Consider the following 111603-nt stretch of genomic DNA (forward strand, 5'->3'; position numbering starts at 1 on the left):
GCCCGACTATCGTCCGCAACTGCGGCTGGTCTCGCTGGACATCGAAACCACCGAGCAGGGCGATTTGTACTCCATCGCGCTGGAAGGCTGCGGCGAACGGCAGGTGTACATGCTCGGCGCACCGAACGGCGATCACAGCATCGTCGATTTCGATCTTGAGTACTGCGAATCGCGCACCTTGATCCTGAAGAAGCTCAACGACTGGTTCGCCCGTCACGACCCCGACGCGATCATCGGCTGGAACCTCGTGCAGTTCGATCTGCGCATCCTTCACGAACACGCCCGGCGTCTCGGCGTGCCGCTCAAGCTCGGGCGTGGCGGCGAGGAAATGCAGTGGCGCGAACACGGCAGCCGCAATCACTACTTCGCTGCAGCGGCGGGACGGTTGATCATCGACGGCATCGAATCCCTGCGTTCGGCGACCTGGAGCTTTCCGTCGTTCAGTCTGGAAAACGTTGCCCAGACCCTGCTCGGCGAGGGCAAGTCCATCGACAACCCGTACCAGCGCATGGACGAGATCAACCGCATGTTCGCCGAGGACAAACCGGCGCTCGCCAAGTACAACCTCAAGGACTGCGAGCTGGTCACGCGGATCTTCGCCAAGACCGAACTGCTGAAATTTTTGCTCGAGCGCGCCAGCGTCACCGGTCTGCCGGCGGATCGCAGCGGCGGCTCGGTGGCGGCATTCACGCATTTGTACATGCCGCTGATGCACCGTCAGGGTTTTGTGGCGCCGAACCTTGGTACCAATCCTCCGCAGGCCAGCCCCGGCGGGTTTGTCATGGACTCGCAGCCGGGGTTGTACGAATCGGTGCTGGTGCTCGACTACAAGAGTCTTTATCCGTCGATCATCCGCACCTTTCTGATCGACCCGGTGGGGTTGATCGAAGGCTTGCAGCATCCGGATGACAGCGACTCGGTGCCGGGTTTTCGCGGCGCTCGTTTCTCTCGCACCCGGCATTGCCTGCCGTCCATCGTCGCCCGGGTCGCCGAGGGCCGCGAGACCGCCAAGCGCGAACACAATGCGCCGTTGTCCCAGGCGCTGAAGATCATCATGAACGCCTTCTACGGCGTGCTCGGCTCCAGCGGTTGCCGGTTTTTCGATACGCGGCTGGCGTCATCGATCACCCTGCGCGGCCACGAAATCATGCTGCGCACCCGACAGCTGATCGAGGCTCAGGGGCATGCGGTGATTTATGGCGATACCGACTCGACCTTCGTCTGGCTGCGTCGCCCCCACGGTCAGGAAGAAGCGGCGACCATTGGCCGGGCGCTGGTTGCGCACGTCAACGACTGGTGGCGCGAGCATGTGCGTGAGCAATACGGACTGGAAAGCGCCCTCGAATTGCAGTTCGAAACCCACTACAAGCGCTTCCTGATGCCGACCATCCGTGGCGCGGAAGAGGGCAGCAAAAAGCGCTACGCCGGTCTGGTGACCCGCGCCGACGGCAGCGAAGAAATGGTCTACAAAGGCCTGGAAACCGTGCGCACTGACTGGTCGCTGCTGGCCCGGCAATTCCAGCAGGAGCTGTACGAGCGGATCTTCCAGCGCAAGCCGTATCAGGAATACGTGCGCGAGTACGTGCGCAAGACGTTGGCCGGTGAGTTCGACGAACGACTGGTTTACCGCAAGCGCCTGCGCCGCACCCTCGACGACTACGAACGCAACGTGCCGCCCCACGTGCGCGCCGCACGGCTGGCAGACGATTACAACGCGCAGCACGGTCGCCCGCGCCAGTATCAGAACGGCGGCTGGATCAGCTACGTCATCACCCTGGCCGGGCCCGAACCGCTGGAAGTGCGCCGCGCGGCCATCGACTACGACCACTACATCACCCGCCAGCTGCAACCGGTGGCGGATGCGATCCTGCCGTTTGTCGACGACGATTTCTCAACCCTGATCGGGGGACAACTGGGCCTGTTTTGAGTCCAGCAGTTGCAGGGTCCATTCGTCCTGAATGCCGTGGAAGTAACGCTCCAGCGCCTGATGCCAGAGGCTGTCGTCGTCGGCGAACTGGGCGAACAGGGTCATCGATGAGTGGAATTTCAGGTCGTCCGGATGGCCGAAAATCTCGGCAATCGAACGCTGCTGAACATTCAGCACAAGCTGCGTGCAAGTCCGCAGCCGGGCGCCGAGCAACGGGTGGTCGAGGTAGGCGCGGGTTTCCGGCGCCGAGCTGATCGCGAACCGCCGCGACATCTCGCTGCCCCCGAGCCCGGCGAACTGCGGGAACACAAACCACATCCAGTGGCTGCGCTTGCGGCCCTCGCCGAGCTCGCGCTGGACCCGTTCGAACACCGGGTCTTGGGCGAGCACGAAGCGTTGCAGATCGAACGGGTCTTCCTGATCAGTGCTTCTCATGGCGAAGCCCTCTGTCAGTCGGCGGTGGCTCAGACCATGGCCAGCCGCTGCTTGCGTTTTGGCGCCTGAAACACCTGGTCCAACGCCGCCAGATCCCCGGCCTCGAGTTGCAGCTGCGCGGCTTGTGCATTGAGCTGCACGTGTTCCGGGCGCACGGCCTTGGGAATCGCAATCACCCCATCCTGACGCAGAATCCACGCCAGCGAAACCTGTGCCGGGGTCACGCCGTGACGAGCGGCAATCTGTTTCAGCACCGGCTCGGCAAGCATGGCGCCGCCCTGGCCGATCGGGCAGTACGCCATTAGCGGCATGCGCTGTTGCTGGCACCACGGCAGCAGGTCGAATTCGATGCCGCGTTCTTCCAGGTTGTACAGCACCTGATTGGTCGCGCAGACCGAACTCGACAGTTCCTCAAGATCGTCGACATCGAAGTTCGACACGCCCCAGCGACCGATCTTGCCGTCCTCGCGCAGACGCTCGAAGGCTTCGACGGTTTCTTCCAGCGGATACTGGCCGCGCCAATGCAGCAAATAGAGGTCGATGTAATCGGTGTCGAGCCGGCGCAGACTGCGCTCGCAAGCCTGGGAAATGCCTTTGCGGCTGGCGTTGTGCGGGTAGACCTTGCTCACCAGAAACACTTGATCGCGCAGGCCGGCGATGGCTTCGCCGACCACGCTTTCGGCACCGCCCTCGGCGTACATTTCGGCGGTGTCGATCAGGGTCATGCCCAGCTCGATGCCGCTGCGCAGGGCCGCGACTTCACGCTTGTGCGCCGAGCGGTCTTCGCCCATGCGCCAGGTGCCCTGGCCAATCACCGGCACCTGCACGCCAGCCAATTCGAGGGTACGCATTCAAACCTCCTTTCTGAAACGGTCGATACCTTGGGTGGGCAGCAGGATAGCCCACGGGTTCCGTCCGGTTCCAGAAAGGAGGTCAGGTGCTTACTTGGCGGAGAACTTCAACACCACGCTCTGGGTGTAGGTCTGGCCGGGATCGAGGCGGGTACTCGGGAAGTTCGGCTGGTTCGGCGAGTCCGGGTAGTGCTGGGTTTCCAGGGTGAACGCGCCCCAATGCGGATAGACCTTGCCACCCTTGCCCTTGACCGTGCCGTCGAGGAAGTTGCTGGTGTAGAACTGCACGCCCGGTTCATTGGTGTACAGCTGCAAATGGCGACCGGACTGCGGGTCGCTGACTTCGGCGGCGAGTTTGCTGACGTCACCCTTGGTGTCCAGCGCCCAGTTGAAATCGAAACCGCCTTGTTTCTCTTCAGCGAATTTCAATTGCGGGTGATCGGCCTTGATGTGCTGGCCGATGGCGGTGGGTTTGGTGAAGTCCATCGGCGTGCCGGCCACGGGGGCCAGTTCGCCGGTCGGGATCAGTTTGGCGGTGACCGGTGTGTAATGGCTGGCGTGCAGGGTGGCGACTTGCTTGAGGATGTCGCCGTTGCCGGCGCCGGCGAGGTTGAAGTAGCTGTGGTTGGTCAGGTTGAGCACCGTCGGTTTGTCGGTGCTGGCCTTGTAGTCGATGCGCAGCTCGTTAGAGTCGGTGAGGCGGTAGGTCACTTCGGTGGTGAGGTTGCCGGGGAAACCCATTTCACCATCCGCCGACAGATAGGTCAGGGTCACACCGACCGAATCCTTGTCCTTGGTTTCCTTCGCCTTCCAGACCTTTTTGTCGAAGCCCTGAGTGCCGCCATGCAAGGCGTTGGTCTTGTCGTTCTGCGGCACCTGGTAGCGTTTGCCGTCGAGTTCGAAGGCGCCGTCGGCCAGGCGATTGCCGAAGCGGCCGATGGTCGCGCCGAAGTACGCGGTGCCTTTCTGGTAACCCTGCACATCGTCGAAACCGAGGACGATGTCGTCGAGCTTGCCGTGTTTGTCCGGTACCTGCAGCGCCTGCAAGGTCGCGCCGTAGGTGATGACCGTGGCTTGCATGCCGTGGCTGTTGCGCAGGATGTATTGTTCGACCGGCGTGCCGTCATTGGTTTTGCCGAAGGCTTTGTGTTCGCTGGACAGACCGGCGGCCTGGGCGGTGAGGGTGGCGATCATCAGGGACAGTCCGAGGCCGCAGAGTGAGTGTCGGGATTGAAGCATGGGTTGACCTTCCTTTTTGTTTTTGTTTTGAAAATCTTTAAATAGTCATGCTAATTAATGGATGAATGGGAATTTATAGCGGATTAAACGATTAATGCAAAAATAAAGTCGGACTTAATGCCCTAAGCAGTTAGCGCCGAAGGTCGGGAATCCACGCCGGCACTGCACTTTTGCGAAATCCCCGGCTCTATCCATGGCCAGGGTGCGGTGACTTCCGCCGCACAGGAACGTGTCCGTCAAAGAATTCATGCCGAGAGTTTTGCACCCCATCGCTGCATTCATTTATCGCCCGTGCCTGCTGCTGGCCTGCCTGTCGACGCTGTTGCTCGGCGGTTGCAGCCATCAGGACGGCAACAATTTCATCACCCAGATGCGCGAGGGCAGGCCTCAGGAATTTCTCCAGACCAGCGTCGATCGCATGGCCACACTGGCGATGCGCGACAACCTCGACAGCCTCTATCGCTTGATGGGCAAGTTGTACCTGCGCAACCCGGACGAGCTGCGCAAATCCGGGTTCCTCGACGTCAAGACCGCGGTCAAACAAGTGCGGCTGGCCATCGAGCAGCAACAGCCTTTGCCGACCCTCGGCGGCAAAAAAGACCTGGCGGCGCTGAGCTATGCCATGAGCCCGGAGTTCCTCGGCGACCGGGTCGGCGCATTCATCTATGCGATCGGCAGCATGCTGGTCACCGCTCACGGCAATCGCACCGAGTTTTACATGACCGATGCGATCAACCCGACCTTCGTCAACAACGCCGCGCGCAACATCGAGAAAGCCACGTGGATCCTCGCCCAGCGGCAGAACAAGGAAGGCCAGCCGCTGCTGTTTTCCAACGAAATTTCCGAGGAGGGCAGCAACCTGAGTTTCGCCACGGAGTTCGGTAAAGTCGTGGCGCGTCTGGATCTGCTGACCCAGATGCTCGACGAGCGCTACCGGCGCATTGGCCTGAATTACGCCCAGAGCCTGCTGTTTTTGAATTTTTTGCCAGTGCAGTGAGCCAAGTCGGTTAGAGTGGCGGACGATCGTGTTTGTATACAATCCGTCGTCCGATTTGACTCAAAGGGAGCTGCACCTGTCATGACCGACCCCGCAAGCGCCGATTACACGAGCCTGGAACGTGCCACCCGCACCGACAAAATGCCTTACGCCGCGTTGCTGGCGTTTGCCATGACCGGCTTCATCGCCATCCTCACCGAAACCCTGCCGGCCGGTTTGTTGCCGCAGATCGGTGCCGGCCTGAACGTCAGTGAAGTGCTGGCCGGGCAACTGGTGACGCTGTATGCGCTGGGCTCGATTGTCGCGGCGATTCCGCTGACGGTCGCCACCCGTGGCTGGGGGCGCAAGCGGGTGCTGCTGATGACGGTCGGCGGGTTTCTGCTGTTCAACACCATCACCACGTTTTCCAGCCATTACAGTTTGACCCTGGCCTCGCGGTTTCTGGCCGGGATGGCGGCGGGGCTGTCGTGGGGGATCATGGCCGGTTACGCGCGGGGGATCGTGCCGGTGCATCAGCAGGGGCGGGCGCTGGCGATTGCCATGCTTGGCACGCCGGTGGCGTTGTCGCTGGGCACGCCGGCCGGCACCTGGCTGGGCAATGTGATCGGCTGGCGCGCCTCGTTCGGGATCATGTCGGCATTGGCGCTGGTGCTGGCGGCGTGGATCGTCATCGCGGTGCCGGATCGTCCGGGTCAGGCCCGCGCCGAGCGTTTGCCGCTGATGCAGTCGCTGCGTTTGCCCGGCGTACGCCCGGTATTGTTTGTGGTGCTGACCTGGATGCTCGGCCACAACATTCTCTACACCTACATCGCGCCGTTTCTGACGCAGGCCGGTCTTGGCGAACGTGTCGATCTGGTGCTGCTGGTCTTCGGTCTGTGCTCGCTGCTGGGGATCTGGGTTATCGGCCTGCTGGTGGATCGCTGGCTGCGCGGGCTGGCGCTGATCAGCCTCGCGGTGTTTGCCGTGACCGCACTGGTGCTGGCACTGGTCGCGCCGTCGCCTTGGCTGATTTATGCGTGCATGGCGGTGTGGGGCCTGTCGTTCGGTGGCTCGGCGACGTTGCTGCTGACTGCCGCAGCGGACTCCGCCGGAGAACATGTGGATGTGGTGCAAGCGATGCTCACCACTTCGTGGAACGTGGCGATTGCCGGCGGCGGATTGTTCGGTGGTTTGCTGCTGGACCGGGCAGGGGCGATGTCGTTTCCGTGGGCGTTGCTGATCCTGTCGCTGATCGCACTGGCCACGGTCTGGCTGAACAGCACTCACAGTTTCAAACCGGGCCGACGACAGCACTGATGCTGAAGAAATGGCATAACGATAGATCCTATCGATATAGGGCGTTATAAGAAAACTGGTTATCCTGCGGGCCGGATTTTTCCTGTGGTTTGTCTGGACGTCTTAATGGAATTGGCAAATTTCGGCCTGGTGATTGCCGGGCTGGTCGTGGGGTTCATCGTCGGTATGACCGGTGTCGGCGGCGGTTCGTTGATGACGCCGATCCTGCTGTGGTTCGGTATCAATCCGGCCACGGCGGTGGGCACGGATCTGCTGTACGCAGCCATCACCAAATCCAGCGGCGTGCTGGTCCACAGGAAGAACAAGAACATCGACTGGGCCATCACCGGCTGGCTGACCCTGGGCAGTGTCCCGGCGGTGGCGATGACCTTGTGGTTCCTCAGCACCCTGCACACCGCACCGGACGCGATGAACGCCATCATCAAGCAAGCGCTCGGTTTTGTGCTGTTCGCCACGGCGCTGGCGATTCTGTTCAAGAAGCGCCTGCTGGAATTCGCCCACAAACGTGCCGGCGGCAACTACAACCCGAGCGGCGCGCGCCTGAATGTCATGACCGTGATCACCGGTCTGATCCTCGGCACCATGGTTGCCCTGACCTCCATCGGCGCCGGCGCCCTCGGCACCGTCGCGCTGTTCATCCTTTATCCGTTGCTGCCGACCCGCCGCCTGGTCGGCACCGAAATCGCCCACGCCGTACCGCTGACCCTGGTCGCCGGCCTCGGCCACGCGAGCATGGGCAACATGGACTGGGGCGTGCTGGGCTTTCTGCTGGTCGGCTCGCTGCCGGGCATCTGGCTCGGCAGCCACCTGACCGGCCGCGTCTCCGATGAACTGCTGCGCCCGTGCCTCGCGACGATGCTGGTGTTGATCGGTTACAAGCTGGCGTTCTGATCGAGCGCGCGCTTCATCACCGTCACCGGCAATCCGTCGTACTCCGTTTCTTCCAGCACCTCCCAACCCAGCCGCGCATACAGCGACTGCGCGGCATCGGTGTACAGGTACAACTGCGGCACGCCCAGTGCGGCAGCTTCCTCGACGATGCGGTTGACCAGTTGCGAGGCGATGCCGCGACCACGCTGTTCGGCCTTCACGTAGACCCCGGCCAGCCACGGCGTCAGTTGCGGACGGGTGTCCATGTCGCGGTCGATCAGCAGCGCACCGCCGAGCAGTTTTCCGTCTTCGATCGCCACCACCACGCTGGGAATCGCACCTTTGCCGCAGGCGGCGCGCATGCGTTCGGTGCGGCTGGCGAGGGTGTCTTCGGGTTTGTACTGGCCCCATTCCTTGAAGTTGAGTTCGGCCAGTTCCTCGATCAGTTGCGGGTGATGGCAGAGGTAGTCGATGTGCATGTGCGTTGAACTCCATTTCACAGGTTGAACAGCCACCCTAATGCGGTCATAAAAGGTAATCAAATGCGCGAGAGGATCGCGCGTATCCGGTTGCGCAAAATCGGTGCTGACCTAAGCTTTGGGCAAGGCGAAACACTTTTGCCGGGCACCCCCCGGAACAATCGCCGCGATGCGCAATCATTAGAGCGTGGATATCAAAAGGAGATGCGCATGCTCATCAGGTCACTGACCCTGACACTCTTGCTGGCGATTGCCGGCCCCCTGTTCGCCGCCGACGGCGATTCCCCTCTGGACGTCGACAAGGGCATCAACCGCCCGGTGATCGTGATCGCTTCCAGTACGGTCGATTCTTATTGGGTCAGCCTGAAAAAAGCGCTGGACGACCCGGCCAACAAACAAGGCATCGCCGACCGCAAGATCAAGGTTTATACCATCCTGAGCATGAGCGGTCAGGTCGATGGCAAAAGTCTGGAGCAGCAGCAAACCATGGCGTTGCTGCGCTCGCTGAAGCTGGGCGCCGGGGCGTATCCGAAAGTCTTCCTGGTGGGCAAGGATGGAGAGACCAAACTGACGGCTTCGGGGGATGAAGCGGCGGCGGTCGATTTGAAGAAGATTTTCGACACCATTGATGCGCTGCCTGCCGCCGAGAAAGAAACTACTTCCACCGTGGTGACGGCCCCGGCTGCTGCAGAACCGGCCCCGGCCAAGGGCGCGAAAGGGACAAAACCGGCGAAGCCGACCAAACCGGCCAAGCCGCCGGAAATGCCGGATGATTGAGGCAGGCTTTGAATAAAAATGGCGAACGTTATCAAGCGTTCGCCATTTTTTTTGCCCTCGGTGTTTTGATCTGAAGATGACCGCAGGCGGTCATGGAGGACAATCCAACACTGTTCTGCGATGCAGGTTCCTATGGTTTTGATCCGCATCTGACTGGCATCGAGTTTTCAAAGGCTATTGCGCTCGTAGAGCTCGTCGTCATTCAGCACGTAAACCAGAGCATCTTTTGCTTCGCTAACGATCAAGGGAGACTGGGTCGTCAGCACGAATTGGCAGTTCGGAAATGTTTTGCTCAATTGCTGGATAAAGTTGAGCTGCCATTCCGGATGCAGATGAAGGTCCACCTCATCGATGAGGACGATGCCTTCGCCGTGGAGCGGATTGTCCAGTGACGGGTTCATCATGGCCAGTCGGCGGGCGATGTCACCGATCAGCGCCAGCATCGATTTTTCGCCTTGCGACAATTGGGCGACACTGAAAGTGACGCGGTCCTTGTCGATCGCCATGTGCAGGCGAGGTTGTCGCTGTATTCGCAGGTTGGTGAAGCCCGGCATGAAGGCCGTGATGGCGCAGCGGACGGCCGTCAGTTGGGAGTCACGGGACGAAGCTTTGAGCTCGGATAACGTCTTCCAGGCTTCGCTTTCAGGACCAAACTTTTGAGCTATTTCGTTCAATGCGGAATCGGAAATACCGGACTCGTTTTCGCTGTCTTCGCGCTCTCGAAACCATTCAAAGAAGCCACGAAAGTCGGTGCTGTGTTTCTGTGAGTCGTCGTAGCCCGCCAGTTGATCGAAGGTTTGTCCGCTTTTGATTTTCAGCGGGATTTCGAGAACCGATCGCTCCACCGGATAGTAGGCGATCAGGGGGAGTGAGGCGTTGTCATCGGCTGTCAGCAGGGCGCGGTAGTGATCGGCGAGCAGATTTACGTCTTCCAGGGAGCTGCTCAGAGCCGTTTTCCCTTCCTGCTTGCTGTGTAACATACCCCATACAAATACATCGTCTTCTTCATCGGGATCAGACTCGGGATTGACTCGCGGATGTGCAGGTTCTGCTACCGCGATCGAAACGATGGCAGCCGGGGTCCCGTTGCGAATATCGTCTTCTGCAATATGGCTGCCATTGCCTTTATGGGTGCGAATTCTTGCTATCAACCAGCTCAGGCAGGTGATGAGCGCTTTCAGCAGGGTGGTTTTACCGGCGCCGTTGATTCCCACGAACACGGTAACGTTGGAATGGGATCCGTCGACAGGAGCCAAATGAACGGTGATGTCATTGAACCGACCTACATTCGTGAGTTTGAGGCTGTCGATCTTCATTCATTCCCCTCTGTGTTTCAGTCGGTCAGGTGCTTGGCGAACGTCATTTCATCCGCGATAACCCGGCAATGCGGTGCAGTTTAGATGCATCTCTTTCAGCCGGTCACCTTTGAAAATCATTGCTGAATGTGCCCGGAAATTTACGCGGCAACACCCTTCAAATCCGTCGGAAGTTTCCTTCAAACCGCAGCGGCGTTGGTGAACTGGTGGCTTGAGTCGTACGCCGATAATCTCATTGGGCCGCTGCAAAATCAGCGGTCGGATGTGGAAGTCCGGGGATGACAGGGAAGCGTATGTGCGCCTGTGACCACATGTTGGTATTTTTTATGCCACCATCGTTGTTTATGGCAGCTATGCGCAGGAGCACTTTCAAGTGCACCGGGTTTCTCTGACCCCGGACTTCCACACCTGCGCAAAGCTGCCACCCTCTCGTGGAAGGGAGTTCGGCAGTTTCTCTCTTAATGTCAGAGGTATTCACACATGAAAAAAACAGATCCAAACAGGCCGGAAACTCCCACGAATTCAGATTCCCCCGAACACATCTCCAACCCCAAACCCCGCTACATCCCCATCACCGGCATCGACTGCCCGATTCCCTGTCTCCTGATCGACCGAGAAGCCCCGTTAGACGTACTCCACGGCACCGCCGCCTACCGCTTGCGCTGCGTGACTCAACTGCTGGAAACACTTTCATTGAGCGACGGCACCGGCCACGACGCTTTGCTGCTGCAGGACTTCGCCCGGGTGCTTGCGATCCCGCTGCGCGACAGTTGCGATCTGATGGATGTACTGGGCTGGAAGCTACAGGCGTAGTTTTTCAAACCCCCAAACAAAAACGGGCGACCTTCTCAGGTCGCCCGTTTTTTATGGCGTGATTACCGGGTCAATTCACCCAGAATCTTGTGCGCAATCTTCACCCGCTCTCCATTCGGGTAATTGCGGTTCGCCAGAATCACGATACCGACTTTCTTCGACGGCACGAACGCGACATACGCGCCGTAGCCAGCGGTGGAGCCAGTCTTGTTCAGCAGTACGTTCGCCGGTTCAGGCTGTGGCGGATTCAGCCATTTGACCTTGTGCGGTTCCATGGCCATTGGCGTCGAGTTGCCGTCCAGCAGGCGGTCGAGGCTGATCGGGTAGGTGTAGCGTTCCCAGCCCAGGCCCTGGGTCATGTCGCCGACGGTGTAGTAGCCGGTGTGGGTGAGGGCGATGGCTTTTTGCAGCGGGGTTTCGAGTTTGGCGGTGTCGAGGTTGGCCTCGACGTATTGCAGCAGGTCGGCGGCGCTGGTTTTCACGCCGTAGGCTTCGGAGTCGAGGGCGCCGGGGCTGACTCGAATCGGTTTGTTGTTCTTGTCATAGCCTTGGGCGTAGAGCTTTTGTTCAGACGCCGGCACCGACAGGAAGGTGTGCTTGAGCCCGAGTTTCGGCAGCAGGGTTTCGGTCATGGCCTGATTGAACGGCTGGCCGAGGCTTTTTGCGGCCAGGTAGCCGAACAGGCCGATGCTCGGGTTGGAATACAGGCGATGGCTGCCGGCCGGATACGTCGGTTTCCACTGTTGGTAATAGCCGAGCATCTTGTCGGCAGAATCCGCGGCATCCGGGAATTGCAGCGGCAGGCCGCCGGCGCTGTAGGTGCCCAGTTGCAGCAGGCTGATGTGGTCGAAGGCGCTGCCTTTCAATTCGGGCCAGTGCTGGCTGGCCTTGTCGGAGAATTCCAGTTTGCCGCTGGCCTGGGCGTAGGCGGCGAGGGTTGCGGTGAAGGTTTTGCTCACCGAGCCGATTTCGAACAGGGTGTTTTCACTCACTGCTTGCCCGGTGCTTTTGTCGGCGACACCGTAGTTAAAGTAATGTGCCTTGCCATCGACGGTCACGGCCACGGCCAGACCGGCGATATCCTGTTGCTGCATGACCGGGGTCACAGTGGCTTTGACCAGCGCCTGCAACTGATCGTCGGTTTGCGGGGCGGCCAGGCAGGTGGCGGCGCTGAAGAAAAGTCCGAAAGCGCTGTAGGGCTTGAGTTTGTTCAGGTTGATCGAAGGCATGCTTGAACCACTCTCCATGAGTGTTGATGGTGTTATCCCGCTACACTGCGAGCGTTTTCCGTCGGGCCGGCTGATCGGCGCCGCCAAATCTAGGCAGTCCGGGGTCTTTCGACAAACGATGAAAACTCGGATGAGCCATTAGAAAAATTTGGGACTTGGCATGATTCGACCTCAATTGCCCTTGAATGCATTACGCGCCTTTGAAGCCTCTGCGCGCCACCTGAGCTTCACCCGTGCGGCCGTGGAGTTGTGCGTAACCCAGGCGGCCGTCAGCCATCAGGTCAAAAGCCTGGAAGCGCAACTCGGCGTGATCCTGTTCAAACGCCTGCCCCGTGGGCTGATGCTGACCGGCGAGGGCGAAACCCTGCTGCCGGTGCTGACCACGTCGTTCGATCATATCGCGCAGATGCTCGAGCGTCTGGCGGGCGGGCAATATCGGGAAATGCTCACGGTCGGTGCGGTAGGCACCTTCGCGGTGGGTTGGCTGTTGCCGAGGCTGGCGGACTTTCAGGCGAAACATCCGCTCATAGATTTGCGGCTGTCGACCAACAACAACCGGGTGGACGTGGCCGCCGAAGGGCTGGATTACGCGATCCGGTTTGGCGCCGGGGCGTGGCACGGCATCGAGGCGACCCGTTTGCTGGAGGCGCCGTTGTCGGTGCTATGCGTGCCGGAAATCGCCCGACAGTTGCACGCGCCGGGGGATCTTTTGCAGCAGCGTTTGCTGCGTTCCTATCGCACCGATGAGTGGCCGGAGTGGTTTCACGCAGCCGGTCTGGCGACCCATGCCGCGCCGCCCCAGAGCATCGTGTTCGACTCGTCGCTGGCGATGATGGAGGCGGCGTTGCAGGGCGGCGGGGTGGCACTGGCGCCGCCGTTGATGTTTGCCCGGCAACTGGCGGCGGACCTGATCCGCCAACCCTTTGCCATCGAAATCACCACCGGCAGCTACTGGCTGACGCGCTTGCAGTCACGGCCTGAGACGTCGGCGATGGCGGCGTTCAGACACTGGTTGCTGGAGGCTGAGCAGGCCTAGCGCACCAGGCACGGCTTCTTGTTATCGAACGTCCAGCCCGGAATCAGAAACTGCATCGCCACGCTGTCATCCCGCGCGCCGAGCCCCATGCCTTTATAGAGTTCGTGGGCCTTGGCCACCTGATCCATGTCCAGCTCCACGCCCAGCCCCGGTTTCTTCGGCACTTGCACGCAGCCGTCGACGATTTGCAGCGGCGCCTTGGTCAGGCGCTGGCCGTCCTGCCAGATCCAATGGGTGTCGATCGCGGTGATGTCGCCCGGCGCGGCGGCCGCGACGTGGGTGAACATCGCGAGGGAAATGTCGAAGTGGTTGTTGGAGTGCGAGCCCCAGGTCAGGCCCCATTCGTGGCACATCTGCGCCACGCGCACCGAACCCTGCATGGTCCAGAAATGCGGGTCGGCCAGCGGGATGTCGACCGACTGCAACTGGATTGCGTGACCCATTTCACGCCAGTCGGTGGCGATCATGTTGGTGGCGGTTTTCAGCCCGGTGGCGCGGCGGAATTCAGCCATCACTTCGCGGCCCGAGTAACCGTTTTCTGCACCGCACGGATCTTCGGCGTAGGCCAGCACATGATGCTGGTCGCGGCACAGACGGATCGCTTCTTTCAATGACCACGCGCCGTTCGGATCGAGGGTAATGCGGGCGTCGGGGAAGCGTTCGGCCAGTGCGGTCACTGCTTCGATTTCCGCATCACCGCTGAGTACGCCGCCCTTGAGCTTGAAGTCCTTGAAGCCATAACGCGCGTGGGCAGCCTCGGCCAGGCGCACCACGGCGTCGGCGGTCATGGCTTTCTCGTGACGCACGCGGAACCAGTCATTGTCGGCATCCGGTTCGCTGCGGTAGGCGAGGTCGGTTTCCCGACGATCGCCCACGTAGAACAGGTAACCGAGCATCTTCACTTCATCACGCTGCTGGCCTTCGCCGAGCAATGCCGCCACCGGCACGTCGATGTGCTGGCCGAGCAGGTCGAGCAGGGCGGCTTCCAGCCCGGTGACCGCGTGAATGGTGATGCGCAGGTCGAAGGTTTGCAGGCCACGGCCGCCGGCATCGCGGTCAGCGAAGGTCTGGCGCACCTGGTTGAGGATCTTCTGATACGTGCCGATCGGGCTGCCGACCACCAGGTTGCGGGCGTCTTCGAGAGTCTGGCGGATGCGTTCGCCGCCGGGTACTTCGCCGACGCCGGTGTGGCCGGCGTTGTCCTTGAGAATGACGATGTTGCGGGTGAAAAACGGCCCGTGGGCGCCGCTCAGGTTGAGCAGCATGCCGTCGTGGCCAGCCACCGGAATGACTTGCATCTCGGTGATGATCGGGGCTTTGGCGATGTCGTGTGCGGTCATTTGGGATTGTCCTTTCAAGCGTGTTTTGGCGCGGCATCGGCCACGGCGACGTCAGGTGCGGATTTGGGTGTCATGCGGGCGGCGAACACGATGATCGCGGCGATGATCGAGGTCGCGGCCAGACCATAGAGGCCGCCCTGGATCGAGCCGGTGTGTTGTTCCAGCAAACCGAAAGTGGTGGGGGCGACGAAGCCGCCGAGGTTGCCCACCGAGTTGATCAGCGCGATCACGGCAGCGGCGATCCGCGCATCGAGATAGGCCTGCGGGATCGGCCAGAACAGCGACGACGCGGATTTGAAACCCAGTGCAGCAAAGCAGATCGCGACGAAGGCAAAGATCGGCCCGCCGGTGGTGGACATGAACATCCCCGCGGCGGCGATCAGCAATGCAGTGGCGACCCACGCCTGCTGGTGTTTCCACTTCGCCGAGAATGAGGCGAACGCATACATGCCGATGATCGACAGCAGCCACGGAATCGAGTTGAACAGGCCGACCTGGAAGTCGCTCATCTCGCCCATTTTTTTGATGATGCTCGGTAGCCAGAACGTCGCGGCGTAGATGGTCAATTGAATGAAGAAGTAGATCAGGCAGAACAGGATGATCTGGCGATCCTTGAGCAGTTTGCCCAGCGACGGCCGGATCGGGGTCGCGGCTTCGCGGGCTTTCTGTTCATCGTCGATCGCTTTGACCAGCGCATCCTGCTCGGCGCGGGTCAGCCATTTCGCATCGTGGGGTTTGGCGTCGAGCCAGAACCAGACGAATACGCACAGGCCAACCGAGAACATCCCTTCAATGAAATACATCCACTGCCAGCCGTGCATGCCCAGACCTTCGATCTGCAACAGCAGACCGGACAGCGGGCCGGAAATCAGCGAGGCCACGGCCGAACCGCTCAAGAAAATCGCAATCGCCTTGCCGCGCTCGGCCCCCGGCAACCAGCGCGTGAAGTAGTAGATCACCCCGGGAAAGAATCCGGCCTCGGCCACGCCAAGCAGAAAACGCAGGATGTAGAAGTGGGTTTCGTTCTGGATGAACGCCATGCCGGCGGCCACCAGCCCCCAGGTGAACATGATGCGGGTCAGCCAGATTCGCGCGCCGACCTTTTGCAGCAGCATGTTGGAAGGGACTTCGAACAGCGCGTAACCGATGAAGAACAGTCCGGCACCGAAACCGTAGGCCGCGGCACCGATGCCGAGGTCGTGTTCCATGTGGGTGCGGACGAAGCCGATGTTCACCCGGTCAATGTAATTGACGATGAACATGATGACGAACAGCGGCAGGACGTGGCGTTTGACTTTGGCAATGGCGGAGGACAGCACGGAATCGGCGCCCTCGTTCATCCCGGCAATGGATGATTTCACTTGGTTTTCTCCCACTCGTTATTTTTATGCGGGGTGTGTCTGGTGTTGCGTGTTGATAGACATCATACAACTAGGTTTTTTTGTCCTACAAGCGGGAGTGCTCAATCAAATTTGTCTACGGGGAGTGGTTTTTATGCTTTTTCAGATATTAATTGCCGTATTTGTTGGCTTTGGTAAGGGTTGTGTCAGATATGAGAAAGCTTTCTAGGGCAGTGATCGTGGGGCGATTGCTCGGCGAAGTGCGTGGTTTTCTAGCTAAAATCGAGTGTTGTCATACAAGTTTGGCCCCGAAATTCATAGGAGCTCATACAAGTCATCGCCGCCAGTGCTACGATCGGTTTGCCTCGATCACCGGAACCGACCATGCAAGAAGACCTCGACGCTCCCGCTCGTAAACGCGCGCACAACCTGGCCCATGATCTGGTGGAAAAACTCACCCAGAGCATCCTGCTCGGCCAGATGTTGCCCGGTGACAAGTTGCCGTCGGAAAACTCGATCGTTCAGGAACACGGCGTCAGTCGCACCGTGGTGCGTGAGGCGATTTCAAAATTGCAGGCGTCGGGGCTGGTGGAGACGCGGCACGGCATCGGCACCTTCGTGATCGAGCGCGCACCGGAGCAGGGGTTGCGACTGAATGTCGACACCGCGCTGGGCGTGCGCAGCATTCTCGAATTGCGCATGGGACTGGAGACGCAAGCGGCGGCACTGGCTGCGCAGCGCCGCACCGAGCAACAACTGGCGCAGATGCGTCAGGCGCTGGACGACTATCAGCGTCTATTGGCCAACAACGACAGTTGCGTCGAGGCCGACCGGCGCTTCCACCTGCTGATTGCCGAAGCCACCGGCAATGTCTGCTTCACCGAAATCATGCAGCACCTGGGCAGCGCAATGATCCCGCGCACCCGGGTCAACGCGGCCGAGCGCGGGGCGGTGGATTTGAGCAAGCTCGGGCAACTGGCGAATCTGGAGCATGAGGCGATCCTTAACGCGATCAAGCGTCAGGATCCGGATGCGGCGCGTGCGGCGATGTGGCTGCACCTGACCAACAGTCGCGACCGGTTTTCAGCCACGAACTGAAGCCGCTGGTCCGTTCGATAGCACGGGCCTAAACAGCGCCGATATCCCGCATCAATAACCCGAAGCGCAAATCCACCGCATCCGGAATCGGCAGGTACACCGTGTGCCCGTCCCCCGGCGCCACGTCGATGGCTTCACCTTTCAGGTTCTGCAGTTCATGCAGATCAAAATGGAAGTTGCCCTTGGGCGTCATCAGTTCCAGATGATCGCCCAGTGCGAAGCGGTTTTTCACCTTGACCTCGGCCAGTCGATCCCGGCGCTCGCCGGTCAGTTCACCCACAAACTGCTGACGCTCCGACACTGAGCTGCCGTTCTGATAGTTCTGGTATTCGTCATGCACATGGCGGCGCAGGAAACCTTCGGTGTAGCCGCGCTGGGCGAGGGATTCCAGATCGGTCATCAGGCTGCGGTTGAATTCGCGGCCGGCCACCGCATCGTCGATGGCCCGGCGATAGACCTGGGTGGTGCGTGCGCAATAGAAGTGCGATTTGGTCCGGCCTTCGATCTTCAGTGAGTGCACGCCCATGCGGGTCAGGCGTTCGACGTGCTGTACCGCGCGCAGGTCCTTGGCGTTCATGATGTAGGTGCCGTGTTCGTCTTCGAAGGCCGGCATCAGTTCGCCGGGACGGTTGGCTTCCTGCAACAGGAACACCTGATCGGTGGGGGCGCCGAGGCCGAGGGTCGGTTGCGGTTCGAAGGTCTGCACGATCTCGCCGAGCTGGTTTTCAGTGGCCTCCTGCGCCGAGTATTTCCAGCGGCAGGCGTTGGTGCAGGTGCCCTGATTGGCGTCGCGCTTGTTCATGTAACCCGAGAGCAGGCAGCGGCCGGAGTAGGCCATGCACAGTGCGCCGTGGACGAACACTTCCAGCTCCATGCCCGGCACTTGTTCGCGGATTTCGCCGATCTCTTCGAGCGACAGTTCACGGGACAGGATGATTCGGCTCAGCCCTTGTTGCTGCCAGAACTCGACACTCGCCCAGTTCACCGTGTTGGCCTGCACCGACAGGTGGATTGGCATGTGCGGAAAGTGTCGGCGTACCAGCATGATCAGTCCGGGGTCGGACATGATCAGCGCATCCGGCGCCATCTCGATCACTGGTGCAAGATCCTTGAGGAAGGTCTTCAGCTTGGCGTTGTGCGGCGCGATGTTGACCACCACGTAGAAGCGCTTGCCCTGGGCCTGGGCTTCACGGATGCCGAGCGCGAGATTGGCGTGATCGAACTCGTTGTTGCGCACCCGCAGGCTGTAGCGCGGCTGGCCGGCATACACTGCGTCGGCCCCGTAGGCGAAGGCGTAGCGCATGTTTTTCAGGGTGCCGGCGGGGGCGAGCAGTTCGGGGGTGAAGGAGGTCGTCATGGCGGCGTCGGTCGCAAAAGCGCGGCAGGGTAGAGCAGTTGCGCCGAGGGTTTATTGATCTGGATCTATGCTCCATGAAGAAACAGGGCACTCGCGCTGACGCTGGCTGACTAAACGGGACGGGCGCGGGTGGCGCCTGACTGACCTGGACCGGACATGAACCAAAAGAGTCTGCAATTCAAATCCCTCACCGTGCTGCTGTTTCTGGTGACGGTCGCTTTTATCTGGATCCTGCTGCCGTTCTACGGCGCGGTGTTCTGGGCGGTGATCCTCGGCATCCTGTTCGCACCGATGCAGCGCCAGTTGCAACTGAAATTCGGCTGGCAACGCAATCTCACATCGCTGTGTACTTTGAGCATCTGCCTGGTGATCGCGATCCTGCCGGTGATCGTCATCAGCGTGCTGCTGGTGCAGGAAGGGGCGACGCTTTACGACAATATCGAGAGCGGCAAGCTCGATATCGGCGCCTATCTGGCGCAGTTCAAGCACAGCCTGCCGCCGTACTTTCAACACTTGCTCGACCGCTTCGGCATGGGTGAACTCAATGCCTTGCGCGAGAAGATCGTCAAGGCTTCCATGCAGGGCAGTCAGGTGCTGGCAAGCCAGGCGTTCAGTTTCGGCCAGGGCACGTTCGAATTCGTGGTGAGTTTTTTCATCATGTTGTACCTGTTGTTTTTCTTCCTGCGCGACGGCGCCGAACTGGCGCGCAAGGTGCGCACGGCGATACCGCTCGAGGAGCATCACAAACGTCGTTTGCAGCTGAAATTCAATCGGGTGGTGCGCGCGACGGTGAAGGGCAATCTGCTGGTGGCGATCACGCAGGGTGCGCTGGGCGGGGCGATTTTCTGGTTTCTCGACATTCCCAGCTCATTGCTCTGGGCGGTGCTGATGGCGTTTCTGTCGTTGCTGCCGGCGGTGGGGGCGGGAATTGTCTGGGTACCGGTCGCGGCGTACTTTCTGCTCAGCGGGATGATCTGGCAGGGGGTGGTGCTGGGGTTGTTCGGGGTATTCGTGATCGGTCTGGTGGATAACCTGTTGCGCCCGATCCTGGTGGGCAAGGACACCCGGATGCCGGACTACATGATCCTGATCTCGACCCTGGGCGGATTGGCCGTCTTCGGGCTCAACGGCTTTGTGATCGGGCCGCTGATCGCGGCCCTGTTCATGTCGAGCTGGGCGCTGTTCATCGAGAGCAAACCGAAAGTGCAGCTGCCTTAGGCCTTGAACGGATCGTTGACCAGTTGCTGTGACAGTGCCTGGGCGGCCGGCAAGGACGTGAGCGGGCCGCTGACCGGCTCGCCGTCGCGAACCAGATACCAGCAGGCGAGCAAGCCCAGCTCTCTGAGCGATGCGGGAACGGCGCTGCCGATAACGGACATGATTTGAACCTGAGCCATGAGAAGTACCTCCATCAATCTATGGAGCTACCTTAGGGAATTGGCCTTTTCAGGAACAATCAACGCTTTCGATAGTGGTCATTGATGCCAGTGAGGACTGGCTCAATCCACCACTTGATCGAGCATGTGCACAATCTCGTGTTCGTTGATAAAACCCTTGCGCACCAGGTTTTCCGCCAGTAGCGAGAGAAACTTCGCCGTGCGGTGGCCTTCCAGGTGCTTGAGCTCGGTCAGGGCGTTGTAGACCTTGCTCGAGGTGCATAAACCGACGATGCGGTGTGGATTCTGTGTAGGCATTCAAGTCGTCCTTGTTGTTATCAACCTGTTGTATGCGGACGGATTCAGAGTGCGGTTCCGTCATGACAAATAGATGACCGTTTGTGTTTCGCCCCCGACGGTCGAGTCCATCATGCCGACTTTAACGGTTCAAACTGTCCCCACAGCGACCTTGGCGAGATTTTTTCAGACCTTGGCCGACGGACGGTTGGCTTTTCCGTGGGCATAATCTGCGAGCAATAAAAAGCCCCGCTCTCAAGCGGGGCTTTGTGTTTCGGTTACCAGCGCGGGCCACCGTAATAGTGTGGCCGGCCGTAATAACCGCGCGGCGGGCCGTAATAGACCGGGGCCGGTTGGACGTAGACCGGTTGCTGCACATAAACCGGGGCCGGCTGATAGTAGACCGGTGGCGGCGGTTGCTGCACGTAGACCGGTGCCGGTTGAGCGTAAACAGGCTGTTGGACGTACACCGGCCGATCCTGGTTGATGAGCGCCGAGCCGATGATGGCCGAGCCGACGATCGCACCAAATACCGCCGGGCCCTGCCAGCCACCGCCGTGGGCTTCTGCCTGACCCGTGATCGCGAATGCACCAATCAACAAGGCCACGATGGGGAGTTTACGAATCATGATAATTCCTCGGTTCTTCGACCCGGCGTCCGAACCTGCAACAGGCTCGGGATGGCGCGGGGATACTTCTAAGACAGCAACATTTTGAAAAACAGCACGGCCGCTAGGTAAATTTTGTGTAAGGTCTGTACCGGTTTGTTTACCGGATTTCCGGCATCGGCTGTGATGCCCGGAACAGACCGCCTTATGATCGTTCAGAACCCGATGGCCTGGCTAATCCCGTCCATCCGAAAGTGCATTCGAAGGAGCCTCCCATGCAGATGAACCCCAACAAAGACACCCAATTGTGCATGTCCCTGTCTGGGCGTCCCGGGAATTTCGGTCTGCGTTTTCATAACCATTTGTATGAACAACTGGGTCTGAATTTCTACTACAAGGCGTTCAGCAGCCAAGACCTTCCCGGTGCGGTCGGCGGGATCCGCGCGCTGGGGATTCGCGGTTGCGGGGTGTCGATGCCGTTCAAGGAAGCCTGCATTGCGCTGGTCGATGAACTGGATGCTTCGGCGGCGGCGATCCAGTCGATCAACACCATCGTCAACACCAACGGCCATCTCAAGGCCTACAACACCGATTACATCGCCATCGCTCAGTTGCTGGAAACCCACGCGGTGCCGAAGGGCTCGACCTTTGCCCTGCGTGGCAGCGGCGGCATGGCCAAGGCTGTGGCGAGTGCCTTGCGCGATGGCGGTTACAAAAACGGTTTGATCGTGGCCCGCAACGAGCGCGCCGGCCGTGCGCTGGCGGATTCACTCGGGTATCGCTGGCAGGCGGAACTGGGTGACGAGCGCCCGCAGATGTTGATCAACGTGACTCCGGTCGGGATGGATGGCGGTCCGGAAGCGGGTCAGCTTTCTTTTGAGGTGGATGTGATCAAGTCTGCCGACACCGTGTTCGATGTGGTGGCGATCCCCTCGGAAACCCCGCTGATCGTGCGCGGTCGTGCCGAAGGCAAAAAAGTGATCACCGGGCTGGAAGTGATCGCGATCCAGGCGCTTGAGCAGTTCGTGCTGTACACCGGCGTGCGGCCGACGGTCGAGCAGTTCGATGCGGCGGTGGCGTTTGCCCGTAGCTGATGGAGCCTGAGCAACGGCATATCCGCCCGGATTTGCCGTTGCCTATACTGCCGGATCAGCAAGTACAGACTTGCTCATCACAAAAGCCGAGGTTTGCATGCATCCGCCCATTCTCAACCTGAATGACGTCGAACTCGAACCGCTTCCCGAATCCTTGGCCCCTGAGGGCGAAGCCGCCGGACGTTATCAGCAACGGTTCGCCCGGGTCGGTCAGCAACTGGGCGCGCAGAAACTCGGTTACCGCTTGTATGCGTTGCCGCCGGGCATGCGCGGCAGTCCGTTTCACAGTCATCGGGTCAATGAGGAAATGTTTTACGTGGTGGCCGGGGAAGGGGAGGTGCGCCTCGGCGCCGAACGTTTCCCGATCCGCGCCGGTGACGTGATCGCCTGTCCGCCGGGCGGCCCGGAAGCCGCGCATCAGATCATCAATACCAGTGCTGCGGAGCTGCGCTATCTGGCGGTCAGCACCCAGCAGCAACCGGAAATCTGCGAGTACCCGGATTCGAACAAATACGCGGTGATGGACAACTTCAGCGTCGATGCCGAAGGCAATGCCTCGGGATTCGTCGCGGTGGCGCGGCAGGCGGACGGGGTGGATTACTGGGACGGCGAATAACGCCGCCCCGGTGCGCTTATTCTTCGAGGCGGGCCAGACGCTCTTCCAGTGCCGCAATCCGCGCCTCCAGCTCTTCGATGCGCTCCACTGACACGCCGCTGGCAGCCCCGCGATCACTCGGGTTCTGGCGCGCCGCGATAATCGCCTCGATGTCCGCCGGATCGCCCAGCGCGTGGGTGTAGCGATCTTCGCGCTGGCCGGCCTGACGCGGAATCAATACCGCCAGCTCCCGGGCGATCAGGCGTTCCAGCTGATGCACCACTTGTTCTGAATCTTCGAACTCATGCATGCGACCGCTGCGGGTCAGCAGTTCGTTGACGGTCTGCGGGCCGCGCAGGAACATCAATCCGGTCAGAATCAATTGCGCCGGCACCAGCTCCAGCGCCTTGTCGACCTTGTGCTCCCAGCGGTCGGCGCGACTGCCCATCACCAGTTTGGCGAAACCGCGGCTTTCGAGAGCGCGCAGGCTCTGGCCGACCTGGCCCTGGGTCAGGTTCATCACCGGTTCCCGGCTGGTTTTCTGGTTGCAGGCCAGCACCAGCGCGTTGAGGGTCAACGGGTAGGTTTCCGGGCTGGTGGCCTGTTTCTCGATCAACGAGCCCAGAATGCGGATTTCCGTGGCGTTGAGCCGTGGTTCGTCGGAGCGGGTTTCAAATTCGGTGGTCATCGCGCGTTCCCTCTGCAGTCGAAGGCGCCTAGCCTAATCCTTGCTGGATAAAAGACAAGCCGCGCCGCCCTGCGAGCATGGCTATAATCGCCCCCACGATTCAACCAGCCACCACGTGAGACTGCCATGACCATTTCCCTGTACGCCGCATCCGTCCCGGTTTTCCAACAAATGCTCAACGCCGTGAGCGATGTGCTGAAAAAGGCTGAAGCCCACGCCACCGAGAAAAACATCGACCCGAACGCCTTCCTGCAAGCGCGTCTGTACCCGGACATGTTCCCGCTGGTGCGTCAGGTGCAGATCGCCGTGGACTTCGCCAAAGGTGTGTCCTCGCGTCTGGCCGAAATCGAAATCCCGAAATATGACGACACCGAAACCACCTTCGCCGAGCTGCAAGCGCTGATCGCCAAGGTTCTGGCCTTCATCGGCGAGATCAAGCCAGAGCAGATCAATGGCAAGGAAGGCATCGAGATTGTAACTCGTCCGGGCACCCCGAAAGAGAAGCGCTTCAGTGGCCAGGCTTACCTGCTGAGCTACGGCCTGCCGCAGTTCTTCTTCCACGTCACCACCACCTACGCACTGCTGCGTCACAACGGTGTGGAAGTGGGCAAGCGCGATTACATGGGCGCGTTCTAAAACGCTGCGCAATAAAAAGCCCGCCAAGGTTTGCGCCTTGGCGGGCTTTTTGTTGCGTCGGTTTTTTATGCCGGGCGCTGGGTTTTCTGCTCTTCGCCCAGGCACGCGGCGGCGGTGAACAGCACGTCGGTGGAGGAGTTCAGCGCCGTCTCGGCCGAATCCTGCAGCACGCCGATGATGAAACCGACGGCCACCACCTGCATGGCGATTTCGCTCGGGATGCCGAACAGGCTGCACGCCAGCGGGATCAGCAGCAGCGAACCACCGGCCACGCCCGAGGCACCGCAGGCGCAGATCGCAGCGACGACGCTGAGCAGGATCGCGGTCGGGATGTCCACGGCGATACCCAAGGTGTGCACGGCGGCGAGGGTCAGCACGGTGATGGTGATCGCCGCACCCGCCATGTTGATGGTGGCGCCGAGCGGGATCGACACCGAGTAGGTGTCTTCATGCAGGCCCAAGCGCTTGCTCAGTTCCAGGTTGACCGGAATGTTCGCCGCCGAGCTGCGGGTGAAAAACGCAGTGATGCCGCTTTCACGCAGGCACTGGAGCGTCAGCGGGTACGGATTGCGACGCAGCTTCCAGAACACGATCAACGGGTTCATCACCAGCGCCACGAACAGCATGCAGCCCAGCAATACCGCCAGCAGGTGCGCGTAACCGATCAATGCACCAAATCCGGAGGTGGCCAGGGTCGATGCCACCAGGCCGAAAATACCCAGTGGCGCAAAACGGATCACGACCCGGACAATCACTGTAACGCCATTGGACAGATCGCCCAGCACTTCGCGTGTAGTGTCACCGGCGTGCCGGATCGCCACGCCCATGCCGATGGCCCAGGCCAGAATGCCGATGAAGTTGGCGTTCATCAGTGCGCTCACCGGATTGTCGACCACGCTCAGCAACAGGCTTTGCAGCACTTCACTGATGCCGCCCGGCGCACTTACCGCGATATTGTCGGTGGACAGCACCAGATGCGACGGGAACATCATGCTGGCAATCACCGCGACCACGGCAGCGGCGAAGGTGCCCAGCAGGTAAAGGAACAGGATCGGCCGGATGTGGGTTTCCTGGCCGTGCTTGTGGTTGGCGATCGAGGCCATGACCAGCACGAACACCAGGATAGGCGCCACGGCTTTCAGGGCCGAGACGAACACTTTGCCGATGAAGGCTGTGCCTTTGGCCGCTTCCGGCGCGAACAGCGCAAGGGCGATGCCGGCAATCAGGCCGATCAGGATCTGGGTGACCAGGCTAAGGCTTTTAAGACGTTGCAATAGAGAAGGGGATGAAGCGGTCATAACGGCATCTCTGTTTTTATAGGGTGCAAGGTTACGTGATCCGGGCGATTGATCGGGGGCAGGCCACGGACACAAACCGAAAGGACTGACGCGCCAGCCACACCGTTAAACGGGTGGTTGAACAGGGTGTACGTTTTGCAGGGCGCGGACTTTATCACAGCGTCGTCCGGATCCTTCAGACCTGTGACGATCTGCCACCGGATCCCTCTGCAACTTAGACAGGTTTGTGCAAGTCACTCGGGAAACACTCTGTTAAGATTGCGCATCCTTATTTTCAAGTTCTGCCAGCGGGCCTTCGGGTCAGCGCTGGTGTCGTCGTTTTGCTGGAGTTCCTCATGCTGTTGCCCATCCTTCTGTTGTCCGCCGCCGGGTTCACGGTGCTGACCACGGAGTTCGTCATCGTCGGCCTGTTGCCGGCGATTGCTCGCGACCTGGCCGTCACCATCCCGCAGGCCGGGCTGCTGGTGACTCTATTCGCTTTCACCGTGGCAATGTTCGGTCCTTTCTTGACCGCATATTTCGCCCGTTTCGAGCGCCGCAAACTGTTCATCACCATCCTGATCATGTTCGGTCTGGCCAATACCGTCGCGGCATTGGCGCCGAACATCTGGGTCATGGCGATTGCCCGACTGATCCCGGCGCTGGGGCTGCCGGTGTTCTGGGCGCTGGCCAGTGAAACGGCGGTGGACATCGTCGGCCCGGACTTCGCCGGTCGCGCGATCGCCAAGATCGGCTTCGGCATCGTCTGCGCCACCGTGTTCGGCATTCCGGTCGGCACGCTGATTTCCGATGCGTTCGGCTGGCGCAGTGCGTTCGCCATTCTGGCGGTGATCGCGTTCGCCAAGGCGCTGCTGCTGTTTGTCTATCTGCCGAAAACCAGTCTTCACCAGCATCAGGTCAGTTTCGCTTCGCAGTTCAAGATCCTGCGCAGCCCGCTGATGCTGGGCCATGTGCTGCTGTCGATCCTGGTGTTCAGCGGCATGTTCACCGCCTACACCTATCTGGCGGACATCCTCGAGCGTCTGGCCGGCTTCAATGGCACCGTGGTCGGCTGGTGCCTGATGGGCTTTGGCGCGGTCGGTCTGATCGGCAACTCGTTGGGTGGTCGTGCGGTGGATCGTCATCCGCTGATGGCCTCGGTGATGTTCTGCGCGTTCATGATCCCGGGGATGGTGGCGCTGGTGCCGAACATCAATTCGTCGCTGGGTCTGGCGGCGGCGATGGGCATCTGGGGCGTGACTCAGGCGGCGCTGTTTCTGGTCAGTCACGTGCGCTTGATGAAAGCCGCACCGGAAGCGCCGGCCTTCGCCGCGTCGCTGAACATTGCCGGGGCCAACCTCGGGATTGGTCTGGGCGCGATCATTGGCGGTCGAGTGATCGACAGCGCCGGCCTCGGCTTTGTGGGCTTCGCCGCTGCCGGGTTCATTCTGCTGTCGATTTTCCTCGCCATGGTGTTGATGGTGCTCAAGCCGCGCGACGTCTGCGCTCCGGCTTAAAACGCTGTAAACAGCTCGCGTCGGGCACCTTCGGTAATCGCTTTGATGCCGGGGTGCTTGACCTTGCGCTCCACCGAGATCGCGTAGAACGACTCGCTCACCGCGTCGGTCTGGCCGATCAACTCGACGCCGTACTGGCGCTTCACCTCATCGGCAATCACGCTCGGGCCAATGAAAATCCCGCTGCCGGATTGGCCGAACGCCTGCATCAAAGCGCTGTCATCGAACTCCCCGACAATCCTTGGCTGAATCTGCTGCTCGGCGAACCAGCGCTGCAAACGGCTGCGCACCACGGTTTCCGCGCCGGGGATCAACAGTGGTGCACCGTGCAGGCTGCGCGGGAAATCCTGTCCGTATTGCGCTGCCAGTTCGGCGGTGGCGAAGAAACTGATCCCGCATTCCCCGAGTTTCTGGCTGTAGCCCTTGATGTCCAGGTGCGAGGGCATCGGGCTGTCGGAGATCACCAGGTCCAGACGCTGGATCGCCAGATCCGCCAGCAGGCGTTCGAGTTTGTCTTCGCGGCAGGTGATGCGCAGTGGCTCGCTCAATTCCATGGTCGGCGCGATCAGGCGATAGACGATGGATTTGGGCACCACATCCGCCACGCCGACCCGGAACAGGATCTGCTGTTCATTGGGCTGGGCGCGCAGCATCAGCTCCAGTTCGCCGCCGAGCTGGAACATTTGCTCGGCGTAGGGCAGGGCCTGGCGCCCGGCCTCGGTGAGCTCCAGTTGCCGGCCGACCCGTTGAAACAACTCGATGCCATAGGTCTGTTCGAGCAGGGAAATCTGCCCGCTGATGGTCTGCGGCGTCAGGTTCAGTTGCTCGCAGGCGCGCACGATGCTGCCGGTCTTGGCCACCACCCAGAAGTAATGCAGTTGTCGGTAATTGAGCATGGGGTTCGGTCCGTCAAATACAGTTCGTATAAATCGAAGTATAGCCGCTAAAAATACGAATTTTCCTGAAGTGTTTGTCTCCCTAGAATGCCCAGCCATCGACGGCCGGTCTGTACGGCGCTGTCTGTTCTATCGAGGGAAGCATCATGAAACTAAAAACTACGGCGTTGTTGATCGCGTCTTTACTGGTACTGGCCGGTTGCGACCAGGCCGAAAAAAGCGCCCAGCAACTGATGGGGCAGGCGGCCGAAGCGGCCAAGCAAGCCATCGACGACACGCATAAAGTTGCCGAAGAGGCGCTTAGCGATGCCACCGGCAATCTGATCAGCAAGAAAGAACCGAAAGACGACGAAGAAAAATCCGAATCGTCCTCCCAGGAAATCTAAACCGTCTTACACAGAGTCAGGACTGACCCATGGAATATCTGTTAGAACTCGCCGCCAGCCCGACCGCCTGGATTGCCTTGGCCACACTGGTGGTGATGGAGATCGTGCTTGGCATCGATAACCTGATCTTTATCTCGATCCTGACCAACAAATTGCCCGAGCAGTACCGGCAGAAGGCCCGTCGTCTGGGGATCGGCATGGCGCTGATCATGCGTCTGGCACTGTTGAGCACCATCGCGTTCATCGTTCAGCTGACCGCGCCGGTCATCGAGATTCTCGGCCACGCGTTCTCCTGGAAGGACATGATCCTGATCGCCGGCGGCCTGTTCCTGTTGTGGAAAGCCACCACGGAAATCCATCACAGCATGGACCCGGCACCGGAAGATCCGAAGACCGCGACGTCGAAGGTGACTCTGGGCTTTGCCGCCGCCATCGGGCAGATCCTGATGCTGGACATGGTGTTCTCGATCGACAGCATCATTACCGCTGTCGGCATGACCGAACACTTGCCGATCATGGTGATTGCAGTTGTTGTCTCGGTATTGGTGATGCTGTTTGCGGCTGATCCGCTGGCCAAGTTCATCAACGACAACCCGACGGTGGTGATGCTGGCTCTGGGCTTCCTGATCATGATCGGCATGACGCTGATCGCCGAAGGCTTCGGCGCCCACGTACCAAAAGGTTATGTGTATGCCGCCATGGCGTTCTCGGCTGCGATTGAAGTGCTGAACATGATGTCGCGCCGCGCCAAACAGAAGAAACTGACAGCAGAGGCGTAACCGCTGGAAAACCAAAGGCCGCCTGAACTCGCGAGAGTCCAGGCGGCCTTTTTGTTTGTGTCGGTTACAGAAAAGTCAGTGCGCGGTGGCGTGACGGGCGTCGTGTTTCTCGAACTTCCTGGTCGGTGCAGGTTGTACCGGGTGGTGATGGCGGCGGGAAATCCGCAACACGCCCCACAGCATGGCGGCGGCAACGGCCAGCCAGCCGGCAATCAGCATTACGATGGTCATGGTCAGGCTCATCTGTGCCTCCTCTTTGCCCTGCGTCGGGCGCTCGCTCTTTGGCTCTTGTCTGAAAGACAGTCTAGTCGCTGGCGTGTTTCAAGCTATTGACCAAAGGTCGGTGGTGACCAATCAGTTCGCTCTATGCAGCCGATGCATCTGCCGCTTTGGGCTATACCGCAGCGTGGCGCCGTCCTATGATCCTCGACCAAGCCGGAACACGATGACCGGTAACTGATCAAGAGAGTGATGATGGTGCAGCTATTTTCCCGGATCCGCGCGGCGCTGCTGGTGGCCGGTTGCGTGACAGCATTGGTGGGGTGTGCGGGCAGTGTGGCGCCAGAGGTCAAGCGCCTGCCGGAGCGGGTCGAGCTCAGTGGCACCTTCTATCGCGGTGAGGCCTATCAAAGCGGGCCGCAAGTGCTGGCCAGTCTGCTGTCGCAGCAGGGCATCGTGATCACGCCGGGTCTGCTGGAAAAGCCGCTGCATTTGCCGGGCGCCGAGGACAAGCTGCAACAGAATCTGCAGAACCTTGCCCGTGAATACGGCATGGTCGTGTATCCGCTGGACAGCAATCTGCCGGCGCTGCTGACTCAGGTGGCGGCCGGGTATCCGGTGATGGTGCGTTTCAGCGAGGGTTCGGCGTTTTGGGCGGAGCCGCGCTACGCGATCCTCTCCGGCTACGATCGCTTGAAGCAGAAGGTGCTGCTGCGCGCCGGGATGAATCGCCGTGAATTGATGAGCTTCAGCTCGTTCGAGGCGGCCCTCGAAAAATCTGGTGGCTGGGCGGTGTTGATCCAGAAGCCGACGCAGGTTCCGGCGGCGGTCGATCAACAGCGCTGGCTCAAGGCCGCCGATGCACTGGCGCAAGCCGGGCAGGAGCGGGAAGCGGCGCAGGCGAGAAAGGCGCTGGCACAGCACTGAGGTTCCGTTCGTCGCTTGTCGGGCACCCTGGCGGGGGATGCGCTTCTGAACTGTAGCGTCCCGTGTTTTACGGGCCTGGTATCAGGAGATGAACATGGCAATCCCCAATTCACCCAGCGGGCCACATTCTTCCGAGCATGGCAGTGGCGACGACCTGGGTTTCGATCCGGACTCGCCTGACCTGGACGATCCGCAAGTCGATCCCATTGGCCCGGCGAAGGCGCCGAAGGATGTGCAACCGGGCGATGATCCCAAGCGTCCGGCCAAGCCTTACGATCCCTTGGCTGATCTCAAGCCTTGAAGCGAGGTGCGTATGAGTACCGATTCGAGTTTCGACGACCACAAACCTGACAGTGTGCCCACCACCCCTGAGCCGGAAGTTGATCCGGTGCTGGATCCGGACAGCCCCATGCGCGATCCGCTGGCGCGTCCGGCGGTGGTCACGCCAGAGCATTCCCGCGACTCGAGTGCCGGTGACGGCATTCCCGATGACGACAAGATGCCGTTGCCCAACGACTGACTGCATAAATGAAAAAGCCCCGATGATTCGGGGCTTTTTCATGGGTGACGGATTACTTGGAGGCTTCGATCACTCCGCTCTGGCGACTCTTGAGGTTTTTGTCGGCCTTGTATTGCTGAGCCACGGCCGGGACGTTGGCACTCTTGCCGGTTTCCACCCAGCTGCGGATGCGGCTGGCATCGGCGAAGTGGGTGTATTTGCCGAACGCGTCGAGAATCACCAGGGCTACCGGACGGTTGGCCATGCGGGTCACCAGCACCAGGCAGTGACCGGCCGGGTTGGTGAAGCCGGTTTTGGTGATGCGGATATCCCAGTCAGCCTTGTTGACCAGGTGATCTGTGTTACGGAAACCCAGGGTGTAATTGGGTTTGCGGAACGAGACGGTCTTTTCCTTGGTGGTGGTCAGCTCGATGAGCAGCGGCTGTTTGTGCGCAGCCACCAGCAACTTGCTCAGGTCGCGAGCGGTGGAAACGTTGCGCTCGGACAGGCCGGTGGGTTCCACAAAGTGGGTGCTGGTCATGCCCAGCGCCTTGGCCTTGGCATTCATCGCTGCGATGAACGCCGCGTAACCGCCCGGGTAGTGGTGAGCCAGGCTGGCGGCAGCGCGGTTTTCCGAGGACATCAGGGCAATCAGCAGCATCTCTCGGCGGGGCAGTTCGCTTCGCAGTTTGACGCGGGAAAACACGCCTTTCATTTCCGGTGTGCGGCTGATGTCGACGTCAATCCATTCGTCCATGTTCTGGTGCGCTTCGACCACTACCAAACCGGTCATCAATTTGCTCACGGAAGCGATGGGCACCACCACGTCCGGGTTGCTGGAATAAATGACTTTGTTGGTCTGCAGATCCATCAGCAGGGCGCTGCCGGAGGCAATCTTCAATTGCGAAGCGTCTCGAGGGGCAGCGGTAGTTTCGGCGGCGTTGACCGTTGGCGTGAGGAGCGTGCCTGAAAATGCAAAAACCAGGCTCAGGATGGACAGACGAATATTCACGCGGGCGAACTCATGAAGGTTGGAAATGCCGTATTTTGTAACGGCCTGTGTCGTAAAAACGACGCATTTTAGGAGTATGGCTGAAGAACTGTCGATGGTTGTTTGAAGGGCATGAAAAAGTCGTGAAAAGCCCTGTAAAAATAGGGGTTTCCGGCGAACGGTAAAGGTTTTTTCGAGGGCATGAAAAACCCCGCACAAGGCGGGGTTCTCGGAGTGCGGAAAACGCGACTCAGGCGTGCAGGGATTCTGCCGCGTAGAGGGTGTTTTCCAGCAGGCAGGCGCGTGTCATCGGACCGACGCCGCCCGGGACCGGAGTGATCCAGCCAGCGCGGGGCAGGGCGGTTTCATACACGACGTCACCGACCAGTTTGCCGTCGTCCTGACGGTTGATGCCGACGTCGATCACGATCGCGCCTTCCTTGATCCACTCGCCCTTGACCAGGCCCGGCTTGCCGGCGGCCACGACCACCAGATCGGCGCGGCCGACGTGGCCGGCCAGATCCTTGGTGAAGCGGTGGGTGACGGTCACGGTGCAACCGGCCAGCAGCAGTTCCATCGCCATCGGGCGACCGACGATGTTGGAAGCGCCGACAACGACTGCGTCCATCCCGTACAGATCGGCACCGGTGCTTTCCAGCAGGGTCATGATGCCCTTCGGGGTGCACGGGCGCAGCAGCGGAATGCGCTGGGCCAGACGGCCGACGTTATAAGGATGGAAACCGTCGACGTCCTTGTCCGGGCGGATGCGCTCCAGCAGTTTGGAGGCGTCCAGGTGCTCCGGCAGGGGAAGTTGAAGCAGAACGCCGTCGATTGCCGGGTCGTCGTTCAGTCGATCGATCAGATCGGTCAGCGCTTCTTGAGTGGTTTCGGAAGGCAGGTCGTAGGCTTGAGAGAGGAAGCCGACCTCTTCACAGTCTTTACGCTTGTGCGAGACATAAACCTGAGAGGCAGGATCGCTGCCGACCAGGATCACCGCGAGGCCGGGAGTACGCAAGCCTTGCTCGCGACGTTCGGCTACCCGTTGGGCGATCTGCTGGCGCAGGCTGGCGGCGATTGATTTGCCGTCGATTAGTTGTGCAGTCATTGCGCGTGATTAACCATCGAGAGGGGAAAAAAAGAGAACGCATTCTCGCATGTCAAACGGTGAGGGCAAAGGCGCTTGGTCAGCAAATTCCCCTAAGCCCTTTAATTAAATGAATTTTTTTCAAAAAGGATTTGACGACCTTCAGGTCGCTCTATACTATTCGTCGCACTTGTCGGGCACAGCCTAGCACTGGTTAAGAAGGTCGAACGAAATCAAGGTTTCGAACGACTGGAAAGCACTTAGTTTGTAGTCCTCCAAGGGTACAGCTAACAAGGCGCCCGTAGCTCAGCTGGATAGAGCATCCGCCTTCTAAGCGGATGGTCGCAGGTTCGAGTCCTGCCGGGTGCGCCATTAGGCAGCATTGGCACAAGTAACGCGATATGGTGGGCGTAGCTCAGTTGGTAGAGCACGGGATTGTGACTCCCGTTGTCGTGGGTTCGATCCCCATCGTCCACCCCATATTTCGAAAGGCGCCAGATGTAACAGTCTGGCGCCTTTGCTTTAAAAAGCTTCATCCGCGGATGTGGTGGAATTGGTAGACACACTGGATTTAGGTTCCAGCGCCGCGAGGCGTAAGAGTTCGAGTCTCTTCATCCGCACCAATCAAAGCTTCATTCATGCCGTTGGCCGGGTGAAGTTCTACAAAGAAGTTGTTTGGCTTCTTTGGCACGCAATATGGTGGGCGTAGCTCAGTTGGTAGAGCACGGGATTGTGACTCCCGTTGTCGTGGGTTCGATCCCCATCGTCCACCCCATATTCCGAAAGGCGCCAGATTTAACAGTCTGGCGCCTTTTTTGTTTTACGGTTTCGGATTTTGGCGGCTGCAGGTTTCGGGTCGCAGGGCAGGGTGCTTCGTCGTATCAATGTTGCTCGATGATGCTGCACTGCCCGTCGGCCTTGCTTGCGAGGTCGGCTGTCAGGGAGATGATTCAACCGCCTCTATATATAGAAGAGGTTGGCGCAGAGCCCTGGCTTGAATTGGCTGTATTTGCTAACAGGGCGAGGCGCAACCGTTTGTCCCCGCCTTCAAATGGCCTGCTGTTTTTTTACCCGTTTTCAGTAGGGTGACTTCTTGAGTTTGACCTACTAGAATGCTTGCCCTTGATTCTTGGGTCGGAAACGGCCGGCTAACGTCTGTGCAACGAGGAATATCCATGCAAGTTTCTGTTGAAAATACTACTGCTCTTGAGCGCCGCATGAGCATCACCGTGCCGGCTGAGCGCATCGAGACTCAGGTCAACAAGCGTCTGCAGCAGACTGCCCAAAAGGCCAAGATTGCTGGCTTCCGTCCAGGCAAAGTGCCAATGAGCGAAATCAAGCGCCGTTTCGGTGCTGATGCGCGCCAGGAAGCGATCGGCGACGTGATCCAGTCCTCCTTCTACGAAGCTGTGGTTGAGCAGAAGCTGAACCCGGCCGGTTCGCCGTCGATCGAGCCTAAGTCGCTCGAAGCTGGCAAGGACCTGGAATACGTAGCCGTATTCGAAGTGTTCCCTGAGTTCACCGTTGCCGGCTTCGAAGGCATCACCGTCGAGCGTCTGAGCGCTGAAGTGGCCGACGCCGATCTGGACAAGATGCTGGACATCCTGCGCAAGCAGAACACCCGTTTCGAAGTGGCCGATCGCGCTGCCCAGAACGAAGACCAGCTGAACATCGATTTCGTTGGCAAGGTTGACGGCGAAGTATTCGCTGGCGGTTCCGCCAAGGGCACTCAGCTGGTGCTGGGTTCCGGCCGCATGATCCCAGGCTTCGAAGAAGGCCTGGTCGGCGCTAAAGCCGGCGAAGAGCGCGTTCTGAACCTGACCTTCCCAGAGGACTATCAGAACCTGGACCTGGCCGGCAAAACCGCCGAGTTCACCGTGACTGTAAACACCGTTTCCGAGCCAAAACTGCCTGAGCTGAACGAAGAGTTCTTCGCTCAATTCGGCATCAAGGAAAGCGGCATCGACGGTTTCCGCACCGAAGTTCGCAAGAACATGGAGCGGGAACTGCGTCAGGCGATCAAATCCAAGGTCAAGAATCAGGTAATGGACGGTCTGCTGGCCACCAACCCGATCGAAGTGCCTAAGGCTCTGCTGTCCAACGAAGTTGACCGTCTGCGCGTGCAGGCTGTTCAGCAGTTCGGCGGCAACATCAAGCCTGACCAACTGCCGGCCGAGCTGTTCGAAGAACAAGCCAAGCGTCGCGTTGTACTGGGTCTGATCGTTGCTGAAGTGGTCAAGCAGTTCGACCTGAAGCCAGACGAAGCCCGCGTTCGCGAAATGATTCAGGAAATGGCTTCGGCTTACCAAGAGCCTGAGCAGGTCGTGTCCTGGTACTACAAGAACGAGCAGCAACTGAACGAAGTCCGTTCGGTTGTGCTGGAAGAACAAGTTGTGGATACTGTTCTGCAGAAAGCTAGCGTGACCGACAAATCGGTCTCTTACGAAGAAGCGGTCAAGCCGGTAGAAGCTCCAAAAGCCGACTGATTGTTTTTGCGTTAGAAGCACACACCATAAGCCAGCCTTCGAGCTGGCTTATGCGTATTCAAGACATGACTATTTGGGAGTGACTGCAGAGCATGTTCCGTAATTCCTATATTCAGCAGAACTCTGATATCCAGGCCGCCGGCGGCCTGGTCCCGATGGTTGTCGAGCAATCTGCTCGTGGCGAGCGCGCCTATGACATCTACTCGCGTCTTCTCAAGGAACGAGTGATCTTTCTGGTGGGTCCTGTAGAGGACTACATGGCCAACCTGATTTGCGCGCAATTGCTGTTCCTTGAAGCGGAAAACCCGGACAAGGACATCCATCTTTATATCAACTCCCCGGGCGGTTCGGTGACAGCGGGCATGTCGATCTACGACACCATGCAGTTCATCAAGCCAAACGTATCGACTACCTGTATCGGTCAGGCGTGCAGCATGGGCGCATTCCTGCTGACAGCCGGTGCACCCGGCAAGCGTTTCTGCCTGCCGAACTCGCGCGTGATGATTCACCAGCCACTGGGCGGTTTCCAGGGCCAGGCATCGGACATCGAAATCCATGCCAAGGAAATCCTCTTCATCCGCGAGCGTCTGAACACGCTGATGGCCAAGCACAGCGGCCGTACGCTTGAAGAAATCGAGCGCGACACCAACCGCGACAACTTCATGAGTGCAGAAGCTGCGAAGGAATACGGTCTGATCGACGAAGTGATCAACCAGCGCCCAGCTTAAAATAAGCAGCTCAAAATAGGCTTGGTCGGCGCGTCTGATCAGCGGCGGGCTTGAAAAAGCCCGCAATAGCCTTCATCTTGTGTTGCAAGCCTATCGGATTTGGATCGAACGAATGACTGACACCCGCAACGGCGAGGACAACGGCAAGCTGCTCTATTGCTCCTTCTGTGGCAAAAGCCAGCATGAAGTGCGCAAATTGATTGCCGGCCCCTCGGTCTTTATCTGCGACGAGTGCGTCGACCTGTGCAATGACATCATCCGCGAGGAGGTGCAGGAAGCACAGGCCGAAAGCAGCGCGCATAAATTGCCTTCGCCTAAAGAAATCAGCGGCATCCTTGATCAGTATGTAATTGGTCAGGAACGTGCCAAAAAGGTTCTGGCAGTAGCGGTGTACAACCACTACAAGCGTCTGAACCAGCGTGACAAAAAGGCTGACGACGTCGAACTCGGCAAGAGCAACATCCTGCTGATCGGCCCGACAGGCTCCGGTAAAACCCTGCTGGCCGAAACCCTGGCCCGCTTGCTGAACGTTCCGTTCACCATCGCCGACGCAACCACCCTCACCGAGGCGGGTTATGTGGGTGAAGACGTCGAGAACATCATTCAGAAACTGCTGCAGAAGTGCGATTACGACGTAGAGAAAGCCCAGATGGGCATTGTCTACATCGACGAAATCGACAAGATTTCGCGCAAGTCCGACAACCCGTCGATTACCCGGGACGTTTCCGGGGAAGGCGTGCAGCAGGCCTTGCTCAAACTGATCGAAGGCACGGTCGCTTCGGTTCCGCCGCAAGGTGGCCGCAAGCATCCGCAGCAGGAATTCCTTCAGGTTGATACCCGCAACATCCTGTTCATCTGCGGTGGCGCATTCTCCGGTCTGGAGAAGGTCATTCAGAACCGTTCCACCAAGGGTGGCATCGGTTTCAACGCAGAAGTGCGCAGCAAGGAAGAAGGCAAGAAAGTCGGTGAGTCCCTGCGTGAAGTCGAGCCTGACGACCTGGTCAAGTTCGGTCTGATCCCGGAATTCGTCGGTCGTCTGCCGGTCCTCGCGACGCTGGACGAGCTGGATGAGGCTGCGCTGATGCAGATTCTCACCGAGCCGAAAAATGCCCTGACCAAACAGTATGCCAAGCTGTTCGAGATGGAAGGCGTGGATCTGGAATTCCGTTCCGACGCGCTGAAATCGGTCGCCAAGCGTGCCCTGGAACGTAAAACCGGTGCCCGTGGCCTGCGTTCGATTCTCGAAGGTGTGCTGCTCGACACGATGTATGAAATCCCCTCGCAGTCCGAGGTGAGCAAAGTCGTGATCGATGAAAGCGTGATCGAAGGCAAGTCCAAGCCACTGTATATCTACGAAAACAGTGAGCCGGCTGCCAAGGCTGCACCGGACGCGTAAGCGCCCGGTCTGCCGGTACAAAGAAGGGGCCTTCGGGCCTCTTTTTTTTTATGTCGTTTTTTACATCCGCTTTGCGCTTGTTTTTTTTCAAGGCAGCCCCCATCTTGGTTTCAAGTTTAATTCCATCTGATTACGGCCATATGGCCGCCGTAGAGGCGAAATCATGAAGACCACCATCGAATTGCCTCTCCTGCCATTGCGTGATGTCGTTGTGTATCCGCACATGGTTATCCCGCTGTTCGTGGGGCGCGAGAAATCCATCGAAGCCCTCGAGGCCGCGATGACGGGCGACAAGCAGATCCTGCTGCTGGCCCAGAGAAACCCGGCTGACGACGATCCCGGTGAAGAAGCTCTCTATCGCGTAGGTACCATCGCCACTGTTCTGCAGCTGCTCAAGCTGCCTGACGGCACCGTCAAGGTTCTGGTCGAGGGCGAGCAGCGTGGCGCTGTCGAGCGCTTCAGCGAAGTCGATGGCCACTGCCGTGCGGAAGTCTCGCTGATCGAGGAAGTCGACGCCGCCGAGCGCGAATCCGAAGTGTTCGTGCGCAGCCTGCTGTCGCAGTTCGAACAATATGTGCAGTTGGGCAAGAAAGTCCCGGCTGAAGTCCTGTCGTCGCTCAACAGCATCGACGAGCCTGGCCGCCTGGTAGACACCATGGCCGCGCACATGGCGCTGAAGATCGAGCAGAAGCAGGAAATCCTCGAAATCATCGATTTGTCGGCCCGGGTCGAGCACGTTCTGGCCTTGCTGGACGCCGAGATCGACCTGCTGCAAGTCGAAAAACGCATTCGTGGCCGCGTCAAAAAGCAAATGGAGCGCAGTCAGCGCGAGTACTACCTGAACGAGCAGATGAAGGCCATTCAGAAGGAGCTCGGCGACAGCGACGAAGGCCACAACGAAATCGAAGACCTGAAAAAGCGTATCGACGCTGCCGGTCTGCCGAAAGATGCTCTGGCCAAGGCCACTGCCGAGCTGAACAAGCTCAAGCAGATGTCGCCGATGTCTGCCGAAGCCACCGTGGTGCGCTCGTACATCGACTGGCTGGTTCAGGTGCCGTGGAAGGCTCAGAGCAAGGTGCGTCTGGACCTGGCCCGTGCCGAAGACATTCTCGACGCCGATCACTACGGCCTCGAAGAGGTCAAGGAACGCATCCTTGAATACCTCGCCGTGCAGAAGCGCGTGAAGAAAATCCGTGGCCCGGTGTTGTGCCTGGTCGGTCCTCCGGGCGTGGGTAAAACCTCGCTGGCCGAGTCGATCGCCCATGCCACCAACCGCAAATTCGTGCGCATGGCCCTCGGTGGCGTGCGTGATGAAGCGGAAATCCGTGGTCACCGTCGGACTTACATCGGTTCGATGCCAGGAAGATTGATTCAAAAGATGACAAAAGTGGGTGTGCGCAACCCGCTGTTCCTGCTCGATGAAATCGACAAAATGGGCAGCGACATGCGTGGCGACCCGGCGTCGGCGTTGCTGGAAGTGCTCGATCCTGAGCAGAACCACAACTTCAACGACCACTATCTGGAAGTCGATTACGACCTTTCGGATGTGATGTTCCTGTGCACCTCGAACTCGATGAACATTCCGCCGGCGCTGCTGGACCGGATGGAAGTGATCCGTCTGCCGGGTTACACCGAAGACGAGAAGATCAACATTGCGGTCAAGTACCTGTCGCCGAAGCAGATTGCAGCCAACGGCCTGAAGAAGGGCGAGCTGGAATTCGACGAAGAAGCGATCCGCGACATCATCCGTTACTACACCCGCGAAGCCGGTGTGCGTGGCCTCGAGCGGCAGATTGCCAAGGTCTGCCGCAAGGCGGTCAAAGAGCACGCGCTGGAAAAACGCTTCTCGGTAAAAGTGACAGCTGATCTGCTGGAGCATTTCCTCGGCGTTCGCAAGTTCCGATACGGTCTGGCCGAGCAACAGGATCAGATCGGTCAAGTGACCGGCCTGGCCTGGACTCAGGTGGGCGGCGAACTGCTGACCATCGAAGCCGCCGTAGTGCCGGGTAAAGGTCAACTGATCAAGACCGGTTCGCTGGGTGACGTAATGGTCGAATCGATCACTGCGGCCCTGACCGTGGTACGCAGCCGTGCCAAGAGCCTGGGCATTCCGCTGGACTTCCACGAGAAGCGTGACACGCACATCCACATGCCGGAAGGCGCTACGCCGAAAGACGGCCCGAGCGCCGGTGTAGGCATGTGTACTGCGCTGGTGTCGGCTTTGACGGGTATTCCTGTGCGCGCCGATGTTGCCATGACCGGCGAGATCACCCTGCGTGGTCAAGTCCTTGCCATTGGCGGTCTGAAGGAAAAACTGCTGGCCGCTCACCGTGGCGGAATCAAGACAGTGATTATTCCGGAAGAGAACGTGCGCGATCTGAAGGAGATTCCTGACAATATCAAGCAGGATCTGCAGATCAAACCGGTTAAATGGATTGACGAGGTCCTGCAAATTGCGCTGCAATACGCGCCGGAGCCCTTGCCGGATGTGGCTCCGGAGATAGTTGCCAAGGACGAAAAACGTGAGTCTGACTCTAAGGAAAGAATTAGCACGCATTAATACGCTTTTGCCTGGGGGGCTTCCTTGACAGCTTTTTAGAGCCCTTGTTATAAAGCGGCTCTTAAGTGTCTGTAGGCCATTCAGCACTCGTTTTTGCTTTCACCAAAAAACTTAGAATCATACTCAAATAGATATAAGGGGACTTAGAGTGAACAAGTCGGAACTGATTGATGCTATCGCTGCATCCGCTGATATCCCGAAAGCTGCTGCTGGCCGTGCGCTGGACGCTGTAATCGAATCCGTCACTGGCGCTCTCAAGGCTGGCGACTCCGTTGTTCTGGTTGGTTTCGGTACTTTCTCCGTGACTGATCGTCCAGCTCGCATTGGTCGTAACCCACAGACCGGCAAGACTCTGGAAATCGCGGCAGCCAAAAAGCCAGGTTTCAAAGCCGGTAAAGCCCTGAAAGAAGCCGTCAACTAAGTTTGATTCAGGTTTTTACCCATCCGGGTCGGGGTCATGCCTGACTTGGCAGCGGAGCGGTAGAGCAGGCGGTTGGAATAGCTGCCTGTCACACCGGGATCGAGGGTTCGAGCCCTGTCCGCTCCGCCAGTTACGAGAAGGCGCATCCTCGGATGCGCCTTTCTTCTATCCGGATTCTACCCACGCTCCACGGTTGCCTAATTTTGAAGTTCAACCGTTTCTGGGGGACGCATGCTGCAGAATATCAGGGACAATTCACAAGGCTGGATTGCCAAGACCATTATCGGAGTCATCGTTGCACTGATGGCTCTGACCGGTTTCGACGCCATTTTCCAGGCCACGACTCACAAGAATGAGGCGGCCAAGGTCAACGGTGAAGAAATCAGCCAGAACGAGCTGAGCCAGGCGGTGGATATGCAACGCCGTCAGCTGATGCAACAACTGGGCAAGGACTTCGACGCTTCCTTGCTGGACGAAAAAATGCTGCGCGAATCGGCCCTCAAGGGTCTGATCGATCGCAAGCTGCTGCTGCAAGGCGCAGAACAATCGAAATTCGCTTTCTCCGAAGCGGCCCTGGATCAAGTGATCCTGCAGACGCCTGAATTTCAGGTCGACGGCAAGTTCAGCTCCGACCGTTTCGATCAGGTGATCCGTCAACTGGGCTACAGCCGCATGCAGTTCCGCCAGATGCTGGCTCAGGAAATGCTGATCGGCCAACTGCGCGCCGGTGTGGCAGGCAGCGGTTTCGTGACCGATGCTCAGGTGCTGGCCTTCGCCCGTCTGGAAAAACAGACCCGCGATTTCGCCACGCTGAACATCAAGGCTGACCCTTCGGCCGTGAAGCTGACCGATGACGAGGTCAAGGCTTACTACGACGAGCACGCCAAGGAATTCATGACCCCGGATCAAGTGGTCATCGATTACCTGGAGCTGAAGAAGGCTTCGTTCTTCGATCAGGTCGCCGTCAAGGACGAAGACCTGCAGGCGGCGTATCAGAAAGAGATCGCCAACCTGTCGGAACAGCGTCGTGCTGCGCACATTCTGATCGAAGTCAACGACAAGACCACCGAAGCTCAGGCCAAGGCGAAGATCGAAGAAGTCCAGGCGCGTCTGGCCAAGGGCGAGAAATTCGAAGCGCTGGCCAAGGAGTTCTCGCAGGATCCGGGTTCGGCCAACAACGGCGGTGACCTGGGTTATGCCGGTCCTGGCGTTTACGATCCGGCCTTCGAGAAAGCCCTGTACTCGCTGAACAAGGATCAGGTGTCCGAGCCGGTTCGCACCGACTTCGGTTTCCACCTGATCAAGCTGCTGGGTGTCGAGGCGCCTGAAGTGCCGACGCTGGCCAGCCTGAAAGACAAGCTGACCCGCGAGCTGAAAACCCAGCAAGTCGAGCAGCGTTTCGTCGAGGCGACCAAGCAACTGGAAGACTCTTCGTTCGAAGCATCCGACCTGGCCCAGCCAGCGCAGGATCTGAAACTGACCGTGCACACCTCCAAGCCGTTTGGCCGTGAAGGTGGCGAAGGCGTTGCAGCCAACCGTGCTGTAGTGACTGCCGCGTTCAGCACCGAAGTGCTGGAAGAGGGTGCCAACAGCACCGCTATCGAGCTGGATCCGGAAACCGTGATCGTGCTGCGCGTCAAGGAGCACCTGAAGCCTGCTCAATTGCCGCTGGAAAGCGTGGCCACCGCCATTCGCGCCCAGTTGACCAAAGAGCACGCCAGCGCGGCTGCCAAGACCAAGGCGGAGCAACTGATCGCCAGTCTGCGTGATGGCAAGACCCCGCTGGACAAGGCGGTGGACGGTCAGAGCTGGAAAGTTACCGAAGCAGCAAACCGCGCTCAGGAAGGCGTTGATCCGGCGGTGCTGCAAGCGTTGTTCCGCATGCCGAAACCGGCCGCGAAGGACAAGCCGACCTTCACCAGCGTGACGCTGGCGGACGGCAGCCTGACCATCGTGCGCCTGAACGGTGTGAATGAAGCGGCGGCTCCGACCGATGAAGAGAAAGCGCAATACCGTCGCTTCCTCGCATCGCGTGTGGGCCAGCAAGACTTCGCGGCGTACCGCAAACAGCTGGAAGCCGAAGCCGACATCAAGCGTTTCTGATGCCTGGCTGAGCCGCAAGACCCGAGCCCCGGATACAAATCCGGGGCTTTTTTATGCACGCTATCCGGCGTTCGGGAAACCATGACTCCGGGCATTGGTGGTCGCATACAGAGTCAGCAGCAACAGACCCGCGACAATCCACGGATAACTTCCGACGCCCAGGTTGTTCAGCAGCAGGCCTCCTGCAAGTCCACCGCCGGCAATGCCGACATTCCACAGGGTCACCAGCATCGATTGCGCGGTATCGGCAGCCTCCTTGGCGGTTTTCGCCAGGGCCGTCTGCAACAGCGAGGGCATCGCGCCGAACGCCAGACCCCAGACGGCGATGGCGGTGTAGACCACGCCCGGCGATTCGCGCCACAGGCCCAGTGCGATCGCCGACAGCAGGAACAGCATTGCACTGACCAGCGCCAACTGACGCAGCCAGCGATCAATCAGGCTGCCGACGATCCACAGGCTCAGTACCGACGCCAGGCCGAATACCAGCAACACTCGGTCGATTTCTCCGCCAAGTCCCGATGGCTCCAGAAATGGCGCGATGTAGGTGTACAGCAGGTTGTGCGCGACGACGTAGGACAAGGTTACAAACAACACGGATCGCACGCCCGGCAGGGTAAACACCTGGCGCAGTGGCAGGCGTTTGCCGGCGCGTTCACCGGCGAAGTCCGGTACTTGCCAACGCACCCAGATCACCAGCAGCACGGTCAGCCCGGTCATGATCGCGAAGCTCAGGCGCCAGCCGACCGCCGTGCCCAGCAGCGTCCCGGCCGGAATGCCCAGCGACAGCGCAAGGGGTGCGCCGAGCATGGCCACCGTAATGGCCCGGCCTTGCAAGTGGGGTGCGACCATCCGGCTTGCGTAGCCGGCCAGCAACGCCCACAGCAGCCCCGCGAATACGCCGGCGATCAAGCGTGCAATCAGGGTCAGCCAGTACAGCTCCGACAGCGCAGTGATGCTGTTGGCAATGGCGAACCCACCAATGGCGGACAACAGCAGCGGGCGTCGACGCCAACCCCGGGTGGCAATGGTGAGCGGAATGGCCGCCAGCATCGAACCAATGGCGTACAGCGTGACCAGTTGCCCGATCAGGGCCTGAGAGACATCAAGCCCCGCGCTCATCTTTGGCAACAGGCCGGCGGGCATCGCCTCGGTCAGCACGGTGATAAATCCGGCGGTGGCCAGTGCGAGCAATGCACCCAGCGGTAATCGTTCTGCGGGCTCGACGGTGCCGGCGAGCGTGGGGGAAGTGAGTGGCGCATCGTTCATGGGCGGGTTTCCATTTTGCCAAAGGAGACGAAGGCCATAGGGTAGGGCGCTGCACATTCGGGAAAAACAGGTTAGGGTTCCGAACATCTCGGACAAGAATGTCGTGAATCAGGGAGGGATAAATGGACAGCCTGGGCAGTATTTCGGTGTTCGTGCAGGTGGCGGAAACCCGCAGTTTTACCGAGGCCGGTCGCTTGCAGGGCGTGTCTTCGTCGGCGGTCGGCAAAAGCATCGCCCGCCTGGAGGCACGGCTCAATGTGCGCTTGTTTCACCGCACCACTCGCAGCATCACGCTGACCAGCGAAGGCGCGCTGTTTCTTGAACGTTGCCGCAAGATCCTCGCGGAGGTCGAAGCGGCTGAATTTGAAATGTGCGATGCCGCAGCGGCGCCTCACGGCAAGTTGCGGGTCAGCCTGCCGCAGGTGCATGACCTGGTGATGCCGGTCATGAACGAGTTCATGGCGCTGTATCCGCAGATCGAGCTGGATCTGGACCTGACCGATCGCATGGTGGATGTGGTGGACGAAGGTTTCGATGCGGTGATCCGAACGGGTAAACCGCGAGACTCGCGACTGATGGCACGACCGTTGGGCGAGTTTCATATGGTGTTGGTGGCCAGTCCCGCGTATCTGCGCGAGTGCGGCGAACCTCAGACCCCGGCCGAACTGACGCAGCACGCCTGCCTGCGCCATACGTTTCACGCCACGGGCAAACTGGAGTCCTGGCCGCTCAAACGCGAGGAGGGCGCGCCCGAGCCGACCCTGCCGACACGTCTGGTCAGTACCTCGATCGAAGCCGTGCGGCATGCGGCGCTGGCGGGCATGGGCATCGCCTGTCTGCCGGACTTCATGATCCATGAATCTCAGCAACAGGGTCGCCTGCAGCGCGTACTGGAGGAGCATCTGCAGCACGTCGGGCAGTTCTGGGTTTTGTGGCCGTCGAGCCGGCACGCAACTGCCAAATTGCGGGTGTTCATCGATCATTTATCGGCGCGACTTTTTCCTGTCGCTCATGACCGGTAGAGTTGTAACTGTTTTAAGACACTAATCCATACGCCGCGGGGCAGCGATCTGTTGCACAATACGCCCCGGACCGTTTTCCCCTCAGGATGTTTAATGTTGAATTCTATTCCCGTGCGTTTCATCGGGTTGGCGTTGTTGCTGACCGCCGCTGCCGGCTGCTCCAAGGACAAGCCCATCTACGAGCATGAGAATTTCGACGACTCCGGCACCTTTTCGCGCAATTACCCGGTGACCGACACCGCCAGTTGCGAAGCGGCCCGCCGAGCGTTGCTCAGCCAGGGCTACATCATTACCAGCAATGACCCGAAACTGGTCAGCGGGCACAAGAGCTTCCAGCAGACCGGCGAAACCCACCTGGAGATCAGCTTCAACGTGGTCTGCGCCGATGATGGCAGCGCCGGCCATCACGCCACCGTGTTCGCCAACGCCCTGCAAGACCGCTACGCGCTGAAGAAGACCAACAACTCGGCCAGCCTCGGTGTCGGCGTGTTGGGCTCGGTCTCGATGCCGATCGGCTCGTCTGACGATTCGATGGTCAAGGTGGCCAGTGAAACCGTGTCGTCGCAGAAGTTCTACGAGCGTTTCTTCACCCTGGTCGAGTTGTTCCTGCCGGCCGACGCGAAGAAAGCCGCGCATATCACCGAAAAACCGAAGACCGATCTGGGTGTGCCGGAAGCCAAGGCGGCGCCGGCTCCGTTGGCTCCAGCCCCTGCGACTGAACCCACCCCGGCGCCCGCTGCGGCGCCAACGCCAGCGCCTGCAGAGGCAACCCCGGTGAGCTCCGAACCGGTAGCCCCGCCGGCCGAAGCTGCACCGATCACCCCGGCACCGGTTGCCGAGCCTGCGCCCGCAACGGAAACCATCACCCCTCCGGCCAACCCGACGGACATTCCGCCGCCGTCCGAGCCGATTCCGGCCATGCCTGCGTCCGGGCAGTAAACTTCACGCCACGCCTCCGGCTCCTGTCGGACGCGTGGCGTTTTGTTGTCTCCCTTGAGCTTCTTCCTGCCAGCCCCGTCGAAAAATATCCCGCGATAAATCCCTGACCGCCTGCTACGTTTATTTCATGAAGGCCGTGTTTCATTTTTCCTTCACACGGGCACTTTATGCTCGAGGCACTGGTCATTTGTTCCAGGCCATTTCAAGCAAGCGTCAGGGGGATTACGCAATGGATGACTATCAAGAAGAACTGCTCGAATTCCAGGCCTACGAACTGGATTCACCAGAGCCTGCGGAAGACGCCACCGAGCTGTAAGGCGTCAGCCTGTCTTGCGGTGACTGCGGCGAAATTCGCCCGGTGTCTGGCCGTTCCAGCGCTTGAAGGCGCGCTGAAAAGCTTCAGCTGAGGCAAAGCCCAGCAGGTAGGCGATTTCACCGAATGCCAGTTCGGTGTCGCGGATGTAGGTCATCGCCAGATCACGGCGAGTGTCATTGAGGATCGCGCGAAACTGCGTGCCTTCCTCGGCCAGCTTTCGCCGTAACGTCCAGGTCGGCAGCTTCAGGCGTGCCGCCACTTCTTCCAGGTCCGGTTCCCGGCCACCATTGAGCAATGGCCCGAGCAATTGCGTGATGCGTTCGCGCAGGCTGCGGGTGCGAGTCAATTGCTCCAATTCCCGTTCACACAAACCGAGCAAGTGTTTCCAGGTGCTGGGGCAATGCTCCGGGTTGCGTTGGGCCAGGTCGGTGAGGCTCAGACGCAGTTGATTGTGCTCGGCGCCGAACTGGATCGGGCATTCGCCGAGCACCGCATAAGCGTCGCGATAATCCGGGCTGTCGAACTCGATCTCGATTCGCTCGGCGCGCAGCGGCTCGGGGCTGACGCCGGACAACTGATGCAGCCAGCCGGCAATGATCGAATCCACCACAAAGCGGTTGTAAGCGTTGTACGGGCTGATCGAGTAGAAGCGCAGCCACGCACCGCTGGCGTCCTCGTGGAAACTCGACTGGCCGCGATAGTTGGAACCGTACAAGGGTTCGAAGCGCGTCAGACAGCGGGCGGCTTCGCGCACGGTCGGGGCCTGCGCGGCAGTCACACCGGCCAGCCCCGCCTGACTCAAGCGACTGAGTTGGCCCATGCGCAAACCCAATGCCGGATCGCCGGTCAGCTGGATCGCGCCATGCCCCAGACGCATGTAGCGCGGGATCGACAGGCGCGCCCCGGCTTCGGCCAGCCGTGCGGCATCCAGGCCGTACTGTTCGAGCAATGGCAGCGGATCGACGTCATGGCTACGCACGGCATCGGCCAGGCTGTGGACGAAGCCCACCGACAGATCCCCGAGACGCATCGGCTGCGGTTTCATGGTTTACAGCCAAAGGTTCAGCAGGCGCGCGCCACGGGCTTCGCTGTCAGCGAATTGCTGGCCGTTGCTGCTGAGGAAACTTTGCCCGGAACTCGGTTTGTCCCAGAACTGCCCGCGCAGGAACACACTCATGCCGGCCAGCGCCTTGCTGGCCGACGGTTGCGCGGTCAGGGTCAATTGGTGCCAGGCCTGGCCCTCGCTGACGGCTCCCGGTTTCAGGCTGACCGAGTCCGGCACGCTCAAGCCTTTGTAACCCTTCCACGGTTGATCCCACACGCCATGACCTGTGATCAGCGCCGGGACCGCAATCAGTTGCGCGCCTTGCTCATCCAGTTTGCGGTAGTTGTCCGGATACCAGCTGTCTCTGCCGATGAGCACGCCGAGGCGCCCGGCCGGGGTATCGACCACATTGATCCGGGAAGCCTCGCCGGAGCTGTCGTCCTGATCGAAGATCGGGCGCATCTGCCGTTGTGGCTGGCCGAGCGGGGCACCGTCGCGGCCAAACACTACGGTGCTGTTGTACAGCTCACCACTGCCGGTCTTGAGCCGGCCATCGATGATGTTCGGTTCAGGCAATACGATCGAGCCGGCCACCAGGGTGATGTGGAATTCCTTGGCCAGGCCACCGAACAGCGCCTGATAGTTCTTGGCCATGTCCCGGGATTTCATCCGCAGGTGCGCGTCATCCAGACGGCTGCTGCCCTTGGCGCCGAGCCAGGCGCGAGCAAATTGCACCGGATTGCTCGCGGCCAGCCAGTTCATCGCTTCGGCGAGGGTGGCGGCCTGGTACAGCTCGTCTTTCTCGCCGCTGATCATCAGCCAGGTGCCGACATGCTCCGGCAGGATGACCACGGTTTTTTCATTCAACAGCCCCTGATCCTGCGCCTGCTGCAAATAGGCGGCGAGCTTGCGGTGCAGGCGTTCGGGGCTTTGGTAGTCGGTGGGGAACAGCTCGGGCTGGATGCCCAGCAGGTTGCCACGGTCGGCGGGCGTGCCCTGATCGACCGCCAGTTTGATCCGCAGGTCCGACAGGTAATGACCGGCCGGGCGGTCAGCCGCCCACATGGCGTAGAAGGTGAGCGCGGCGATGAGCGCCATGGAAAAAGTCAGGTACAGAAGTTTGCGCATGAAATCCAACAACAACCGGGTACAGGGTGTGCGGACAGGGTAGGGCGCCAGCCCCGGCTTGCCAAGGGGCGCTGCGCATTTGGATCAATAACTTGTCAGTTACGGTCATTGAGTGACAGCGATGCGACTCCTAATCTGTCGAGCATGACTGACGGGGGACGCAGAGCTCCCGCATTTTCCGTGATCGCTGCTGTGGAGTTAACGATGACCGCCACTCAATACCCGCACCTGTTGGCCCCGCTGGACCTGGGATTCACCACGCTGCGCAACCGCACCCTGATGGGCTCGATGCACACCGGCCTTGAAGAGAAGCCGGGTGGTTTCGAACGCATGGCGGCGTATTTTGCCGAGCGTGCCCGTGGCGGTGTCGGCCTGATGGTCACCGGCGGTATCGGCCCGAACGACGAGGGCGGTGTGTACTCCGGCGCAGCCAAGCTGACCACCGAGGAAGAAGCGCTCAAGCACCGCATAGTCACTCGCGCTGTGCATGATGCGGGCGGCAAGATCTGCATGCAGATCCTCCACGCCGGCCGTTATGCCTACAGCCCGAAACAGGTCGCGCCGAGCGCCATCCAGGCGCCGATCAACCCGTTCAAGCCCAAAGAGCTGGACGAGGAAGGCATCGAGAAGCAGATCAGCGATTTCGTCACCTGCTCGGTACTGGCCCAGACCGCCGAGTACGACGGCGTGGAAATCATGGGCTCGGAAGGTTATTTCATTAACCAGTTCCTCGCCGCCCACACCAACCACCGCACCGACCGTTGGGGCGGCAGCTACGAAAACCGCATGCGCCTGCCGGTGGAAATCGTACGCCGCGTACGTGAAGCGGTCGGCCCGAATTTCATCATCATCTTCCGTCTGTCGATGCTCGATCTGGTGGAAGGCGGCAGCACCTGGGAAGAAATCGTCACCCTGGCCAAAGCCATCGAGCAGGCCGGCGCGACCCTCATCAACACCGGTATCGGCTGGCACGAAGCGCGGATCCCGACCATCGCCACCAAAGTGCCGCGTGCGGCGTTCAGCAAGGTCACCGCCAAGCTGCGTGGCTCGGTGAGTATTCCGCTGATCACCACCAACCGTATCAACACCCCGGAAGTCGCCGAGCAGATCCTCGCCGAAGGCGATGCCGACATGGTCTCGATGGCGCGGCCGTTCCTCGCCGATCCGGACTTCGTCAACAAGGCAGCTGAAGGCCGCGCCGACGAAATTAACACCTGCATTGGTTGCAACCAGGCCTGCCTCGATCACACCTTCGGCGGCAAGCTCACCAGTTGCCTGGTCAACCCGCGTGCCTGCCACGAGACCGAACTCAACTACCTGCCGGTCAAGCAGATCAAGAAGATCGCCGTGGTCGGTGCCGGTCCTGCCGGTCTGTCCGCTGCCACCGTGGCCGCCGAGCGCGGGCATCAGGTGACCTTGTTTGATTCGGCCAGCGAAATCGGTGGCCAGTTCAACGTCGCGAAACGTGTGCCGGGCAAGGAAGAGTTCTACGAAACCCTGCGCTACTTCAAACGCAAACTGCAGACCACCAACGTCGAGGTGTGCCTGAACACCCGCGTCGACGTGGCGAAACTGGTCGAGGGCGGTTACGACGAAGTCATCCTGGCGACCGGCATTGCGCCGCGTCTGCCGGCGATTCCGGGTGTCGAGAACGCCAAGGTGCTGAGCTACCTGGATGTGTTGCTTGAGCGCAAACCGGTCGGCAAGCGTGTGGCGGTGATCGGCGCCGGCGGTATCGGTTTCGACGTCTCGGAATTCCTCGTCCATGAAGGCGTGGCCACCAGTCAGGATCGCGCCGCGTTCTGGAAAGAGTGGGGCATCGACACGAATCTGGAAGCCCGTGGTGGCGTGGCCGGGATCAAGGCTGCACCGCACGCACCGGCGCGTGACGTGTTCCTGCTGCAACGCAAGAAATCCAAGGTCGGCGACGGTCTGGGCAAGACCACCGGCTGGATTCACCGCACCGGTCTCAAGAACAAGCAGGTGCAGATGCTCAACAGCGTCGAATACCTGAAGATCGACGACGAAGGCCTGCACATCCGCATCGGCGAAACCGGCGAGCCGCAAGTGCTGCCGGTGGACAACATCGTCATCTGCGCCGGCCAGGATCCGCTGCGCGAGCTGCACGACGGTCTGGTCGAAGCCGGGCAGAACGTGCACCTGATCGGCGGCGCCGATGTGGCGGCCGAACTGGATGCCAAACGTGCGATCAATCAGGGTTCGCGTCTGGCCGCCGAGCTCTGATCCACCCTAGAATGCCGGCTCTTTGCACAGAGCCGGCCTTCATGTTTCTGCCTCCCACCGACTGGCTACCTCAAGCCCCCCTCGAAGCGCTTCATCTGGACTGGCTCACCGCCGCCGGCGTTGAAGTCGCGATCCTGCGTCTCGACCGGATCGATCCGCTGATCAGCGGCAACAAGTGGTTCAAACTCGTCGAACATCTCAAAGCTGCCGACCGTGCGGGCGCCGAAGGCATCATCAGCCTGGGCGGTGCGCACTCCAATCATCTGCATGCGCTGGCGGCTGCGGGCAAACGCCTGGGATTCGCAACGGTCGGGCTGTTGCGCGGGCATCAGCAGGACACGCCGACGGTGAGGGATCTGCGGGATTTCGGCATGCAGCTGCACTGGCTCGGTTACGGCGGCTATAGGGCGCGGCACGAGCCGGGGTTCTGGCAGCCGTGGCTGGCGCAGTATCCGACGCTGCATCCGGTGCCTGAAGGGGGCGGCGGGTTGCCGGGCGCGCAGGGCTGCGCGGCACTGAAGGATCAGGTCAGTCAACAACTCGGTAAGCTCGGCTGGGACGACTACCACGGTTGGTGGCTGGCCTGCGGCACGGGCACCACGCTCGCGGGATTGGTGTTGGCCGAGTCCGGACAACATGCGGTGTACGGCGCAATGGCCGTGCCCGACGATCACGGCGTCGCGGCCAATCTCGAGGCAATTGTGGGCAAGGCTGGAGGCTACGAACTGATCGACGCCAGTCGTGGCGGTTTCGCCAAGGTCGATCCGGCGTTGCTTGAATTCATCGCGCAAACCGAACAGGCCAGCGGCATTCCCCTCGAACCGCTGTACACCGGCAAAGCCTTGCTGGCGCTCAAACAACAGATCGAGGCGGGTCGCTTTGCCCGCGGTTCACGCTTGATCTTCGTCCACACCGGCGGCTTGCAGGGTCGGCGTGGATTCGACGGTTAACCCTGGCTGCGCTTGGGCATCATCCGCAGCAACGTGTTATCACGCACCACGTAATGGTGATAGATCCCCGCCAGCGCATGCAGGCCGATCAGCCAGTAGCCGATGGTGCTGATCAGCACATGCCAGTGCTCGACGTCTTTGGCGAACACCTTGTCTTCATTCACCAGCAACGGCAGGTCGAAACCGTAGAACATCACCTGATGACCTTCGGCGCTGGTGATCAGCCAGCCGAGAATCGGCATGCTGATCATGAACAGGTACAAGGCCCAGTGCATCAGGCGTGCGAGGGTAATTTGCCACTGTGGCGAAGCCGGGAAGATTTTCGGCGCCGGGCCCAGGCTGCGGGCGAACAGGCGAAACCAGACCAGCACGAACACGGTCAGCCCGAGCATGTAATGCACTTCGCGGATCAGCGTGCGGCCACCGCTGCCCTTGGGAAACAGCCCGCGCAATTCCATGCTGGCGTACACCAGCACCAACAGCACCAGCATCAGCCAGTGCAACAGGATCGACACGGTGCTGTAACGGGATTCGGAATTTGTCCACGGCATACGGCGTTCCTCACGGTTCAGGGCTCAAGCGTGCCGTTCTGCGACGGCATGCCTTAACTGTAATCCCCTTTGGCGCGTTTGCCCGAGGCTAAAAAAGCTTTCACTGAGCTGAGTCAGCGATTTGACTGAAAACGCCCATGAAAAAACGCCAGTGTCGGGCAGACACTGGCGTTTTTGTTTGCGGCAGACGGCGCTATCAGCTGCTTTGCGGCATCTCGCCGTTGGCCAGGCGCTTGTTGATGTCGGCAATCACTTCCGGCAGATCGGTGATGGTGTCGATCATGTAGTGCGGGCGCGAACCTTCGAACAGCGCGTGAATGCGCTTGCGCTCACTGGCCAAGGCGTCGCTGCCCAGTGCGCGATAGCCTTCGTAATCCAGGCCCAGCGCGTTGCCGGAGCAGATCAGCGCCACGGTCCACATGCCGGCGCGACGGCCTTCGAGAATCCCCGGCACGGTGTCGTCGATCTTCACGCAGGCGGCGACATCGTCGATGCCCAGCGCAATCACGTTGGCCAGCGCCTGGGCTGGCCATGGGCGGCCGTTCGGCACTTCGTCGGTGGCGACGACGTGGTCGGCGACGTAGCCGTTGGTGGCGGCGAGTGCCACAACCTTGTCCATCACCTGCTTCGGATAACCCGAGCAGGAACCGATCTTGATCCCTTGCTGACGCAGGTTGGCGATGGTCTCCAGCGCGCCGGGAATCAGCGCCGAATGCTCGGCGATTTTCTCGATCTGCAGCGGCATGAAGCGGTTGTAGATCGCGGTCACGTCATCGTCGGTCGGGGTGCGGCCGAACGCCTTGCGATAGCGCTCGGCAACCTGCGGCTGATCGCACAGGGTGCGGATGTGATCCCACTTGCCCATGCCCATCGGGCCACGGGCCTCTTCGATGGAAACCTGGACGTCGAACTCGGCGAAGGCTTCGACGAAGATCTGGGTCGGTGCGAAAGAACCGAAGTCGACCACGGTGCCGGCCCAGTCGAGGATGGCGGCTTGCAGCTGGGTTGGGTTGTTGTAGTTCATGGCAAAAATTCCTGTGATAACACGCAATTCGGAGTTCGCTGTCCCTGTGGGAGCGGGCTTTGAGGTGTGGTTTAAATCTCTAATACTTCCATCTCGCGCAGCACTTCACCCACCGCCGCGACGGCTTCGCGCATCTGCGCCGGGGTGACGTGGCCGATGCAGCCGACGCGGAAGGTTTCGACCTGGGTCAGCTTGCCGGGGTAGAGGATGTAACCCTTGGCCTTGACCCGTTCGTAGAAGTCCTTGAACTGGTAGCGCGGATCTTTCGGTGCGTGGAAGGTCGCGATGATCGGCGCCTGAATCGCAGCAGGCAGGAAGCTGCGCAAGCCGAGTTTGCCCATCTCTTCCATCAGTGCCTGGCAGTTGGCGGCGTAACGCGCATGCCGCGCCGGCAGGCCGCCTTCTTCGTTGTATTGCAGCAGGGCTTCATGCAACGCGGCGACCACGTGGGTCGGCGGGGTGAAGCGCCATTGGCCGGTCTTTTTCATGTAGCTGTGCTGGTCGAACAGATCCATCGCCAGCGAATGCGAATTGCCGGCGGCTGCGGCCAGAGATTCCTTGCGGGCAAACACGAAGCCCATGCCCGGTACGCCTTCCAGGCATTTACCCGATGCGGCGATCAGCGCATCGAACGGTACTTTTTGCGCATCCACCGGCAACGCGCCGAAGGAACTCATGGCATCGATGATCAGGCGTTTGCCGTGTTGCTCGACAACCTGGGCGATCTCCGGCAAAGGATTGAGAATGCCGGTGCTGGTTTCGCAATGGATCAGCGCGACGTGGGTAATGTCGCTGTCGGCATGCAGCAGGCGGTCGACGTCGGCAGCGGTGGTCGGTTCGTCTTCAGCGGTTTCGAAGGTGCTGAACGAGCGGCCGAGCACTTCGCAGATTTTCGCCAGACGCTTGCCATAGGCGCCGTTGATCAGCACCAGCACCTTGCCGTCGCGGGGGACGAGGGTGCCGATCGCGGCTTCGACAGCGAAGGTGCCGCTGCCCTGCAAAGGTACGCAGTGATGGCTGTCGGCGCCGTTGAGGATCGCCAGCAGTTGTTCGCACAGGCTGGCGGTCAGTTGGTTGAAGCGGTCATCCCATGAACCCCAGTCGACCATCATCGCCTGGCGGGTGCGGGCCGAGGTGGTCAACGGGCCGGGAGTGAGCAGGATGGGTGCGGCAGTACTCATTCGTGTGTCCTCGCGATAGCGCTGTGGGATGAAGCTACGGGGCCTACGTTGCAATTCGGCGGATCATCAATCAAATTGTTTGTTGTTATGCCAGCCATCAGTGAGGGTTATTCATGAACCTGTTCCAGCTCCGCGCCTTCGACGCCGTGGCCCGGGAAGGCAGCTTCACCCGTGCCGCCGCACGCTTGTTCATCAGCCAGCCGGCGGTCACCGGGCACATCAAGGCGCTGGAGGAGCATTACCAGATCACGCTGTTGCGACGGACGGCGCGCCGGGTCGAGCTGACAGAAGAGGGCATCAAACTGGCGGCGATCACCCGGGCGATGTTCGGTATGGCCGAAGAGGCTCAAGCGCTGCTCGAAGCCAATCGGCAGTTGCTGACAGGGCGTCTTGAGGTGGCGGCGGACGGTCCGCACATGGTCATGCCGATGCTCGCCAGCCTGCGGGCGCGATATCCGGGGATTACGGTGAATCTGCGGTTGGGCAATGCTCAGGAAACGTTGGCGGCGTTGTTGTCCGAGCATGCCGATGTGGCGGTGCTGACCGAGGTCGAGCCGCGCAAAGGGCTGCATCTGCAAGCACTGAGTGAATCGCGGATCTGCGCGCTGGTGCCGGCCGCGCATCCGTGGGCGACGCGTTCCGGCGAGGTCAGGCTCAAGGAGCTGGATCAGGTGATCATGGTGTTGCGCGAGCCGAGTTCGATTACCCGGCGCACGTTTGATCAGGCCTGTGCGCAGGCGTCGGTCAACCCACGGGTGTTGCTGGAACTGGACAGTCGCGAGGCGGTGACGGAAGCGGTGGCGGCTGAGTTGGGGGTTGGGGTGGTGTCATCGGTGGAGGTCAGTCATGACCCCCGTGTCGTCGCAATTCCCATCGCGGGAGAAGGGCTGGTGAACCGGCACATGATTGGCTGCGTGGAGCGGCGGCGAGAGTTGCGGTTGATTCAGGCGTTTTTCGGGTTGGCGCCGGTCTGAACAAGACTTTCGCGAACCATCTCGAGAAATGTCGCCACTACCCGCCGCGAACTCTGCTCGCGCAGGCACACCAGTGTCTCCGTCAATCGGCGGGTGCAATCGGTGATCGGCAGCGCGCAAACCCGTGAGTCCGCACCAAACTCCGCCGCCGACACCACACCCACGCCAATCCCCACCACCACTGCCTCCCGCGCCGCTTCCCGGCCTTCGACCTGAATCGCCGGGCGGATGCGGAAACCGGCGCGGGCCATTTCTTCTTCCAGGGTCTGGCGGGTGACCGAGCCGTGTTCGCGCAGCACCAGCGGCGTGTCGTCCAGATCCTCCAGGCAGATCGATTCACGCTCGGCCCATGGATGATGGCGCGAGACGAACGCCACCATCGGATCGTTGCGCAGCGGCACGCACAGCAGGCGTTCATCGCTGACATCGCGCCCGAGCAACGCCAGATCAGCCTGATAGTTGAACAGTCGAAACAGCGATTCATCGGTGTTACCGGTCTCGATCTTCACGCTGATCCCCGGATAGCGCTCACAAAACCGGGCAATCTGCGGCAGCACATGCACCGGTGCATCCACCGCCAGAATCAGGCTGCCGGTCTGCAAGGCCTGAGATTCCTGCAGCAACTCTTGGGCTTCGGCCTCGACCACGAACAAGCGCTGGGTGATCGCCAGCAAGCGTTCGCCCAGATCCGTCAGGCGCACCGAGCGCTTGTTGCGATGGAACAGCAACACACCGAAGCGTTCTTCCAGCTTGCGCACCTGGTCGGAAATCGCCGGTTGCGTCAGATAAAGCCGCTCGGCGGCCTTGGTGAAGCTTCCGTGCACGGCCACGGCGTGAAAGGCTTTGAGCTGCGCGTGCGAAACCGACATGGCTGATTCCTCGTTTACAGGCGATGTTCAGTAACAAGCTGAGCTTATGTGTGAAATACGATAAATCGATTTTATTTATTAAACAGTAATTGCTTTGATCGGCTCACGCCAACGCTGACTGCCCGGTCGGGCAGCGACGCTGGCCATGAGCCTGTGCGTGCAACACCAGGACTCATCTGACCGGTATCGCCGAAGGGACGGGGTGATATCGCAGTGCTCAACAATAAAAAACACAGGCGTTTACTCATCGATTCTGCCGGCACACTCACACCCTGAGGTCAGAACCACAATGAACAAGCACATCGGCACCATTGCGCGTTGGCGCATGCAGATCTTCGCTGTCACCTGGCTCGCTTACGCCGCGTTCTATTTCACCCGCAAAGCCTTTTCGGTGGCCAAACTGGGCATCGCCGAAGACCCCAGCTTCACCCTCGACAAAATGGCCATGGCCAACCTCGACGCGATTTACCTGGCGGCCTACGCCATCGGCCAGTTCACCTGGGGCATGCTCGCCGACCGCTTCGGCCCACGGGTCGTGGTGCTTGGCGGTTTGCTGATTTCCGCTGCGGCAGCGCTGGTGATGGGCAGCTTCGCCACCTTGCCGATCTTCGCCACCTGCATGCTGATTCAGGGGCTGGCACAGTCCACCGGCTGGTCGGGGCTGTGCAAGAACCTCGGCAGTTTCTTTCCTTCCGAACAACGCGGGCGAGTGCTCGGGTTGTGGAGTTCCTGTTATGCATTCGGCGGTCTGGTGGCCTCGCCGTTCGCCGGTTGGTGGGCCTACACGCTGATTGGTTCGTGGCACGCGGCGTTCATTTCCAGCGCCGCAGTGGTCGCGGTGGTGGCGGTGTTGTTCTTCATCTTCCAGCGCGACAAACCGGAAGACGTCGGCCTGCCCGCCGTAGAGCCAGAGCCGGTCATCAGCGCCGAGGAAGCCGAAGCCAACAGCAAACTCAGCGTGTGGGAACCGCTCAAGGAAATCCTGCGCAACCGTACGGTGCTGGTACTCGGGCTGGCGTATTTCCTGCTGAAACCGGCGCGTTACGCGATTCTGCTGTGGGGCCCGGTGATCGTGTTCGAACAGATGCCTTCGGTCGGCAAAGTCGGCGCGGCGATCATTCCCACCGCGTTTGAACTGGCCGGGCTGCTGGGGCCGATCATGATTGGCCTGGCCTCGGACAAACTGTTCGGTGCCCGACGCATGCCGGCCTGCGTGTTGAGTCTGCTGGCGCTGACCGTGACCCTTGCGCTGTTCATGGGCGCCTTGCACACCGGCAGCGTGATGCTGGTGGTCGCACTGTTGTTCGTCATGGGCCTGACCCTGTACGGCCCGGACTCGATGATCAGCGGCGCGGCTGCGATCGATTTCGGCAAGGCCAAGGCTGGCGCCACGGCGGCGGGATTCGTCAACGGCTGCGGCTCGGTCGGTGCGGTGCTCGGTGGTTTGCTGCCGGGCTACTTTGACTCGGTGACGGTGTTCATCGTGTTCGCCGGTTGCGCGCTGTTCTCGGCGCTGGTGCTGATTCCGCACTGGAACAGCCGCCCGGTCGGCGTCATGGAGCCACGTGCCTACGTGCCCAATCGTGCCCTGACCATCAAACCCCTGCGTAACTGAATAAACCCTGCCTCGCGGCCTGCTGCGGCATTCGCGGCAGGCTGTGCCGTGGCCGACTGACTGGAGAACTTTCATGAGACCGTTTTGGCTGGAGCAGGCTTTGCAGCTCGACACGTCCGAACCTTGCCCGCCGCTGCAAGGCGATGTGCGCACCGACGTGTGCATCGTCGGCGGCGGTTACACCGGGTTGTGGACGGCGATCATGCTCAAGCAGCAGAACCCCGAACTCGATGTGGTGCTGATCGAAGCCGACATCTGCGGCGCCGGCGCCAGTGGGCGCAACGGCGGCTGCGCGCTGTCGTGGTCGGCAAAGTATTTCACCCTCGAGCGGCTGTTCGGCGTCGAAGAGGCGGTGCGGCTGGTCAAGGAATCGGAGCGCAGCATCCACGCCATCGGCGAGTTCTGCGAGCAGTACGGCGTCGATGCCGATTACCGACTCGATGGCACGCTTTACACCGCCACCAACCGCGCGCAATGCGGCTCGACCGATGCGGTGATTGCGGCGCTGGAGCGCAATGGCATCAACTCGTTTACCCAACGGCCGGTCGCCGATGTACAGCGCATGGCCGGTTCGGAAAAACATCTGGAGGGCTGGTTCTCGCCGGCCGCCGCCAGTGTGCAGCCGGGCAAACTGGTGCGCGGCTTGCGCCGGGTGGCGTTGCAACTGGGCGTGCGAATTCATGAAGGCACGGCGATGACCGGGCTGGAGGAGGGCCGCCCGGCGCGCCTTCACACGGCGAACGGCCGGGTGACCTCCGACCGCGTGGTGCTGGCGATGAATGCGTGGATGGCCCGTGCTTTTCCGCAGTTCGAGCGTAGCGTGGCGATCGTTTCCAGCGACATGCTGATCACCGAACCGCGTCCGGATCTGTTGCAGGAAATCGGTTTGACCAGCGGCGTCACGGTGCTCGACTCGCGGATTTTCGTGCATTACTACCACAACACCCCGGACGGCCGGATCATGCTCGGCAAGGGTGGCAATACCTTCGCTTACGGCGGGCGGATGCTGCCGGTGTTCGACCAGCCATCGCCCTATACCGGATTGCTCAAGCGCAGTCTCGATGACTTCTTCCCGGCGTTCGCCGATGTGAAGGTCGACGCCACCTGGAACGGCCCTTCGGATCGCTCGGTCACCGGCCTGCCGTTCTTCGGCCAGATGAGTGCCAGCGGCAACGTCTTTTACGGTTTCGGTTATTCCGGCAGTGGCGTCGGGCCGTGCCACATGGGCGGGCAGATTCTCGCTTCGCTGGTGCAGGGCCTCGACAACCCGTGGACGCGTTCGCCGCTGGTCAACGGGCCGCTGGGTTACTTTCCGCCGGAGCCGATCCGCTACCTCGGCTCGCTGATGGTGCGCAACGCCATTCGCCGCAAGGAGCGCGCCGAGGATCACGGTCGGCGGCCCCGGCACTTCGATGTGCGTCTGGCGAAATTCGCGGCGGCGGCGGGCAAGGCCGACAAAGGTTGATCGTCAACGCGGCGGGGCGGAGCGGTTGAGCAGCCAGTCGAGCAAGAGGTCGTCGTCGGGCTCGGTTTCTTTCGGCTGTGCCGGTCGGGGTCGGCAGACGTCGAGGCAGAGGATCGGCCGGTCGGGATCGCTGTCGAGAAAACTCACCCAGACCTCGCTGCCGGCGCAGGGCAGATCTTCCCGAGGCAGGCCGCCGCCGACGTGGGGCATGACCACTGGCAACCACAGTCCTTCGCTGGCGCTGGCATCAGGTTGGTCAGGCCATAACCGCACGGCGATCCGTCCCTGATCGTCCACCTGCGCCGGTTGCCCCGGCGCGCCAAGCACTTGCGCCGGCTGATACCCCGCAATGCCCGGGCGCGGTTGTTTCGGCGGCGGGCGAAACGGGGTCGACCAGGGCAGCGCGGTGAAGTCGTTGTGATAGCGACGAACCGTCGGCACGGGATCGAGAATCGAAGGTTGCTGGCCCTGATGACGCAAATCGGTGATCAGCCACTGCTCGTTGAACGCGTTTACCGGGTGCTCCATGACTTGCAGCAGGCGCCCGCTGAGCAGTCGAGGACAATCGCTGCGGCCCTGAATCGAGCGCGACCGGCAGCGTTGGCGTTCCAGCAGGCGACGACTGCGCTGGGCCGCGTGGCGGTGCGCAGTCGGCAGAAATCCCGGTGGCGCGAAGGCACTGTCCAGTGTGTGATTGGCGGCCTCCTGGCCCGTAATCGAATGCCCTCGCTCACGCACGCCGGCAGGAATCTGAGGCAGCACCGCCTCATGGCGCTGGAACAGGCTGCTGAGGCCGGTTGCCGGCGCATCGATCTGCGTGTTGAAAGCAATCGCCGTCGGTTGCTGCGGCAGGCTCAGACTGTCATCGGCGAACACCACCACATGGCCGTCCGGCTGATGTTCGAAGTGATAGTGGATGCCTTCCTCCTCACAAAGCCGTTGCACAAAGGCCAGATCGGTTTCCTCGTACTGAATGCAGAACGGCCGCGGCGGGTAGTGGCCGACGGTCATCTCGATCCGGTAGCTGTGGGCAGGCAGGTGATGTTCGCTGAGCAGTTGCTCAAGGATGGCCGGCACGTTCAGTTGCGTGAAGACCCGGCGTACGGGATGTTGCTCCAGCGCTTGCAGATGCGGCATCAGCACCAGTTGATAGGCGATCCGGTGCGTCGCGCGGTGTTCACAACTGGCACTTTGGATGATGCCGTGAATCCCGTGGTCGTCATCCAGGTGCAGAAACGCCGCCTGATGCAGCAGCGTGCCGGGTGACCAGGCGGGCGCCAAACCCATGACTTCGATTTCAAACCGAAAGGGCTGATTCAGCGCTTCATGACCGCTGAAGCGCAGGACCGGCAGGCTTATCCCGCCTTCGGCCAGGGTCAGCGAAAACGGACTTTCCTTGTCATTGAGCATTCGGGCGGGCTCTGTTCAGGCAATACGGGCCACAGAGGGTACGAAAACACGACGTTGAATGGACGTGGCAAACCGGTTTTTCAGAATCGCCCTACAAGGCGCGTAGAAGATGTCGATGCGCATCGGAATTTTTGGTCGATTGCCGACTTTAGGCCGTATAAACTTGGCGCCATGCGTCGGCCAATAGATGTCTCGGCGCCACAGATCAAGAGAGTGAGTAATGGGCGCACAGTGGAAGGTTAAACACAAAGAAGCGGCAGCCAACGCCAAGGGCAAGATCTTCGGCAAACTGGTGAAGGAAATCACCATTGCTGCGCGTAACGGTGCCGATACCGCCACCAACGCACACCTGCGTCTGGTGGTCGAACAGGCCAAGAAAGCCTCGATGCCCAAGGAAACCCTGGACCGCGCCATCAAGAAGGGTGCTGGCCTGCTGGGCGAAACCGTTCAATACCATCGCGTGACCTACGAAGGTTTCGCACCGCATCAGGTGCCGCTGATCGTCGAGTGCGTGACCGACAACATCAACCGCACCGTGGCGGAAATCCGCGTGGCGTTCCGCAAGGGCCAACTGGGTGCTTCCGGTTCCGTTGCCTGGGACTTCAACCATGTCGGCATGATCGAAGCGTCGCCGGACACCCCGGACGCCGATCCTGAGATGGCCGCGATCGAAGCCGGCGCCCAGGATTTCGAGCCGGGCGAAGAGGGCGCGACCCTGTTCCTGACCGACCCGACTGATCTGGACTCGGTGCAGAAAGCCCTGCCGGAACAAGGCTTCACCGTGCTGTCGGCCAAACTGGGCTACCAGCCGAAGAACCCGGTCAGCGGCCTGAGCGACGAGCAGATGGCTGAAGTCGAGGCGTTCCTCGAAGGCCTGGACAACCATGACGACGTGCAGGACATGTTCGTCGGTCTGGCCGGCTGATTTTTCGAGTCAGTAACACCGCAATCGCGAGCAGGCTCGCTCCCACACTTGATCAGTGTTGTTCCCCTTTACAGGGGTGATACAAGTCGATCGTGGGAGCGAGCCCGCTCGCGATTGACCGCGCAGCGGTCATTACTGTTGCAGCACCTCAACGATCTCGCCAAACCCCGGCCGCGCCAGCACTTGCGGCTGACAGCAGCGCTGTTCCAGGGCTTCCAGCACCTGTCGCTGTTCATCGCTCAACCCCGAGTCGATGCGCGCCAGCAGTTCCCCCAGCAGAATCCCGAACGCCCGCACTTCGAGGCGTTGCAGTGCACGGGTTTCAGGCGTGTCCGCCGTGGCATGGAACGACGCCGCACCAAAATCCCCCAGCAGACAGTCGCCCTGATCGTTCAACAGAATGTTGTGTCCGTAGAGATCACCGTGGGTGATGCCGTGACGATGCAGATGCCCGGCGACCGACGCAATGCCCCGGGCGATGCGCAGGGCAACATCGGCACTGAAACGGCAATCCTCGGCATACACATCCCGTGAACAGGACGCCAGGCTCGGCAACCCGGCGAGGTTGCGGTAACTCGGATCGATCAACTGCATCACCAGGCCTTGCTGGTCATCGGGATGCTGGTCGATGCGGCCTTCGACGCGGATCAGGTTCGGGTGCAGCCCGGCGGTGATGCACGCGTTCATTTCATGCAGCGGCGAGCCGTCGCTGGTCATCTCGCCCTTGTACAACTTGACCGCCACTGGCGTGGCCGGCTGATTCGCGGGCAGCCACTGCGCCCGGTAAATGACCCCGGAAGCGCCTTCGCCCAGCCGTTGCTCCAGCTGCAGCGCCGACCAGTCGATCAGGGGCGCTTTGTCGAGGGCGGCGGCATCGGCTTCGGTTTCCAGCGGATTGCCGGCGTAGGCCAGCCAGGTCAGGCTCGGCAGGGTCAACAGCCATTGCGGCAACTCGGTCAACTGATTGGCGGCGATGCGGATCAGCTCCAGCCGATGGCACTGACTCAGTGACGGCGGCAGGGTGCGCAGGCGATTGCCGGCAAGCATGAGTTTTTGCAGCAACGGGCGCTCGCCCAGTTCCGTGGGCAGGGTTTCGATGGCGTTGTCGGTCAAGATCAGCCAGCGCAACTGCGGCGGCAGCGCCGCGCCGGGTATCTGAGTGATGCGGTTGGCCTTGAACCCGATCATCGTCAGCGCCTGGCACTGACCCAGGCACGCCGGCAATTGGGTGAACTGATTGTCGGAGCAGAACAGCACACGCAGGCGCGTCAGACGATGCAAGTCGTCCGGCAGGCTGCTCAGGGCGTTGCCGCTCAGATTGAGCACTTCCAGCGTGTCAGCCAGGTTGAAAATCTCCGGCGGAAATTCACTCAGGCCTTCGGCCAGATCCAGCCGGGTGATGCCCGACAGCTCGCCAGCGCGCAGTTGTGCAAGGGTGTGCATGAAAAGGATCGCTTTCGAGAAGGCGCGGGGCGCCGGAAATGGGCCGCATGATAACGGCAAATCAGCCCTGTTCGTGCACTTCGCGCAATTGCCCGAGCCGGCTGCGGGTGCGGGCCAGATCGATGGCCTGGCCGCCGAGGCTTTCGTGTAAGGGGAGTTGGCCGAGCAGGGTCAGGTGTTTGTCCTGGTCGTAGAGCACGTCGATCAGGTTGATAAAGCGCTGCTGGGCGGCGATCGAACATTCGCCCAGCTCCGGCAGTTCGTCGATGATCCAGTGGTCGAAGCGTCGACACAGTTCCAGATAATCCATCACCGCCGTGGGCTGTTCGCAGAGGTCGTTGAAGGTGAAACCGATGCGCCGGTCTTCGCACAGCCGCGCCTGCAAATGCCGGCTGCCGACCGCCAGAGGCAACGGCGTGGCGTCGAGTGGCGGCAGGTTCAAGGCGAGGCGCTGCGCCGGGGTGGCCGGCCAGACGTAATGGCCCTGGGTGAACATTTGATGCGCATGCCGGCGCGCCTGGGTGCGGTAATCGTGCGGGCCACCGACTTCCATGACCTGCATGCGCGCATTGATCAGGTCGATTACCGGTTTGAACCGCGCGTGGTACAGCGGGTTGGGCAGCAAACCTTCGGGCGGGTAGTTGGAGGTCACCAGCAACAGGATTCCGCGCTTGAACAGCGCCTTGAACAGACGGGTGATGAGCATCGCATCGCCGATGTCATGTACATGAAATTCATCGAAACACAGCACCCTACAGTCCGTCAGCAACGCGTCGAGGGTGACGGCGAGGGCGTCATCGCAATCGCGGTTCTCGAACATGCCCTGATGCAACTGGGCAAAGAACCCGTGGAAGTGCAGGCGGCGTTTTTGCTGGATCGGCAGCGCCTGGAAAAATCCATCCAGCAGCCAGCTCTTGCCGCGCCCGACCGCTCCGTGCAGATACAGACTGGGCGGGGTTTTCGCAGGGGTGCCAAACAACAGGCCGGCCTGATGGGCCATGCAGTCGATGACCCGCTGCTGACTGTGGCTGAGGGTGTAGCCCTGGCCATGGGCCTTTTGCCGGAAATAGTCACGCACCGATTGCGCGCTGGCGGCGCACTGGCCCGCGTTTGTAACGGAGCGTTTGCCGAAGAAATGGCGCAAGGCTGACCAGCGCTGGGTCAGACGCGAACGGTCGGGCGGTCGGGCGGGCACAGCAATCACTCCGTCATCATCGGGCCGGCTCCCGCGAGCGCGGCGGGGTAGTTTAACCAGACGGGTAGTTTTGCTTCCACTGCGCCTTATCGTTTTTCCGCAGAGCAATCTGCAGCGTGTACAGGATTTTTCAACGCTTTAAATCGACGTGTTGCCAACCTTTCGAAACAAATCCCGGCGGCTGACTGGATCCAATCGACTGGCGCAATCGGCGTCCGTTGCTAACCTGAAACACTGTAACGACAGAGACGCTGTCGCCATCAAGGAACGGGCGGTGAATGCAGGGATGGTCTGGGCATTGCTGGGCGGACTCGCGATACCGGTTCACGCCGCCGACCTTCAGGTCGAGGTGCGGGTCGATGTGCAGCGCGGTTGCCAGTTGATCGGCCAGCAACGCGAGGCCGGTATCGAGCAACTGGGCGTGCTCGATTTCGGCACCACGGCGCGGCTCGACGACCGGGACGGGCCACTCGGTGCGGCGCTGACCAATTCGCGTCTGCCACGCCTGGAATGCAACCCGGACACCCCGTACCAGTTGCGCGTCGATGGCGGCCTGCACGGTGGCATTGGCGAGGTGCGTTATATGGCGGGAGAGGCCGGCAGCAAGCCGATTCCTTATCGCCTGTATCAGGACCCTGCGCGGCGGGTGCCGCTGGTGGTGGATGTGCCGGTCAGTGGCCGGGTGCCGGACAGCGGCACGGTGGACTTGCCGTTATACGGGCGGATCGAGCGGATGGCGGAGGTGCCACGGGTCAGCCGGTATTCGGATCTGGTGAAGGTGACGGTCACCTGGTGATCGCGGAGTTTTTCAGCCATTCGGTGGGGCCGGGTGGTGCAGGGAAGGGCGTTCAATGACGAGCGCAGTGGTCGAGTAATCCTGAAGGAGTAGGGGCTCAATGATGGGCAGACACGGGCGGGTAATCGCCGCAGCCACATTGCTGTTGTTCACCGAGACCGCGGCAGCGGCAGTCAGTGGGCAGATCCTTGCGCGGCTGACGCTGATTGCCGGCTGCGAGGTGACCAACGCTACCAGCCCCGCCAGCCCGGTGGATGGGCTGGGCTCTCTCGATTTCGGCCAGCAGGGCCCGACCTGGAACGCACCGATCAAGGCCAGTCTCAGCGAAGCGGGCAGCGGCCAGCTGAATGTCGCCTGCAATCCTTCGGTCACCGGGTTTACCGTGACCATCGACGGTGGCGCCCATGGCGACGGCACCACACGCCGCCTGAGCAACGGGCGCCAGACGCTCCCTTACCAGCTGTTCCTCGATGCCTCGGGCAGCCAGAGCTACAGCATCGGTCAACAACACAATTTCGCTGTCACCAGCGGCGCACAGATACCCATCCCGGTATTTGGCTCGGTGGTGGCGAACACCCGTGCGGTACCGGCCGGTGTCTATACCGACACCCTGACGGTGACGCTCGACTGGTAACCCCGTAGAGGACGGACACCATGCGTACGATTGCATCAAGGATAGGTTTGTCGTTGCTCGGCCTGACGCTCGCTTCCAGCGTCAATGCCGCCACCACGGTCACCGGCCAGATCACCTCCAGCCTGATCCTGATCAGCAGTTGCCAGGTCAACGGTTCCGGCGGTTCTACCGGGCTGAACTTCGGTGCGTTGAACTTCGGCACCGCCAACAGCCTGTTCACCACGGCCACCGGGCAGGTGCTGGGCGGCGGGGGCGGGGCGTTGTCGATCCTGTGCTCGGCCGGCACCACGCCGACGGTCAAGGTCCGCGCCGGCGCCCATGACGGGCTCTCGCCGGGTGGTACCCGCGCGTTGTACGACGGGGTTGCCAACTATGTGCCGTACGATCTGTACACCGACGCCGGGCACTCGCAATTGCTGGCCATCGACGGGGTGATCAACCTCGCCGCCAGTACCGGTGTGGCGCAGACCGTGAACATCTACGGTCAGGCGGTGGGCAAGGCCGGGCTGCCGGCGGGCACCTACACCGACACGATTTCCGTTGAACTGACGTTCTAGTGTCATGGGCCGACATCGCTGTGCGGCGCTGCTTCTGCTGTGTGCGGGCAGCTTGCCGCTGCCGTTGGCGGCGGTGACCAGCCAGAGTTTTCAGGTCAGTGCCACGGTGACACCGGGTTGTCTGGTGGTGGGGGGCGTATCGAACTATGGCGGGCTGAATTTCGGTTCGCGTTCGGCGCTGGCTACCGGCACGGTGCAGGTCGCGTTGACCGGTGGCGTCACGCTGCAATGCACGCCGGGGGTGGCGCTGAACATGACGGTCGATGGCGGCCAGTACAACAGCGGCGGGCGACGCATGCAGATCAGTGGAGGCAGCGCGAAGGTGGCGTATGCGCTGTTTCGCGATGCGGCGTACAGCCAGAGCCTGGGCATCGGCCAGAGTGTGGCAGTGGCCTACAGCGATGCGAACAACATCAGTCTGCCGATCTACGGTCAGGTGCAATTGCCGGGCAATCAGCCCGGGGGGACATACAGCGATGTGTTGCAGGTGCAGCTGTCGTGGTGATGTGAAATGACAAGGAGCAGGTTTATGGGGTTTTTCACGTCACGCTATTCGTCCGTTTGTTGCGCCGTGCTGGCGCTGGTCATGTTCGGGACGCTCAAGGCCCAGGCCGCCAGTTCGGTGCTGATCTGGCCGATCGATCCGGTGCTGGAGGCCGATCAGCAGGCCAGTGCGCTGTGGCTGGAAAATCGCGGCACGGAAACCGCCAACCTGCAGATCCGCGTGTTCGGCTGGAGCCAGAGCGGTTTCGAAGAGCAATACCGCAATCAGCGCGAGGTGATCGGCAGCCCGCCGGTGGCGAAGATCGAGCCGGGCCAGAAGCAACTGGTGCGCCTGACCCGCACCAAGGACGTGCCGCCAGGCCAGGAACTGGCGTACCGGATCATCATCGATGAAATCCCCTCGGCTCAGCCCCCCGTTGCCGAAGACGGCAAGACCGCTGCGGCGATTCGCTTCCAGATGCGCTACTCGGTGCCGCTGTTCGCCTATGGCGCGGGTTTGTGGAGCAAGGAAGACAGCGCCCGTCAACGTGACCCCAAGGGCATCGGCCTGCCGCAACTGAGCTGGCGCACGGTGGCGGTGGAGGGGCGTCCTTATGTGGAAGTGCGCAATCAGGGCGCGGTTCATGCGCGACTGACCGACGTGGCCATAAAGCAGGGCAGCCAAAGCAAGCCGCTGGCCGAGGGATTGCTCGGCTACGTATTGCCCGGCGCGGTAATGCGCTGGCCGGCACCGGGACCGGTGACGGGAGAGCTGGCCGGGCGGATCAATGGCGCGGCGAAGGTGCAGAGCATTCCGCCGGCGCGATAGCCGTAGCGAGTCATGTCGAAGTGATCAGGCTTCGGCGCCAGCGGTTTCAGGAGGAATCAGTCCATTGACGGACGTAACACGCTAATGAGTCCAGGATGGGCTCGACGTATTCAGCGTCCGTTGTGGCTCATGACCGGCGCGTGGTGCCTGATGTTCATTCATCCATCCGGGGCCGGCGAATTGCCGCCGCCTCCCAGCGGCATGGAGGCCGTCAGCGATGCACAGTTGTTTCTGGAACTGGTGGTCAACCAGATGAATACCGGCCGGGTGGTGGCGGTGGAGCAGCGCGGCGGGCGCCTGTTCCTGCCGGCCAGCGTATTGCGCGACACCGGCATGAAGCTGCCGGAAGAGGCGGGTACCGAAGTCGATCTCGACGGCCTGCCGGGCCTGCACAGCGATTACGACAGCGTCAGCCAGCGACTGCTGCTCGACGTGCCACCGGACTGGCTGCCGGAGCAGTTCATCGGCAACCGTGAAATCTATCCGCGCACCCCGGCGCTGAGCAGTTTCGGCGCGTTGTTCAACTATGACCTGTACCTCAATGACACCGACGACGCCGGCACCTATCTGGCGGCGTGGAACGAAGTGCGGGTGTTCGACAGTTGGGGCACGTTGTCGAACACCGGGCAATATCGCCGTACGTTGTCGGGGGATGCGGTCAGCACGCTGGACAATGGTTATCTGCGTTACGACACCACCTGGCGTTACTCCGATGACGAACGGATGCTGACCTACGAGGCCGGGGACGTGGTCAGCGGCGCCTTGCCCTGGAGCAGTTCGGTGCGGCTGGGCGGTGTGCAGTTCTCAAGGGATTTTGCAGTGCGTCCGGATCTGGTGACCTATCCGCTACCGCAATTTGCCGGGGAAGCGGCGGTGCCGTCCTCGGTGGATCTGTTCATCAACGGCTACAAATCCAGCAGCACCGACCTGCAACCGGGGCCGTACACCCTGACCAACATTCCGTTTATCAACGGCGCGGGTGAGGCGGTGGTGGTGACCACCGATGCGCTGGGCCGGCAGGTGTCGACCACGGTGCCGTTCTATGTCACCAGCAGCCTGCTGCAAAAGGGCCTGAGCGATTTTTCGGTGGCCGCCGGTACGCTACGCCGGGATTACGGCCTGAAGGATTTCAGCTATGGGCCGGGCGTCACCTCGGGCAGTTTGCGTTATGGCGTCAGCGACACCTTTACTCTGGAGAGTCACGCCGAGGCGGCGGATACCCTGACGCTCGGCGGGCTGGGCGGTAACTTGCGGCTGGGCAATTTCGGGGTGCTCAACAGCGCGATCAGCCAGAGCCGTTTCGACGGCGATGGCGGTCAGCAATTGAGCCTCGGTTATCAATACAGCGGCCAACGCTACAGCTTTTCCTATCAGCGTTTGCAACGCCGCGACCGTTACGCCGACCTGACCGTGGTCGACAGCCCTTACACCACACTCAGCAAGCGCAGTGAGCAGGCGACCCTGAGCCTCAACCTCGAACGCTGGGGCAGTCTCGGCGTCGGGTATTTCGACATTCGTGCGGCAGACGAAACCCGCACACGGTTGCTCAACCTGAGCTGGAGCAAACCGCTGTGGCGCAACAGCAGTTTCTACCTGTCGGCCAACCGCGAAATCGGCGACAGCAACTGGGCGGTGCAGGCGCAACTGGTGATTCCGTTCGACCTGCGCGGCAGCCTGGCCATCAGCAGCGAACGCAGCAAGACCGGGCAGACGCAGCAACGGGTCAACTACAGTCGCGCCGTGCCGTCCGAGGGCGGGGTGGGCTTCAATCTCGGCTATGCCAAGGGCGACGGCGCCGATTACCGTCAGGCTGACGTGACCTGGCGCCTGCAATCGGTGCAGTTGCAGGCGGGCGTCTACGGCACGTCCGACGCCGAAACCCGTTGGGCCGATGCCAGCGGTTCGCTGGTATGGATGGACGATCAAGTGTTCGCTGCCAATCGCATCGATGATGCGTTCGTGGTGGTCAGCACCGACGGCTACGCGGACATTCCGGTGCGTTACGAGAACCAGCAGGTCGGCCAGACCGACCGTAACGGCCACTTGCTGGTGCCGTGGAGCAGCGCCTATTACCGCGGCAAGTACGAAATCGATCCGCTGAACCTTCCGGCCAACGTACGCAGCCCGAATGTCGAACAGCGTGTAGCGGTGCGCCGGGGCAGTGGCTATCTGCTGGAGTTTCCGCTGAGCCGGGTGATCGCCGCGAGTATCGTGCTGGTGGACGCGCAACAAAAGGAATTGCCGCTGGGCAGTGGCGTGCTGCACGAGCAGAGCGGTACGCGGACGGTGGTCGGCTGGGATGGGCTGGTCTATCTGGAAAATCTTCAGGCGCAGAATTCGCTGCGGGTGACTCTCGCGGACGGCAAGACCTGCCAGGCGCAATTCAGCGTCGACCTGCAGCAGGATGAAGTGCCGCTGATCGGCCCGCTGGTGTGCCAATGATCCGGGCGCGGTTTGCTCTGTGGCTGTTGTTGCTGTTGCCGGGACTGGCGCAGGCGCTGTGTTCGGTGGTCACCACCACACCGGCCGGGTTCGGGAACATCAGTTCGATCGCCGTGCGCACCACCTCGCAACCCAGTTCTACCCTGAACGGAGGCTTGAGTTGCACCGGTTCGCTGCTGTCTCTGTTGACCAACAATGACCATTTCTGGGCCACCGTTACCTCGACCCAGAGCGGTTTGCTCGGGCCCACCGGCGACGTGATCGGTTACACGATCTACGCCAACAACAGCACCAGTTACCCGCTGACGCGTGGCACCGCCTATGACTTCGCCCGCAACGGCATTATCGATGCCTTGGGTTTGCTGGGCGGTACGGTGCCGAAAACCGTTCCGCTGTACTTCGGTACCACCATCGGCAGCAATGTGGCGGCGGGGGTGTATACCGAGACCCTGAGCATTTTCTGGAACTGGAATTATTGTTCGGGTATCGGTGCGGGCGGGCTGTGCCTGGGCCGCGACATCAACAGCGGTACCACGACGCTGACGGTGAACCTGACGGTGTCCAACGACTGCACCATCACCGCGCCGAACATCGCTTTCGGCAGTGCGCCGGTGGTCAGCGCGTTTACCCCGGTAACCGGGCAGACCATCAACCTCGCCTGCACCAAGGGCAGTGCCTACACCGTGGGGCTGAACGACGGGCAGAATGCGCTGAGTGTCGGCGGACGGCGGCGGATGATTTCCGGCAGCAACTATCTGGCCTACGACATTTTCAAGAGTGCCGGCACCACCCGTTGGGGCAGTGTCGGCGCGGCCCGTCGGGCCAGCAGCGATGCCGAGGTCAACCCCGGCAACGGGCTGGGCACCGGCAGCCAGATCTTCAATTACAACGCGAAAATCTACACCGACCAGACCACACCGCCCGCTGGAACCTATCTGGACAATGTGGTGCTGGATGTGGGGTTCTGAACCGGCTAGAAACTCACGGATTGCTTGAGCATTTTCGCCGCCGGGGTATCGGTCGGGCTGACCATTGCGTAGTTGTAGCCCTTGCCGGACCAGTACTCCGCCTGCAGATCCCCGTCCTGGCGGCTGCCCCGGGGCAGAAAGGTATTTTTAGGTCCCGGTGGGCGCACGTAGAAACTCACCTTGTGCCCGCTCTGGTCTTCATACATCACCATCGCCGCCGGGCCTTCATCGGTGCTCAGCAGACGGCCGCTGACCGGTGCAAAACCGGCCGACGTCAGGTCCGGCAGGCGATTGGCCTGAGTGAAATAACGGTCGAGCCAACGCTGGATGTCGCCGTCACCATCGACCTTGTAGTCCGCCGGCAGAAGTCCTTGCTGGGCGATCAAGCGGTACGCCTGCAAGGCGTCCGTCATCGGTGCCGGGGGATGAAACACGGTCATGTCCCGGGCTTTCCAGCCACCGACACCGCCGAGGCTGACGGCAATCAAAAGCATTGCCGCGCTGGCCCATTGGCGGCGCGACTGGCGTTTGAGTCGCTGGCGAATCAGCGACGGATCAAGGTCCGGATTGGCCGGTTGTTGCAAGGCACCGCCGAGGGCGGCGCGCAGGTGCTGGGCGTCCTGTTGCCAGGCGCGAACCTGCGCCGCTTCGTCCGGATGGCTGGCGAGCCAGGTTTCCAGCACATGCCGGTCGGCCTCGCTGAGCTGGTGGTCGACGTAGGCGTGCAGGTCACGTTCGTTGGGGGGCAGACTGATCATTTGAGTATCCGCAAGGAAGGGCTGCTGATTTCCCCGTCGCTGAGCTGGCGCAGGGCCTGGCGAGCACGGGACAGGCGCGACATCACGGTGCCGGTGGGGACGTCGAGAATCTCGGCGACCTCCTTATAAGTCAGGCCTTCCACCGACACCATCAGCAGCAGCGCGCGCTGTTCGGTGGGCAGTCGGTCGAAGGCCTGCAAGGTCGATTGGGCAATCACGGTACGTTCCACCGAGGGCTCGGCGTCGTCGCGGCCGGTGAAGAATTCGAGCATCCGCGCATAACGCCGCGAGCGCCGATGCGCATCGAGAAACTGCCGGTACAGGATCGAAAACAGCCAGGCCCGCAGATCGCCGTCGGCGCGCTTCTCGCCCCAAGCCGACAGTGCCCGCTCGAGGCTGGCCTGTACCAGGTCGTCGGCGCTGCTGCTGTTGCGTGTCAGCGAAAGCGCGAAGCGGCGCAATCTGGGAATCAGATCGCGTAATTGCTCGTCGAGTGTATTCATGACAGGGACATGCTCTGGGCCAGAAGCGCGGTAGTGGTAGGAAAGACGCCTCTCGACACAGCTTATTCCATTCCAGGAGTTGAAAGATTTCATTACTGGCGACGTAGGAAAGTTCGCCGCGTTCTGTAGTGCGTGTAATGGATTCAAATCTCCCGGCTCAACCCGTCCGACAAGCGCAAGCAGCCATCGATGTCGCCAACAGGCAATCGATGGACGAAGCGGCTGAAACGATGATTTGAGCAAAAGGGATGTTTGAGATGCATGCAATCGTAATGAATACCCCAGCCACACCGAGCGAAGGTTATGACGCCTGGCGGACATTCGGCTGCGGCCCGGTGGCCGAGCCCGAGTTCTCGTTGATCCACCGTGCGATCGAAGCGCGGGCGGCGACTCATCCGCAGCATGTGGCCGCGCGTTTTCAGGGGCAGAGCCTTACCTATGGCGAGTTGAACCGCCAGGCCAACCGGTTGGCCAGTTTGTTGTCGAGTCATGGCGTAGCCCCGGGCGATCACGTGGCGCTGTTTGTCGAACGTTCGATCCCGATGCTGGTGGGCATGCTCGCGACCTTGAAGGTGGGGGCCGCCTATATTCCCCAGCATGTCGGCATTACTCCTGCCACGCAGTTGAGCCACATCATGTCGGTTGCTTCGACGCAGGTGGTGTTGACGCTTTCAACACTGGCCCACGGGATTCCGCTGACAGCCGGGCAGCATTGCATTCATCTGGATACGTTCATCGACTCACCGGGCTCGGCTGCCGATGACGTGAATGTGGGGGAGGACATTTCGTCACCGGATGCCCTGTGTTTTGTGTTGTTTACGTCCGGTACGACCGGCCAGCCCAACGGTGTCAGGGTAACCCAGCGCAATGTCTGCAACATTCTGCTGACCGGCCCCGGCAATCTCGGCATGGGGCCGGGCATGAACGTCGGGCAAATCCTCAATATCGCCTTTGACATGGCCGCCTGGGAAATCCTCGGCTGTCTGGCCCATGGCGCGACGCTGTTGATTCGGGGCAAGGACATTGCCGAAACCGCCGAGCAGTGTGACGTGCTGATCGCGACCCCATCGATTCTCGCCACGCTGGATCCGGAGCGCTGCAGTCAGGTGAAGGTGGTGGCCCTGGCCGGCGAACCGTGCCCGCAGCCCCTGGCTGATCGCTGGGCGTCCTTTTGCGATTTCTACAATGCTTGCGGCCCCACAGAAACCACCATCGTCAACACCATGCAGCATTACCGAGGCACGGGCCCGTTGACGATCGGCAAGCCAACGCCGAACAACACCGTGTATGTACTGGATGAAACGGGCCAACTGTGCGCGCCGGGTGAGCAGGGCGAAATGTGGGCCGGTGGCGACTGTGTGACGGCCGGGTATCTGGGCAATCCTGCCCTGACTGCCGAGCGTTACCGCCTCGATCCGTTTCTGGGACAGGGCCGCATGATGTTTCGCACCCGTGATCTGGGGCGCTGGACTGCTGACGGCGAACTGGAGCACCTGGGCCGGGTGGACGATCAGGTGAAAGTCCGGGGCTTTCGCGTTGAACTGGACTCGGTGTCGGCTGCGCTGGAGTCCGCACCGGGCTGCGAGCGCGCGGTGACCTTGAAGTTCGATAACCGTCATCTGGTGGCTTTCGTCTTCCCTGCATCCACGGACACCGATGTGGCGCGACGCCGTTGCGAGGAACGACTGGCCTATTACTGCGTGCCTTCGATGATTCTGCCGGTGGACGACATCCCGCTGACTTCAAGGGGCAAGGTCGACAAACGCTTGTTGCTTGAGCGGGCACAGGCGCATCAGGCGCAGCTCGCTGCCGCCCGGCAGGAGGCGGGGCAATGAGTCAGGTCGACGACGCTTTTGCCCTGCCACCGCGACGTCCGCTCTGGCGGCGCCTGGGAACGCTGCCGCTGTTTTCACATTACAACCGCCTGGTTGCGCTGGTGTTGCTGGCGAACCTCGGGGCGCTGGTGTACGGGATCACCGTCGGACAGTGGTGGTCGGCCTCGGAGGTTGCGTTGGAGGCATTGTCGCAGCTGGTGTTGGCGAACCTGTCGATGGCGATCCTGATTCGTCAGCAATACTTGATCAATCTGCTGTTCTGGCTGGCGACCCGGGCTCCCACGTGTTGGCCGCTGGCGATTCGTCGCTCGCTGGCCAAGGTTTATCACTTCGGCGGTTTGCACAGTGGCGGGGCGATGGCCGCGATTGTCTGGTTCGTTGCGCTGCTCGGCTCGATGATCTGGCAAAGGACCGACGGGGCAGGTGGGGTTTCGCTGACGCTGCTGGCCATCAGCGCCGCGCTTCTGGGCTTGTTGCTGCTGATGGCGATCATGGCGTTGCCGGGTATTCGCTCACGGTTTCACAACGCTTTCGAACGCACACATCGGTTCGCCGGTTGGGCGGCGCTGCTGCTGTTCTGGGGCATGACGCTGGTGTTTGCCCGGGATCGTCATCCTGGCGCCGACTTGGCGCAAGTACTGTTGACGTCCGTTTCATTCTGGATGCTGCCGCTCCTGACACTCAGCATTGCCTTGCCCTGGCTGCGCCTGCGCAAGGTGCCAGTGACGCTGGTCAAACCGTCGTCGCATGCGGTGATTGCCCGGTTCAATCACCACACACCGTTCGCCGGATCCTCTACCGCAATCAGTCGCCATCCGCTGTGGGAATGGCACTCGTTTGCCAACATTCCTGCACCGGACGAACAGGGTTTTCGCCTGATCATTTCCCGTGCCGGCGACTGGACCGGTGAACTGATCGAGCAGCCGCCGAGCCATGTCTGGGTCAAGGGCATCACCACGGCAGGCGTCGCCCATATCGAAACCCTGTTCAAGTCAGTGGTGTACGTCGCCACCGGCAGTGGCATTGGGCCGGTGCTGCCGCATCTGCTGGCGCGGCAGGTGCCGATCCACCTGATCTGGTCCACCCGCAGCCCGCGCGAGACCTATGGTGATGCGCTGGTGGAGGAAATCCTGCAGGCACAACCCGATGCCCATATCTGGGACACCGACCGGTTGGGCAAGCCGGATCTGGTGGCGCTGGCGTATGCCGCCGTTCGAACCCACGGCGCGGAAGCGGTGATCTGTATTTCCAATCAGAAGCTGACCGAGCGAGTAGTCGAGGAAATGGAGTCCCGGGGTATTCCGGCCTACGGCGCGATCTGGGATTCCTGACGGCGCGTCGGTGTTTTTCCACTCACTCCGCTATTCAAAGAGATTGCGATGAACCTATTGATTGAACGACACGGCCCCGTGGTACTGATCCGCCTCAACCGCCCGCACGCACGAAATGCGCTGGATACATCACTGATGCGCGAATTGCTGGAGGCCTTGCAACCGCTGGACAGTGATCCGGGTGTCGGATGTTTCCTCATCACCGGTACCCGGGATTATTTCGCTGCCGGAGCCGACATCAAGGAGATGTACGAAAAGTCCTGCCTGGAAATGATCGAGGAAGACCATTTCGCCGGCTGGGATGCGTTTGCCGCTCTGCGCACGCCAAAAGTCGCGGCGGTGGCGGGCTTCGCATTCGGAGGAGGCTGTGAATTGGCAATGATGTGCGACGTGATCGTGGCGGCCGAGTCCGCGAAATTCGCATTGCCGGAAATCACTCTGGGCGTGATGCCGGGCATGGGCGGTACGCAACGCCTGACCCGGTTGATTGGCCGCGCCAAAGCCATGGACATGATACTGACCGGTCGCACACTGTCCGCCCGTGAGGCCGAGCAGGCAGGGTTGGTGTCGCGGGTGACAGACGCCGATCACCTGTTGGAGCAGGCCATGGACATTGCACAGCGCATCGGCGGATTTCCCCGCACGGCGACACGGGCTGCCCGGGAAGCGGTGGACCGGGCGTCAGAGTCGGGATTGCGCGAGGGCATTCTGTTTGAACGACGCTCGTTTCACGGCCTGTTCGCGACACCTGGACAGAAGGAGGGCATGCAGGCGTTTCTGGAAAAACGCGAGCCGCGTTTCGATCAGATTTAGCCGGCCGCGATTGGACTCCGACGCCACTCCATGAAAGAAACTACAGTTCAGAGGGAATAATCCTACGAGGCGTGCGTCTCATAGCACCTTTCCCTATGGCCGATGGCCCTGGAGTCTTTCATGGTTGATCGCAGCTCACCGCCCGGCGGGCCTCAACGCCCGCCACCGAGTGCCGCGAACCTGGTGTTGCGTCTTGGCGGAATCGCCGTAGTGGTCGCAGCCCTGGCCGGGGCGTTTGCCTACGTCCATGGTTCATTTGACCCACAACGCCTGACGCCAAAAGCGTTGGTCGATGTGCTGGAAAAGAACAACGGTGTGCATCCCGGCTTTCGCCGCAATCACGCCAAAGGTGTTTGCGTGATCGGACATTTCGAGAGCAGCGGCGAGGCTCGCGCGTATTCTGTCGCGCAAGTGTTCAATGAGCCGCGCACGCCGGTGGTCGGGCGCTTTGCGTTGCCGGCCGGCAGTCCGTATGCGCCGGACAGCGCCGTACCGATCCGCAGTCTGGCGCTGCGTTTCACTCAGGCAAACGGCCAGCAGTGGCGCACCGGGATGAACAGCATGCCGGTGTTCCCGGTCGGCACGCCCGAGGCGTTCTATCAGTTGCAGCAGGCGCAATCGCCGGATCCCGCCACCGGTAAACCGGATCCGACCAAAGTGCCGGCATTTTTTGCCTCACACCCGGAAGCCGTGCCGTTTCTGACCTGGATAAAAACCGCCAAACCCTCGGCCAGTTACGCGACGGAAACCTACAACAGCGTCAACGCGTTCTATCTGGTGGATGCCAGCGGCAAGAAGCAAGCAGTGCGCTGGAGCATGACGCCTCTGGCCCAGGATGCTGCCGGTGCGACTGCGCCCGAAGGTAGCGATTTCCTTGAGAAGGATCTGGTGCAGCGCCTGGCCGAAGGGCCGCTGCGCTTTCAGTTGAACATCACCTTGGCCAATGCCGACGATCCGGTGAACGATGCGAGCAAGACCTGGCCTCCCGGTCGCAAGGTGTTGAACGCCGGCACTCTGGTGCTGGAAAAGACCCAGCCGCAACTCAGCGGCGAATGCCGTGACATCAACTACGATCCGCTGGTGCTGCCGGCCGGCATTCAGGGTTCCGACGATCCGTTGCTGGCCGCGCGCTCGGCCGGTTACGCCGATTCCTACCTGCGTCGCACCAGCGAAGTCAGCCAACTGCCAACCGGCAAAAAGGAGGCTCGCCCATGAGCACGCAACCGACTCATTTCAATCCGCTGGCGCGGTTGCTGCACTGGCTGATGGCGTTGATGATCATCGCGATGTTGTTCATCGGCGCCGGCATGGTGACCTCGGTGTCGGCGCGGCATGAATGGTTGATCAATCTGCACAAACCATTGGGCATCGCGATACTCGCTTTGGTGATCGTGCGCATTCTGGTGCGGCTCGGCACCCGTCAGCCGCCGCTGCCAGCGGATCTGCCGGGCTGGCAGGTGATGGCGGCCAAGGCCTCTCATCTGTTGTTGTATGCGCTGATGTTGGTGTTGCCGCTGCTGGGCTGGGCGATGATCAGCGCGGCTGGGGATCCGGTGATGCTCGGCACGTCGCTGCAATTGCCGCCGATCGTGCCGGCGGATGCGCAGGTGTTCGCGTTGCTGCGCAAGGCTCACGGGTATCTGGCGTATCTGTTGTTCCTGACCGTGCTGCTGCATTTGGCGGCGGCGCTGTTCCATGGCTGGGTGCGCCGCGACGAGGTGCTCGACAGCATGCTGCGGGGACGCAATCGCGGTTGATCGTGTGTCAGTCCGACGTGGCGAGGGCGCAAGCAGCCTCGCCACGTTTCTGTTTGGCCACGGTGCTCCACCAATAAAGCAGCGCGACCGTGTTGATTGCGGCACCCAGCCAGCACACGCCCGGCCATCCTGCCCAGGCGTACATGGCCGTCGAGGCGATTGAGCCCAAGGCGCTGCCAATTGAGTAAAACAGCATGTAGCCGGCGGTCAGTCGGCTCTGCGCCTCCGGGCGGACGCTGTAGATCATGCTCTGGCTGGTGACGTGTACGGCCTGCAAGCCCAGATCCAGGGTGATGACGCCAAGCAGCAGTGCCCATAACGAAGACTGGGTGAGTGCGATTGGCAGCCATGAGCCCAGCATCAGCAGCAGCGACAGGCCGCTGACCCATTGCCCCAATCCTCGATCCGCCAGATGTCCGGCTCTGGCCGCGGCCAGTGCGCCTGCCGCGCCGGCGAGTCCGAACAATCCGATTTCACTGTGGGAAAGTGACAGCGGCGGGGCGGCCAGCGGCAACACCATCGGCGTCCACAAAACCATGGCGCTGGCGAAGGTGAGCAGGGCGAGGATTGCTCGTTGGCGCAGCACCGGTTCCTCACGAAACAGGCTGAACACTGAGGCGATCAGTGCCACGTAACGCGTGCTCGGTCGTGCGTCTTCATCTTTGGGTAACACCCGAAACAGCAGCGCGGCCATCACCAGCGTCAACCCCGCCGACAGCAGATAGATCGAGCGCCAGCCGGCCAGATCAGCCATCCCCCCAGCCACCGTTCGCGCGAGCAAAATGCCGACGACGATACCGCTGGTGATCACGCCCACAACCTTTCCGCGTTGTGCCGGGACGGCCAGGGTAGCGGCGTAGGCGACCAGCACCTGGGTGACCACGGCAAGCAGGCCAGTCAGGGTGACGCCGATCAGTAGCCAGGCGCTGTTCGAGGCCAGAGCGATCATCAGCAAGGCTGCGGCGGACAATAGCGTTTGCGTGACGATCAACCGGCGGCGGTTGAGCATGTCGCCGAGGGGCACGAGCAATAACAGCCCGAGGCCGTAACCGACCTGGGTCAGCGTCATGACGATACCGATGCTGCCCGGCGACAGGCCGAAGGCGTCGGCCATCGCATCCAGCAGCGGCTGGGCGTAATACACGTTGCCCACCGCGAGGCCGCAAGCGATGGCGAAAAGCAGTACGACACCTTTATCGAGTGTTGCAGTGTTCATGTCCCGGATCCTTTCAGGTTTCAGGTTTCAATTTGAAACTTGATTGACGGTAAGTAATCCAGTTTTGATTTGCAACCTGATTGGGTAAAAGTCGTCGCAAAAAAAAGATCGCAGACAGGCTGCGATCTTTCGTGAAGCGAAAATCCGAGGGGATTAGCGCAGGGTGTCGACCATGTCTGCGATGGTGGTCAGCACGTCTTTGCCCAGTTGCTTCGAGCGTTTGCCCGACCAGCCGGTGAGCGGATTCGGCGCATCATCGTGATCCTTGAATGGCATTTCCAGGGTCAGCGACAGGCAGTCGAACTTCTGGCCGACGCTGTTGCAGGCCAGAGTCATGTTGGCCTGGCCCGGCTCGTCGCGGGTGTAGCCGTACTTGGTCTGGAAATCTTTGGTGGTGTGCTTCAGGTGGCTGCGGAAGTGCTCTTCAAGCTTCTCCAGGCGCGGGGTGTAACCCGGGTTGCCTTCGCAACCGGCAGTGAACACGTGGGGGATTTCTTCGTCGCCGTGTACGTCGAGGAACAGATCGACGCCGTACTTTTCCATCTGCTGTTGTACGAAAAGTACTTCGGGGCTGACTTCCTGACTGGCGTTCTGCCAGGCGCGGTTCAGGTCCTGGCCCATGGCATTGGTGCGCAGGTGACCGTGGAAGGCGCCGTCCGGGTTCATGTTCGGCACCAGGTACAAATCGGCGCTGGCCAGCAGTTTGTTCAGTACCGGATCGTCATGATGCTCCAGGCGTTCGATCACGCCTTCCATGAACCACTCGGCCATGTGCTCGCCGGGATGCTGCTGGGCGATGATCCAGATCTTGCGGCGACCTTCGACGCCAGTGCCTTTGCGCAGCAACTGGATGTCGCGGCCTTCGACGCTTTTGCCGGTGGCCAGCAGTTCGGTGCCGGCCTTGGTCAGTGCTTGCTCGATCAGCCAGTCATGACGGCCACGGCTGTAAGGTTCGAAATAGGCGAACCAGGCGTGGGTCTGCTCGGCTTCGAGGCAGAAGCGCAGGCTGTCGCCTTCGAATTGAGTCGGGATACGGAACCAGTTGACGTGGTCGTAGGAAGCGACCGCCTGATAGCCGGTCCAGGCTTTGTTGTAGGAAGACTGGCTGGCGTTGACCAGGCGGAACCAGTGTTCCTGATGAACATGCAGGCCGCTGGCCTTGAAGTGGAACCACTGGAAATGAGCGCTGCGGGTATCTGGCCGAATTGCCAGAACCGGGTTGAGCGGATTGCTGATGTCGATGACTTGGATGTTGCCGCTGTCGAAGTTGGCGCTGATGTCGAACGAAGATTTGGCCACGGTCATAATCGGTTCCTGAATATGATTTTTATGGCGGCTACTTTACACGCAGGACAGGGGTGAAACCGAGGGAAATTGCGGGTTGCGGCGGGGGGCGTCTTCCGTGACGCGAATGCAGCTTAGTGGCTGTGCGATTGATTCTCAAGTGCTAATTGGCATTACTTTGCCCCAATGTGGCCGGGGTCCGCTTGCCAAGCAATATTCTTTTGATATTATCCGCGCCATCGACTTTGCGGCACCCAAAGACTTCATTAGCCTGAAGCTACAAGCCAGAAAACTGGCAAAAAAAATACCCGGCAAAAAGCCGGGTCAAAAACCGTGATTAGCCTGATGAGGAGATAGTCCAGAAGACCGACCTAAGGTCTCTGGTCCATCGACTGATCTCGCGACCAGTTGCTTGCAATAATAATCATTATCATTTGCAAGTCAAATGTTTTTATCTGCGCGATTGGAAAATTCTTTCCCGTCCGTCCGAACTTCCGTCTTCAGCGAACTGCGCCATCGAGCGAGTGATCAACCATCGCCCGCGCCATGTCCACCATGTGCACGACCGAAAACGCCAGATCCCGACTCACGCCCTGCAAGCCGTCCGCCGCCTTGAACGCCGTCGCTGCTGCACATCGCAGCAGATCGGAGGCGTGGACCAGGGATTCTTCGCCGCTCAGATTGCTGTTTACGCCGAAAAAGCGCTCATCCACTTCCGGTTCTGACAAAGCTGGTTTCAAGTAATAGTCCAACGCCCGTTGCGCAGCGGCGCACCCTTGCGGGGACGTGAAGGTGGTGTCCATTTGCAGGTCGGGCAAGTCTTTGCTGGTGATATTCATGGTGAAAGGTCACTCCTTGGTCGATTCAAATCCGTGACTCAAGCATAGTACTATCAGTATTTGTGACCAGAATTTAAATACTACAATATGTGTTTTGCCGGCCGCAGGCGTCCACGTATGGTGCCGCACATGGATAAATGGATTGAGTTGGTCAAGGCCAAAATGAGTGAGCTCAACGTCACTCAAGTCGAGCTCGGCGAGCGTGTCGGCATGTCTCAGGGCGGTATCGGCCATTGGCTGAACAAGCGCCGCGAGCCCGGCATCACGCAGATGAACCGCGTGCTGAAAGCGCTGGGCATGGAGTATCTCGAGGTCGCGGTGGTGATTCGCGAACCGCAGATCGATGCGGATGACGAAATGCCTCTGGCGCAGAAGTACAACCCTTACTTTCGCTACCCGGTCAGCGAGTGGAATGCGCCGGTCGAGGCCCGTGAAAGCCAGCCAGCGTATTCGAGTGCCAAGGACAAGCGGCGTTTTGAACTGACGGATTACCACGCCCGTGGCCCGGCGTTCTGGCTTACCGTGATGGGGAATGCGATGACTGCGCCCACGGGGCAGAGCATCGGCGAAGGGATGATGATTCTGGTGGACCCGGCGCTGGAAGCCGAGCCCGGAAAACTGGTGATCGCCCAGTGGCCGGACAGCGACGAGGCGATTTTCCGCAAACTGATCGAAGAGGGCGGCCAGCGTTACCTGGTGCCGCTCAATCCGACCTGGCCGAAAGCCTTGTTGACCGACGAGTGCCGAATTATCGGCGTCGTGGTTCAGGCAACGGCCAAATACTAGTCAGATCGATCCTCGCCAGGCGTAGGATCGATCCATCTTTCAAGCTTCTTCCAGTTCGACCAGTGCGCTGCCTTCGCTGACCATTTCGCCTTCCTGGCAATACAGCGCCTTGATCACCCCGGCGTGGGGCGCGCGGATGCTGTGCTCCATCTTCATCGCTTCCAGCACCACCAATTGAGCGCCGGCTTCAACCGATTGCCCGGCCTCCACCAGCACCCGCACGATGCTGCCGTTCATCGGCGCCGTCAGACCGCCTTGATGGCTATGGCTGGCTTCGACAGCGCTGATCGGGTCGTACGTTTCAACGCGCCGCAATTCACCGTCCCATTGCAGAAACAGAACCTCTCCACGACGAATCGCACGCAGTTGTCGGCGCAGCCCATCGTGCTCGACCACCAGTTGTTCACCGATCAGTTTTGCACTGCCGCCAGCACCGAGCGTCAACGCCCGATCCTGCCCCTCGCAACTCAAATGAAGTGCGATTTCACGAGGCAACCCCGCGCGCAAACCACTGTGTAGCGCCCAAGGCGAAGCCGGATCATCCGCCCGAGCTGTCTCCGGCAGGCTCTGCGCAAAAGCCTGCGCCGCCGCATTCCAAAATTCATCGCTCAGCGCAGCAGGTGTTGGCAGCAACTGATCCTGATAACGCGGAATGAACCCGGTATCCAGTTCCGCCGCCGCAAACGCCGGATGCCCGATGATCCGCCGCAGGAAGTTGATGTTGGTCTTCAACCCGCCAATCGCAAACTCGTCGAGCATGCTCAGCAGCCGTAAACGCGCCTGCTCACGATCTTCGCCCCAGGCAATCAGCTTGCCGAGCATCGGGTCATAGAACGGCGAAATCTCATCGCCTTCCTCAACACCGCTGTCCACACGGCGCCCCGGTCCTGCGGCGGATTCGCGATACAGATCCAGACGCCCGGTTGCCGGCAGAAAGTCATTCGACGGATCTTCTGCGTACAACCGCACTTCAATCGCATGCCCGTTCAGCGGCACTTGATCCTGAGTGATCGGCAGTGCTTCGCCGCGGGCAACGCGAATCTGCCAGGCCACCAGATCGAACCCGGTGATGGCTTCGGTGACCGGGTGTTCGACCTGCAGCCGCGTGTTCATCTCCATGAAGAAGAACTCGCCGCGAGCGTCCAGCAGAAACTCCACCGTGCCGGCACCGACGTAACCGATGGCCTGCGCCGAACGCACCGCCGCTTCGCCCATCGCCCGACGCAGTTCCGGGCTCAAACCCGGTGCCGGCGCTTCCTCGACAACCTTCTGGTGCCGGCGCTGGATCGAGCAATCGCGCTCGTTCAGGTACAGGCAATTGCCATGCTGATCGGCAAACACCTGGATTTCCACGTGGCGCGGCTTGAGCAGGTATTTTTCCACCAGCATCCGCGAATCGCCGAACGACGACTGTGCTTCACGCTGTGCGGAGGCCAGCGCTTCAGCCAGTTGACTGACGTCCTCGACGACCTTCATGCCTTTACCGCCACCGCCAGCGGTGGCTTTGAGCAGCACCGGATAGCCGATGCGCTCGCAAGCATCGCGGAAAGTGTCCAGATCCTGGGCTTCGCCGTGATAACCCGGCACCAGCGGCACGCCAGCCGTTTCCATCAAGGCTTTGGCGGCGGATTTGCTGCCCATCGCGTCGATGGCCGAGGCGGGCGGGCCGAGGAAGATCAGGCCGGCCGCTTCGATGGCGCGAGCAAACCCGGCGTTCTCCGACAGAAAGCCATAACCCGGGTGAATCGCCTGAGCGCCGCTGGCCTTGGCCGCTGCGATCAGTTTGTCGATTTGCAAGTAACTGTCGGCCGCTTTGCTGCCGCCCAGATCAACGCGGATATCAGCTTCACGGCTGTGCCGCGCTTCACGGTCAGTGGCGCTGTGCACGGCGACGGTGGTCATGCCCAGCGCCTTGGCGGTACGCATGACCCGGCAAGCGATTTCGCCACGGTTGGCCACCAGCAGGGTGGTGAGAACAGGTGCGCTCATCAACGCGGCTCCTTGGTGGTGGTTGCGGCTTGCCAGCTCGGTGGACGTTTCTGCAGAAAGGCTCGCAGACCTTCCTGGCCTTCCGGGCTGACACGGATGCGGGCGATGGCGTTCTCGGTGTAACGGCGCAGGGCCGGGGTCAGCGCGCCGTTGCCGACTTCACGCAACAGATCCTTGCTGGCGCGCATGGCGGCGGGGCTGTTGAGCAGAAGGTTGTCGATCCATTGCTCGACTTTCTGTTCTAGCTCGGTTGCCGGATAGCTTTCCGACAACAAACCGATTTCCCGCGCCCGCTGTCCGCCGAATCGCTCGGCCGTCAGCGCATAACGCCGCGCCGCGCGCTCGCCGATGGCTTGCACCACAAACGGACTGATCACCGCCGGCGCCAGGCCAATACGTACTTCCGACAGACAGAACTGCGCGTCATCGGCGCCAATCGCCATGTCGCAGCAACTGATCAGGCCCAGCGCGCCACCGAACGCCGCGCCTTGCACCACGGCCACGGTCGGGATTTTCAGTTTGGCGAGGTTGTACATCAGCTCCGCCAGTTCCCGGGCGTCGTCGAGGTTGGTGTGGTAATCGAGTTCGGCCGATTGCTGCATCCAGGCCAGATCCGCGCCAGCGCTGAAGTGTTTGCCGCGTCCGCGCACCAGCAAGAAACGCAGGCTGGCGTCGCTGGCAACCTTGTCCAGCGCCAGAATCAGTTCGCGGATCATCTCGGCGTTGAACGCGTTGTTCTTTTCTTCGCGGCTCAGCCACAAGGTCGCGAAACCCCGTGGATCGCTGTGCAATTCGAGGGTGTTGAAGTCGCTCATGAGGTTCTCCCGATCACATCCGGAACACGCCGAAGCGGCTCGGTTCGATAGGCGCGTTCAACGACGCGGACAAGGCCAGGGCCAGTACATCGCGGGTCTGCGCCGGGTCGATGACACCGTCGTCCCACAGTCGTGCGCTGGAGTAGTAGGGGTGACCCTGTTCTTCGTACTGGTCGAGAATCGGTTGCTTGATCTCGCTTTCCTGTTCCGCACTGAACGCCTGACCGCTGCGTTCGGCCTGCTCGCGCTTGACCTGAACCAGCACGCCGGCCGCCTGTTCGGCGCCCATCACGCCGATCCGCGCGTTCGGCCACATCCACAGGAAACGCGGATCGTAGGCCCGCCCGCACATGCCGTAGTTGCCTGCGCCGAAGCTGCCGCCGATGATCACGGTGAATTTTGGCACCTTGGCGCACGCCACGGCGGTCACCAGTTTGGCGCCGTGTTTGGCGATGCCGCCGGCTTCGTATTTCTGGCCGACCATGAAGCCGGTGATGTTCTGCAGGAACAGCAGCGGGATGCCGCGCTGGCAGGCCAGTTCGATGAAGTGCGCGCCTTTCTGCGCGGCTTCGGCGAACAGGATGCCGTTGTTGGCGAGGATCGCGATCGGGTAGCCGTGCAGATGGGCGAAGCCGCACACCAGCGTCGTCCCGAACAGCGCTTTGAATTCATCGAACACCGAACCGTCGACCAGTCGCGCAATCACTTCGCGCACATCGAACGGCTGCTTGGCATCTGCCGACACCACGCCGTACAACTCGTCGCTGGCGTACAGCGGCGCAATCGGCGCGCGCTGCTGCACTTCGCCGAGCTTGCGCCAGTTGAGGTTGGCGACGCTGCGGCGGGCGAGGGCGAGGGCATGCTCATCGCTTTCGGCGTAGTGGTCGGCAACCCCGGACGTCTTGCAATGCACATCGGCCCCGCCGAGTTCTTCGGCGCTGACCACTTCACCGGTCGCGGCTTTTACCAATGGCGGGCCGGCGAGGAAGATCGTAGCCTGATTGCGCACCATGATCGCTTCGTCGGCCATCGCCGGCACATAGGCGCCGCCGGCGGTGCAGGAACCCATGACCACGGCAATCTGCGGAATGCCCATGGCGCTCATGTTGGCCTGGTTGAAGAAGATTCGCCCGAAGTGCTCGCGATCCGGGAACACTTCGTCCTGACGCGGCAGGTTGGCGCCGCCCGAATCCACCAGATAAATGCACGGCAGACGGTTTTGCTGGGCGATGGTTTGGGCGCGCAGGTGTTTCTTCACGGTCAGCGGATAGTACGAACCACCTTTCACGGTCGCGTCGTTGGCGACGATCATGCACTCGACGCCTTCCACGCGACCGATCCCGGCAATCACGCCAGCGGCCGGCACGTCTTCGCCATACACAGCGTGGGCGGCCAACTGACTGATTTCCAGAAACGGCGAGCCCGGATCGAGCAAGCGGTTGATCCGCTCACGCGGCAGCAGTTTGCCGCGCGAGGTGTGACGTTCCTGAGCTTTCGCGCCGCCGCCCTGGGCCACTTGGGCGAGCAGGGTGTGCAGGGCGTCGACCTGTTTGAGCATCGCCGCGCTGTTGGCGGCGAACTCCGCTGAACGAGGGTTGAGCTGGGTATGCAGGATAGCCATGGACAGCTCCGTTTAGCGGGTTTCGTTGAACAGTTCGCGACCGATCAGCATGCGACGGATCTCACTGGTACCGGCACCGATTTCGTACAGCTTGGCGTCACGTAGCAGACGGCCGGCCGGGAATTCGTTGATGTAGCCGTTGCCGCCGAGAATCTGGATCGCGTCGAGGGCCATTTGCGTGGCGCGTTCGGCGGTGTAGAGGATCACGCCGGCAGCGTCCTTGCGCGTGGTTTCGTTGCGCTCGCAGGCCTGGGCCACGGCGTAGAGGTAGGCGCGGCTGGCGTTGAGTTGGGTGTACATGTCGGCGACTTTGCCCTGGATAAGCTGGAATTCGCCGATGCTCTGGCCGAACTGCTTGCGGTCATGGATGTACGGCACGATCAGGTCCATGCACGACTGCATGATCCCGGTCGGGCCACCGGACAGCACGACGCGTTCGTAATCGAGGCCGCTCATCAGCACTTTCACGCCGCCGTTGAGCACGCCGAGGATGTTTTCTTCCGGCACTTCGACATCATCGAAGAACAGCTCGCAGGTGTTGGAGCCGCGCATGCCGAGCTTGTCGAACTTGTTGCTGCGGCTGAAGCCTTTCCAGTCACGTTCGACGATGAACGCGGTGATGCCGTGCGGACCTTTTTCCAGGTCGGTCTTGGCGTAGATCACGTAAGTGTTGGCGTCGGGACCGTTGGTGATCCAGGTCTTGCTGCCGTTGAGCACGAAACGGTCGCCGCGTTTATCGGCGCGCAGTTTCATCGAGACCACGTCGGAACCGGCGTTTGGCTCGCTCATCGCCAGAGCGCCGACGTGTTCGCCGCTGATCAGCTTCGGCAGGTATTTGGTTTTCTGTTCGTGATTGCCGTTGCGGTTGATCTGGTTCACGCAGAGGTTGGAGTGGGCGCCGTAGGACAACGCCACGGAAGCCGAGCCGCGGCTGATTTCTTCCATCGCCACGACGTGCGCCAGGTAACCCAGGCCAGCGCCGCCGTACTCTTCCGGCACGGTGATCCCGAGCAGGCCCATGTCACCAAACTTGCACCACAGATCGGCAGGGAACAGGTTGTCGCTGTCGATCTGCGCGGCACGGGGGGCGATCTCCTTGGCGACAAAGGACTGAACCTGATCGCGCAGCATGTCGATGGTTTCGCCGAGGGCAAAGTTCAGGGATGGGTAGCTCATGGGTCACCTTTTGGCTTTTTTGTAGGGTGGGGAGAAGGGCGTTTCAGTTCTCACCTTTACGTTAACGTAAGCCTGTGACGAATGGCTGTCAATCACCCTTTACGTTAACGTCAACTTGAGCGAGAGTAGGGCCAGTTCTGAATGGTCGGAGCTCATATGGCTCCGGTCCAACACCCACTAATAAAGACAATAGGGGTCGTCATGGATCAACCCAGTGCAAACCCGCAGCGCAGCTACACCCGCGGTTCCCAGAGCAAAGCCTTGCTGGCGATGACCATCGGGCAGAAGTTCGACGAGACCGTCGCGCAGTACCCGGACGGCGAGGCGCTGGTGGTGCGCCATCAGCAGCTGCGTTACACCTGGCGGCAACTGGCCGACGCGGTGGACGTGCATGCCAGAGCGCTGCTGGCGTTGGGTTTGCAGGCCGGTGACCGGCTCGGCATCTGGGCACCGAATTGCGCTCAGTGGTGCATCACTCAGTTCGCCACCGCGAAGCTCGGCGTAATCCTGGTCAACATCAACCCGGCCTACCGCAGCTCCGAACTCGAATACGTGCTCAAGCAATCCGGCTGCCAATGGTTGGTCTGCGCCGGGGCGTTCAAGAGCTCCAACTATCACGGCATGTTGCAAGGCTTGCTTCCGGAACTGGCCGAGCAATCCATCGGCGAACTGCGCAGTGAGCGCCTGCCGGAGTTGCGCGGCTTGATCAGCCTTGATCCCCAGCCGCCTTCGGGTTTTCTCCCGTGGTCGCAACTGGCCGATCTGGCCGCCAGTGTCTCTCCAGAACAATTGCGTGAACGCAGCGACAGCCTGCACTTCGACCAACCCGTCAACATCCAGTACACCTCTGGTACCACCGGTTTCCCCAAGGGCGCGACCCTCAGTCACTACAACATCCTCAACAACGGTTACATGGTCGGCGAAAGTCTCGGCCTGACCGCTGCTGATCGCCTGGTGATCCCGGTGCCGCTGTATCACTGCTTCGGCATGGTCATGGGCAACCTCGGCTGCATCACCCACGGCAGCACCATGATTTACCCCAACGATGCCTTCGATCCGCTGCTGACCCTGAGCACCGTCGCCGAAGAAAAAGCTACCGCGCTGTACGGCGTGCCGACCATGTTCATCGCCATGCTCGATCAGCCACAACGTGCTGAATTCGACCTGTCGACCCTGCGCACCGGGATCATGGCCGGCGCGACTTGCCCAATCGAAGTGATGCGCCGGGTCATCAACGAGATGCACATGAGCGAAGTGCAGATCGCCTACGGCATGACCGAAACCAGCCCGGTCTCGCTGCAGACCGGCCCATCCGACGAACTGGAGCTGCGCGTCACCACCGTCGGCCGCACCCAGCCACAACTCGAAAGCAAAATCATCGACGAGGCCGGCAACCCGGTGCCACGCGGCACCATCGGCGAACTGTGCACCCGTGGTTACAGCGTGATGCTCGGCTACTGGAACAACCCGAATGCCACCGCCGAAGCCATCGACGCAGCAGGCTGGATGCACACCGGCGACCTGGCGAGCATGAACGACGAGGGTTATGTGTGCATCGCCGGCCGTAACAAGGACATGATCATCCGTGGCGGCGAGAACATTTACCCGCGTGAACTGGAAGAGTTCTTCTTCACCCATCCAGCGGTGGCGGACGTGCAGGTGATCGGCATTCCTTGCTCGCGTTACGGCGAGGAAATCGTCGCCTGGATCAAATTCCATCCCGGCCACAGCGCGACCGAACAAGAACTGCAAGCGTGGTGCAAGGAGCGCATCGCCCACTTCAAGACGCCGCGGTACTTCAAGTTTGTCGAGGAGTTTCCGATGACGGTGACGGGCAAGATCCAGAAATTCCGGATGCGTGAGATCAGTATCGAGGAGTTACGTAGCAACGAGGGCTGACGATTAGAGCTTTCGAAGCCAGGGCGCGCACCCTGGCTTCGAAAGCGGCGCTTATTGCTTTACTTCTACATTTTCCAACGCCTGATTAACCGCTAACTCCCCCAACATCACCACTTGCGCAATGCCCAACAGGGTCTTGCGGTTCGGCCCTTCCAGCAGGCCGGCAAAGTCACCGAGCATGACCGTGGCTGACGCGAGGGATTCGCAGGCGTTGGCCAGCAAGGATTCCGTGTCGGTTTGCGGGTTGACCATGAACATGTCGTTTGGGGTGTAGGGTGTGGCCATGATCCGGGCTGCGGGTGTCAGGTAATAGTCGAGGGCGCGTTCGGCGGCGTCGTGGAGCTTTCTAGAATCGGGAAACTCGTAGGGGGACACCGGATCTTCTAACGGTGGAATGACGGTCTTGGACATCAGCTGGAACTCCGGAAAAGAGTCGCTTGAGGATTTTTATAGACGGCTGCCAGGCAGTGAGGGGACAAGCCCCTCACCGAGGCGGCAACTACCGCGAGACGTGATGGTTATCCAGCACACGATTGACCAGCAGCTCACTCAGCATGATGACCTGCTGCAGAATCTGCATCGCCTTGCGCTGCGACGGATCGACGGTTTCGCCAATATCCCGGGCCATGTCACTGGCCGACGACAGCGTTTCGCACGCTTCGACCAGCAGCGTTTCGTCATCCATCGTTGGATTGACCAGATAGATCTTGCCGGGCTTGCGCGATGGCTTGGACGTCTTCTGCGCCCCAGGATCGAGGTAATGATTGATCGCCCGCTCGGTGGCCGTTTTTATGTTTTCGGCTTCGAGTGCGGCGTCGTAGGGGATTGAATCGGTTTCTGGTGGGTTTGGTGTGGCTTTGAACATACGTGTAACTCCTATCGCAGATCTCAGGGAGCCATCACCCACGCTACCAAACGATGGGTGGCGGCCATACGCGGGTTGGTAGACCGGCTGCAATAGGAACCCGGCGCTCACGAATGAGCCCCACGCATGACCACCATAAAACAGAGCCCCCAAAAGGGCCTGCATACGGTGTTGCCATACAGCTATTACAGACGGGCTACCAAACCCGATCACTGTTTTTCAGTGACAGGGAAACGATATAGCCCACCCCATAGCCGCGTAAGCCGGCGGATTCTGGCGTACGCGTAGGCAACGACGCAAGGTGTTGTAGCCCTCGTGGCGTAACGGTTCGTGTACTTTAAACGCCCATGCGGCGTCGTGTTTACACACAGCGAAAGCCGTAAACCCTCCGTGTTTTTTTGGAGATTACTTGTATGTGGGGGCTAGATCGAGAAGGGGGAGGAGATCCGTCGCGGACAATTTCAGAACGCCAGACAGCACAAAGGGGAGCCGAAGCTCCCCTTTAATTTTGTCGTCGCGTGCTCTTTTTTATTATTGAGGGGCGGTCTGTTGTTGTTTTTGGCAACCGTGGCCCTTTACCGCTGTTTTTTGGCGACCCCCATCCGGGGTCAAGAGCAAACGTATTTTTTTGAGCGCTGATCTGCTTTCTCGCCAAGCGATCCAACCGATTCGGGAGCTACCTGAAGGTAGTTTTATTGTTCTCTGCCCGGTTGCGGGTCATTCTGAGGAATACCCTGAAAAGCACACCTTCTCCAAAAAAATCTGTTAGCTGCGTCTCTGCCGTGTTGTTTTTGTTATGTCAGAGTCGGTACGTCTTATTTTTATTGGTTTGCTGCTTTTTATTCTTGTTATGCCATAGAGATAGCAGAAGCCGTGCCAACTTTTAAAAAACCTTTTAAATCAAGGGTTTGAGATTTTTGAAGGATTTATCCTTCAGGCAAAACCAGACAATTTGTTTCCGTGTTACTCGCTTGTGCCCACGTTTCGCGCTCGGCGGTAACACCATCCCCTCACTGTGCGCTACGGGCCTTGGCCACGCGCGAACCGGTCGGGCGACCCAGCACCGCACTGATCTGCTGGCCGGCGGCAATCAAGGCGTCGAGGTCGATACCGGTCTCGATCCCCAGGCCGTTGAGCAGGTACACCACGTCTTCGGTGGCGACGTTACCGCTGGCGCCCTTGGCGTACGGGCAGCCGCCGAGGCCGGCGATCGAGCTGTCGAACACCGCGATGCCTTCCAGCAGGCTGGCGTAGATGTTTGCCATGGCCTGGCCGTAGGTGTCGTGGAAGTGGCCGGCGAGTTTCTCTCGCGGCACCTGCTTCGACACCACTTCGAACAGCCGGCGGGTGGCGCCCGCGGTGCCGGTGCCGATGGTGTCACCCAGCGACACTTCGTAGCAGCCCATCGCGTACAGCTCGCGGGCGACCATGGCCACTTGTTCCGGGGCGACCTCGCCTTCATAAGGGCAGCCCAGCACGCAGGACACGTAACCGCGCACGGTAACGCCGTGCTGTTTCGCCGATTCCATGATCGGCGCGAACCGCGCCAGGCTTTCGCTGATCGAGCAATTGATGTTGCGTTGCGAAAACGCTTCGGAAGCAGCGGCAAACACCGCAACTTCCTTGACCCCGGCCGCCAGCGCATCTTCAAAGCCGCGCAGGTTCGGCGCCAGCGCGCCGTAGGTCACGCCGGGCCTGCGCTGGATCTGCGCGAACACGTCGGAGGAACCGGCCATCTGCGGCACCCACTTGGGCGAGACGAAACTGCCGACTTCTATATAGCCGAGGCCGGCGGCGCTCAAGGCGTCGACCAGTTGCACCTTGTCGGCGACGCTGATGGGCTGGGCTTCGTTCTGCAGGCCGTCACGCGGGCCGACTTCGATCAGGCGTACTTGGGAGGGGAGGGACATGGCGTTGACCTGTTGTAGTTGTCGGGAGGCTACTGCGCGACTTGCTGACTCTTGAGCGTCTGCTCCAGCGCTTGCACGCAGCGTTCTTCGGCGGTGTCGAGTTCCAGCTTCATCTGTTCGATGTCCAGCAGTTGCTGTTCAAGCTGTTCCCGGCGTTCGCTGATTTTCGCCAGCATGCTGTTGAGTTGTTTGGTGTTACCGCTGGAAGGGTCGTAGAGCTCGATCAGCTCGCGGCACTCGGCCAGGGAAAAACCGATGCGCTTGCCCCGCAGGATCAGCTTCAGGCTGACCTTGTCGCGCGGCGAATAGATGCGTTCCTGGCCTCGGCGCTCAGGGCTGAGCAGGCCTTGTTCTTCATAGAAACGGATCGCCCGGGTGGTGATGTCCAGCTCGCGGGCGAGGTCGGAAATGCTATAGGTCTGGCTACTCATGAAAGCGCTCGAAGGAGGGTCTTGGCGCTAAGCTAATGGCAGGTTGACGTTTACGTCAAGTAGCGGGGGCCTGCAGCTTGTCGAGCTTCTTCTCGTGCGCTGTCACTTGCTGGCACAACTCGATCATCTGCTCGCGCATCCAGCGGTTGGCCGGGTCCTGATCGGTGCTTTCGTGCCAGTACAAATGGGTTTCCACCGGCGGCACATCGTTGACCGGCAGATTGAACGCATGCAGGTCATGGCGGCGGGCGAAACGCTCCGGCACGGTCATCACCATGTCGGTCTGCTGCAACACCTGGGACGCCATCAAGTAGTGCTGCGAGCGCAGGGCTATCTTGCGCTGGATGCCCATTTTGCCCAGCGCCAGATCGACGTGGCCCAGGCCACTGCGCCGGCTGGAAATATGAATGTGGGTCAGCGACAGGTAATCGTCGAGGGTGAATTTTTCCTTGGTCGCCAGCGGATGGCCCTTGCGCATCGCGCAGACGTAACGGTCTTCCATCAGCTTGACGTGGCGCACCTGCGGGTCGGTGTTGAGCGGCGCATCCACGGCAAAGTCGAGACGCCCGGCGGCCAGTTCCTTGGTGGTTTCCCGGCGTTTGGATAGAAAGCTCTCGATGATCACTGTCGGCGCCAGACGACGCAGGCGCTGGAACAGTGGCGGCAGAATCACAGCTTCCGTCAGGTCAGTCATGCTGATGCGGTAAGTCTTGACCGCTTGCGAGGGGTTGAAGATCCGGCTTTCCTGAACCGATACCCGCAGCAGCGACAGCGCATTGCGCACCGGGCCGATGATGTTCTGCGCCATGGGCGTCGGCACCATGCCCTGGGCGGTGCGCACGAAGAGCGGGTCGTTGAAGGTCTCGCGCAACCGCGCCAATGCGTTGGAAACCGCTGGCTGGGTTATGCCGACAATCTGCCCGGCGCGGGTCAGGTTGGCTTCGGTGTAGATCGCGTCGAAGACGATGAAAAGGTTGAGGTCGACCTTGCTCAGATTCATTACGCGGCTCTCTTGTTATAGGTGCTTGTTATAGATGGATGGCGCGGGTCAGGGCGGCCAGGAAAATCAATCAATCATATATCGGTGATGAATGTTTATACACGCCGAGAATAGGCTAGGTAAATTATCAACGCTGTTCTAGCATCGATTGCATGACTTAAACAACCTGCCGAAAAAAGGTAATTGCTCATGGATTTCGCTTATTCGCCCAAGGTGCAAGAACTGCGTGAGCGCGTGACCGCGTTCATGGACACTTACGTTTACCCGGCCGAAGCCGTGTTCGAACGCCAGGTCGCAGAAGGCGATCGCTGGCAGCCGACGGCGATCATGGAAGAACTCAAGGCCAAGGCGAAAGCGGAAGGGCTGTGGAATTTGTTTCTGCCTGAGTCGGAGCTGGGTGCTGGCCTGACCAACCTCGAATACGCGCCATTGGCGGAAATCATGGGCCGATCGCTGCTCGGGCCCGAGCCGTTCAACTGCTCGGCACCCGACACCGGCAACATGGAAGTGCTGGTGCGTTACGCCAACGAAGAACAGAAACAGCGCTGGCTCGAACCGCTGCTGCGCGGCGAGATCCGCTCGGCGTTCGCCATGACCGAACCGGACGTTGCGTCCTCCGACGCCACCAACATGGCCGCCCGCGCCGTGCGCGATGGCGACGAGTGGGTCATCAACGGCAAGAAATGGTGGACCTCCGGCGCTTGCGATCCGCGCTGCAAGATCCTGATCTTCATGGGCCTGAGCAATCCCGATGCCCCGCGCCATGCCCAGCACTCGATGATCCTGGTGCCGGTCGACACCCCCGGCGTGAAGATCGTCCGTCCGCTGCCGGTGTTCGGTTACGACGACGCACCGCACGGTCACGCCGAAGTGCTGTTCGACAACGTGCGAGTGCCGTACGAAAACGTCCTGCTCGGTGAAGGACGCGGCTTCGAAATTGCTCAAGGTCGCCTTGGCCCAGGCCGGATTCACCACTGCATGCGTTCGATCGGCATGGCCGAGCGTGCACTGGAACTGATGTGCAAACGTTCGGTGAGCCGTACTGCATTCGGCAAACCGCTGGCGCGTCTGGGCGGTAACGTCGACAAGATCGCCGACTCGCGGATGGAAATCGACATGGCACGCCTGCTGACCCTGAAAGCGGCGTACATGATGGACACCGTGGGTAACAAAGTCGCCAAGAGCGAAATCGCGCAGATCAAGGTCGTGGCGCCGAACGTCGCGTTGCGGGTGATCGACCGGGCGATCCAGATTCATGGCGGGGCAGGGGTGTCGAACGACTTCCCGCTGGCCTACATGTACGCCATGCAACGCACCCTGCGCTTGGCCGACGGCCCGGACGAAGTGCACCGCGCGGCGATCGGCAAGTTCGAGATCGGCAAGTATGTGCCGATGGAAATGCTGCGTAGCGAGCGCTGATTACAGACATTCCGCGTCAGCCCTGATCGTTCCCACGCTCTGCGTGGTAACGCAGCCATGGACGCTCTGCGTCCACTGTGACGCGGAGCGTCACGGTATGCATTCCCACGCAGAGCGTGGGAACGATCAGCGTACTGCGTGGGAGCGATCACGGCTCTGCGTGGGAACGATCGGGGAGGTTCAGTAAACCCAAACCTCAACCCGCCGATTCTTGTTCCTGCCTTCATCCCCGCTGTTGGTCGCCACCGGCATCAGCGCGCCAAACCCGCGCACCTCGCGCAATACCACGCCGTTTTTCACCAGCTCCCTGCGTACCGCCATCGCCCGCAGCTTCGACAGCAAATCCGCCCGTGCCGGGTCGTCCTTGGCGTCGCCGAAGCCCACCAGTGTTACCGCGCGGTCGGTCTTGTCGTGGTGCTTTATATAGTCGAACACCCGGGCCAGATCCTGGCGGGCCTTGTTGTCGAGGCTGGCGCTGCCTTCTTCGAAACGGAAGTTCACGGTCAGACGCTGGGCGTGGCGGCTGAGGGATTGATAACCCTCGGGCATCAGCGCATTCGGCGTGACGGCGATGGCCTGCACGGTCTGGGCAATAAAGCCGTTGGCCGCAACAATCGCCTGGCCCTGACGGCTCTGCGCAAACTCCACCAACGCCCTGGCCCACGGATTGTTGCTGTCGGGCGGCAGATAGAAGAACAGCCGCCGGGACAGCGGATAGTCTTCGGTGGCAATCAGGCTGGCGAGCGGCAGCATCGCCTGGGATTGCCCGTCAACAATCGCCACGGCCTTGGCCTGTCGCACATAGGGCAGGCCGATGAAACCGATGGCCTGCGGATCGGCACTCACGGCGTCGGACAACTGCTCGCTGGATTCAAACCGTTTCGCGGCATTGCTCAGGGATTTCCCACGACGGCTGAGGACAAGTTCCTTGAAGGTGTCGTAGGTGCCGGACTGATCATCCCGCGCATATAAATGAATCGTCCCACCCTTGCCGCCGACGTCTTCCCACGTTTTCGCCTCGCCACTGAAGATCCGCGCCAGTTGTTCGGTGTTCAATTGATTCAGCGGATTGTCGGGATGAAGGATGATCGCCAGGCCATCGATGGCGATGACCTGCTCGGCGTCGGGGCTTTTCAGATCGCCCCGGGCTTGCAGGTTCAGCAGTTCGCTGTCCTTGATCGGGCGCGAGGAGGCGGCCAGATCGGCGCTGGCGTTCTTGAGTGCAGTGAAACCGGTGCTCGAACCGTGGGCGGCGATCTCCACCACGACCCTCTGGCCTTGGGCCGTCAGGCCGACGACCCGTTGTTCGTTGGCGGTGTCCGGGGTTTCGCTGTGGACTTTCAACAGCCCCTGATCTTGCAACAGGCCTTCCACCAGCGCTGGGCCGAGCGCCGCGCCGATGGTGTTGGAACCCTGGATGCGCAATACCGGGCCGTTCTCGGGAATGGGCAACGCCGCAAACCCAACCTGCAGCCAGGCGCTCAGGAGAAAGACGAACAGAACACGCAGGGTCATGCCGGCACCGATTGCAGCCAAGGGGATTGCCGGGGAGATTAAGTCAGTGAGGTTGCTGAAAGATGACAGGCCAGAAGATCACAACCACTGGTTGTGATCTTCTGCCTCAAGCGTATTAGCTCAATTCAAGCCAGATCGGCGCATGGTCCGAAGGCTTTTCCATCCCGCGCAGTTCATAGTCGACACCGGCAGCCTTCACCCGTGGCAGCAAACCATGGGACGCCAGAATCACATCGATGCGCAGGCCACGTTTCGGCTCGTCTTCAAACCCGCGGCTGCGGTAGTCGAACCAGCTGAACGTGTCGGTCACGTCCGGGTTCAGGTGACGGAAACTGTCGGTCAGGCCCCAGTTTTTCAGGCGGGCCATCCACTCGCGCTCTTCCGGCAGGAAGCTGCATTTGCCGGTTTTCAGCCAGCGCTTCATGTTGTCCGGGCCGATGCCGATGTCGCTGTCTTCCGGGGAGATGTTGACGTCACCCATCACCACCAGCGGCTGTTCGTTGTGGAACTGGCTTTCCAGCAGGGCTTGCAGATCGCTGTAGAAGCGTTGCTTGGCGGGGAATTTGGTCGGGTGGTCGCGGCTTTCGCCCTGTGGGAAATAGCCGTTCATGATCGTCACCGGCACGCCGTTGGCGTCGGCGAACGTGCCCCAGATAAAGCGTCGCTGCGCGTCTTCTTCATCGGTGGCAAAGCCCTTGTGCACAGCAATCGGTTCCTGGCGCGAGAGCAGGGCGACACCGTAATGGCCTTTCTGGCCGTGGAAATACACGTGATAACCCAGGGCCCGCACTTCTTCCAGCGGGAACTGGTCGTCGTGGACCTTGGTTTCCTGCAGGCCGATGACGTCCGGCTGATGCTTTTCGATCAGCGCCGCCAGCTGATGCGGACGGGCCCGCAGTCCGTTGATGTTGAAGGAAACGATCTTCATGGTCGGCAGTCCTGGCAAAAGGGCGATGCTAGCTGACATGTAGGATCTGGGCCAGCGTGGCGGTAGTCCATATGCGCTGCTAATGTCTTTCGGGTGTGGGAACGATCCCTTCAGCCCAAGGCTCGTATAACAAGAACGGGGCCTGTTGAGTCCCGTCCAGGGAGAATCACCGTCATGCCTGAAACCCAAACCGCCATCGCCGACATCCACATGCTCGACCGCGGCTATTCCCGGGAAGCGCGATCCCTTCTTTATCAGGCTTACCGCCACGAGCCGACCTTCGCTTACCTGTTCGAAGCCGAGCGTCCGGGTTACGAACAACGGGTGCGCGCCACGGTGCGGGAGCTGGTCAAACAGCATTTTCTGCAGGATCTGCCCGCCATCGGCCTGTTGGTCAACGATCGCCTGATCGGTATCGCCCTGATTGCACCGCCGCAACGGCGTCTGGGTGTTACCGAGAGTTGGGCCTGGCGTTTGCGCATGGTGCTGAGCACCGGTTTCCGTTGCACCCGGCGTTATCTGGAGTATCACGCTGCCGTTGAAGCCTGCGTGCCGACCGACTCGGTGCACATGCTGCCGCTGCTCGGCGTGCATCCGCAATTTCAAGGCAAACACTTCGGCGAACAGCTGCTGCAAGCGGTGCACAACTGGTGCGCGGTGGACGAAAGCTCCCAAGGCGTGATCCTCGACACCGGCAACCCGCGTTACCTGGAGTTCTACAAGCGTCAGGGGTACGAGGAAATCGGTGAAGTGGCCGTCGGCCCGGTGCGCGAGCACGTGTTTTTCCACGCCAACCCACAGGTGTTACAAACAGCAACGGGATGACCGTCGAACTTTTGGGGGAATTTCCTGTTCTATCACGCTCCCAAGCCCGTGATAGCATCCGCGCCTATGAAGTTTCCAGGAAGATTTACCAGTGGCGTGCTCATGCTGTTAACCAGCTGCGCGGCGCTGGCGCAAAGTGAATTGGATGTGCGGATCAAACCGTCCAACGATGAACTGAAAGCCAATATAGAAGGCTATATCGGCAGCCTCGGCGATCGTGACGAAGAAGCCTTGCAGCGCTTCAGTCGCGGCGCCGAAGAGCAGGCGCGCAAGGCCGCCCAGGCCTTGGGTTATTACCAGCCGCAGATCGAAAGCGACGTCAAGGGCGGTGAAAAACCGCGTCTGGTGCTGAACATCGATCCCGGCGAGCCGATTCGCCTGCGCAACGTGACCGTGCGTGTTGACGGCCCGGCGGCCTCTCTCAAATCCTTTCGAGTCCCGAAAAGTGACGTGCTCAAGCCCGGCGCGGTGCTCAACCATGGGCGTTACGAAGACGCCAAGCGTTTGATCCAGAACCAGGCGTCGCGCTATGGCTTCTTCAGTGGCCGTTTCACCAGCCAGAAATTGATGGTCGATCCCCGCGCCGGAGTCGCCGACGTGGAATTGATCTACGAAAGCGGCCCGCGTTACGCGCTGGGCAAGGTCAGCTTCGAAGGCGACACCCCGTTCGACGAAGACCTGCTGCAACGCATGGTGCCGTTCAAGGCCGGCGAGCCGTATGACTCCGAGCTGATCGCCGAACTCAACCGCGACCTGCAATCGAGCGGCTATTTCGAAGGCGTGCGGGTCGACGCCGCGCCGACCGCCGCCAAAAACGACGTGATCCCGGTGGACGTCAAACTCGACACCCGCAAGCCGCGCACCATGGGCCTGGGTCTTGGTTATTCCACTGACGTCGGCCCGCGAATCAAGGCCAACTGGACCCGCCATTGGGTCAACCCGCAGGGCGACAGTTATGGCTGGGAGGCCGAACTGTCGGCGCCACGGCAAAACGTCGGCCTGTTCTACGACATCCCGCTGGACCCGCCGTTGACCGACAAACTGCGCTGGGCCGGCGGTTATCAATATGAAGACATCGACGGCTCCGACACCTTGAGCAAGCTGCTGACCTTCGGCCCGGAGTGGCACAGCAAATTGCCGAGCGGTTGGCAGCGGGTGATCTCGCTGAAATGGCAGCGCGAGGAATACCAGCTCGGCGACGACTCCGGCCTGAGCACCTTGCTGATGCCCGGTGTCAGCTATTCCTACCTCAAGAGCGACAACCGCATCGATCCGCACAATGGCTATCGCCTGACCTTCGAAAGCAAGGTTGCGAAAGAAGGCCTAGGCTCGGACAACAACCTGGTTTACGGCACGGCGCTGGTCAAAGGCCTGACCACCGTGTTCGACAAGCACCGCTTGCTCGGCCGGATACAGGTCGGCGGCAGCGCCACCAACGGCTACAAGTCGGTGCCGCCTTCACTGCGCTTCTTCGCCGGTGGCGATCAGAGCGTGCGTGGTTACGACTATCAGAGCCTGTCGCCGGAAAACTCCGAGGGCGACCGCATCGGCGGGCGCTACATGGTGGCCGGCAGCGTCGAATATCAATACTCGATCGCCGAGAAGTGGCGCGTGGCGACTTTCGTCGATCAGGGCAACTCCTTCAACAAACTCGAACTGCCGAACCTCAAGACCGGGGTCGGTATCGGTGTGCGCTGGGTTTCGCCGGTGGGGCCGATCCGCCTCGACCTGGCCCATGCGCTGGACGACGATGGCGGCATCCGGCTGCACTTTTCCATGGGGCCTGAGCTGTGAAGCGTGGTTTGAAAATATCCGCGCTGGCGCTGTTGTCGCTGGTGCTGCTGATTGTATTGAGCATTACCGCTGTGCTCGGAACGCAGGCCGGCAGCCGTTGGGTGCTGGGTCTGGTGCCGGGTTTGAGCGTCGACAATTTCCAGGGTCGCCTCGGCGGGCAGTGGAGCGCCGATCATCTGCTCTGGCAGCAGGACACCAGTCGCGTCGAGCTGAGCAAGCCGATCTTCGAATGGTCGCCGCTGTGCCTGACGCGCATGACGTTGTGCATCGAACAGCTCAAGGCCGATACCGTCAGCCTGCAATTTCCGCCGAGCGAGGAAGTCACTGAAAGCGGCCCGATCAAGCTTCCGGATCTGCAATTGCCCGTGGCCATCGAGCTGGGCGACGTGCAGGTCGGCAGCCTGCTGTTCAACGGCAGTGAAGAGTTGAAAGGCCTGCGACTGGCGGCGCACTGGACCGCCAAGGGCATGCAGATCGACAGCGTGAAACTGCAACGCGACGAGTTGAGCCTGAACCTGTCCGGCCTGTTGCAACCGACCGGCAACTGGCCGCTGAACATCACCGGTGATCTGACCTTGCCGTCGCCGGCACCCGAACCGTGGACGCTGGCGCTGAAAGTCGACGGCGACCTGCTGAAAACCCTCAACCTGCACGCCGACAGCCGTGGCTACCTCGACGGCCAGTTGAGCGGCGAGCTGCAACCGCTGGTAGAAAACCTGCCGGCCAAAGTGCGGATCACCTCGGAGGCTTTCAAGCCGAGCGCCGATCTGCCGGATACCCTGCAATTCAATCAACTGGTACTGACCGGCGAAGGCGACCTGAAGAACGGTTACCAATTGCTCGGCAATGCGACACTGCCTGCTGAAAAAGGCCCGGTGGCGTTGCTGCTCAAAGGCAAGGTCGACGCCAAAGGCGCGCAGATTGCCGGCCTCGACCTGACAGCCAACGATAAGCAAAGCCTGAAGCTCACCGGCAACGTCGACTGGAGCAAAGGCCTCAGCGCCCAAGCCAATATCAACTGGCTGGATTTTCCCTGGCACCGGCTCTATCCGGAGATCGACGAGCCGCAGGTCACGTTGCGTACCTTCACCGGCGAAGTCTCCTACACCGACGGTCAGTACCTCGGTAACTTTGCCGCCGCTGCAGATGGGCCGGCGGGAGCGTTCACCCTGAGCAGTCCGTTCAGCGGCAATCTCAAGCAGATTTTCCTGCCACAACTGAAACTCGAAGCCGGGCAGGGCAAGGCCGAAGGCCATGTGGACGTGCAGTTCGCCGATGGCATTGCCTGGGATACCGCGCTGGAGTTGTCGGCGCTCAACCCGGCGTACTGGGTTGCGGAGTTGCCGGGCACCCTGGCCGGACCGTTGAAAAGCAAAGGCGAAATGAAAAACGAGCGCCTGAGCCTGAATGCCGACCTCGACCTGAAGGGCAAACTGCGCGGGCAACCGGCGATCCTGCAAGCCAAGGCCGACGGCGCGGGCGAGCAGTGGAATCTGAATGCCCTGCAAATCCGCCTCGGAGATAACAGCATCAACGGCAAGGGCAGTCTGCAACAGAAGCTCATCGGGCAGATCGACATCAAACTGGCGCGTCTGGCCCAGCTCTGGCCGCAGCTGCGCGGGCAGATCAACGGTCGGGTCGATGTTGCCGGTACGCTCAAGGCACCGCAGGGCAAGCTCGGTCTGCAAGGTTCGCAACTGGCGTTCCAGGACAATCGCCTGCAAAGCCTTAACCTCGACGCCACCCTCGACAGCGCGCAACGGGCGAAAATCGACCTCAAGGGCAGCGGCATCCAGGCCGGCGATACGTCGCTGGGCACCCTGACCGCCAGCGCCCAGGGCGATATCAAAAACCAGAAACTCAACCTCGACCTGCTCGGGCCGAAGCTGAAACTGGCGCTGGGTCTGGACGGCAATCTGGACAAGGGCAACTGGCGCGGGCGTCTGGCCAGCGGCGACATTCAGGCCGGCGGCCAAGACTGGAAGCTGCAAAACCCGGCCAAACTCGAACGTCTGGCCGACGGCAAGATCAACTTTGGCGCCCATTGCTGGATGTCCGGCAATGCCAGCCTGTGCGGTGAAGATCAACGCCTTATGCCGGAGCCGAAGCTGCGTTATCACCTCAAGCAGTTCCCGATCGAAAGCCTGGCGCAGTGGTTGCCGAAGGATTTCGCCTGGCAGGGCAAGCTCAACGCCGACCTGCAACTGGACCTGCCGGCCAGCGGCCCGAACGGCCAGATCAGCGTTGACGCCAGCGGCGGCACCTTGCGCATGAAGGAAAAGGATCAGTGGGTCGACTTCCCGTACCAGACCCTCAAGCTCACCAGCAAACTCACGCCGAAACGCATCGACACTGATCTCAACTTCGTCGGCGGCAAGCTCGGTGAGCTGATGGTGCAGGCGCAGCTCAACCCGCTGCCGAAGAACAAACCGCTCAGCGGTACATTCCGCCTTAGCGGACTGGATCTGTCGGTGGCGCGGCCGTTTGTGCCGATGGTCGAGAAACTTACCGGGCGCCTGAACGGCAGCGGCACGATTTCCGGCGGGCTGCTCGCGCCGCTGGTCAACGGTACCGTACAACTCAGTGACGGCGAAGTGTCCGGCCCGGAATTGCCGCTGGAGTTGCAGGCGCTGCAACTGCAAGCGGTGATCGCCGGTGAAGCCGTGCAATTGAACGGCGGCTGGAAAAGCGGCAAGAGCGGGCAGGGCAGTCTGAACGGCAACATCGCCTGGGGTCAGGCGCTGGTGGTGGATCTGGCGCTCAAGGGCACGCAATTGCCGGTCACGGTCGAGCCCTACGCGAAACTGGAAGTAGCGCCGGACCTGAAGATTTCCATGGCCGGCGATGAGCTGGCGATTGCCGGCAAGGTGCTGGTACCGAAAGGCGAAATCACCGTGCGCGAACTGCCGCCATCGACGGTGAAAGTCTCCGATGACACGATCATCGTCGGCGCGCAGACCGAAGAGGGCAAGCCGCCGCTGGCGATGAAAATGGACATCGACGTGGTGGTCGGCCAGGACAAGTTGAGCTTCGCCGGGTTCGGCCTGACCGCCAACCTGCAAGGCCAGGTGCACATCGGCGACAACATGGACACCCGTGGCGAGCTGTGGCTCAACAACGGACGCTACCGCGCTTATGGTCAGCGCCTGACGGTGCGTCGCGCGCGTCTGCTGTTTGCCGGCCCGATCGATCAGCCATATCTGGACATCGAAGCGATTCGCCAGACCGATGATGTGATCGCCGGTATCCGCCTGAGCGGCAGCGCCGAGCAGCCGACGACACAGATCTTCTCGGAACCGGCCATGAGCCAGGAACAAGCGCTGTCCTATCTGGTGCTGGGGCGTCCGCTGAGCACTACCGGCGAGGACAACAACATGCTCGCACAGGCGGCGCTCGGTCTGGGCCTGATGGGCAGTTCCGGGGTCACCAGCAGTCTGGCCAGTGATTTGGGCATTCAGGACTTCCAGCTCGACACCCAGGGCAGCGGCAACACCACCAGCGTGGTGGCCAGCGGCAACATCTCGGAAAAACTCAGCCTGCGTTACGGCGTCGGCGTGTTCGAGCCGGCCAACACCATCGCCTTGCGCTACAAGCTGAGCAAGAAGGTCTACCTCGAAGCCGCCAGCGGCGTGGCCAGTTCGCTGGACATCTTCTACAAGAGGGATTTCTAGCCCGCGTTCCCCCAGGCCGGATCGTGTCACCACGATCCGGCTTTTTTCTGGATGTATTAGACTGACCGCAGCTTGAAGGGCGCCGTTTGCGGCTGCCCGAAACGCCCCGGGGGCGCCAATGGTTCGTTTGAGTATGGTCTTGCTCGGTCACGATTTTGTACGCCGGCGCTGGTCAGCCCTGGCATTGACCGGCGTTGTCTGGGGTGCGGCCGGAGTGGCCATCTTCATCGATGCGCTGGACGGCGTTCTGTATTTTCCGCTGCATGTGTTCGGCTATCTGTTGTTGCTCGAAGCCCTGATCATTCTGCTGGTGCCGGCCCCGAAAACCGGCACAGCGGCGGTTTTGCGCAAGGCTCGCGGTCTGGCGTTTCTGCTGCTGGGGCTGCTGATCGTCGACCGACAGCATGCTGCCGGTGTGATTCTCGCGGTGCTGTTCGGTGCGGCTTTTCTGCTCGATGGCGGTTTTCGACTGGCGGCTGCGGTGGTGGTGCGCTTTGTCGGTTGGCGAATGTCACTGCTGGTGGCGCTGTTCGAGATCGGCTTTGGCGTGTTCATCCTCGAACCGTATCCGAGCCTCTATAAGGGGACGGTGCCGTTCTGCATCGGCATGAGCATCTTTCTTTCGGGCTGTGCCTTGTTGCAGCAGGCATGGCGGTTCAAGAACAGACCGTCGCCGGTGACGCCTTCCCCGGTCCATGCCCCTGCATGCAACAGCGCAATGGTGATCCATGTCTGGACACCCAGCGGCACGGTTGAAGACACCCTGGTGCGCAACCGCTTCCTCAATCGTTATATCGCGGCGGTCGATATCAACGGCGTCATCTCTGCCGGCCACGCGGCACTGGAATGCGGGCCGGACATTTACATCAGCCATTACCCGCTGGACGATATCGATCGCTCGGCGGGGGATTTCGTGCGGTTGCTGCGAGCTACGCCGAACAACGACGTGGTGGGGCGGTTTCTGCCGGACTATGCGAGCGAGGTCGCCGACTGGTGCCCGTCGTCGGTTCAGGTCAGCTTCGCGCGCTACGACGCCGCGCGGCTTCAGGCGTTCTGGGCGGCCTATCGACAGACCACCACCTACAACCTCACCAGCCGCAACTGTTCGAGTGCCGTTGCGCACAGCCTGGAAGCGGCACTGGAAGGTGCGATGAACCGGGGGCATTCGAGCATGCTGGATTTCGCCCGGGTCATCATCAGTCCCGAATTCTGGGTCGCGGCTCAGGTGCGCAAGCGCGCCGAGGCCATGGCCTGGACGCCGGGCCTGGTGCTTGATTATGCGCGGGCGTTGCATGCCGCCATCGAGCCGGCACCGCCGGGCTGGCACGGCATTTACGCGGGAGCCAGGCGCGCCTGCGGTTATGTGGCAACTGCGTTGCGTGGGCGTGAAGTCCATCCCCTTCAGCCACCACCGATGAATCACCCCTCCGACAAATCCTGAACGGCTCTACACCGAGTCGCTGCCTTCGCGAGCAAGCTCGCTCCCACATTGATCCGTGTGTGCGTGAGATCCCCTGTGGGAGCGAGCCCGCTCGCGATGGCGTCTGCACGGACGACAGAAAAACCCAGTCCACTGGTCAACTAATTACAAAGCAACCTAACTATTACGTTGACATTCGCTGCCTAGGCAGTAACATCTCGACATACATTCACTGCCTAGGCAGTTATTAGGTGAGCACATGAAGCATTTCACCCCCGACGAATTCAAGCATTGCCATCTCGGCCTGTTGCTCGGCCGTGCGGCCTTGCTCAAGGACAAGATCATCGACACCCACATGGAACCCCACGGCATCACCGCCGCGCAGTTCAAGGTGTTGATCATCATGGCCCAGTTCGGCGTCGACACCCCGGCCGAGCTGTGCCGGCATCTGTCGCTGGACAGCGGTTCGATGACCCGCATGCTCGATCGTCTGGAGCAGAAAGGTTTCCTGGTTCGCCAACGCAGCGAAGGCGATCGCCGTCAGGTGCAACTCAAGCTCACCGAGCAGGGCCAGCAACTGGCCGATCGCCTGCCGCACATCGGCGCCGACGCCATGAATGAACTGGCCGGCGCCGTGACCCCGGACGAGTTGAAAACCCTGGAATACATCCTCAAGAAAATTTTGCTGGCAGCCGGTGACCCGATCACCATCCAGCGGTTAGGTGAACACAATGAGCGGTAAAACCTTGCGCAGCAGCCTGACACTGGTGCTGTCGGCGATGATCCTCGCCGGTTGCGCCAACTACAGTGGCCTCGATACCCAGGGTACCAGCCTCGATGCGAAAACCCTGCAGACCGGGCAATCGCTCAACGGCGTGACCCTTTCCCAGGCCGCGTGGCCGAAGAGCGACTGGTGGACCAGCCTCGGCGATCCGCAGCTCGACGGTCTGATCCGCGAAGCCCTGAAAGACAGCCCGGACATGCAGATCGCCGACGCCCGCGCCCATCAGGCCAGCGCCGCCACGTATGCCGCCGATGCCGAGCGTTATCCGACCCTCGACGCCAGCGCCGGCATCAGCCGTTCGCGTCTGGCCCGGGATCAGGATCCGTTGGGGCAGGGTGGGGCTTACTCCACCGTGCGCGACATCAGCGCCGGCTTCAATTACAACTTCGACCTGTGGGGCGGTCAGCGTGATGCCTGGGAAGCTGCACTCGGTCAGGCCCGCGCCGCCGAAGTCGACCGTCAGGCCGCGCAACTGACCCTGGCTGCCGATGTGGCCCGGGCCTACAGCGATCTGGGTCAGGCGCACATCGTTTATGACCTGGCCAACGAAGATTTGAAGCGCACCAAGCAGATGCTCGACCTGAGCCAGCGTCGTTTGAGCTCGGGGATCGACAGCCAGTACCAGTTCCAGCAGACCCAAAGTCTGGAAGCCAGCTCCGAAGCCAGTCTGATCGACGCTGAGAAACGCCTGAACAGCGCAAAAATCGCCCTGGCGGTATTGCTCGGCAAAGGCCCGGATCGCGGCAACGAAATCGCTCGACCGAAAGTCCTGCAAGCCAGCGCTGTCGCACTGCCCTCGGTGCTGCCGGCCGAACTGCTGGGCCGTCGCCCTGATCTGGTCGCCGCGCGCTGGCGTGTCGAGGCGGCGAGCAAGGACATCGACTCGGCCAAGACCCGCTTCTATCCCAACCTGAACCTGTCGGCTTCCGCTGGTGCCGAATCCTTGTTGGGGGACGCGATGTTCGGTTCCGCCAGTCGCTTCTTCAACATTGCCCCGACGATTTCGGTGCCGATCTTCGATGGCGGACGCCTGCGCGCCAACCTCGATGCCCGCGACGCCGATTACGACCTCGCCGTGGCGCAGTACAACAAAAGCCTGGTGAAAGCCCTGGGCGATGTCAGCGACACGATCAACCAGTTGCGCGACATCGGCCGGCAGATCGGCGCTCAGCAGCACGCGACCGAGATTGCCCAGGACTCTTACAACACCGTCGTCCAGCGTTACGGTTCCGGCATCGGCAACTACCTGGACGTGCTCAGCATCGAGCAGCAATTGCTGCAGGCCCAGCGTCAGCTGGCCAACCTGAATGCCGAGCAGATCGACCTGTCGATTCAACTGATGCAAGCGCTGGGCGGCGGCTTCCAGGGGCAAACCCTGACCGCAGCCAACGCCACCCCAGCCACGCCGCACAACTAATTCAAGGTACTTGTCATGGCCACTGCCGAAAACACACAAGCTCAAGACAACGCCCAGGACACTGGCAATCCGCGCAAACGCAAAGTGATGCTGCTGGTGCTGGCCGTTGTGGTTGCCCTCGCCGGTGCCGGTGTCTGGGCGTATCACGAATTCATCGGGCGCTGGAGCGAAAGCACCGACGACGCCTACGTCAACGGCAACGTGGTGGAAATCACCCCGCTGGTGACCGGCACCGTGGTCAGCATCGGTGCCGACGATGGCGATCTGGTGCATGAAGGCCAGGTGCTGATCAACTTCGACCCGAACGACGCCGAAGTCGGCCTGCAAAGTGCCAAGGCCAATCTGGCCCGCACCGTGCGTCAGGTCCGCGGCCTGTACAGCAACGTCGACGGCATGAAGGCCCAGGTCAACGCGCAACAGGCCGAAGTGCAGAAAGCCCAGGACAACTTCAACCGGCGGAAAAACCTCGCGGCCGGCGGGGCGATTTCCCAGGAAGAACTGTCCCACGCCCGCGATGACCTGACCTCGGCGCAGAACGCCCTGGCCAACGCCAAACAGCAGCTGAAAACCACCAGCGCGCTGGTCGATGACACTGTGGTCTCGTCGCACCCGGACGTGATGGCCGCCGCCGCGCAACTGCGTCAGGCCTACCTGACCAACGCACGCAGCACCTTGATCGCGCCGGTCACCGGTTATGTCGCCAAGCGCACCGTGCAACTTGGCCAGCGTGTGCAGCCGGGCACCGCGCTGATGGCGGTGATTCCGCTGGATCAGCTGTGGATCGACGCCAACTTCAAGGAAACCCAGCTGCGTGACATGCGCATCGGCCAACCGGTGGAGATCGAGTCGGACATCTACGGCAGCGACGTCAAGTTCAGCGGCACCGTCGACAGCCTCGGCGCAGGCACCGGCAGCGCGTTCGCCCTGTTGCCGGCGCAGAACGCCACCGGTAACTGGATCAAGATCGTGCAGCGTGTGCCGGTACGGATTCACGTCAACGCCGAAGAACTGGCCAAGCACCCGCTGCGCGTCGGTCTGTCGACCAATGTCGAGGTCAACCTGCACGACCAGAGCGGTCCGGTACTGGCCCAGCAGCCGCCGCAAAAGGCCTCGTTCAGCACCAACGTCTACGACCGCCAACTGGCCGAAGCCGACGCGATGATCACCCAGTTGATCCACGACAACAGCGCGGCGGTCAGCAAGACTGCGCAACGCTGACCTCTTTCCCCCTGTGGGAGCGAGCTTGCTCCCACAAAGGGCAGCTGTGTCCGTAACAGACACGGCGCCAACCCGGCTTCATAGGATTCGCGATGAGCAATAACGCCTCTTTCACGCCGCCCAGCCTGTTGCTCAGCACCATCGGCCTGTCGCTGGCGACTTTCATGCAGGTGCTCGACACCACGATCGCCAACGTGGCGTTGCCGACCATTTCCGGCAACCTCGGCGTGAGTTCGGAGCAGGGCACCTGGGTCATCACTTCGTTCGCCGTGAGCAACGCCATCGCGCTGCCGCTCACCGGCTGGCTGAGCCGTCGCTTCGGCGAGGTGAAGCTGTTTCTGTGGGCGACCATCCTGTTTGTGCTGGCTTCGTTCCTCTGCGGTATTTCCACGTCTATGCCGGAACTGATCGGCTTTCGCGTGTTGCAAGGCCTGGTGGCCGGGCCGTTGTACCCGATGACCCAGACACTGCTGATTGCGGTGTATCCGCCGGCGAGGCGAGGCATGGCCCTGGCGTTGCTGGCGATGGTCACGGTGGTGGCGCCGATTGCCGGGCCGATCCTCGGCGGCTGGATCACTGACAGTTACAGCTGGCCGTGGATCTTCTTCATCAACGTGCCGATCGGGATCTTCGCGGTGATGGTGGTGCGCCAGCAGCTGGCCAAACGCCCGGTCGTCACGAGCCGCCAGCCGATGGATTACGTCGGGCTGATCACGCTGATCATCGGCGTGGGCGCGTTGCAGGTGATCCTCGACAAGGGCAATGACCTGGACTGGTTCGAGTCGAACTTCATCATTATCGGCGCGGCAATTTCGGTGATCGCGCTGGCGGTGTTCGTGATCTGGGAAATGACCGACCAGCATCCGGTGGTCAACCTGCGGCTGTTTGCCTATCGCAACTTCCGCATCGGCACGCTGGTGCTGGTGCTGGGTTACGCCGGGTTCTTCGGCATCAACCTGATCCTGCCGCAGTGGTTGCAGACCCAGATGGGCTACACCGCGACCTGGGCCGGTCTGGCGGTGGCACCGATCGGCATTCTGCCGGTGCTGCTGTCGCCGTTTGTCGGCAAGTACGCGCACAAGTTCGACCTGCGTCTGCTGGCCGGGTTGGCGTTCCTGGCGATCGGCCTGAGCTGCTTCATGCGTGCCGAGTTCACCAACGAGGTGGACTTCCAGCACATCGCGCTGGTGCAGTTGTTCATGGGGATTGGTGTGGCGCTGTTCTTCATGCCGACCTTGAGCATTCTGATGTCGGACTTGCCGCCGAGCCAGATTGCCGATGGCGCTGGTCTGGCGACGTTCCTGCGGACACTGGGCGGCAGCTTTGCGGCGTCGTTGACCACCTGGATCTGGATTCGCCGGGCGGATCAGCATCATGCGTATATGAGCGAAAGCATCAGCACTTATGAGCCGGCGACTCGCGAGACTTTGCATTCGCTGGGTGGTGCGAGCCAATCGGCCTATGCGCAGATGGATCAGATCCTCACCAGTCAGGCGTACATGCTCTCCACAGTGGATTACTTCACGCTGCTGGGCTGGGGGTTCATGGGGTTGATTCTGATTGTGTGGCTGGCCAAGCCGCCATTCGCAGCCAAGGCAGGGCCGGCGGCTTCCGGGCACTAAGATCAAGAGCTTTCCCTCACCCTAACCCTCTCCCGGAGGGAGAGGGGACTGACCGAGGTGGATGTTCGGGTTACACCGACCTGAAAGTCCGAGTTGAACTCAGGCCTTGAAGTGCAGACTTGCGAAACAGAGTCGAGCTCAGATTCTGAAAACTACGAATATCGGCTCCCTTTCCCCCTCGCCCCCTTGGGGGAGAGGGCTGGGGTGAGGGGGTAGCGATCTTCAGCCGTGCGGCAATGCCAACGGTGGCGCAAAATCAAACGGCGCTAACGCAAACCCGTTCTCATCCACCTGTAACGCCCAACCCTGACGATCCCAATCCCCCAGCACAATCCGCTTCGCCGCCTGATCGCCGATCTGCAACTTGTGGATCGCCGGGCGATGGGTGTGCCCGTGAACCAGGGTTTTCACCCCGTATTCCTGCATGATCCGCGGAATTTCCTCCGGCGTGACATCGACGATGTCATTGGCCTTCATCCGCGTCTGCGCCCGGCTTTCGCTGCGCAACTTGCGCGCCAGCTTGTGTCGGGTGCGCAAGGGCAGGTGGCGCAGGATGAACAGGCTCAGCGGGTTGCGCAGGTAGCGGCGCAGCTTCATATAGGCTTCGTCGCGGGTGCACAGGCTGTCGCCGTGCATCAGCAGCACCGGTTCGCCGTAAAACTGCACGACACTCGGGTCCTTCAACAGCGTGCAGCCGGCCTGCTTGCAGAAGGCCTTGCCGAGCATGAAGTCGCGATTGCCGTGCATCAGAAAAATGGCCGTGCCGCTGTCGCTGAGTTCGCGCAGGGCCTGGCAGATGGAACGCTGGAAGGGGGTCATGGCGTCGTCGCCAATCCACGCTTCGAAGAAGTCGCCCAGAATGTACAACGCACTCGCCGAGCGGGCGCGTCCGGCGAGCAAATCCAGAAACGCCCGGGTAATGTCCGGGCGCTCCTCTTCCAGATGCAAGTCTGAAATCAGCAATATCACGCTTCGATGATCTCGGCTTTCTCGATGATCACGTCGTCTGCTGGTACGTCCTGGTGGCCTGCCTTGGACGTGGTGGAAACGCCTTCGATCTTGTCGACAACGTCGGTGCCCGCAACCACTTTACCGAACACGGCATAACCCCAGCCCTGAGCAGTCTTGGAGGTGTGATTCAGGAAGCTGTTGTCGGTGGCGTTGATGAAGAACTGAGCCGAGGCCGAATGCGGATCCATGGTGCGAGCCATGGCCAGGGTGTACTTCTCGTTCTTCAGGCCGTTGTCGGCTTCGTTCTGGATGCTCGGGCTCTTGTCTTTCTTTTCTTTCATGCCTGGCTCGAAACCGCCGCCCTGGATCATGAAACCTTTGATGACGCGGTGGAACACGACGTTCTCGTAGTGACCCTTTTTCACGTACTCGATGAAGTTGGCCACGGTGATCGGGGCTTTTTCAGCGTTCAGTTCGATGACGATATCACCGAAGTTGGTGGTCAGTTTTACTTGAGTCATGATCGCTACTCTTTATAAGGAATTCGTGGGTATTGGGACATTTGCGCCCTTTACCGGTTCAGCCCGTGAGGGCCAAGGTGCGCAGTTTAGCGTGACAGGCGCGAATTTCGAGGCTGTTTTTCCAAATCCCTGCGATTAAATGCACTCCTTTATAGGGCCTGCTCTGTCAGCCCCTTGACAGCATCGGCTATGATAGCGGCTTTGTTTTGTCTGGCCCCCTCTGCGGCCGCGCACATGTAAGTCAAGGATCCTATGAGCAAGCCCACTGTCGACCCTACCTCGAATGCCAAGTCCGGCCCTGCCGTGCCGGTCAATTTCCTGCGGCCGATCATCCAGGCAGACCTGGACTCGGGCAAGCACACGCAGATCGTCACCCGTTTCCCGCCTGAGCCCAACGGCTACCTGCACATCGGCCACGCCAAGTCGATCTGTGTGAACTTCGGCCTGGCCCAGGAG

General features: G+C 60.9%; 104 protein-coding genes and 4 tRNA genes (2 of these 108 running past the window's edge). 62 read left to right on the forward strand and 46 right to left on the reverse strand.

From position 1 onward, the window contains the following. A protein-coding gene (locus CAF74_RS07390; protein WP_166673430.1) for a DNA polymerase II crosses the window boundary here: on the forward strand, positions 1-1927 show its 3' portion. The gene continues 434 nt to the left of window position 1, outside the view; only the last 1927 of its 2361 coding nucleotides appear in the window; the start codon falls outside the window, past its left edge; the stop codon is at positions 1925-1927. Here the strand turns inward: CAF74_RS07390 and CAF74_RS07395 are convergent. From CAF74_RS07395 to CAF74_RS07405, 3 genes are all read right to left on the reverse strand, one after another. Then, on the reverse strand, positions 1892-2362 hold the full coding sequence (locus CAF74_RS07395) for a DUF1810 domain-containing protein (protein WP_085745890.1): 471 nt from the start codon (positions 2360-2362) through the stop codon (positions 1892-1894). The two genes, CAF74_RS07390 and CAF74_RS07395, sit on opposite strands and share 36 nt — an antisense overlap. 29 nt (positions 2363-2391) lie before the next feature. After that, complete coding sequence (locus tag CAF74_RS07400) at positions 2392-3213, reverse strand: aldo/keto reductase (protein ID WP_085745891.1); 822 nt, start codon at positions 3211-3213, stop codon at positions 2392-2394. Positions 3214-3303: 90 nt separating this feature from the next. Beyond that, positions 3304-4452 (reverse strand): aldose epimerase family protein, encoded by a 1149-nt coding sequence (locus tag CAF74_RS07405; RefSeq protein ID WP_085745892.1) that lies wholly within the window; start codon positions 4450-4452, stop codon positions 3304-3306. A 247-nt stretch (positions 4453-4699) separates the two neighbouring features. On the opposite strand from CAF74_RS07405, the gene CAF74_RS07410 reads away from it, so the two are divergent. The 3 genes from CAF74_RS07410 (at position 4700) to CAF74_RS07420 (ending at position 7636) form a co-directional block, all read left to right on the forward strand. Further along, positions 4700-5449 (forward strand): hypothetical protein, encoded by a 750-nt coding sequence (locus CAF74_RS07410; protein ID WP_085746262.1) that lies wholly within the window; start codon positions 4700-4702, stop codon positions 5447-5449. An 81-nt stretch (positions 5450-5530) separates the two neighbouring features. Beyond that, positions 5531-6745 (forward strand): MFS transporter, encoded by a 1215-nt coding sequence (locus CAF74_RS07415; RefSeq protein ID WP_085745893.1) that lies wholly within the window; start codon positions 5531-5533, stop codon positions 6743-6745. Positions 6746-6850: 105 nt separating this feature from the next. After that, positions 6851-7636, forward strand: a complete 786-nt coding sequence (locus CAF74_RS07420) for a sulfite exporter TauE/SafE family protein (RefSeq protein ID WP_011335062.1) — start codon at positions 6851-6853, stop codon at positions 7634-7636. Here the strand turns inward: CAF74_RS07420 and CAF74_RS07425 are convergent. After that, on the reverse strand, positions 7618-8094 hold the full coding sequence (locus CAF74_RS07425; protein WP_085745894.1) for a GNAT family N-acetyltransferase: 477 nt from the start codon (positions 8092-8094) through the stop codon (positions 7618-7620). The two genes, CAF74_RS07420 and CAF74_RS07425, sit on opposite strands and share 19 nt — an antisense overlap. Positions 8095-8304: 210 nt before the next feature. Here CAF74_RS07425 and CAF74_RS07430 point away from each other — a divergent pair, with 210 nt between their 5' ends. Continuing rightward, complete coding sequence (locus CAF74_RS07430; RefSeq protein WP_007951594.1) at positions 8305-8871, forward strand: DUF4174 domain-containing protein; 567 nt, start codon at positions 8305-8307, stop codon at positions 8869-8871. A 167-nt stretch (positions 8872-9038) separates the two neighbouring features. Here CAF74_RS07430 and CAF74_RS07435 read toward each other — a convergent pair whose 3' ends face one another. Next, positions 9039-10187 (reverse strand): AAA family ATPase, encoded by a 1149-nt coding sequence (locus tag CAF74_RS07435; protein ID WP_085745895.1) that lies wholly within the window; start codon positions 10185-10187, stop codon positions 9039-9041. Positions 10188-10727: 540 nt separating this feature from the next. Here CAF74_RS07435 and CAF74_RS07440 point away from each other — a divergent pair. Continuing rightward, positions 10728-11000, forward strand: a complete 273-nt coding sequence (locus tag CAF74_RS07440; RefSeq protein ID WP_085746263.1) for a hypothetical protein — start codon at positions 10728-10730, stop codon at positions 10998-11000. 62 nt (positions 11001-11062) lie between these two features. Here the strand turns inward: CAF74_RS07440 and ampC are convergent, their stop codons facing one another. After that, positions 11063-12229, reverse strand: a complete 1167-nt coding sequence (ampC, locus tag CAF74_RS07445; protein ID WP_085745896.1) for a class C beta-lactamase — start codon at positions 12227-12229, stop codon at positions 11063-11065. 160 nt (positions 12230-12389) lie between these two features. Here ampC and CAF74_RS07450 point away from each other — a divergent pair, with 160 nt between their 5' ends. Then, positions 12390-13265, forward strand: a complete 876-nt coding sequence (locus CAF74_RS07450; RefSeq protein ID WP_085745897.1) for a LysR family transcriptional regulator — start codon at positions 12390-12392, stop codon at positions 13263-13265. Here CAF74_RS07450 and gudD read toward each other — a convergent pair. Continuing rightward, positions 13262-14605, reverse strand: coding sequence for a glucarate dehydratase (gene gudD, locus CAF74_RS07455; protein WP_085745898.1), 1344 nt, complete (start codon positions 14603-14605; stop codon positions 13262-13264). The two genes, CAF74_RS07450 and gudD, sit on opposite strands and share 4 nt — an antisense overlap. 14 nt (positions 14606-14619) lie before the next feature. Then, positions 14620-15966 carry an MFS transporter gene (locus CAF74_RS07460; RefSeq protein ID WP_085745899.1) on the reverse strand — a complete coding sequence of 449 codons (1347 nt, stop codon included), beginning with the start codon at positions 15964-15966 and terminating at the stop codon, positions 14620-14622. A gap of 363 nt (positions 15967-16329) precedes the next feature. On the opposite strand from CAF74_RS07460, the gene CAF74_RS07465 reads away from it, so the two are divergent. Continuing rightward, a complete protein-coding gene (locus CAF74_RS07465; RefSeq protein WP_085745900.1) occupies positions 16330-17043 on the forward strand; it encodes a FadR/GntR family transcriptional regulator in 714 nt (237 codons plus the stop codon). A 28-nt stretch (positions 17044-17071) separates the two neighbouring features. Here CAF74_RS07465 and yegQ read toward each other — a convergent pair whose 3' ends face one another. Then, positions 17072-18400, reverse strand: coding sequence for a tRNA 5-hydroxyuridine modification protein YegQ (gene yegQ, locus CAF74_RS07470; protein ID WP_085745901.1), 1329 nt, complete (start codon positions 18398-18400; stop codon positions 17072-17074). 156 nt (positions 18401-18556) lie between these two features. Between yegQ and CAF74_RS07475 the strand changes: the two genes are divergently transcribed. Then, positions 18557-19618, forward strand: a complete 1062-nt coding sequence (locus CAF74_RS07475) for an AI-2E family transporter (protein WP_085745902.1) — start codon at positions 18557-18559, stop codon at positions 19616-19618. Here CAF74_RS07475 and CAF74_RS07480 read toward each other — a convergent pair. From CAF74_RS07480 to CAF74_RS07490, 3 genes are all read right to left on the reverse strand, one after another. Further along, positions 19615-19797 carry a hypothetical protein gene (locus CAF74_RS07480; RefSeq protein ID WP_085745903.1) on the reverse strand — a complete coding sequence of 61 codons (183 nt, stop codon included), beginning with the start codon at positions 19795-19797 and terminating at the stop codon, positions 19615-19617. The two genes, CAF74_RS07475 and CAF74_RS07480, sit on opposite strands and share 4 nt — an antisense overlap. Before the next feature lie 102 nt (positions 19798-19899). Beyond that, entirely contained in the window at positions 19900-20094 is a 195-nt protein-coding gene (locus CAF74_RS07485) for a hypothetical protein (RefSeq protein ID WP_085745904.1), read from the reverse strand. Positions 20095-20351: 257 nt separating this feature from the next. Further along, entirely contained in the window at positions 20352-20702 is a 351-nt protein-coding gene (locus CAF74_RS07490) for a hypothetical protein (RefSeq protein ID WP_007951578.1), read from the reverse strand. A 254-nt stretch (positions 20703-20956) separates the two neighbouring features. Between CAF74_RS07490 and CAF74_RS07495 the strand changes: the two genes are divergently transcribed. Beyond that, entirely contained in the window at positions 20957-21775 is an 819-nt protein-coding gene (locus CAF74_RS07495) for a shikimate 5-dehydrogenase (protein WP_085745905.1), read from the forward strand. A 97-nt stretch (positions 21776-21872) separates the two neighbouring features. Beyond that, entirely contained in the window at positions 21873-22391 is a 519-nt protein-coding gene (locus CAF74_RS07500; protein ID WP_085745906.1) for a cupin domain-containing protein, read from the forward strand. 16 nt (positions 22392-22407) lie between these two features. Here the strand turns inward: CAF74_RS07500 and CAF74_RS07505 are convergent, their stop codons facing one another. Then, entirely contained in the window at positions 22408-23058 is a 651-nt protein-coding gene (locus CAF74_RS07505; protein WP_085745907.1) for a YceH family protein, read from the reverse strand. A 126-nt stretch (positions 23059-23184) separates the two neighbouring features. On the opposite strand from CAF74_RS07505, the gene CAF74_RS07510 reads away from it, so the two are divergent. Continuing rightward, positions 23185-23694, forward strand: coding sequence for a DUF1993 family protein (locus CAF74_RS07510; protein WP_007951572.1), 510 nt, complete (start codon positions 23185-23187; stop codon positions 23692-23694). 65 nt (positions 23695-23759) lie between these two features. Here CAF74_RS07510 and sstT read toward each other — a convergent pair whose 3' ends face one another. Further along, the gene (gene sstT, locus CAF74_RS07515; RefSeq protein ID WP_085745908.1) at positions 23760-24992 is read right to left on the reverse strand and encodes a serine/threonine transporter SstT; all 1233 of its coding nucleotides are present in this window, start codon (positions 24990-24992) and stop codon (positions 23760-23762) included. Positions 24993-25327: 335 nt separating this feature from the next. On the opposite strand from sstT, the gene CAF74_RS07520 reads away from it, so the two are divergent. Continuing rightward, positions 25328-26488 carry an MFS transporter gene (locus CAF74_RS07520; RefSeq protein ID WP_007951570.1) on the forward strand — a complete coding sequence of 387 codons (1161 nt, stop codon included), beginning with the start codon at positions 25328-25330 and terminating at the stop codon, positions 26486-26488. On the opposite strand, the gene nhaR is transcribed toward CAF74_RS07520, so the two are convergent. Continuing rightward, on the reverse strand, positions 26485-27384 hold the full coding sequence (gene nhaR / locus CAF74_RS07525) for a transcriptional activator NhaR (protein ID WP_007951569.1): 900 nt from the start codon (positions 27382-27384) through the stop codon (positions 26485-26487). The two genes, CAF74_RS07520 and nhaR, sit on opposite strands and share 4 nt — an antisense overlap. 146 nt (positions 27385-27530) lie before the next feature. Between nhaR and CAF74_RS07530 the strand changes: the two genes are divergently transcribed. Then, the gene (locus CAF74_RS07530) at positions 27531-27770 is read left to right on the forward strand and encodes a hypothetical protein (protein WP_085745909.1); all 240 of its coding nucleotides are present in this window, start codon (positions 27531-27533) and stop codon (positions 27768-27770) included. 29 nt (positions 27771-27799) lie between these two features. Further along, complete coding sequence (locus CAF74_RS07535) at positions 27800-28549, forward strand: TerC family protein (RefSeq protein WP_085745910.1); 750 nt, start codon at positions 27800-27802, stop codon at positions 28547-28549. A 75-nt stretch (positions 28550-28624) separates the two neighbouring features. Here the strand turns inward: CAF74_RS07535 and CAF74_RS29235 are convergent, their stop codons facing one another. Then, the gene (locus CAF74_RS29235) at positions 28625-28792 is read right to left on the reverse strand and encodes a hypothetical protein (RefSeq protein WP_166673431.1); all 168 of its coding nucleotides are present in this window, start codon (positions 28790-28792) and stop codon (positions 28625-28627) included. A 231-nt stretch (positions 28793-29023) separates the two neighbouring features. Between CAF74_RS29235 and CAF74_RS07540 the strand changes: the two genes are divergently transcribed. The 3 genes from CAF74_RS07540 (at position 29024) to CAF74_RS07550 (ending at position 30215) form a co-directional block, all read left to right on the forward strand. Then, positions 29024-29695 (forward strand): peptidase C39 family protein, encoded by a 672-nt coding sequence (locus tag CAF74_RS07540; protein WP_085745911.1) that lies wholly within the window; start codon positions 29024-29026, stop codon positions 29693-29695. A 94-nt stretch (positions 29696-29789) separates the two neighbouring features. Then, entirely contained in the window at positions 29790-29996 is a 207-nt protein-coding gene (locus tag CAF74_RS07545; protein WP_064380821.1) for a DUF6021 family protein, read from the forward strand. 12 nt (positions 29997-30008) lie between these two features. Beyond that, positions 30009-30215, forward strand: a complete 207-nt coding sequence (locus CAF74_RS07550; RefSeq protein WP_085745912.1) for a hypothetical protein — start codon at positions 30009-30011, stop codon at positions 30213-30215. A 52-nt stretch (positions 30216-30267) separates the two neighbouring features. On the opposite strand, the gene pbpG is transcribed toward CAF74_RS07550, so the two are convergent. Then, complete coding sequence (gene pbpG / locus CAF74_RS07555) at positions 30268-31206, reverse strand: D-alanyl-D-alanine endopeptidase (protein ID WP_007951562.1); 939 nt, start codon at positions 31204-31206, stop codon at positions 30268-30270. Between the two features lie 229 nt (positions 31207-31435). Then, positions 31436-32290: a bifunctional methylenetetrahydrofolate dehydrogenase/methenyltetrahydrofolate cyclohydrolase FolD gene (gene folD / locus CAF74_RS07560; RefSeq protein ID WP_085745913.1), complete on the reverse strand. Its 855-nt coding sequence runs from the start codon at positions 32288-32290 to the stop codon at positions 31436-31438. 274 nt (positions 32291-32564) lie between these two features. On the opposite strand from folD, the gene CAF74_RS07565 reads away from it, so the two are divergent. The 10 genes from CAF74_RS07565 to CAF74_RS07610 all read left to right on the forward strand — a co-directional run bounded on the left by CAF74_RS07565 (position 32565) and on the right by CAF74_RS07610 (position 41963). After that, positions 32565-32641: transfer RNA gene (locus CAF74_RS07565), tRNA-Arg, on the forward strand. A gap of 32 nt (positions 32642-32673) precedes the next feature. Further along, positions 32674-32749 (forward strand) — tRNA-His (locus CAF74_RS07570). 58 nt (positions 32750-32807) lie between these two features. Continuing rightward, positions 32808-32892 (forward strand) — tRNA-Leu (locus CAF74_RS07575). Between the two features lie 76 nt (positions 32893-32968). Next, positions 32969-33044 (forward strand) — tRNA-His (locus tag CAF74_RS07580). Between the two features lie 400 nt (positions 33045-33444). After that, positions 33445-34755, forward strand: coding sequence for a trigger factor (gene tig, locus CAF74_RS07585; protein ID WP_085712472.1), 1311 nt, complete (start codon positions 33445-33447; stop codon positions 34753-34755). A 92-nt stretch (positions 34756-34847) separates the two neighbouring features. Next, positions 34848-35483, forward strand: coding sequence for an ATP-dependent Clp endopeptidase proteolytic subunit ClpP (gene clpP / locus CAF74_RS07590; RefSeq protein ID WP_007951559.1), 636 nt, complete (start codon positions 34848-34850; stop codon positions 35481-35483). A 112-nt stretch (positions 35484-35595) separates the two neighbouring features. Beyond that, entirely contained in the window at positions 35596-36879 is a 1284-nt protein-coding gene (clpX, locus tag CAF74_RS07595; protein ID WP_007951558.1) for an ATP-dependent Clp protease ATP-binding subunit ClpX, read from the forward strand. 163 nt (positions 36880-37042) lie between these two features. Then, positions 37043-39439 (forward strand): endopeptidase La, encoded by a 2397-nt coding sequence (gene lon, locus CAF74_RS07600; RefSeq protein WP_085745914.1) that lies wholly within the window; start codon positions 37043-37045, stop codon positions 39437-39439. A 148-nt stretch (positions 39440-39587) separates the two neighbouring features. Further along, positions 39588-39860: an HU family DNA-binding protein gene (locus CAF74_RS07605; protein WP_002552737.1), complete on the forward strand. Its 273-nt coding sequence runs from the start codon at positions 39588-39590 to the stop codon at positions 39858-39860. A gap of 231 nt (positions 39861-40091) precedes the next feature. Beyond that, positions 40092-41963, forward strand: a complete 1872-nt coding sequence (locus CAF74_RS07610) for a SurA N-terminal domain-containing protein (protein WP_085745915.1) — start codon at positions 40092-40094, stop codon at positions 41961-41963. A 60-nt stretch (positions 41964-42023) separates the two neighbouring features. Here CAF74_RS07610 and CAF74_RS07615 read toward each other — a convergent pair whose 3' ends face one another. Continuing rightward, positions 42024-43229: an MFS transporter gene (locus tag CAF74_RS07615; protein WP_085745916.1), complete on the reverse strand. Its 1206-nt coding sequence runs from the start codon at positions 43227-43229 to the stop codon at positions 42024-42026. Between the two features lie 122 nt (positions 43230-43351). Here CAF74_RS07615 and CAF74_RS07620 point away from each other — a divergent pair, with 122 nt between their 5' ends. From CAF74_RS07620 to CAF74_RS28950, 3 genes are all read left to right on the forward strand, one after another. Further along, positions 43352-44251 carry a LysR family transcriptional regulator gene (locus CAF74_RS07620; protein ID WP_085745917.1) on the forward strand — a complete coding sequence of 300 codons (900 nt, stop codon included), beginning with the start codon at positions 43352-43354 and terminating at the stop codon, positions 44249-44251. 93 nt (positions 44252-44344) lie between these two features. Beyond that, on the forward strand, positions 44345-45190 hold the full coding sequence (locus CAF74_RS07625; protein WP_064380804.1) for a DUF2242 domain-containing protein: 846 nt from the start codon (positions 44345-44347) through the stop codon (positions 45188-45190). Between the two features lie 127 nt (positions 45191-45317). Continuing rightward, on the forward strand, positions 45318-45506 hold the full coding sequence (locus CAF74_RS28950; RefSeq protein WP_139832895.1) for a hypothetical protein: 189 nt from the start codon (positions 45318-45320) through the stop codon (positions 45504-45506). A gap of 4 nt (positions 45507-45510) precedes the next feature. Here the strand turns inward: CAF74_RS28950 and CAF74_RS07630 are convergent, their stop codons facing one another. Further along, the gene (locus tag CAF74_RS07630; RefSeq protein ID WP_085745918.1) at positions 45511-46551 is read right to left on the reverse strand and encodes an AraC family transcriptional regulator; all 1041 of its coding nucleotides are present in this window, start codon (positions 46549-46551) and stop codon (positions 45511-45513) included. A 3-nt stretch (positions 46552-46554) separates the two neighbouring features. Continuing rightward, a complete protein-coding gene (locus tag CAF74_RS07635; RefSeq protein ID WP_085745919.1) occupies positions 46555-47679 on the reverse strand; it encodes a nitrilase-related carbon-nitrogen hydrolase in 1125 nt (374 codons plus the stop codon). Positions 47680-47883: 204 nt separating this feature from the next. On the opposite strand from CAF74_RS07635, the gene CAF74_RS07640 reads away from it, so the two are divergent. Both CAF74_RS07640 and CAF74_RS07645 read left to right on the forward strand, forming a co-directional pair. Then, positions 47884-49923 carry an NADPH-dependent 2,4-dienoyl-CoA reductase gene (locus CAF74_RS07640; protein ID WP_085745920.1) on the forward strand — a complete coding sequence of 680 codons (2040 nt, stop codon included), beginning with the start codon at positions 47884-47886 and terminating at the stop codon, positions 49921-49923. A 41-nt stretch (positions 49924-49964) separates the two neighbouring features. Then, the gene (locus CAF74_RS07645) at positions 49965-50873 is read left to right on the forward strand and encodes a 1-aminocyclopropane-1-carboxylate deaminase/D-cysteine desulfhydrase (protein WP_085745921.1); all 909 of its coding nucleotides are present in this window, start codon (positions 49965-49967) and stop codon (positions 50871-50873) included. On the opposite strand, the gene CAF74_RS07650 is transcribed toward CAF74_RS07645, so the two are convergent. From CAF74_RS07650 to CAF74_RS07660, 3 genes are all read right to left on the reverse strand, one after another. After that, positions 50870-51424: a cytochrome b gene (locus CAF74_RS07650; protein WP_085745922.1), complete on the reverse strand. Its 555-nt coding sequence runs from the start codon at positions 51422-51424 to the stop codon at positions 50870-50872. The genes CAF74_RS07645 and CAF74_RS07650 overlap by 4 nt on opposite strands. A gap of 196 nt (positions 51425-51620) precedes the next feature. After that, positions 51621-52448 carry a phosphonoacetaldehyde hydrolase gene (phnX, locus tag CAF74_RS07655; RefSeq protein ID WP_085745923.1) on the reverse strand — a complete coding sequence of 276 codons (828 nt, stop codon included), beginning with the start codon at positions 52446-52448 and terminating at the stop codon, positions 51621-51623. A 71-nt stretch (positions 52449-52519) separates the two neighbouring features. Beyond that, positions 52520-53629 (reverse strand): 2-aminoethylphosphonate--pyruvate transaminase, encoded by a 1110-nt coding sequence (locus CAF74_RS07660; protein ID WP_085745924.1) that lies wholly within the window; start codon positions 53627-53629, stop codon positions 52520-52522. 113 nt (positions 53630-53742) lie between these two features. Here CAF74_RS07660 and CAF74_RS07665 point away from each other — a divergent pair, with 113 nt between their 5' ends. Continuing rightward, positions 53743-54603, forward strand: coding sequence for a LysR substrate-binding domain-containing protein (locus CAF74_RS07665; RefSeq protein ID WP_085745925.1), 861 nt, complete (start codon positions 53743-53745; stop codon positions 54601-54603). Here CAF74_RS07665 and CAF74_RS07670 read toward each other — a convergent pair. Next, positions 54573-55472 (reverse strand): LysR family transcriptional regulator, encoded by a 900-nt coding sequence (locus CAF74_RS07670; RefSeq protein ID WP_007951543.1) that lies wholly within the window; start codon positions 55470-55472, stop codon positions 54573-54575. The two genes, CAF74_RS07665 and CAF74_RS07670, sit on opposite strands and share 31 nt — an antisense overlap. Before the next feature lie 289 nt (positions 55473-55761). Here CAF74_RS07670 and CAF74_RS07675 point away from each other — a divergent pair, with 289 nt between their 5' ends. Further along, on the forward strand, positions 55762-57087 hold the full coding sequence (locus CAF74_RS07675) for an MFS transporter (protein ID WP_007951542.1): 1326 nt from the start codon (positions 55762-55764) through the stop codon (positions 57085-57087). A gap of 73 nt (positions 57088-57160) precedes the next feature. Further along, the gene (locus CAF74_RS07680) at positions 57161-58552 is read left to right on the forward strand and encodes an FAD-dependent oxidoreductase (protein ID WP_085745926.1); all 1392 of its coding nucleotides are present in this window, start codon (positions 57161-57163) and stop codon (positions 58550-58552) included. A 3-nt stretch (positions 58553-58555) separates the two neighbouring features. Here the strand turns inward: CAF74_RS07680 and CAF74_RS07685 are convergent, their stop codons facing one another. After that, positions 58556-59962, reverse strand: coding sequence for a type VI secretion system Vgr family protein (locus CAF74_RS07685; RefSeq protein ID WP_085745927.1), 1407 nt, complete (start codon positions 59960-59962; stop codon positions 58556-58558). A 220-nt stretch (positions 59963-60182) separates the two neighbouring features. Between CAF74_RS07685 and CAF74_RS07690 the strand changes: the two genes are divergently transcribed. After that, entirely contained in the window at positions 60183-60887 is a 705-nt protein-coding gene (locus CAF74_RS07690) for a YebC/PmpR family DNA-binding transcriptional regulator (RefSeq protein ID WP_007951538.1), read from the forward strand. Between the two features lie 132 nt (positions 60888-61019). Here CAF74_RS07690 and CAF74_RS07695 read toward each other — a convergent pair whose 3' ends face one another. Both CAF74_RS07695 and zapE read right to left on the reverse strand, forming a co-directional pair. Continuing rightward, entirely contained in the window at positions 61020-62330 is a 1311-nt protein-coding gene (locus tag CAF74_RS07695) for a leucine-rich repeat-containing protein kinase family protein (RefSeq protein ID WP_085745928.1), read from the reverse strand. Positions 62331-62391: 61 nt separating this feature from the next. Further along, positions 62392-63525, reverse strand: a complete 1134-nt coding sequence (gene zapE, locus CAF74_RS07700; RefSeq protein WP_085745929.1) for a cell division protein ZapE — start codon at positions 63523-63525, stop codon at positions 62392-62394. Positions 63526-63811: 286 nt separating this feature from the next. On the opposite strand from zapE, the gene CAF74_RS07705 reads away from it, so the two are divergent. From CAF74_RS07705 to CAF74_RS07735, 7 genes are all read left to right on the forward strand, one after another. Beyond that, entirely contained in the window at positions 63812-64321 is a 510-nt protein-coding gene (locus CAF74_RS07705) for a spore coat U domain-containing protein (RefSeq protein WP_129972731.1), read from the forward strand. A 100-nt stretch (positions 64322-64421) separates the two neighbouring features. Then, positions 64422-64955: a spore coat U domain-containing protein gene (locus CAF74_RS07710; protein ID WP_085745931.1), complete on the forward strand. Its 534-nt coding sequence runs from the start codon at positions 64422-64424 to the stop codon at positions 64953-64955. A 20-nt stretch (positions 64956-64975) separates the two neighbouring features. Continuing rightward, positions 64976-65512 (forward strand): spore coat protein U domain-containing protein, encoded by a 537-nt coding sequence (locus CAF74_RS07715; RefSeq protein ID WP_007951533.1) that lies wholly within the window; start codon positions 64976-64978, stop codon positions 65510-65512. Positions 65513-65516: 4 nt separating this feature from the next. Further along, the gene (locus CAF74_RS07720) at positions 65517-66017 is read left to right on the forward strand and encodes a spore coat U domain-containing protein (RefSeq protein ID WP_085745932.1); all 501 of its coding nucleotides are present in this window, start codon (positions 65517-65519) and stop codon (positions 66015-66017) included. Between the two features lie 24 nt (positions 66018-66041). Further along, entirely contained in the window at positions 66042-66824 is a 783-nt protein-coding gene (locus CAF74_RS07725) for a molecular chaperone (protein ID WP_085745933.1), read from the forward strand. A gap of 84 nt (positions 66825-66908) precedes the next feature. Next, the gene (locus CAF74_RS07730) at positions 66909-69266 is read left to right on the forward strand and encodes a fimbria/pilus outer membrane usher protein (protein WP_085745934.1); all 2358 of its coding nucleotides are present in this window, start codon (positions 66909-66911) and stop codon (positions 69264-69266) included. Continuing rightward, complete coding sequence (locus CAF74_RS07735) at positions 69263-70234, forward strand: spore coat U domain-containing protein (RefSeq protein ID WP_085745935.1); 972 nt, start codon at positions 69263-69265, stop codon at positions 70232-70234. Before CAF74_RS07730 ends, CAF74_RS07735 begins: the two co-directional genes overlap by 4 nt. Positions 70235-70239: 5 nt before the next feature. On the opposite strand, the gene CAF74_RS07740 is transcribed toward CAF74_RS07735, so the two are convergent. Continuing rightward, complete coding sequence (locus CAF74_RS07740) at positions 70240-70992, reverse strand: anti-sigma factor (protein ID WP_085745936.1); 753 nt, start codon at positions 70990-70992, stop codon at positions 70240-70242. Then, on the reverse strand, positions 70989-71495 hold the full coding sequence (locus tag CAF74_RS07745) for an RNA polymerase sigma factor (protein ID WP_085745937.1): 507 nt from the start codon (positions 71493-71495) through the stop codon (positions 70989-70991). The genes CAF74_RS07740 and CAF74_RS07745 overlap by 4 nt, the downstream gene beginning before the upstream one ends. Positions 71496-71767: 272 nt before the next feature. Between CAF74_RS07745 and CAF74_RS07750 the strand changes: the two genes are divergently transcribed. The 5 genes from CAF74_RS07750 (at position 71768) to CAF74_RS07770 (ending at position 77231) form a co-directional block, all read left to right on the forward strand. Next, complete coding sequence (locus tag CAF74_RS07750) at positions 71768-73330, forward strand: amino acid adenylation domain-containing protein (protein WP_139832896.1); 1563 nt, start codon at positions 71768-71770, stop codon at positions 73328-73330. Then, complete coding sequence (locus CAF74_RS07755; protein ID WP_085745939.1) at positions 73327-74661, forward strand: hypothetical protein; 1335 nt, start codon at positions 73327-73329, stop codon at positions 74659-74661. The genes CAF74_RS07750 and CAF74_RS07755 overlap by 4 nt, the downstream gene beginning before the upstream one ends. Before the next feature lie 48 nt (positions 74662-74709). Next, positions 74710-75474, forward strand: coding sequence for an enoyl-CoA hydratase-related protein (locus CAF74_RS07760; RefSeq protein ID WP_085745940.1), 765 nt, complete (start codon positions 74710-74712; stop codon positions 75472-75474). Between the two features lie 120 nt (positions 75475-75594). Further along, a complete protein-coding gene (locus CAF74_RS07765; RefSeq protein ID WP_085745941.1) occupies positions 75595-76689 on the forward strand; it encodes a catalase family peroxidase in 1095 nt (364 codons plus the stop codon). Next, complete coding sequence (locus CAF74_RS07770) at positions 76686-77231, forward strand: cytochrome b (RefSeq protein WP_085745942.1); 546 nt, start codon at positions 76686-76688, stop codon at positions 77229-77231. The genes CAF74_RS07765 and CAF74_RS07770 overlap by 4 nt, the downstream gene beginning before the upstream one ends. 7 nt (positions 77232-77238) lie before the next feature. Here the strand turns inward: CAF74_RS07770 and CAF74_RS07775 are convergent, their stop codons facing one another. Then, the gene (locus tag CAF74_RS07775) at positions 77239-78447 is read right to left on the reverse strand and encodes an MFS transporter (protein ID WP_085745943.1); all 1209 of its coding nucleotides are present in this window, start codon (positions 78445-78447) and stop codon (positions 77239-77241) included. 153 nt (positions 78448-78600) lie between these two features. Beyond that, positions 78601-79752 (reverse strand): M14-type cytosolic carboxypeptidase, encoded by a 1152-nt coding sequence (locus CAF74_RS07780; RefSeq protein ID WP_085745944.1) that lies wholly within the window; start codon positions 79750-79752, stop codon positions 78601-78603. Between the two features lie 97 nt (positions 79753-79849). Here CAF74_RS07780 and CAF74_RS28955 point away from each other — a divergent pair, with 97 nt between their 5' ends. Next, positions 79850-80068: a hypothetical protein gene (locus CAF74_RS28955; protein ID WP_139832897.1), complete on the forward strand. Its 219-nt coding sequence runs from the start codon at positions 79850-79852 to the stop codon at positions 80066-80068. A 163-nt stretch (positions 80069-80231) separates the two neighbouring features. Here the strand turns inward: CAF74_RS28955 and CAF74_RS07785 are convergent, their stop codons facing one another. Beyond that, positions 80232-80570, reverse strand: coding sequence for a DUF6124 family protein (locus CAF74_RS07785; protein ID WP_085745945.1), 339 nt, complete (start codon positions 80568-80570; stop codon positions 80232-80234). A gap of 129 nt (positions 80571-80699) precedes the next feature. On the opposite strand from CAF74_RS07785, the gene CAF74_RS07790 reads away from it, so the two are divergent. Then, entirely contained in the window at positions 80700-81356 is a 657-nt protein-coding gene (locus tag CAF74_RS07790; protein ID WP_085746264.1) for a LexA family transcriptional regulator, read from the forward strand. A 39-nt stretch (positions 81357-81395) separates the two neighbouring features. Here CAF74_RS07790 and CAF74_RS07795 read toward each other — a convergent pair whose 3' ends face one another. The 4 genes from CAF74_RS07795 to CAF74_RS07810 are packed head-to-tail and all read right to left on the reverse strand — an operon-like array spanning position 81396 to position 86957. Continuing rightward, on the reverse strand, positions 81396-83345 hold the full coding sequence (locus CAF74_RS07795; RefSeq protein WP_085745946.1) for an acetyl/propionyl/methylcrotonyl-CoA carboxylase subunit alpha: 1950 nt from the start codon (positions 83343-83345) through the stop codon (positions 81396-81398). Next, positions 83345-84160, reverse strand: coding sequence for a gamma-carboxygeranoyl-CoA hydratase (locus CAF74_RS07800; protein WP_085745947.1), 816 nt, complete (start codon positions 84158-84160; stop codon positions 83345-83347). The genes CAF74_RS07795 and CAF74_RS07800 overlap by 1 nt, the downstream gene beginning before the upstream one ends. 13 nt (positions 84161-84173) lie before the next feature. Beyond that, a complete protein-coding gene (locus CAF74_RS07805; RefSeq protein WP_085745948.1) occupies positions 84174-85781 on the reverse strand; it encodes a carboxyl transferase domain-containing protein in 1608 nt (535 codons plus the stop codon). A 12-nt stretch (positions 85782-85793) separates the two neighbouring features. Continuing rightward, entirely contained in the window at positions 85794-86957 is a 1164-nt protein-coding gene (locus tag CAF74_RS07810; protein ID WP_085745949.1) for an isovaleryl-CoA dehydrogenase, read from the reverse strand. A gap of 201 nt (positions 86958-87158) precedes the next feature. Between CAF74_RS07810 and CAF74_RS07815 the strand changes: the two genes are divergently transcribed. Next, complete coding sequence (locus CAF74_RS07815) at positions 87159-88856, forward strand: AMP-binding protein (RefSeq protein ID WP_085745950.1); 1698 nt, start codon at positions 87159-87161, stop codon at positions 88854-88856. Positions 88857-88907: 51 nt separating this feature from the next. On the opposite strand, the gene CAF74_RS07820 is transcribed toward CAF74_RS07815, so the two are convergent. The 5 genes from CAF74_RS07820 to CAF74_RS07845 all read right to left on the reverse strand — a co-directional run bounded on the left by CAF74_RS07820 (position 88908) and on the right by CAF74_RS07845 (position 93062). Next, positions 88908-89267, reverse strand: a complete 360-nt coding sequence (locus CAF74_RS07820; RefSeq protein ID WP_039767504.1) for a DUF6124 family protein — start codon at positions 89265-89267, stop codon at positions 88908-88910. A gap of 88 nt (positions 89268-89355) precedes the next feature. Continuing rightward, positions 89356-89721: a DUF6124 family protein gene (locus tag CAF74_RS07825; RefSeq protein ID WP_085745951.1), complete on the reverse strand. Its 366-nt coding sequence runs from the start codon at positions 89719-89721 to the stop codon at positions 89356-89358. Positions 89722-90731: 1010 nt separating this feature from the next. After that, complete coding sequence (locus CAF74_RS07835) at positions 90732-91631, reverse strand: hydroxymethylglutaryl-CoA lyase (RefSeq protein WP_085745952.1); 900 nt, start codon at positions 91629-91631, stop codon at positions 90732-90734. 29 nt (positions 91632-91660) lie between these two features. Next, complete coding sequence (locus CAF74_RS07840; protein ID WP_007951507.1) at positions 91661-92062, reverse strand: MerR family DNA-binding transcriptional regulator; 402 nt, start codon at positions 92060-92062, stop codon at positions 91661-91663. 55 nt (positions 92063-92117) lie between these two features. Then, the gene (locus CAF74_RS07845; RefSeq protein WP_011334997.1) at positions 92118-93062 is read right to left on the reverse strand and encodes a LysR family transcriptional regulator; all 945 of its coding nucleotides are present in this window, start codon (positions 93060-93062) and stop codon (positions 92118-92120) included. Between the two features lie 189 nt (positions 93063-93251). Here CAF74_RS07845 and CAF74_RS07850 point away from each other — a divergent pair, with 189 nt between their 5' ends. Further along, entirely contained in the window at positions 93252-94481 is a 1230-nt protein-coding gene (locus tag CAF74_RS07850; protein ID WP_085745953.1) for an acyl-CoA dehydrogenase, read from the forward strand. 180 nt (positions 94482-94661) lie between these two features. Here the strand turns inward: CAF74_RS07850 and CAF74_RS07855 are convergent, their stop codons facing one another. Then, the gene (locus CAF74_RS07855; RefSeq protein ID WP_085746265.1) at positions 94662-95996 is read right to left on the reverse strand and encodes a substrate-binding domain-containing protein; all 1335 of its coding nucleotides are present in this window, start codon (positions 95994-95996) and stop codon (positions 94662-94664) included. 115 nt (positions 95997-96111) lie between these two features. Beyond that, entirely contained in the window at positions 96112-96924 is an 813-nt protein-coding gene (xthA, locus tag CAF74_RS07860; protein ID WP_085667520.1) for an exodeoxyribonuclease III, read from the reverse strand. Positions 96925-97098: 174 nt separating this feature from the next. On the opposite strand from xthA, the gene CAF74_RS07865 reads away from it, so the two are divergent. The 8 genes from CAF74_RS07865 to CAF74_RS07900 all read left to right on the forward strand — a co-directional run bounded on the left by CAF74_RS07865 (position 97099) and on the right by CAF74_RS07900 (position 109675). Next, positions 97099-97749, forward strand: coding sequence for an N-acetyltransferase (locus CAF74_RS07865; RefSeq protein WP_007951503.1), 651 nt, complete (start codon positions 97099-97101; stop codon positions 97747-97749). Between the two features lie 66 nt (positions 97750-97815). Then, positions 97816-99543, forward strand: a complete 1728-nt coding sequence (locus tag CAF74_RS07870; protein ID WP_085745954.1) for an autotransporter assembly complex family protein — start codon at positions 97816-97818, stop codon at positions 99541-99543. After that, on the forward strand, positions 99540-103214 hold the full coding sequence (locus CAF74_RS07875; protein WP_085745955.1) for a translocation/assembly module TamB domain-containing protein: 3675 nt from the start codon (positions 99540-99542) through the stop codon (positions 103212-103214). Before CAF74_RS07870 ends, CAF74_RS07875 begins: the two co-directional genes overlap by 4 nt. Positions 103215-103332: 118 nt before the next feature. Further along, positions 103333-104655 (forward strand): DUF308 domain-containing protein, encoded by a 1323-nt coding sequence (locus tag CAF74_RS07880; protein WP_085745956.1) that lies wholly within the window; start codon positions 103333-103335, stop codon positions 104653-104655. Positions 104656-104893: 238 nt separating this feature from the next. Beyond that, positions 104894-105376, forward strand: a complete 483-nt coding sequence (locus CAF74_RS07885; protein ID WP_085608360.1) for a MarR family winged helix-turn-helix transcriptional regulator — start codon at positions 104894-104896, stop codon at positions 105374-105376. Then, the gene (locus CAF74_RS07890; RefSeq protein ID WP_085745957.1) at positions 105366-106835 is read left to right on the forward strand and encodes an efflux transporter outer membrane subunit; all 1470 of its coding nucleotides are present in this window, start codon (positions 105366-105368) and stop codon (positions 106833-106835) included. The genes CAF74_RS07885 and CAF74_RS07890 overlap by 11 nt, the downstream gene beginning before the upstream one ends. A 15-nt stretch (positions 106836-106850) precedes the next feature. Further along, positions 106851-108053, forward strand: a complete 1203-nt coding sequence (locus CAF74_RS07895; RefSeq protein WP_085745958.1) for an efflux RND transporter periplasmic adaptor subunit — start codon at positions 106851-106853, stop codon at positions 108051-108053. A 92-nt stretch (positions 108054-108145) separates the two neighbouring features. Next, positions 108146-109675 carry a DHA2 family efflux MFS transporter permease subunit gene (locus CAF74_RS07900; RefSeq protein WP_085745959.1) on the forward strand — a complete coding sequence of 510 codons (1530 nt, stop codon included), beginning with the start codon at positions 108146-108148 and terminating at the stop codon, positions 109673-109675. A gap of 222 nt (positions 109676-109897) precedes the next feature. On the opposite strand, the gene lpxH is transcribed toward CAF74_RS07900, so the two are convergent. Together lpxH and CAF74_RS07910 are read right to left on the reverse strand one after the other, a co-directional pair. Further along, a complete protein-coding gene (lpxH, locus tag CAF74_RS07905) occupies positions 109898-110644 on the reverse strand; it encodes a UDP-2,3-diacylglucosamine diphosphatase (RefSeq protein ID WP_085745960.1) in 747 nt (248 codons plus the stop codon). After that, the gene (locus tag CAF74_RS07910) at positions 110641-111147 is read right to left on the reverse strand and encodes a peptidylprolyl isomerase (RefSeq protein WP_007951494.1); all 507 of its coding nucleotides are present in this window, start codon (positions 111145-111147) and stop codon (positions 110641-110643) included. Before CAF74_RS07910 ends, lpxH begins: the two co-directional genes overlap by 4 nt. Positions 111148-111399: 252 nt before the next feature. On the opposite strand from CAF74_RS07910, the gene CAF74_RS07915 reads away from it, so the two are divergent. Continuing rightward, positions 111400-111603, forward strand: partial view of a glutamine--tRNA ligase/YqeY domain fusion protein gene (locus CAF74_RS07915; RefSeq protein ID WP_085745961.1) — the start only. 1497 nt of this gene lie beyond the right edge of the window; only the first 204 of its 1701 coding nucleotides appear in the window; its start codon is at positions 111400-111402; the stop codon falls past the right edge of the window.

This window comes from Pseudomonas sp. R45(2017), from assembly GCF_002112305.1.
Taxonomy (GTDB): Bacteria; Pseudomonadota; Gammaproteobacteria; order Pseudomonadales; family Pseudomonadaceae; genus Aquipseudomonas; species Aquipseudomonas paraglycinae.

Excerpts from the sequence above, each read along its gene's own strand:
- CAF74_RS07490 (WP_007951578.1), bottom strand. The coding sequence starts at position 20,702 with ATGATTCGTAAACTCCCCATCGTGGCCTTGTTGATTGGTGCATTCGCG.
- CAF74_RS07810 (WP_085745949.1), bottom strand. The coding sequence starts at position 86,957 with ATGAGCTACCCATCCCTGAACTTTGCCCTCGGCGAAACCATCGACATG.
- CAF74_RS07505 (WP_085745907.1), bottom strand. The coding sequence starts at position 23,058 with ATGACCACCGAATTTGAAACCCGCTCCGACGAACCACGGCTCAACGCC.
- CAF74_RS07710 (WP_085745931.1), top strand. The coding sequence starts at position 64,422 with ATGATGGGCAGACACGGGCGGGTAATCGCCGCAGCCACATTGCTGTTG.
- CAF74_RS07500 (WP_085745906.1), top strand. The coding sequence starts at position 21,873 with ATGCATCCGCCCATTCTCAACCTGAATGACGTCGAACTCGAACCGCTT.
- yegQ (WP_085745901.1), bottom strand. The coding sequence starts at position 18,400 with ATGACGACCTCCTTCACCCCCGAACTGCTCGCCCCCGCCGGCACCCTG.
- CAF74_RS07760 (WP_085745940.1), top strand. The coding sequence starts at position 74,710 with ATGAACCTATTGATTGAACGACACGGCCCCGTGGTACTGATCCGCCTC.
- CAF74_RS07900 (WP_085745959.1), top strand. The coding sequence starts at position 108,146 with ATGAGCAATAACGCCTCTTTCACGCCGCCCAGCCTGTTGCTCAGCACC.
- CAF74_RS07530 (WP_085745909.1), top strand. The coding sequence starts at position 27,531 with ATGAAACTAAAAACTACGGCGTTGTTGATCGCGTCTTTACTGGTACTG.
- folD (WP_085745913.1), bottom strand. The coding sequence starts at position 32,290 with ATGACTGCACAACTAATCGACGGCAAATCAATCGCCGCCAGCCTGCGC.
- lon (WP_085745914.1), top strand. The coding sequence starts at position 37,043 with ATGAAGACCACCATCGAATTGCCTCTCCTGCCATTGCGTGATGTCGTT.
- CAF74_RS07435 (WP_085745895.1), bottom strand. The coding sequence starts at position 10,187 with ATGAAGATCGACAGCCTCAAACTCACGAATGTAGGTCGGTTCAATGAC.
- CAF74_RS07400 (WP_085745891.1), bottom strand. The coding sequence starts at position 3,213 with ATGCGTACCCTCGAATTGGCTGGCGTGCAGGTGCCGGTGATTGGCCAG.
- CAF74_RS07480 (WP_085745903.1), bottom strand. The coding sequence starts at position 19,797 with ATGGCTCAGGTTCAAATCATGTCCGTTATCGGCAGCGCCGTTCCCGCA.
- CAF74_RS07650 (WP_085745922.1), bottom strand. The coding sequence starts at position 51,424 with ATGCCGTGGACAAATTCCGAATCCCGTTACAGCACCGTGTCGATCCTG.
- CAF74_RS07880 (WP_085745956.1), top strand. The coding sequence starts at position 103,333 with ATGGTTCGTTTGAGTATGGTCTTGCTCGGTCACGATTTTGTACGCCGG.
- CAF74_RS07425 (WP_085745894.1), bottom strand. The coding sequence starts at position 8,094 with ATGCACATCGACTACCTCTGCCATCACCCGCAACTGATCGAGGAACTG.
- CAF74_RS07485 (WP_085745904.1), bottom strand. The coding sequence starts at position 20,094 with ATGCCTACACAGAATCCACACCGCATCGTCGGTTTATGCACCTCGAGC.
- CAF74_RS07745 (WP_085745937.1), bottom strand. The coding sequence starts at position 71,495 with ATGAATACACTCGACGAGCAATTACGCGATCTGATTCCCAGATTGCGC.
- CAF74_RS07685 (WP_085745927.1), bottom strand. The coding sequence starts at position 59,962 with ATGCTCAATGACAAGGAAAGTCCGTTTTCGCTGACCCTGGCCGAAGGC.
- CAF74_RS07615 (WP_085745916.1), bottom strand. The coding sequence starts at position 43,229 with ATGAACGATGCGCCACTCACTTCCCCCACGCTCGCCGGCACCGTCGAG.
- CAF74_RS07910 (WP_007951494.1), bottom strand. The coding sequence starts at position 111,147 with ATGACTCAAGTAAAACTGACCACCAACTTCGGTGATATCGTCATCGAA.
- CAF74_RS07495 (WP_085745905.1), top strand. The coding sequence starts at position 20,957 with ATGCAGATGAACCCCAACAAAGACACCCAATTGTGCATGTCCCTGTCT.
- sstT (WP_085745908.1), bottom strand. The coding sequence starts at position 24,992 with ATGACCGCTTCATCCCCTTCTCTATTGCAACGTCTTAAAAGCCTTAGC.
- CAF74_RS07625 (WP_064380804.1), top strand. The coding sequence starts at position 44,345 with ATGTTGAATTCTATTCCCGTGCGTTTCATCGGGTTGGCGTTGTTGCTG.
- CAF74_RS07640 (WP_085745920.1), top strand. The coding sequence starts at position 47,884 with ATGACCGCCACTCAATACCCGCACCTGTTGGCCCCGCTGGACCTGGGA.
- CAF74_RS07465 (WP_085745900.1), top strand. The coding sequence starts at position 16,330 with ATGCAAGAAGACCTCGACGCTCCCGCTCGTAAACGCGCGCACAACCTG.
- CAF74_RS07415 (WP_085745893.1), top strand. The coding sequence starts at position 5,531 with ATGACCGACCCCGCAAGCGCCGATTACACGAGCCTGGAACGTGCCACC.
- CAF74_RS07890 (WP_085745957.1), top strand. The coding sequence starts at position 105,366 with ATGAGCGGTAAAACCTTGCGCAGCAGCCTGACACTGGTGCTGTCGGCG.
- CAF74_RS07770 (WP_085745942.1), top strand. The coding sequence starts at position 76,686 with ATGAGCACGCAACCGACTCATTTCAATCCGCTGGCGCGGTTGCTGCAC.
- CAF74_RS07450 (WP_085745897.1), top strand. The coding sequence starts at position 12,390 with ATGATTCGACCTCAATTGCCCTTGAATGCATTACGCGCCTTTGAAGCC.
- CAF74_RS07540 (WP_085745911.1), top strand. The coding sequence starts at position 29,024 with ATGGTGCAGCTATTTTCCCGGATCCGCGCGGCGCTGCTGGTGGCCGGT.
- CAF74_RS07610 (WP_085745915.1), top strand. The coding sequence starts at position 40,092 with ATGCTGCAGAATATCAGGGACAATTCACAAGGCTGGATTGCCAAGACC.
- CAF74_RS07705 (WP_129972731.1), top strand. The coding sequence starts at position 63,812 with ATGGTCTGGGCATTGCTGGGCGGACTCGCGATACCGGTTCACGCCGCC.
- CAF74_RS07765 (WP_085745941.1), top strand. The coding sequence starts at position 75,595 with ATGGTTGATCGCAGCTCACCGCCCGGCGGGCCTCAACGCCCGCCACCG.
- CAF74_RS07620 (WP_085745917.1), top strand. The coding sequence starts at position 43,352 with ATGGACAGCCTGGGCAGTATTTCGGTGTTCGTGCAGGTGGCGGAAACC.
- CAF74_RS07690 (WP_007951538.1), top strand. The coding sequence starts at position 60,183 with ATGGGCGCACAGTGGAAGGTTAAACACAAAGAAGCGGCAGCCAACGCC.
- CAF74_RS07405 (WP_085745892.1), bottom strand. The coding sequence starts at position 4,452 with ATGCTTCAATCCCGACACTCACTCTGCGGCCTCGGACTGTCCCTGATG.
- CAF74_RS07780 (WP_085745944.1), bottom strand. The coding sequence starts at position 79,752 with ATGACCGTGGCCAAATCTTCGTTCGACATCAGCGCCAACTTCGACAGC.
- CAF74_RS07675 (WP_007951542.1), top strand. The coding sequence starts at position 55,762 with ATGAACAAGCACATCGGCACCATTGCGCGTTGGCGCATGCAGATCTTC.
- CAF74_RS07815 (WP_085745950.1), top strand. The coding sequence starts at position 87,159 with ATGGATCAACCCAGTGCAAACCCGCAGCGCAGCTACACCCGCGGTTCC.
- CAF74_RS07795 (WP_085745946.1), bottom strand. The coding sequence starts at position 83,345 with ATGAGCGCACCTGTTCTCACCACCCTGCTGGTGGCCAACCGTGGCGAA.
- CAF74_RS07800 (WP_085745947.1), bottom strand. The coding sequence starts at position 84,160 with ATGAGCGACTTCAACACCCTCGAATTGCACAGCGATCCACGGGGTTTC.
- CAF74_RS07895 (WP_085745958.1), top strand. The coding sequence starts at position 106,851 with ATGGCCACTGCCGAAAACACACAAGCTCAAGACAACGCCCAGGACACT.
- CAF74_RS07430 (WP_007951594.1), top strand. The coding sequence starts at position 8,305 with ATGCTCATCAGGTCACTGACCCTGACACTCTTGCTGGCGATTGCCGGC.
- CAF74_RS07735 (WP_085745935.1), top strand. The coding sequence starts at position 69,263 with ATGATCCGGGCGCGGTTTGCTCTGTGGCTGTTGTTGCTGTTGCCGGGA.
- phnX (WP_085745923.1), bottom strand. The coding sequence starts at position 52,448 with ATGAACTACAACAACCCAACCCAGCTGCAAGCCGCCATCCTCGACTGG.
- CAF74_RS07725 (WP_085745933.1), top strand. The coding sequence starts at position 66,042 with ATGGGGTTTTTCACGTCACGCTATTCGTCCGTTTGTTGCGCCGTGCTG.
- CAF74_RS07720 (WP_085745932.1), top strand. The coding sequence starts at position 65,517 with ATGGGCCGACATCGCTGTGCGGCGCTGCTTCTGCTGTGTGCGGGCAGC.
- ampC (WP_085745896.1), bottom strand. The coding sequence starts at position 12,229 with ATGCCTTCGATCAACCTGAACAAACTCAAGCCCTACAGCGCTTTCGGA.
- CAF74_RS07840 (WP_007951507.1), bottom strand. The coding sequence starts at position 92,062 with ATGAGTAGCCAGACCTATAGCATTTCCGACCTCGCCCGCGAGCTGGAC.
- gudD (WP_085745898.1), bottom strand. The coding sequence starts at position 14,605 with ATGACCGCACACGACATCGCCAAAGCCCCGATCATCACCGAGATGCAA.
- CAF74_RS07660 (WP_085745924.1), bottom strand. The coding sequence starts at position 53,629 with ATGAGTACTGCCGCACCCATCCTGCTCACTCCCGGCCCGTTGACCACC.
- CAF74_RS07665 (WP_085745925.1), top strand. The coding sequence starts at position 53,743 with ATGAACCTGTTCCAGCTCCGCGCCTTCGACGCCGTGGCCCGGGAAGGC.
- CAF74_RS07750 (WP_139832896.1), top strand. The coding sequence starts at position 71,768 with ATGAATACCCCAGCCACACCGAGCGAAGGTTATGACGCCTGGCGGACA.
- CAF74_RS07475 (WP_085745902.1), top strand. The coding sequence starts at position 18,557 with ATGAACCAAAAGAGTCTGCAATTCAAATCCCTCACCGTGCTGCTGTTT.
- CAF74_RS07790 (WP_085746264.1), top strand. The coding sequence starts at position 80,700 with ATGGATAAATGGATTGAGTTGGTCAAGGCCAAAATGAGTGAGCTCAAC.
- CAF74_RS07635 (WP_085745919.1), bottom strand. The coding sequence starts at position 47,679 with ATGCGCAAACTTCTGTACCTGACTTTTTCCATGGCGCTCATCGCCGCG.
- CAF74_RS07550 (WP_085745912.1), top strand. The coding sequence starts at position 30,009 with ATGAGTACCGATTCGAGTTTCGACGACCACAAACCTGACAGTGTGCCC.
- clpP (WP_007951559.1), top strand. The coding sequence starts at position 34,848 with ATGTTCCGTAATTCCTATATTCAGCAGAACTCTGATATCCAGGCCGCC.
- CAF74_RS07645 (WP_085745921.1), top strand. The coding sequence starts at position 49,965 with ATGTTTCTGCCTCCCACCGACTGGCTACCTCAAGCCCCCCTCGAAGCG.
- CAF74_RS07715 (WP_007951533.1), top strand. The coding sequence starts at position 64,976 with ATGCGTACGATTGCATCAAGGATAGGTTTGTCGTTGCTCGGCCTGACG.
- CAF74_RS07855 (WP_085746265.1), bottom strand. The coding sequence starts at position 95,996 with ATGACCCTGCGTGTTCTGTTCGTCTTTCTCCTGAGCGCCTGGCTGCAG.
- CAF74_RS07510 (WP_007951572.1), top strand. The coding sequence starts at position 23,185 with ATGACCATTTCCCTGTACGCCGCATCCGTCCCGGTTTTCCAACAAATG.
- CAF74_RS07755 (WP_085745939.1), top strand. The coding sequence starts at position 73,327 with ATGAGTCAGGTCGACGACGCTTTTGCCCTGCCACCGCGACGTCCGCTC.
- CAF74_RS07695 (WP_085745928.1), bottom strand. The coding sequence starts at position 62,330 with ATGCACACCCTTGCACAACTGCGCGCTGGCGAGCTGTCGGGCATCACC.
- CAF74_RS07670 (WP_007951543.1), bottom strand. The coding sequence starts at position 55,472 with ATGTCGGTTTCGCACGCGCAGCTCAAAGCCTTTCACGCCGTGGCCGTG.
- CAF74_RS07820 (WP_039767504.1), bottom strand. The coding sequence starts at position 89,267 with ATGTCCAAGACCGTCATTCCACCGTTAGAAGATCCGGTGTCCCCCTAC.
- CAF74_RS29235 (WP_166673431.1), bottom strand. The coding sequence starts at position 28,792 with ATGAGCCTGACCATGACCATCGTAATGCTGATTGCCGGCTGGCTGGCC.
- xthA (WP_085667520.1), bottom strand. The coding sequence starts at position 96,924 with ATGAAGATCGTTTCCTTCAACATCAACGGACTGCGGGCCCGTCCGCAT.
- CAF74_RS07680 (WP_085745926.1), top strand. The coding sequence starts at position 57,161 with ATGAGACCGTTTTGGCTGGAGCAGGCTTTGCAGCTCGACACGTCCGAA.
- CAF74_RS07740 (WP_085745936.1), bottom strand. The coding sequence starts at position 70,992 with ATGATCAGTCTGCCCCCCAACGAACGTGACCTGCACGCCTACGTCGAC.
- tig (WP_085712472.1), top strand. The coding sequence starts at position 33,445 with ATGCAAGTTTCTGTTGAAAATACTACTGCTCTTGAGCGCCGCATGAGC.
- CAF74_RS07520 (WP_007951570.1), top strand. The coding sequence starts at position 25,328 with ATGCTGTTGCCCATCCTTCTGTTGTCCGCCGCCGGGTTCACGGTGCTG.
- CAF74_RS07630 (WP_085745918.1), bottom strand. The coding sequence starts at position 46,551 with ATGAAACCGCAGCCGATGCGTCTCGGGGATCTGTCGGTGGGCTTCGTC.
- CAF74_RS07420 (WP_011335062.1), top strand. The coding sequence starts at position 6,851 with ATGGAATTGGCAAATTTCGGCCTGGTGATTGCCGGGCTGGTCGTGGGG.
- CAF74_RS07545 (WP_064380821.1), top strand. The coding sequence starts at position 29,790 with ATGGCAATCCCCAATTCACCCAGCGGGCCACATTCTTCCGAGCATGGC.
- CAF74_RS07395 (WP_085745890.1), bottom strand. The coding sequence starts at position 2,362 with ATGAGAAGCACTGATCAGGAAGACCCGTTCGATCTGCAACGCTTCGTG.
- CAF74_RS07850 (WP_085745953.1), top strand. The coding sequence starts at position 93,252 with ATGGATTTCGCTTATTCGCCCAAGGTGCAAGAACTGCGTGAGCGCGTG.
- CAF74_RS28950 (WP_139832895.1), top strand. The coding sequence starts at position 45,318 with ATGAAGGCCGTGTTTCATTTTTCCTTCACACGGGCACTTTATGCTCGA.
- CAF74_RS07825 (WP_085745951.1), bottom strand. The coding sequence starts at position 89,721 with ATGTTCAAAGCCACACCAAACCCACCAGAAACCGATTCAATCCCCTAC.
- clpX (WP_007951558.1), top strand. The coding sequence starts at position 35,596 with ATGACTGACACCCGCAACGGCGAGGACAACGGCAAGCTGCTCTATTGC.
- CAF74_RS07885 (WP_085608360.1), top strand. The coding sequence starts at position 104,894 with ATGAAGCATTTCACCCCCGACGAATTCAAGCATTGCCATCTCGGCCTG.
- nhaR (WP_007951569.1), bottom strand. The coding sequence starts at position 27,384 with ATGCTCAATTACCGACAACTGCATTACTTCTGGGTGGTGGCCAAGACC.
- CAF74_RS07835 (WP_085745952.1), bottom strand. The coding sequence starts at position 91,631 with ATGTCCCTCCCCTCCCAAGTACGCCTGATCGAAGTCGGCCCGCGTGAC.
- CAF74_RS07775 (WP_085745943.1), bottom strand. The coding sequence starts at position 78,447 with ATGAACACTGCAACACTCGATAAAGGTGTCGTACTGCTTTTCGCCATC.
- CAF74_RS07805 (WP_085745948.1), bottom strand. The coding sequence starts at position 85,781 with ATGGCTATCCTGCATACCCAGCTCAACCCTCGTTCAGCGGAGTTCGCC.
- CAF74_RS07865 (WP_007951503.1), top strand. The coding sequence starts at position 97,099 with ATGCCTGAAACCCAAACCGCCATCGCCGACATCCACATGCTCGACCGC.
- CAF74_RS07870 (WP_085745954.1), top strand. The coding sequence starts at position 97,816 with ATGAAGTTTCCAGGAAGATTTACCAGTGGCGTGCTCATGCTGTTAACC.
- CAF74_RS07785 (WP_085745945.1), bottom strand. The coding sequence starts at position 80,570 with ATGAATATCACCAGCAAAGACTTGCCCGACCTGCAAATGGACACCACC.
- CAF74_RS07845 (WP_011334997.1), bottom strand. The coding sequence starts at position 93,062 with ATGAATCTGAGCAAGGTCGACCTCAACCTTTTCATCGTCTTCGACGCG.
- CAF74_RS07410 (WP_085746262.1), top strand. The coding sequence starts at position 4,700 with ATGCCGAGAGTTTTGCACCCCATCGCTGCATTCATTTATCGCCCGTGC.
- CAF74_RS07730 (WP_085745934.1), top strand. The coding sequence starts at position 66,909 with ATGAGTCCAGGATGGGCTCGACGTATTCAGCGTCCGTTGTGGCTCATG.
- CAF74_RS07535 (WP_085745910.1), top strand. The coding sequence starts at position 27,800 with ATGGAATATCTGTTAGAACTCGCCGCCAGCCCGACCGCCTGGATTGCC.